Genomic DNA, 115343 nt, shown 5'->3' on the forward strand with positions numbered 1-115343 from the left:
AGGGCGAGTCGTTGCGCCACTGCATGTCGATCGAACCTTCGTACAGCGTCGACTCGCGCCCCTCTGGGTACCGGCTGAACCAGTAGCTGTGCGGGGTGTGGGAGACGTCGATCATCCCGGCGAAGAATCCGGCGTTGTACGTCGTCGTCGACATCTGGGACAGGCCTCCGCCGGTCCCGTTCGTGATCTCGCCGTCGACGATCACGTGCGCCTGGAGGTAGCCGTTCGCCGTCGTGATCGGTCCGATGGTGTCGAGCAAGGAGAACGTCTCGCCGGGGCGGACGAGCGTCCCGGTCACCTTTTCGGCGGCGATGCGCAGGTTCTCCGTCCGGTCCGGCTCGTTGGTGAGCGGGGTCGAGAACTCGCTGACGATCTCTCGGACGCCCAGCTCCTCGAGCGCCGCGGTGGACTGTGCCGGGTCGCTCGCCGAGAGCTCGAGCGTCGCTGTCCGGTCGTCTCCGAGGGCTGCCTCCTGCACGGCTTCCGCGAGCTCTGTCGGATCGAGCGTGGTCCCAGGCGTGCCCGGCACGATCTGTGGCACGTCGTTGACGAACTCGAAGCTGGCGTCGGCTGCGTTCGCGAGCAGGTTGTTCGTCCGCGCGACTACGGCCTCGACGAGCGTCGGTCCGTCGAACGTCAAGACGAGCGCCCCGTCGACCGGGACGTACGTCGCACCAGCCGTGAGCGCGTCGACCGGGAGCTCGGCTACCTGGCCGGAGACAGCGACCGAGACCGGTGCCGCGGCGACGCGCTGCGCCTCGGTGAAGGCTTCGTCTGTCTCCGCCTGGGTGATCTCAGGCTCCAGCGGGACGGTATCGAGCTCGATCGGCCGCGTGGCTGTGAGCCATGTCTCGACGATCCGCTCCCGGAGGACGTCGTGGTCCACCGACGTCCCTTCGACGGCAGGGGTCTGGACAGCGGCTGCGTCGACGAACGACACCGTACCGCTCGTCGCTGGCGTCTCGAGGTCGACGGTGAGCGCCTCTGTCGCGGCGTCGAACAGCGAGTCGTCGACGACCGTGACAGGTTCGACGGCGTCGCCGCCGGCGATCTGGGCGATCAGCCGAGCTGGATCGAGCGTGAAGTCCGTGAGCCCAGCGACGGTCTCTTCCGCGTCGAACGTCAGACCGGCGGTCACGGGGTCGATGGTCCCTGCCGCCTCGCCTGCTGTGACGGGGACGGGCTGGCTCGCGATCCCGCCGAGCTCTGACGTGAGCAGCGCGGTCGCCTCGTCGGGGTCGAGCCCTCCGATATCCACGCCTGCGACCGTCGTGCCGCGCGCGATCTGGTCAGCGAAGTACCACTGGGTACCGAGGTAGGCGCCGGCCGCGATGAGGAGACCGAGCCCGGACCAGAGCAGGACCCGAGGCACACGGCTCGGAGCCGCCGGGCCGTCGAAGACGCTGAGCGGTGATCCTTGCGTCTCGGCCTGCACCGCCTCCGGCTGAGCCGCAGCCACAGGTGCGGCGGGGGCTGATGTGCTCGGCCCCGACGCCTCAGGAGTACCCGCAGGCTCCACGCTCGCAGGAGCCGGGGCAGTAGCAGGGATGACGACTGTCGGGTCTCCGGCGTCCGTCTGAGTGGTCTCGGGAGCGAGCTGTTCCGCCACCGGCGAGGCGTCTGCCGCATCGGTCGACTCGGGGCCCTGCTCACGTGGTGGCAGCATCATCGCGGCGTCCGCAGGTGCGGCATCCGTCGCGTCCGCGTCCGTGTCCACGTCAGCCGTAGGCGCTGTCCGCAGGATGATCGGGAGCTCTACGGCCGGGGCAGACGAGGCAACAGGCACGACGGTCTCGACCGGTTCTGCGACGTCGACGTCAGGCTCAGGTGCCTGTTCTGGCTCTGGCTCCACGACTGCAGGCTGCTCAGGAACTGCCACGGACTCCGGCACAGCCTCAGGCTCGGGCGCGACGACAGCAGCCGCTGCTGCGGCCTCCGGCTCGACCTCAGGCGCCACGACCGCATCTGGCTCAGGCGCGTCTGCGACCTCAGGCTCGGGCGCCGCTGCCACCTCGGTCTCAGGCTCAGGCTCGGGCACGGCTGCGGCTGCGGCTGCGGCTGCGGGCTCAGGCACGACCTCGGCCGCCACGACCGCATCCGGCTCAGGCGCGTCTGCGACCTCAGGCTCGGGCGCCGCTGCCACCTCGGTCTCAGGCTCAGGCTCGGGCACGGCTGCGGCTGCGGCTGCGGCTGCGGCCTCAGGTTCGACGACGGCGGCTGGCTCCGGCTCGGGCTCATCAGCTGTCGCTGGTTCCGGGGCCACAGGATCGGGCTCGTCCGACGACTCAGCCGAGGACGTGGCCGGAGCCGTGGGTTCGACGACCGACTCATCCGGTTCTGATGCCGCCGCACCTGCCGGCTCGACGACTGCTGGTTCGGCAGGCGCGTCGTCTGCTCCCGTGGTCGTGCCGCTCGTCTCGTGCGGCTCCACCGCGTCCGGTGTCTCCTGCGTCTCGTCAGACGTCTGAGACTTCCCGTCGGTACTGCTCATCAATTCGCTCCACTCGCGAAGAAGGCCGGGGAAGCCCCCGGGACATGAGTTGGATGCGGTAGCCCCCGCAGGCTCAGTCTACGTGGCCCTAGGTCCACGAAAGGGACGACGTGATCAGTCGAGAAACCACTTGCGGGGCGCGACCGCGGCGAGACCGATCATCGCTATGCCACCGATCATCCACACGTACGTGCTGGTCTGAGCAGGCAGCAGGATGTCTCCGCCCGGACCCACCAGCGCCAGCACCTGGACGACGACAAGCCACCCGACGCCGTAGGCGGCGATGCCTGCTCCACCGAGCCATGCACGGACGAGGATCCCAGCGACACCCACGGCGACAAGAGCCACGACGAGGATCCACGGCATCCACTGCCGGTGCGCGACGGAGCCGAGCAGCCCTACGAGAGCACCGGTAGCCAGCGCGCCGATGTACGCGAGCACGGTGACGGCTGAGAAGCGGGGACGGGCAGACATGATCGTGAGGCTACCTCTCCACGCTGGGCACAGGCTGTGACGGACCAGCGTCCGGACCGGTCGCACGGGCGTAGAACTCCGTGCCGAGCCACGGCACGAGGACGTCGTTGCTCAACGCGTACGCACCCACGAGCACGTGGTCGTCGCCCGAGGCGCTGTGGCGGACGCGGACGAGGCGGTGGACCTGCGTCGCGTGCGCACGCAACGCTCCTTCGACCCGGTCGAGCACCGGTCGAGCGTCGAGGACGGCCACGACGGCATGGTCGCCTGCGGCGACGGCAGGCAGCGGGCCGTCGGGGTCGACGAGCGTCGCAGGACCGGCCGGTACCAGGCCCGCGTCCACCGCATCGACGAGCTGTGCTCTGCCGCGACGCAGCACACCAGCAGGGACGACCGTCCACCACACGTCAGCAGGCTGATGACCCGGCGACGTCTCAGACGGCTCGGACGCCAGCTCGAGCGCACGCATCGCGATCTGGTGAGCGCGGACGTGGTCCGGGTGGCCGTACCCGCCGCCAGGCTCATACGTCACGACCGTGCTGGGTCGCAGAACCCGGACCAGCTCTGCGAGGCGCGAGCCCTGCTCGTCGAGCGCCCCTGCCACGAGCGCGTCTGGCGGGACGACCTCCGCGGCTCCTGCTCGTCCGCTGAGCCCTGCACCGCCTGCGCCGACCCACGCCATGCCCGAGTCCTCGTAGCGCGCGGCGAGAGCAGCGGGCGGCAGAGCAGGTGGAGGGAGCTCGTCGAGGAACGCGTGGTCCTGGACGCCGAGCGCTCGGAGCGCCGCAGCAAGCTCGGTCTCGCGGTGTGCCGCGAGACGAGGCCCGTCTCCCTCGAGATGAGCCAGCTCGTCACCGATGACCTCGCCGCGCTCGCCGCGCGTGCAGGTCACGAGGGTGACGGGCTCCCCGCTCGCGGCCCAGGCAGCGAGCAGCCCCCCGGTCGCGAGCGTCTCGTCGTCCGGGTGAGCGTGAACCACGAGCAGCCGTCCGTGGGGCACGACCGGTGCGGGCGACGGGTCTGTCACAGGAATCTCCTCGGGGGAAAGACAGACGAGTGCATGACCTGCGGCCGGACCGCCGGAGCGACCAGCCACAGACCATGCACTCGGGTGCACTGCTGGGTGAGGTGGTGCGTCAGTTCTTCTTCTGGCGCGAGAACGCGCGGGCACGCTCCGACTGGTCGAGGATGACCTTGCGGATCCGGACGACGTCCGGCGTGACCTCGACGCACTCGTCCTCGCGGGCGAACTCGAGCGACTCCTCGAGGGTGAGGTGCTTCGGCGGGGTGAGGTTCTCGAACGTGTCGCTGCTCGCAGCGCGCATGTTCGTGAGCTTCTTCTCCTTGGTGATGTTGACGTCCATGTCCTCGTTGCGCGAGTTCTCGCCGACGATCATGCCTTCGTAGACCTCCTGCGTGGGGTCGACGAAGAAGGAGCCGCGCTCCTGGAGGTTGATCATCGCGAACGGCGTGACGACGCCCGAGCGGTCGGCGACGAGCGAACCGTTGATGCGCGTGTCGATCGGGCCGAACCACGGCTCGTACCCAGCGGCGATCGAGGAAGCGATCCCGGTCCCGCGGGTGTCCGTGAGGAAGCGGGTACGGAATCCGATGAGACCGCGAGCCGGCACGACGAAGTCCATGCGGACCCAGCCGGTGCCGTGATTGGACATCGTCTCCATGCGGCCTTTGCGCTGGGCGAGCAGCTGCGTGATCGCGCCGAGGTACTCCTCGGGGACGTCGATCGTCATGCGCTCCATCGGCTCGTTTCGCTTGCCGTCGATCGTCTTGGTGACGACCTGAGGCTTGCCGACAGTGAGCTCGAAGCCCTCACGACGCATCTGCTCGACGAGGATGGCGAGCGCGAGCTCTCCACGTCCCTGGACCTCCCAGGCGTCCGGACGCTCGGTCGGGAGCACGCGGATGGAGACGTTACCGATGAGCTCCTTGTCGAGGCGGTCCTTCACCTGACGGGCGGTGACCTTGTGACCCTTGCCGCCCTTGCCCGCGAGCGGGGAGGTGTTGATACCGATCGTCATGGAGATCGCGGGGTCGTCGATCGTGATGAGCGGGAGCGGGCGAGGGTCGTCCGGGTCCGTGAGGGTCTCACCGATGGTGATGTCCTCGATGCCGGCGACGGCGACGATGTCGCCGGGGCCTGCGGACTCCGTCGGCACGCGGTCGAGCGCCTTTGTCTCGAGCAGCTCGGTGATCTTGACGTTCTGGAGCGTGCCGTCGGCGCGGGCCCACGCGACGGTCTGGCCCTTGCGGATCGTTCCGTTGAACACGCGCAGGAGCGCGAGACGTCCGAGGAACGGCGACGCGTCGAGGTTGGTGACGTGCGCCTGGAGGGGGTGGTCCTCGTCGTACGTCGGCGCGGGGATCTTCTCGAGGATCACCTTGAAGAGCGGCTCGAGGTCTTCGCTGTCGAGCTCTCCGCCCTCAGCGGGCGGGTTGATGGACGCGCGTCCGACCTTGGCGGCCGCGTAGACGACAGGCATGTCGAGGATCGCGTCGAGGTCGAGGTCGGGGACCTCGTCGTGCAGGTCGCTCGCGAGGCCCAGGAGAAGGTCTGTCGCCTCGGCGACGACCTCCTCGATGCGGGAGTCGGGGCGGTCCACCTTGTTGACCACGAGGATCACGGGGAGCTTGGCCACGAGCGCCTTGCGGAGCACGAAGCGCGTCTGGGGCAGCGGGCCCTCGGACGCGTCGACGAGGAGGACGACGCCGTCGACCATGGACAGGCCGCGCTCGACCTCGCCACCGAAGTCCGCGTGGCCCGGGGTGTCGATGACGTTGATCGTGATGCCGTCGGTCTGACCGGCGGCCAGGGCAGCAGGACCCGAGTAGTGCACAGCGGTGTTCTTCGCGAGGATCGTGATGCCCTTCTCGCGTTCGAGGTCACCGGAGTCCATCGCGCGCTCGTCGACGTGCGCGTGCGCACCGAAGGCGCCGCACTGCTTGAGCATGGCGTCGACGAGGGTGGTCTTGCCATGGTCAACGTGGGCGACGATCGCGACGTTGCGCAGGTCGGAGCGCACAGACATAGAGAAACTCATTTCACCGTGGGAGAGGAACGGGCACTGCGCGCGAGCGCGCACCGCTGGTCACCAAGAAGGTACGTCTTCACGAGCATCCGGTGCAGGTCGGAGCGGGAAGCTCTCGCATTCACGCTCGTACCTACCGGCATGCGGACGACGTTGGCCTAGGCGATCCTACCTCCTCGGTGCACATCCTGGGGCGAAGAGCGCCTAGACGTCTCCTCCCGACCGCTCGCCGAAGAGTGCACCGGCTCCCTTGAGCTCGGTGACCTCGTCGCCCAGACGGGCCAGCAGGGCGTGCCGCGCCTCGCGTCGCCGACGCTGCTCGACCGGGTCGGGAACCGGGGCTGCGGCGAGGAGCCTCTGGGTGTACTCCTCCTGCGGCGCGTGCAGCACCTCCTCCCGCAGCCCCTGCTCGACGACCCGACCGTTCTGGAGCACGACCACCCGGTGCGCGAGCGCGTCGACGACGGCGAGGTCGTGGCTGACGAAGAGGCACGCGAAGCGGTAGCGCTCCTGCAGCGCGGTGAACATCGCGAGGACGCTGGCCTGGACCGAGACGTCCAGCGCGGAGGTCGGCTCGTCGGCGACGAGCAGCTCAGGATCGAGCACGAGCGCACGAGCGATGCTCACCCGTTGCCGCTGTCCGCCGGAGAGCTCGTGGGGGTAGCGGTTCGTCGCCGATCGTGGGAGCTCGACGGCATCGAGCAGCTCGTGCACACGGGCCAGCCGCTTCTGGGCAGACCGCTCGCCGTGGACGACGAGCGGCTCCGCGATGCAGTCTCCTACGGGGAGCCGGGGGTTGAGCGATCCGGCCGGGTCTTGGAAGACGACGCCGATGCGCTTGCGCAGGGCCTTGAGCGGCCGGCGTCGCAAGGACCCGAGGTCTTCGCCGAACACCGAGACGGTCCCGCTCGCGGCAGGGATGAGCCCGAGGGTGCAGCGCCCGATCGTCGACTTCCCGGAGCCGGACTCCCCTACGAGCCCGACGATCTCCCCCGGCTCGACGGTGAAGGACACGGAGTCCACCGCACGGAAGGCTCGCTTGCCGAGGCTCTGGTACTCGATGACGACGTCGTTCAGCGCAAGGACCGGGGGCGAGCCGTCGACCACGGGCGCCACCGACGTGGGCTCCCCCGTCGTACGTACCTCTCCCATCCTCGCACCGAGCCGTGGGACAGCCCCCAGGAGCCTGCGCGTGTACTCGTGCTGCGGGTCCGTCAGCACGGACTGCGCGCTCCCGACCTCGACGATCTCTCCCTCGAGCATGACCGCCACACGGTCGGCCATGTCCGCGACGACCCCCATATTGTGCGTGATGAGGAGGATTCCCGTGCGCAGCGTGTCCTTGAGCGAGCGCAAGAGGTCGAGGATCTCCGCCTGGACGGTGACGTCGAGAGCCGTGGTCGGTTCGTCGGCGATGATCACCCGCGGCTCACAGCTGATCGCGAGAGCGATGACCACACGCTGACGCTGCCCGCCCGACAGCTCGTGGGGATACTGCTTGACCCGACGCTCCGGCTCGGGGATCCCGACGGTGCGCAGGAGCTCGACGGCCCGGGCCTCGGCCTGTGCACCGAGAGCGATGCCGTGCAGCTCGAGCGCCTCGGTCAGCTGGAGGCCGATCGTCAAGACAGGGTTGAGCGCCGTCATCGGTTCCTGGAAGACCATCGCGACGTCGTGGCCGCGCATCCGGCGCAGACCTCGCGCGTCGAGATCGCCGAGAGCCGTGTCCCCGACCCGGACCACCCCGGTCGTGCGCGCGTTCTTCGGCAGGAGGCCGAGCGCCGTCATGGACGTGACGGACTTCCCGGAGCCGGACTCTCCGACGAGCGCGACCACCTCGCCTGCCCGGACGTCGAGCGTGATTCCTCGCACCGCACGCACGTCGCCGAACTGCGTCGTGAACGTCACGGAGAGATCCTCGAAGGCGAGGACCTGCGGGTCCTCGGACTCCGCGCCGATGCCGGCGCGGTCGTCGGCGAGAGTCGTCATGAGCTCGTGCTCCTGTTCTGGCGGGGGTCGAAGGCGTCGCGCAGCCCGTCGCCGATGAAGTTGACGGACAGTGCGATCGTGAGGATGAAGAGTCCTGGCCACCAGAACAGCCACGGACGGGTGGTGAACGCGCTCTGGTAGTTGCTGATGAGCAGACCGAGCGACACGTCCGGCGGCTTGACGCCGAAGCCGAGGAAGCTCAGCGACGTCTCGAGCAGGATCGCCGAGGCGATCGCCAGTGTGCCTGAGACGACGATCACCCCGATCGAGTTCGGCAGGATGTGCTTGACGATCGTCCGGGGACCGCTCGTCCCGATCGCCCTCGCCGACAGGACGAAGTCGCGCTCACGGAGCGAGAGCACCTCGCCGCGCACGAGTCGCGCGAGACCCGTCCACGTCACGAGACCGAGCATCCCCGCGAGCGCGAGGACGCCAGACCGGGACGCGATCTGGCCGAGCACCGCCGCGAGGACGAGCAGCGGGATGACGATGAAGAGATCGGTCAGGCGCATGAGGACCGCCTCGACGATCCCCCGGTAGTAGCCGGCGAGCGCTCCGACGATCGTCCCGAGGAGCGTGCTGACGATGCCGACGACGAAGGCGATGATGAGCGAGATCTGCGTCCCGCGCATCGTCAGCGCGAAGTAGTCCTTGCCGGCGTTGTCCTGTCCGAAGGGGTGCTCTCCCCAGGCGAGCGGGACGAGGGAGAGCGTGGGCGCGCCGCCGTCGACGAGGTCGGCTGCCCGGCCGAAGTCCTTGTCCCACCACCCGGGGAGGGGTCCGACACCGATCGAGGTGAAGGCGAGCAGGACGACGAAGAGCAGGACCCCGAGCGAGACCATCGCCCCTGTGTGCCGGAAGAAGCGCCGTCGGACGAGCTGACCCTGGGTGTAGGAGCGTTCTTCCGGGCGCCCGGGCGCCGCGAGCGGCATGACGTGGCCAGGGACCGGGGAGATCCCGGCGGCTGTCGGTGACGGGACGTAGTCGTCCTGGGACGGTTCTGGCTGGTGCTCATCAGGCATGGGTGCCTCCGACGGACGACGGGACGGGCAGGCGGACGGACGACGCGCGCGGCACGGCGCTCACCGCCTGATCCTGGGATCGAGGAAGCCATAGGCGATGTCGGCGAGCAGGTTCATGAGGATCGCCGCTGATCCTGTGACGAGGAAGAACGCCATGACCGGTACGGGGTCGACCTGGGTCAGCCCCGTCTTGAAGAGCTCACCCATGCCCTTCCACCCGAAGACCTGCTCGGTGATCACGGCGCCTCCGATGAGGCCGGCGAAGTCGAACGCGACGATCGTCGTGATGGGGATGAGCGCGTTGCGGAAGGCGTGCCGGGTGATGACGGTGCGCTCGCTCAGTCCTTTGGACCGTGCCGTGCGGACGTAGTCCTGCTCGAGCACGTCGAGCATCGAGGACCGCGTGTACCTGCTGTACGAAGCGACCGAGATGAGGGTGAGCAGGATCGTCGGGAGGAGGAGCTGGGTGCCCTTGTCGATGGCGTCCTCCCAGAACGTGCCGACGAACCCTGGGGTCGACGCGCCGATCGTCGAGATGGGGCGCGCCTGGAGGGCGAGGTAGGACCCCCAGTACTCGACGACCTTGCTCGCTCCGACGAGGACTGCGAACACTGTCGCGGTGACGAAGGACACCAGCATCGCTTGCTTGCGGGAGTACCCGCCCATGAGCCTGCCGATGACGAGTGCGACACCGGCCCACAGCGCACCGAGGCCGAGGAGCACGATCGGGTGGGAAGGGTCGTCGATGACGTCGCGCAGCACGAGCGTCGCCACGACACCGACGACAGCGGTGGTCAGCGACGCTGCCAGCACCCGCTTGTTCGCCAGGCCGCTCACGAGTGCGGTCATGAGCACAGCGCACGCCACCCCACCGACGAGGAGGAGGCCTGTTGCCGGCACCACCCCGGCCGGCGGTTCGCGGAACCAGCCGTTCGCGCTGAAGACGGCGAGCGTCGTGACGACGTACAGCGCGCCCCCTCCGCCGGTGAGCAGACGACGACGCAGCGTTCCTCCGACGATCGCCTGGAGGAGCAGACCGCCGCCCAGGCCCACGAGCACGATCGTCAAGGGACTGATGTCTGGGTCCGCGATCCAGTTGTTGAACCGGATCGCTCCGTACTCCTTGAGGAGGACGGCCGCCCAGAAGACGGGGAGCGAGAAGAAGAGGAAGGCCAGCAGCGTCACGGCATAGTCGAAGCCGGAGTACTGCCGGATGGCGGTGAGGATGCCGACCGCGACGCCGACGACGATCGCGAGGAGGGTAGAGAGCACCACGAGCCGCAGCGTCGTCACGGCGGCGTTGCCCATGAGCTGCACGACGTCGACGCCGTTGCGCGTGGTACCGAGGTCGCAGCTCAGCGCGAAGCAGCGACCGACGCCGAGGAGCCAGCTCCCGTACCTCGTCCACCACGGGACGTCGAGGTCCATGGTCTCGATCCGCGCGTTCATGAGCGTCGCGCGGTTCTCGGCGTTGGACTCCCGCAGGTCCGCGAGGGGGTCGCCGGAGAGGGTCACGAGCCAGAACAGCAGCGCGGACGCGCCGAGCATGACGAGGAGCGAGATGCCGACCCGTCGGAGAGTGAATCTGAGCACGTGAGAACCCTTCGTTGCTACGTGAGAAGGATGGCGCAGCGAGAGCGGGACGGAAGGTGGTGACCTCCTGTCCCGCTCCCGCACGCCGCGAGCGGCGTGACCTGAACCGGCGCTGTCTGACCCGTCAGGGCCAGCAGGTCAGCAGGTCAGCGGACCCACTGCTCGGCGTTCCACACGGACTGGTCCTGCGTGGACGTCTTGATGACGTTCTGGATCGACGAGTCGAAGCCGACGAGGCCCGGGTGGGCGAAGACGGGGATGCCGTGGAGGTCGTCCCACAGCGCCTTCTCGATGATCTTCGTCTGCTCGAGGTGCACGGCCGGGTCGACCGACGCCTCGAGCGTCTTCCAGGCGGCGTCGACGTCGCTGTTGGAGTACCAGTTCCAGTTCTGCGGGGCGTCCGTGGCGTAGATGTTGCCGCCCGAGGCGATCTGACCGGATCCGGCCCACGCGAAGAGCGCGACCTCGAAGTCGCCCTTCGACCGCTCGCCACCTTCGTCGAAGAAGGTCGAGGAGCTCGCGTCGACGATCGTGAAGCCAGCCTGGTCACAGCTCGACTTGATGAGCGCGACCTCGTCGGCACGACGGGCGTTCCCGGCCGAGTAGCCGATGCGCACCTCGATCGGCGTCTCGACACCGGACTCTTCGATCTTGGCGCGCGCGCCGTCGAGGTCGACCTCGTCGTAGCGTCCGTCGTACGACGTGGCGAGGACCTCGTCGTAGGTGTCCTGGAACGGGAAGACCTCGCGTGCGTTCATGACGACGGCGTCCGGGTTGATCGGCTTGACGAGGTTGTCGACGATCTGCTGGCGCGGCACGCACATCGCGAACGCCTCACGGACCGCGAGGTTGTCCGCGAACGGCCCGCTCTTCTGGTTCAGGTCGAGGTGCTCCCAGGTGAGCGAGTCACCGGTGAGGATCGTCGCGTTCGGGACGGCCTGCAGCTGGGTGAGGGTGTCGACGGTCGGTTGCGGCTCGATGACGTTGAGGTCACCGTTGGCGAGCGCCTGGACGTGCGTGCTGGGATCAGCGAAACGGAACGTCAGGCGCTGGGTCGCCGCCGGCGTGCCCCAGTACGCGTCGTTCGCCTCGAGGGTGATGGACTGCCCTGCCACCCACGTCCCGAACGTGTACGGCCCGGCGACCGGGATGAGCGCTGCGTCCGGAAGGGTTCCTGGTGACGGGTTCTGCCACCCGGTGTTGAAGAACTCTGCGGCCTTCTGGATGGTCTCGAAGTCCTCGTCGAGGATCGCCTGGGTGAGCTCGTCCTCACCGAGACCGACCTGGTCGGCCACGATGTGTGCCGGGTACCACTGCCCGAGCCCGCCGACGAGGAGCTTCCAGTCCGCGTACGGGTTCTTGAACGTCACGACGAACTCTTTGCCGCCGAGCTCGCCCTCGGGGCCGTTCGGCACGTACTCGCCGTAGGAACCGCTCACGCTGTTGAAGAGCTGGCACTCCGGGTTCTCGGCGTAGAGCGTGTTCCCGCTCGTGTACGTCTGGATCGCCCAGTCGAGGACCATGTCGTCGTAGTCGATCGGGTTGCCGTCCGAGAACACCGCGTCCTCGTTGATCGTGTACCGGACGGTGAGCGGATCGTCGGCGAGCTTCTCGATGGTGCCGAACTCGGGGTTGCTGTAGATCGTCCCGTCGGTCCCGAAGTACGCGAACGACGTGCTGGTGCGACTGTTGACCACGGAGGTGTACACGTCATAGTTCTCGGGGATGGAGCCGTTGTAGCCGGCCCACTCGTCCTGCCCGACGGAGTAGAAGATCTCGTCGTCAGCGGTCTCGGCCGCTGGCAGGTCCAGCTTTGCGGTGCCGCCGGTCGTCGGGAACTCCTCTGGTGTGAGGGGTGCACCCTCTTCAGCTGCCTAGACGGAGTCGTCGTGGGCGCTCATGGAGCAGACGCCGCTCGCTGCGGTATCGGTCTCGGTGACCTCTTCGGTCCCGCCCGAGCAACCCGAGACCATCAAGATCCCGCTCGTCAGCAGCGCGACGGGCGCTGCCCTTCTCGTGAACTTCAATGTTCCTCCCCGACCAGATCGGGGGCGCCTGTGCCTACACAGGTATCCCGCCGGCGACGTGAGGCCGTCGGCAGGTGCCCCCTGCTTGGATCTGACGGTACGCACAGAAAGCGGTGCATTTGTGGAGGAACACCCGATGAGAGAGGATTGTTGCTCTTCTGATACCGATCGGTAACATCATGAGACGCGGATGTTACTGACCGGTAACGTCGTGTCGCGCAGCCCTCTCGCTCCCGATATGTCCGAGATCCTGGAGGGCCGGGCAGCACGACGGAGGGGCGGCGGCACCATGTGCCGCCGCCCCTCCGTCATCGGTCACACGTCGGAGTACGAGCCCGGCCCGGACGGCATGATGTCCAGGCGTGAGCCTGGGATCGCCCCGAGGAGCTCACGCGTGTACTCCTCTTGCGGGTAGTCGAACACCTCGTCCGTGGACGAGGCCTCGATGATCCGCCCGTTCTTCATCACGCAGACCTGGTCCGCGATCTGCCGCACGACCGCGAGGTCGTGCGTGATGAACAGGTAGCTCAGCCCAAGCTCGGCCTGCAGATCGTTGAGAAGCTCGAGGATCTGCGCCTGGACGAGGACGTCGAGTGCCGAGACTGCCTCGTCGCACACGATGAGCTCAGGTCGCAGTGCCAGAGCACGCGCGATCGCGATGCGCTGCCGCTGGCCGCCCGAGAGCTCGTTCGGGAACCGGCGCATGGTGGCCTGCGGGAGCGCCACCATGTCGAGGAGCTCGCGCACGCGCATCTCCCGCTCCTTCTTCGAGCCGACCTTGTGGATCCGCAGGGGCTCCTCGATCGTCCGGAAGATGGAGTACATGGGGTCAAGCGAACCGTAGGGGTTCTGAAAGATCGGCTGGACCCGCCGACGGAAGTCGAAGAGCTCCTTCTTGTCGAGCGTGCTCAGGTCGACGCCGTCGAAGAAGATCTTTCCCTCGGTCGGGTCGAGCAGGTTGAGCATGATGTTCGCGACCGTGGACTTGCCGGAGCCCGACTCCCCCACGAGCGCGACGGTCGTCCCGCTCTTGATCCGGAACGACACGTCGTCGACAGCCTTGAAGTCCTGGTGCTTGCCGGATCCACGGATCTGGAAGACCTTGGTGAGGTTCTCCACGATGAGGACGTCCTCGCGGTGGTCGTCTCCCTGTCCGCGTGTCGCCGCGAGCAGCTCCTTGGACTCGATGCCCGCAGCCTTTGCGCTCTGGATGCGCTTCGATGCCAGCGACGGGGCAGCCGCGACGAGACGCTGCGTGTACGGGTGCTGCGGGTTGGCGAGGATCTCGCGGGACGGACCGGACTCGACGACCCGCCCGCGATACATGACGACCAGCTGCTCGGCACGCTCGGCTGCGAGGCCGAGGTCGTGCGTGATGAACAGGACAGCAGTCCCGAGCTCCTGCGTCAGCTCCTCGAGGTGGTCGAGGATGGTGCGCTGGACAGTGACGTCGAGAGCAGACGTCGGTTCGTCGGCGATGAGGAGCTTCGGGCGCGCTGCCAGGCCGATCGCGATGAGCGCACGCTGGCGCATACCGCCAGAGAACTCGTGCGGGAACTGCTTCGCACGCCGGACCGCGTCAGGAAGGCCCGCTTCAGCGAGGAGCCCCGCGACCCGGTCGTCGATGTCGGCTGTCCCGGCCTTCGACGAGACCACCCTCGTCGCGGACGGCACACCGGCCTCCGAGAGGATCGTCACCGCCTCGGACCTGGTGGTGGACCCGACGACGAGCCGGTCTTCCACGACCGCCAACGCGGCGGGCAGCGATGCGCGCGGAAGATTCGACTTCTCACGCACCACCCCGAGGAGGGTCGCCTTCGCACGACGACCGATGAGAAGATCCCCGTCGGACGTTCCCTCACCGCTCGCACCGAGCCCGTGCTGGGTCCGACGCGTCACGTCGATCTCGTTGGCCTTCAGGCCTTCCTTGACCTGGTAACCGATGCTCCAGACGGGATTGAGGTTGGACATCGGGTCCTGTGGAACGAGGCCGATGGAGCTGCCGCGCAGAGCGACCATCTCATCGCTAGAAGCCTCGGTGATGTCCACGCCGTCGAACCAGATGGACCCGCCGGTCACCCGGCCCGTCCCCGGCAGGAGGCCGATGATCGCGTGGGCGCTGGTCGATTTTCCGGACCCGGACTCACCGACGATGGCGACAGACTGGCCCGGGTAGATGGTGAAGTTCGCACCGCGGACGGCCGGCACCTCACCCGCGAGGGTGGTAAAGCTGACGTCGAGGTCGCGGATCTCGAGAAGTGGCTCTTGGTCGTTCACGGCGGTCATCGCTTCCGCGCCTTCGGGTCGAGGGCGTCACGCACGGCGTCGCCCATCATGATGAAGCTCAGGACGGTGATAGCGAGCGCTGCTGAGGGGTAGAAGAGCACGCTGGCGTTCGTCCGGAGCGAGGTCTGGGCCGTAGAGATGTCATGCCCCCACGACAGGACGCTCTGCGGCAGCCCGATCCCGAGGAAGGAGAGCGTGGCCTCGGCGACGATGAAGATCCCGAGCGACACGGTCGCGATGACGATGATCGGCGCTGCGGCGTTGGGGATGACGTGGCGCAGGAGAGTCTCGAACTTCGAGGCACCGAGCGCTTTCGCGGCGGTGATGAAGTCGTTGTTCTTCACGGCGAGCACCGCACCACGGGTGATGCGTGCTACTTGAGGCCATCCGAACACGGAGAGGATAGCGACGACGTTGAGGACCGTCTTGCTGTCCTGGAACACCTGGCCGAAGACGATCGCTGCGAGCACGAGCGGGATCGCGAAGAAGATGTCGGTCACTCGCGAGAGGATCGTGTCGAACCATCCACCGTAGAAGCCAGCGATCGCACCGATCGCGGTTCCGAGGAGCACGACGCCGAGCGTCGTGAGGATACCGACCGTGACGGAGGCGCGCGCGCCGTAGATCACTCGGGAGTAGACGTCACAGCCCTGCCGGTCGAAGCCGAACGGGTGACCGGACTGCGGCTGGCCGAGGGAGTTGCGGAGCTCGCAGAACCTGGGGTCGACGGAGGTGAAGAGACCCGGGAAGAACGCCACGGCGAGCACGAGCACGATCAGGACTGCGGAGGCCCAGAACAGTGCACGGCCACGCAGGTCGCGCCATGCGTCACCCCACAGGCTGCTCGGTGCCTCGTTCTCATTGACCTTGTCGACGACAGCGAGAGGTGTTTCGCTCAGGTCGGCGACGAAGTGTGCCTGTGAGGGGCGACGCGCGGTGGTGGCCGCCCCGGAAAGGTCTTTGCGCACTGGGTTCACGCTCTCAGACATAACGGATCCTCGGGTCGAGGACGGCGTAAAGGAGGTCGACGAGCAGGTTTCCGATGATGTAGACGATCACGAGGATCGTCACGAAGGTCACCACCGTCGTCGGTTCTCCGCGGATGATGGCTTGGTAGAGAGTTCCACCGACACCCGGGACGTTGAAGATCGCCTCGGTCACGATGGCGCCGCCCATGAGGGCGCCGAGGTCGGCTCCGAGGAACGTCACCACGGGGATGAGAGAGTTCCTCAGCACGTGGACGTTGACCACGCGCGTCCGGGACAGCCCCTTCGCAGTCGCTGTCCGCACATAGTCAGCGGTGAGGTTCTCTGCGACCGAGGTGCGGGTGAGCCGGAGCACGTACGCGAAGGACACTGCTCCGAGCACCGCTGCCGGCATGAGCAGGCTCACGAAGTCCTCGTTCCCTCCGACTGTCGGAGGGAGCCAGTTGAGCCTCACGCCGAACGTGAACTGCATGACGAAACCGATGACGAACGTCGGGACGGCGATGACGATGAGGCTCACGACGAGGACGCTCGCATCGAAGATGCCGCCCTTGCGGAGCCCGGCGATGAGGCCGACGCCGATGCCGAGGACCGACTCGAAGACCATCGCGAGGATCGCGATCTTGAAGGTCACGGGGAACGCGCGAGCGATGACGTCCATCACCGGCTGACCCGAGAACGAGTTCCCGAAGTCGAGCGTGAAGATGCCCTTGAGGTAGAGCAGGTACTGGATGAAGAACGGCTGGTCGAGATTGAACTGCGCGCGGATCTGGTCGGCGACTGCTGGGGAGAGCCCACGCTCGCCGCCGAGAGCCTGGATCGGGTCTCCAGGAAGAGCGAAGACCATTGCATAGATCAGCAGAGTCGACCCGAGAAACACCGGGATCATCTGCAACAGTCTGCGTCCGATATAACGGACCATCAGGTCAATCCTTCCTTCGAGCCGACGGCGAGGAACGCGGCTCGTCCGTCGGCCACTGTAACGGGAGTACATACGAGGAGGCACACACGACGGTGGGGTGAGGACCCATGAGGGCCCTCACCCCACCGATGAAGCGGTCAGTCTAAGCGGTGCAGATCACCACTCGTTGATGGCGTTCGCCTCTGCCCACAGTTCCTTGGCCTTCTCGGGGTTGAACTCGAGAACCTCAGAGCCGGCCAGTGTCTCGTTCCAGCCAGCGATCGTCGGCGACGTGAAGTCCTTCGCCGGGGTACGTGTGCCCTGGAAGATCGTGTCCGTGATCGACTGACGGTCGATCGCCATAGAGATGGCCTGGCGACGGAGGTTGCCCTCTTCACCCTCGAAGTGCTCGAGGTTCTGAGCCATCGTGAAGGACTGGAACACTGCGGACGGCTGGTTGACCGCGCGGGTTCCGAGGTCGTCCTCGTAGGTCCCGAAGGCGCTGTCCGGGACGGCGTCCAGCACGTCGAGGTTGTTCGCGAGGAGGTCGTTGTACGCCGAGTCCTGGTTGTCGTAGAACGTGATCGTCACGCCGGCGTTCGCCGGCTTACGAACTCCGCTGTAGGACGGGTTCGGCTCGAGGTCGATGCTGACGTTGTGCTCCCACGAGCCGGGGGTGACCATGTAGGGGCCGTTGCCGATCGGGTTCTCGCCGAACGCAGCCATGTCCGTGAAGGCGGCGGCCGGGAGCGGCATGAACGCGGTGTAGCCGAGGCGGAGCGGGAAGTCAGCCTCAGGCTGCTGGAGCTGGACCGTGAACGTCGTGTCGTCGACGACGTTGAGGCCGGTGAGCTCTGACTCCTCGTCGTAGGAGAAGCCTTCGATGCCCTCGAAGAAGTACGAGGACAGCTGAGCGTTGCTCAGGAGCCCGCCGTACTTCCAGGCGTCGACGAACGAGGCGGCGGTGACCGGCTCGCCGTTCGTGAAGGTGGTGCCGCCCTTGATCTTGATCGTGTAGAGCTGGTTGTCCGTCGTCTCGATCGACTCGGCCAGCTCGTTCACGGGAGTGCCGTCAGCCTCGTAGGAGACGAGCCCGGCGAAGATGAGGTCGGTGATCTTTCCGCCACCGGTCTCGTTCGTGTTCGTGGGAACGAGAGGGTTCGCAGGCTCGGAGCCGTTGACGAGGACCGGGGTTCCGTCAGCCTTGGTCACCGCGTAGTAGAGCGGGACGCTGTTCCAGCCGAAGGCCACGTCAGCGACGTTCTCCGAGGAGCCGCCGGTGACGTTGGAGTACCAGAGGGGGATCGCGGGAAGGTCCTGGAACAGGACCTCCTGAGCCTGGTCGAAGATCACGTTGGCGTCTTCGAGCGTCGCTGCGGCCTGTCCCTGGCTGAGGAGGGAGTCGAAGTCTGCGTTCGAGTAGTCGCCGTCGTTCGAGCCTGCACCCGTGCCGTAGATCGGGCCGAGGAAGTTGTAGAGGCTGGGGTAGTCAGCCTGCCATCCGGTGCGGAACGCGCCAGTCATCTTGCGCTCGGTGACGTCCGAACGAAGCTCGGCGAACGTCGCGTAGTTCTGTCCCTCAGCGTTGATGCCCAGGGTGTTCTTGATGCTGTTGGTCGTCGCGTCGACCCAGGCCTGGTGTCCGCCGTCACCGTTGTAGGCGATGGTGAAGACGTTGTCGGACGTGCTGGCGGTTGCCTCGTCGCCGGCGTCGTCGCTGCTGCCGCACGCCGTGAGCGCGAGCGCTCCGACCGCCGCGAACGCGGTGATCCGGCTGAGCTTCCTGATCTTCAATGTTCCTCCCGAGGGACTGGAGCACCCTGTGGATCCCGGCAGCCCGTGACCTCGTCGTATCTCGACGGGGCACGGAGATGCCTCGGGCGTCCTTGCTTAGACAGAAAACTACGCAGCGCAAGATGTGCTGCGAACCACTTCGGCCCCTCAGGCCTCGATCGTTACCGAGTTGATACTGCACGGTAACTTTGGTTACGCAGCGTTCACATAGTGAACATGCTCTTGACGAAACGTTGCGATAGCAGGCCGCGCGCATATCTCGGGACGGTATCGGCGCCAGAGTTATCAGGAGTCACACATCGAGGGAAAGAGTTTTCCGAGCCGCACCTCCACGGGACACCAACCCACCCAGGGGCGGCGGTTTGGGTACTGTTGTCAGAAATCGGCCTCGGGAGGGCCGCACGTCGCCTCTCACGTGTAGACGGTCGCCAGCAGCTCGTCGTACTGGCGAATCTCAAAAGTCTGCACCTTCACCTGGATGCTCGCGAGTCGACGGACCTTGTCCAGGCTCACCAGCTCGGTCGCGGCCTCCGCCATCGAGACACCGCCGACGTGGTGAACCCGCATGAGCTCGATCCACATCCGGCCCTGATCCACACCAGTGGCCGCAGACAGCGCGCTCAGCTCCTCAGCCGTGGCGAGCCCAGGCATCGTGGCAGCCGGCATACCGGCCCCCATGCCCATCCACGCCATCGTCGTCGTGGGCGCCGCGGTGGACAGCCCCCAGTCCGCCAGCCACGCCCGCATCATGCCGACCTCGATGGCCTGGTTCTGCAGGACCTCGGCCGCTGCCGCCTGCACCGGGTCACCGGTGTCCCGACCCAGCACCCGCTGACACAGCGCCAGAGCCTGAACATGGTGCAGCGTCATGTCGGCACAGAAGCCGGCGTCGGTATCGCTCGGCGAGGTCTCCTCTGCCTCCTCAGCGGCACTGTCCGACGACGCCCCCGCTTGCACCGCAGCCCCACCGGCGAACCCCAGCGCCCCGACGGCTCCCGCGATGAGGAACCCACGTCGGGACGAGGACGGACGGGTCACCGCGGGCCACCCCCGCCGCCGCCTGCTGCACTCACGTCGACGACCCCGGCATAGCATCCGATGACATAGGGAAAGGTCGCCGTCGTGTAGTAGGCGTAGGTGCCGTCAGCGTCGGTGAGACCGTTGCACTGGTCGAGATCACCGGACCCCTCGACGTAGGAGTGCGCAGCCCATGTGTCGGACGCGAAGAGCGACTCGTCGGTGAGCTCCCACGACGAGGTGTACTGGTCGGCTCCCGTATAGATCGGGTAGCCGTCGAGGGCATAGCCGACCAGCTGCGGCTCCTGCGCGACCTCCGCAGGGGTGAAGAGGCAGTCTGTGCTGTCCGACGACAGCACCTGGTGGATGTGGAAGCCGGTCGGGCCGTTGTGGCTCCCGCACTCCGACAAGGCTCCCTCGAGCGAGTTGACGTCGCCGCCGGTCCCCTCGGTCGGTCCGTAGATCGGAACACCGTCGAGCGCCACAGCCGCGATCCCGAGGTCCGGCACGGCGGTGACCTCGTCGGCCATCGTCGGTGTGGAGGTGATGGTGAACGAGTAGTCCGCCGCCTGGGGCGAGCCCGGCGAGGTCTCGACATAGGTGTAGTCAGGGATCCCGTTGCTGGTGATCGCGAGGTCGTCGCCCTCGCAGGTAGCGCTCACCTCCGGGTCGTCGAGGTCCGCGTTCGCCGACCCCCGCGTCACGAACAGCGCCGCTGTCTCTGCACAGGTCAGACCGGTTGCAGTACTGCCTGTGGCAGCGTCTGCCGAGGGCTCGGCATCCACGGTGGTGTCTGTGGTGTCGTCTGTGGTGTCGGACGAGCTGGTGGCAGGATCCTCCGTCGAGGTGTCGACGCTGCACCCGGCTGCCACCAGCACCGAGACGAGAGCGGCCGACACGAAGAGGCGTGCGGCCTGGCGAGAAGGTCTGCGCGGTGCGTAGAGCTGAGTAGACATCTGAGTACGCTCCTGGAGACAAGGGACGGGACGCCGTGCTGTGAGCGGTGCGCGGTGCGCGCCGACAGACAAAGATGCTGTCCGAGCGGTCTGTGAGCCCGGTGTGAGCGTCCTGTACCCCGGCTGTCGTCTCCCCGCCGTGGTCGATCCACGGAGACGCCGGAGGGCCGGCGGGGCACATGCCCCGCCGGCCCTCCGGATCGGGATCAGCCGATCGGCACCGTGAGGTCGTAGATCGTCACCCCGTCGACCGTCTCGGCGGTGTACGTCTCGCTCACCCAGGTAGCGATCGTCGTGGTCCCTTCCTCCGACGCCCGACCACCGCCAAGACCGGCACCGGCGCCTGAGCCGTTGGCGATGTAATAGTGGATCTCACCGTCGGCGACGTAGGCCTGGAACTGCTCGAGCGTCGGGGACGGGTCTCCCCCGTTGAAGCCGCCGATCGGCATGACCGACTTCTCCGTAGGGAGCTGGTAGCTCGCGGCGCTCTGCGCATCTGTGGTCGCAGCGACCCAGGTGTAGGAGTCTGCGTCGGTGAGCAGCATCTCGACGATCGTGTCGCTGACCGTCGTGCTGCCACGTCCGTTCGCCCCAGCGCCCTGGGCACCGGCCGCAGCCTGCCCAGCAGCATCCTGGCCACCGAGCGCCTCACCACCAGGCAGCTCCCCAGCAGCGCCCTGCCCACCGCGCGCCTGCCCGGCGGCTGGGCCGCCTGCGCCTCCAGGGAGCGCACCGGCACCGGCGGCCGCGCCGCCCCGAGCCCCTGAGGCGGAGCCCTCGACGGCGGGGCCTGTCGTCACCGCGCCACCCGTGTGCGGGGTCAGGACGGTCTGCACCGTCCACGACGTCGGGCCGGCGAACGCGGCGACCAGAGCCAGCACGACGCCGGTCCGGAGCACCGCAGGACCGAACCTGCGGCCGAGCAGCAGCCCAGCCACGGCGAGCAGGCCCACGACGAGGACGACCCACCGGAGCCACGGGTTCCACTCAGGAGACCTCGCCAGGACGATGAAGGCCCACCCGGTGGTGACCAGCGAGACGGCCGCGAGCAGCGGCAGAGCCCACGTCTCTGTCCGGCGTGTCCACAAGAGCCACGCTCCGATCCCCACAACTGCGCCGATCGAGGGCGCGAGTGCGACCGTGTAGTACTGGTGGAACGTCCCGTCCATGAGCGAGAACGTCAGACCAGAGACCACGAGGGTCGCGCCCCACAGCAGGAGCGCTGCACGGCGTACGTCGGTCCGTACCTTCCGGCCCAGGATCCACAGGCCGAAGAGGCCGAGGAGGAGCGCTGCGGGGATGACCCACGAGACGTGCCCTCCGAGGTCGCCGCTGAACATCCGCAAGACGCCGACGTTCGAGCCGAACCCGCCACCGCCGCCGCCGGCCGGTGCGCCACCTCCGACAGCGTTGGCGCCGGCAACCGCGTTCCCTGCCGCGTCTGCGGCACGCCCGGTGCCTGCTGCTGCACCGCCGGTGGCCGCAGCACCGGGGACTGCACCGACGCCGGTACCAGCGGTACCGGTAGCCGTGCCCGCGGAACGGCCGAAGATCCGACCGAGCCCGTTGTACCCGAAGGTCAGGTCGAAGAAGGAGTTGTTCGTCGATCCCCCGACGTACGGGCGATCCGCTGCGGGGGTGAGCTCGACGATCGCGACCCACCATCCGGCAGTGACGACCATCGCGACGAGCGCGAGCAGGCTGTCGCGGATGCGGTGCCAGATCGAGATGGGCGCAGCCACGAGGTAGACGACGGCGATGCCCGGGAGGACGAGAACTGCCTGGAGCTGCTTGGTGAGGAAGGCGAAGCCGATGAGGGCGCCGGCGATCACCAGCCAGCGGGTGCGCCCATCCTCGACCCCCCGGATCGTGAGCGCGACCGCGAGGGTCAGGAGCAGCACGAGAAGGGCGTCGGGGTTGTTGTACCGGAACATCAGGGCGGCGACGGGAGTCAACGCCAGGACCGCACCGGCGATGAGGCCGGCCTGGGCGCTGAAGTAGCGGCGGACCGAGGAATAGACGATGCCGACGGTCGCGACCCCCATGAGAGCCTGCGGCACCAGCATCGCCCACGAGTTCAAGCCGAAGATCCGCACCGACAGTGCCATGATCCACAAGGAGGCTGGCGGCTTGTCGACAGTGATCGAGGCAGCAGCGTCAGACGCTCCGAAGAGGAAAGCCTTCCAGCTGACGGAGCCCGCCTGGACTGCGGCGGCATAGAAGGAGTTGGCCCAGCCTGAGGCGGACAGGTCCCACAGGTACAGCACACCGGTGGTCACCAGGAGGGCGATCAGGGCGGGGCGCTCCCACCGTTCGCGCGGGGCGGGGACGAACGTGTCTGCGGCCGCACTCGTCGGGGGCACCGTCGGAGGTATGGGGACCGCCGACGGGCTGGTCACCCCGTCCTCGACCTCGGTGCTCGGGGGGACGGTCATGGGCGTGCTCCTTCGGTGAGGCCATCGGCTACGACGGTGGCTCCGTTGGTATCGGGGACGGTGCCGGCACGTGGTCGGAAGACCCAGTGCCGGAAGAGAAGGAATCGCAGCACGGTCGCCACGAGGTTGGCGACGACGAGGACCGCGAGCTCGACGGAGTGCGGTGCGGTCGGTGCGAGGACCCCGACGAGGGCCAACGAACCGGACGTCAATGCCCAGCCGAAGAAGAAGACGAGCAGGCCTTGCCCCTGGTGGCGCGCGGCGTTCGTCGAGCCGCGGAACCCGAAGGTGACTCGCCGGTTCGCAGCCGTGTTGGCGATCGCGGTGATGAGCAACGACGTGACGTTGGCTCCTTGTGCGCCCAGCGGCTGGCGGAGCAGCAGATAGATCAGGGCAAAAGCGAGTGTGGAGGCCACACCGACGATGATGAAGCGGACGAGCTGGTGCAGGAGCGCTGACCGCGCGGGGGCGTCGGCCGGCTCGACGACTCCCTGGACCACACGGGTCTGGGAGTCTCCGACGAGCGGTAGGTGCTCCCGGATCTCGCTCAGTGGGAGCGCTCCCGACATCAGCTCACGGCCGACCCGGCCGACTCCTCGGAGGTCGGCCATCGCTGTCGCGACGATGTCGACCCGAGAGTCCGGGTCGTCGACCCAGTCCACCGGGACCTCGTGGATCCGCAGCCCGGCCCGCTCGGCGAGCACGAGCAGCTCGGTGTCGAAGAACCAGCCGGTGTCCTGGACGAGCGGGAGCAGCTCCCGCGCGGCGTCGGCCCGGATCGCCTTGAACCCGCACTGGGCATCGGAGAACCGGGCGGCGAGAGAGGTTCGTAGCAAGAAGTTGTAGGAGCGGGAGATGAACTCGCGCTTCGTGCCGCGAACCACGCGGGACGAGCGCGCCAGGCGCGTGCCGATCGCGACGTGCGAGTGCCCGGAGACGAGCGGCGCGACGAGAGGAAGAAGAGCGGACAGGTCGGTCGAGAGGTCGACGTCGCAGTAGGCGAGCACCTGCGCGTCAGAGGTCGACCAGACGGTAGCCAGCGCACGGCCCCGCCCCTTGGCGTCCAGGTGGACGACCTTCACCTGCGGCAGCTCAGCGGCCAGCCGTTCGGCCACCGCCAGGGTGCCGTCGGTCGAGGCGTTGTCGGCGATGGTCACCCGAGCGGAGAACGGCAGCTCTCGGGTCAGGTAGGCGCACACGGCGCGGACGGAGTCCTCGAGGCCAGCAGCCTCGTTGTAGACCGGGATGACCAGGTCGAGCACGGGGCCCGTTCCTGGGAGTACGGCCTGCGGCTGAGTCCGCGGGTCTGTCTCGTTCGTCGGGAATGTCTCAGCAATCATCATGCTCACAGAGTCGACCAGCAGGTTGAACGGGCCCTAGGGCTCACCTGTGGATCACCTGAGGATCCACCGTCACTCCTGACAACAGCATGGATTGACCGGACTCGCCCTGAGCGATAACCCGTGACGGCCCTCGAATGGTCACCTAGCCTCGATCTTTCATCGGGCTCATGAGGTGGGTCGTTTGGGCGTCAGGGCGCCTACTCGGGTGTGATTCTGCCTTGTGGGTATGACAGATGGTCCCGTGTCGTCGGGTTGGGCGCCGGTTCCAGGTCCGGGTGGTCGCGCGGGGGTCGTTGAGTCAAGGGTGTGCTGGCGCTCAGCCGGGTGCGGGTCGGGCTCGCAGGGCTTGGACTGCTTGAGCGGCCAGCGCTGCCCAGGGCGCTCGGTTGGAGAGGCGGAGCCAGGTGCGCCGGCCGGTGCGGGCGATGACGGCGGGGATGGTGAACAGGCGTAGGCGCAGGCGTTTGGGTTCCCAGCGGCGGGCCTGGTGGTCGGTGAGGGCGAGCATGCCCATCCAGGCCAGGAGGTCATTGGCGAGGGCGACGATCGCGCACCAGATCTGATTCTGGGCGAAGGCCTTGAGGGGGAGGTTGCGCAGACCGGTGTCCTTGGCGATGCGGATGCGGTCTTCACATCTGGCGCGGCGGCGGTGGCGCAGCTCGAGGTCAGCGAGCTGACCGGCGGGCGTGTTCGTCACGAACGCGGTGATGCGCATCCCGTCAACGTCCTCGAAGCGCAGCTGGGCCCCGGGGTGGGGTCGTTCCTTGCGAACGATGACGCGCATGCCTGCCGGCCAGGCGGTCAGGTCCATCAGGTCGGTGAGCTCAGCGATCCAGGCGCCGTCACGGACCTCGTCGTGAGCGTCCAGGGCCGGGGCCCAGACGGTCTCGGGGATGCGGGCCAGCAGGTCGGGGGTGTTGCCAGGCAGCGTGAACCCGACCGAGTAGCCCAGGCGGTGGGTCGTGAGCCATTCGATGAGGGTTTTGGTTCCGCCTGCGCCGTCGGTGCGGACCAGGATCTTCTTACTGCCCCGCGTCCGCCCGCCATGACCAGGGAGCTGAGCCAGAGCATCTCGGAGAACCGCGATGTGATCGGCGGCGGTGTTCGACCCGGCATTGCCCGGCCGCAGCATGATCGCCAGCGGTTCCCCGGTCCCGGCGCCGCCGTGGTCGACGAACGCGCACAGGGGATGGAACCCGAACCCGCGCTTGAACGTCGGCGCCGCGTTCTCCTTCTCCGAATGCGCCGTGACCAGCGTCGCGTCGAGGTCGATGACCAGAGGGTCCACCGCGCTGGCGCCCGCGTCGGGGGCGCGCTCACCAGCCAGGCGCCAGGCCGCCGAACGGGCCGCAGCTCGGGCGGTGTTGATCGCCGCCAACGCTGCCGGGGCATCAGCGGCCAACGCCGCGATCGTGCGCGAAACCGTCGGATCCGAGGCGACCGCGCCATAGACACCGGGCTCGGCGCGCAGCACCGCGACGTCCGCCAACGCGTCCCCACCCAACGCCAGGGCGACCGCCAGGTCCACGATCACCTTGCCCGGGTCGTGGAACGCCGTCGGCTTACGCCACCGCGCCAAGCCCGTCGACAACGCCCGATCCAGACCCGTCGCCCGGACCGTCTCGGTCAACAGCACCCCACCAGCCTGACCAACCGCGGACGTCGCCGACGTGACGATGTTCAGACGGGGATACGCGACGGTAGTCTTCACCTTGAAGGTGCTCCTCGAACTAGTCAGAATCGGTCCTCAACAAACCGTATTCTTCCAGGTCAGGAGCACTTTCTTGCGTCATGACACCTACTGAGACCCACCCCGCCATGAAAGCCCGAGGCTAGTGTGGACGCCATGACCATCGCCGTCACTGCCGTCTCAGGCCAGCTAGGACGTTCCATCGTGGGAGCGATCGCACGCCTGGATCCCGCTCAGACGATCGTGGGTCTCGCTCGCACGCCGGAGCGCGCCGACGGGTTGGGTATCGACGTCCGCCCAGGCGACTACTCGGACATCGACCGACTGTCGAGATCGTTGCAGGGCGTGGAGACGCTGCTGCTCGTGTCAGGCAACGAGCAGCCCGAGAAGCGTGTCCGTCAGCACCGCAACGTTCTGGATGCCGCCCGGGCAGCCGGCGTGACCAAGGTCGTGTACACCAGCGTGCAAGGAGCGGAGGAGGGCACAGCGTTCTCTCCTGTCGTGCAGAGCAACCGCCAGACCGAGGCCGACGTCCGCGACAGCGGGATGGACTGGGCGATAGGACGCAACGGCATCTACATCGAGCCGGACGTGGAGAGCATCGACGCCTATGTGGCGGCGGGCGAGGTCGCGAACTGCGCTGGCAGCGCGAGGTGCGGTTACACGACCCGGTCGGAGCTGGCCGAGGCCTATGCCCAGATGCTGGTCCAGCCGGCGCACAACCAGCGCACGTACATGCTCCATGGCGAGCCCATCACTCAGGCGCAGCTGGTCGCCCATCTCAACAGCGCGTTCGGGACGCAGCTCGTCTACCGCTCGATGACCGTCGAGGAGTACCGCGAGGACCGCGTCGCAGCGCTCGGCGGGTTCATGGGGTCGGTGATCGCCGGGATCTACGAAGGCATCCGTACCGGAGCCCACGACCAACCGAGCGACTTCGCAGAGGCTGCCGGACGACCGCACCACGGATGGGACGACTACTTCTCTGCACGTCCTTCAGCAGTCTGAGGGCACCGACCGCCGTGCGCGGGGCGGGTTCTTCTGTCGCTGGGCTGGGTCGACGACGGTGTCCAGACCCGGCTGATAGCGTCGGTTCTCATGAGACGCCAGATCGCACTCGTCCCGACCGTCGTGCTGACGGCAGCGCTTCTCGCCTCGTGCGCCGACACCTCCGAACCTGAACAGACACCGGCCGCAGCCGAGTCGAGCAGCAGCGACAGCTCGACCGACGACACGTCGCAGGATGCAGACTCGCAGGAGTATCCCGACGTCGTCGACGCCGTCCTCACCGCCAGCGGCGACGATTTCACGATCGCAGTGACGATCTCGTCCCCGTATGACAGCGCAGACCGCTACGCGGACGGGTGGCGGGTGCTCAACGCCGACGGCGACCTCCTCGCGGAGCACGACCTCGGGCACGACCACGCCAGCGAGCAGCCGTTCACCCGGACCAGCAGCGCGTTCGCGATCCCCGACGACGTCGACGAGGTCACCGTCGAGGGGCGCGATCAAGACAACGGGTACGGCGGCGCGACGGTGACGGTCGAGGTTCCGCGCTAGCTGTTGCTCGCTGTTCTAGACGTTGAAGCGGAACTCGACCGCGTTCCGTAGCCGAGCACCAATTCGTAAGACGCGTGAGCAGGCGCCTGAGCAGCGTCCCTGTGGATAAGGCGGCACGAGAACCTTGCCACTGCCTGCGCGCGGCGCTGCTCACCGGGGTGGTTAGGCTGGCTGGATGGCGACAGTTCTTCTCGTGCGGCACGGCCGCACCACAGCAAATGCCACCGGGCTGCTGGCCGGGAGGGCCGTCGGCGTCGGTCTCGACCAGATCGGCCGCGACCAGGCTGCTCTCACCGGAGACCGGCTCGCGGCCGTTCCCCTGGTCGCGGTGGTGTCGAGCCCTCTCGAGCGTTGTCAGCAGACCGCTCAGCACATCCTCGAGCGCCAGACGGGCACACCGGTCGCTTCGGTCGATTCCGATCTCATCGAGTGCGACTACGGGCGGTGGCAGGGCCGCACGCTCTCCGAGCTCGCAACCGAGGATCTGTGGCCGCTGGTGCAGTCGCAACCATCTGCGGTCGTCTTTCCCGACGGGGAGTCCATGGCTGCGATGCAGGCTCGGTCGGTGGCAGCGATCCGCCGTCACGATGCAGCCGTCGAAGCCGAGCACGGGCCTGAGGCCGTGTGGGTTGCGGTCAGCCATGGCGACATCATCAAGTCGATACTCGCCGACGCGCTCGGTATGCACCTCGATCTGTTCCAGCGCATCGCCGTAAGTCCAGCATCCGTATCGATCGTGCGCTATGGCGCTGGCCGGCCGAGCGTCCATGCGACCAACACGGAGGCGGGTGACCTGTCGTGGCTGTCGAAGGGCATCCGCTCCGGCGATGCACCGGTGGGTGGTGGCGCAGGGCACAGGGCGCCGTCAACCACAGGCGCTTAGGCTACTGACATGCCTCCACACGTTCACGAGTTCGACTGGCCCGACCGGGCCGTCGTCGGCACCATCGGCTTTCCCGGGGCGCGCACGTTCTACCTGCAGGTGCGCTCGGGGACGCGGGTGGTGAGCATCGCCCTGGAGAAGCAGCAGTCGGCCCTGCTCGCAGAGAAGATCGACGAGATCCTCGACCAGCTCATCACCGTCGAGGGCAATCCTTTCAGCGTTCCTACTGGCACTCCCCCGGAGCTCGTCGACAACGATCAGCTCGATGCCGTCGAGGAGACCTTCCGCACCGGCGCCATGAGCCTCGGCTGGGACCCGACGACAGCCCAGGTCGTCCTCGAGGCCTACCCCATCACGGACGCCGATGAAGATGCCATCGTCGAGATGCCTGACGAGGACGACTCTGACGAGACCGAGATGCTTCTGGTGCGCATGCCGGTGGGCACCGCCCGTGCGTTCGCCAAGCGCACCCGGGAGATCGTGGGTGCCGGGCGCCCAGCATGCCCAGCCTGCGGCTACCCGATGGACCCCGACGGGCACATCTGCACCCCTCCCGAGGACTGATGCCGGCAACCGACCTGGTGACCACCGAGCTGACGATCACCGGCCGCATCAGGACGGCGTCCAACGCCACTTTTCTCGGCACCATCGGCGACGTGACCGTCGTCTACAAGCCGATAGCCGGAGAGAGTCCGCTGTGGGACTTTCCCGACGGCAACCTGGCGCACCGTGAAGTGGCCGCCTATTTGGTCTCGCAGACACTCGGCTGGGGCGTGGTACCGCACACCTGGCTGCGCGACGGTCCCCTCGGCGAAGGAATGGTCCAGCTCTGGCAGGAACCGGACGCTGACCAGAGCGCCGTCGACCTCATCGCGACAGAGCAGGTGCCGAGCACCGGCTGGAAGCACGTCCTCGAGGGACAAGACGAGAGCGGACGGCTGGTCACCCTCGTTCACGAAGACTCCCAGGCACTCCGGCATATGGCAGTGTTCGACGTGATCGTCAACAATGCCGACCGCAAGGGCGACCACATCCTCGCCATGCCGGACGGCCACCGGCACGGCGTGGACCACGGGCTGACCTTCCACCGTGACCACAAGCTGCGCACGGTCCTGTGGGGATGGCTCGGAGAGTCTCTGGCTGCTGACGAGCTCGACGGCATCGATCGCGTCAGCGAAGGGCTGCAGGGAGACCTGGGACGCGACCTCGCAGAGCTGCTCAGTGCCCGAGAGATCGCCGCGCTCACCGCTCGCTGCTCCGCGTTGCGCTCGGACGGGCAGCTTCCGGCTCCCTCCGGCGAGATGCCGGCGGTTCCCTGGCCGCTGTTCTGAGAGGTGTACCGGAATAGGAGCCGCCGGGGGCGCAAGATCTAGACGTTGAAGCGGAACTCCACCACGTTCCGTCACAGAACAACCTCTGGATCGACAGGTGACGTGTGGGTCGCGATCATCCTGTAGCGGGCAGCAGCGCAGAACCTCTTCGAGCTCAGACTCTCGGTTGCCAACCAGTGCATCTTGGAATCGAGACACTCGTGCAACCGAGGATCCCGTGGTCCACGAGCCATCCTGAGTAACCTAGAGCCTTGTTTCGAATGCGGTCCCGGCGCGGTGGACGACAGGTCTCCGGGGACCATCCGCACAGCTCACCCACGCCCGTCAGCTCTCCTGAGCCGAACCCGGACCATGCGTGGAAAACACTCGCACCGCGGCGTATACCGGCTCTTCCCAGATGAGGGTGTAGTGCCGGTCTGATTCGACGGGTGAGGCGTTGGGAAGTAGGGGTCGAGGCCTCCCTGAGGATGGGAGTTCCTACGCTCGCCATCTGGAAGACCTCGACATGCTTGACGCTGCCTTCATGCCCTCTGACCTGACGACGTTCTGCTGCCTGGACGAGCTGGGACTTGTCGCGACCGGGCAACGACTGGAGCCCGATTGAGCGGTCCTGGCCTGCCGGGTCGCGAACCTTGATCCGTGGTGCCAGGAATGTGGCTGCGTGGGAGTGGTGCGTGACACCGTGATCCGACAGCTGGCCCATGAGCCGTTCGGGTGGCGCCCCACGCCTTCTTCTGGTCCGGTTGCGCAGCTACCGATGCACCGGCTGCGGCCGACTCTGGCGTGAAGACCTCACTGCGGCGGCCGAGCACCGCGCCCGCCTCTCACGCCGGGCACTGCGGTGGGCGTTGGAGGCGCTGTTGTCGGCCACCTCACCCTCACGCGGATCGTGCAGGGACTCGGGGTCGCCTGGGACACCGCCGACGACGCCGTCCTGGCCGAAGGCAGACGTCGTCTCATCGATAACCCTGACCGTTTCGAGGGGGTCGCCGTCCTCGGGGTCGATGAGCACGTGTGGCGCCACACCCGCCGCGGGGACACGTACGTCACCGTCAACATCGACCTCACCCCGATCCGGGACGGGACGGGACCGGTCCCTCGCGGCTGCTGGACATGCTCCAGGGCCGCACCAAGGCCATGTTCAAGACCTGGCTCGCCGCTCGCCCCCCCCAGGACTGGCGCGATCGGGTAGAGGTCGTCGCGATGGACGGTTTCGCGGCTCATCGCAGACGAGGGTGTAGCGAGTCGGTGAGGCTGGTGGGCGCGTCGCTGGCTGGGTAGGGGTCGAGGCCTTCCGATGATGGGAGTTCTGACGCTGCCCATCGGGAAGACCTCGACGTGCCCGACGCTACCTTCGCTTGCCCTGACCTGACCACGTTCGCTCGCTTGGACGAGCTCGGCCTGCAAGTGGTCGGGCAGCGCCTCGAGCCCGATCGGACGGTCCTGGCCTGCCGGGTCGTGCAGGACGACGGGTGGTGTCGACGCTACGGCTGCGAGGGCAGTCCGAGAGACAGCGTGACTCGCCGGCTCGCCCACGAGCCGCTGGGCTGGCGTCCCACGACGTTGCTCGTCACGGTGCGTCGCTACCGGTGCACCGGGTGTGGGCACGTGTGGCGTCAGGACACCACCGCCGCGGCGGCGCCTCGCTCGAAGTTGTCGCGTCGCGGGCTGGCCTGGGCGTTGGAAGGGCTCGGCGTCCAGCACCTGACGATCGCCCGCATCGCGGAGAGCCTCGCGGTGTCCTGGCACACCGCCAACGACGCAGTGTTGGCCGAAGGCCGCCGGGTCCTGATCGATGACCCGGCCCGGTTCGACGGCGTCGCCGTGATCGGCGTGGACGAGCACGTCTGGCGGCACACCCGCCGCGGCGAGAAGTGCGTCACCGTGATCATCGACCTGACCCTGATCCGCGACGGCACCGGCCCCGCACGGCTGCTGGACATGGTCGAGGGCCGGTCCAAGGCAGCGTTCAAGTCCTGGCTCGCGGACCGCCCCGAGCCTTGGCGACAGAGCTTGGAGGTCGTCGCGATGGACGGGTTCACCGGGTTCAAGACCGCCACCACCGAAGAGCTGCCCGATGCCGTCGCGGTGATGGACCCCGTCCACGTCGTGCGCCTGGCCGGGGACGCCCTGGACAGGTGCCGGCGCCGCGTCCAGCAGGACCTGCACGGTCACCGGGGCCGCGCGAGAGACCCGCTCTACCGGGCCCGACGGACCCTGCACACCGGCACCGACCTGCTCACCGACAAGCAGCAATCGCGCCTCGAGGCGCTGTTCGCCCTCGACGAGCACGTCCAGGTCGAGGCCACCTGGAGCATCTACCAGCGCATGATCACTGCCTACCGAGAACCCGACCGGACCCGGGGGGGCGCGAACTGATGGAGCAGCTCATTACCGCGGTCAGCACGGGCGTCCCGAGAGCCTTGAGCGAAGTCATCACACTCGGGCGGACCCTGAAGAAGCGCGCCGCCGACGTTCTGGCCTACTTCGATCGCCCCGGAACATCGAACGGCCCAACCGAAGCGATCAACGGGCGCCTCGAACACCTACGCGGCTCCGCCCTGGGCTTTCGCAACCTCACCAACTACATAGCCCGCAGCCTCCTCGAGACCGGCGGCTTCAGACCACGACTACACCCTGGATTGCGATGAGCCTGCAAGGCTCATCGCAATCCAGAGTGTAGGAGCGGTCTGAAGCCGCCGGCTTCGAGCAGCGATCTGGCGATGTAGTTCGTCAGGTTCCGGAAGCCGAGGGCCGAGCCGCGCAGGTGCTCGAGACGGCCGTTGATGGCTTCGGTAGGTCCGTTGCTGGTGCCGGGGCGGTCGAAGTAGGCCAGGACGTCGATGGCTCGTTTCTTGAGTGTTCGACCGAGGGTGATGATCTCGGTCAGGGCGGCCGGAACGCCGGAGGTGACCGAGGTGATCAGGGTTTCCATCAGGGCTTTGCCGGCTCTTCAGAGTTGCGGTGGGAGGAGCGTGACGCGCCGGTGCGCCGCGGGTCCGTGGTGAGATAGGTCGAGGCCCTCAGGATCAGTAGTGACTAAGCCACTGCTCCACGAGGACCTCGATTATGACCAGGCCTACTGCGCTCTGCTGTGCCACGCCTGATTCGTACTGTTCGCGCATCGACACCCTCGTGGACCTGGATGGCGTCCATGTGATCGCCGTGGCCCGTTCGGGCGGCCAGGTGACGTTGACGATCGAGACACCTCGTGAGCGGCAAGGGTGTCGGCGGTGCGGGGTGGTGGCGCTCAGTCACGGGCGTCGAACCCGCTTGCTGCGGGACGTCCCGTGCTCGGGGTCGGCGGTGGTGCTGGCCTGGCGGCAGCGGACCTGGGCCTGCCCGGACGATGCCTGTCCGGCGGGGACGTTCACCGAGGAGCTCCCGTCGTTGGCGAGCCGGCGGGCAGTGCTCACGACGCGCGCGGTGTGGTGGGCGATCGGCCAGCTGCGCCGTGAGCACGCGACCATCGAGGGCCTGTCCCGCCAGCTCGGCGTCACCTGGAACACGCTCTGGCGGGTGGTCGAACCCCGACTGGCCGAGCTGGCGCGTGATGAGTCCCGCTTCGACGGCGTCACCACCCTCGGGGTCGATGAGCACGTGTGGCACCACACCCCGCACCGCGCTGCGTTGAAGGGCCCCACGATGCTGACGGGCATGGTGGATCTGACTCGTGACCAGGGCGGACGCACCCGAGCCCGACTCCTGGACCTCGTCCCCGGGCGCACCGGGAAGGTGTTCGGAGACTGGCTCACCGGCCGCGGTGAGGTGTTCTGCACCGAGGTGAAGATCGCCACCCTGGACCCGTTCCGCGGCTACGCCAACACCATCGACACCCACCTCGCCGAAGCCGTCCCGGCCCTTGATGCGTTCCACGTCGTCAAACTCGCAGGGCAGGCGCTGGACGACGTCCGCCGCCGAGTTCAGCAAACCACTCTGGGCCGCCGTGGTCATGCCAAGGACCCGCTCTACCGGATCCGCAACATCCTGCACCGCGGGCTCGAGCACCTCACCCCGCGCCAAGGCGAACGCCTCGACCAGTGCCTCGCCGACGGCGACCCCGACAACGAAGTACAGGTCGCCTGGCAGTGCTATCAGCAACTGCGGGCGGCCTACCAAGCCAAGGACACTGCCGAGGGCAAGGCGTCGGCGGAGAAGATCTTGGATGCGTTCTCCACCTGCCCGATCCCCGAGATCGCCCGCCTTGGAAGGACGCTGCGACGCTGGAAGAAGGAGTTCCTGGGCTACTTCACGACCAACCGTGCCAACAACGGCGGCACGGAGGCGATCAACGGAATCATCGAGCTGCACCGGCGCATCGCCCGCGGCTACCGCAACCGCGACCACTACCGACTACGCATGCTCCTGGTCGCTGGCGGACTGCTCCTCCCACCACAACTCTGAAGAGCCGCTTTGCCTCTGGCGCGGTCGGGTTCGCGGTAGGCGGTGACCATCGCCTGGTAGATGCCCCAGGTCGCCTCAACCTGAACATGCTCGTCACTGGCGAACAGTGCCGCGATCCGGGCAGTCTGCTTCTGGGTGAGGAGACTGGCGCCGGTGTGCAAGGTCCGGCGGGCGCGGTAGAGCGGGTCGTCTCGGCGGCCGCGGTGGCCGTGCAGGTCGTGCTGAACGCGGCGCCGGCAACGGTCCAAGGCGTCCCCGGCGAGACGGACGACGTGGAACGGATCCATCACCGCGACCGCCTGGGGGAGCTCTTCGGCGGCGGCGGTCTTGAAGCCGGTGAACCCATCCATCGCGACCACTTCGACCCCGTCGCGCCAGTCCTGGGGGCGGCCAGAGAGCCAGGTCTTGAAGACCTGCTTGGAGCGGCCGGCGACCATGTCCAGGAGCCGGGAGGGGCCGGTCCCGCCCCGGATCGGGGTGAGATCAATGATGACGGTCACGTATTTGTCGCCGTGGCGGGTGTGGCGCCAGACGTGCTCATCAACCCCGATCGTCGTCACCGTCTCAAAACGGCGGGGGTCGGCGATCAAGCGACGGCGGCCTTCTGCCAAGACGGCCGCGTTGGCGGTGTTCCAAGCGACCGCGAGGCCTTCGGCGATCCGGGCCACCGTGAGGTGCTGGAGGACCAGGCCTTCCAGCGCCCAGCGCAGGCCGCGGCGGGAGATCTTCGAACGCGGCTCGGCCGCGGCGTTGGTGTCTTGGCGCCACACATGAGAGCAGCCCGTGCACTGGTAGCGGCGCACCGTGAGCACGAGCGTGGTCGGCCGCCAACCCAGAGGTTCGTGCGCGAGCTCACGAGTGACACTGTCTCGAAAGATCCCCTCGCACCCGCACCGCCGGCACCAGTTGTCCGGCTCGGTGATCCGGCACGCCAAGACAGCCCGATCAGGCTCCAGGCGCTGCCCGATCGCCTCCAGGCCCAGCTCGTCAAGACGGCAGAATGTGGTCAGATCGGGGCGCGTGAAGGTAGCGTCAGACACGTCGAGGTCTTTCAGGTGGGCGGCGTAGGAACCTCCATCATCGGAAGACCTCGACCCTCATCCCGCAACGACGCGCCCACCCAGCTACACCCTTGTTTGCGATGAGCCCCTTTGACCGTGAACACGTAGTCGGCGCCGCCGGCCAGGATCGCCCTGGCGGTCTGGTCCTGGGTGCGCATCGCGTCGACGGTGATGACGCATCCTTCCAGGTCACGTGGGTCGAAACCGGCCAGGAGGTCGCGCACTGCGGGGATCTGGTTCGACTTCGCGGCGACCGCGTTCTGCCCCAGGACGACGCCGGTGGTGTGATCGAGCGCGGCGATCAGGTGTGGCGCGACGGCGGTGGTGGTCCTGACCCCGCGCATGGTCTTGGCGTCGATCGCGATCACCCCACGCCCGCCGATGTGCCGGGTCCGGCACCACGCCAGCACTACGAGCTGGCGATCTACCGCGACCGCGTCCAGCCGGGCGAACAGCTTGCGCATGGTCGACTCGACCGGAGCGCACTCGAGCCCGAGACGGGCCAGCTGCTCCACGCTCAGGTCCACGGCCCATTCCCCGATCGCGGTGAACGACCGGGCGCCGGCCAGGACCGCACAGACCTCGACCGCCAGGACCCCGACCAACGGGTAGCGCACCCCGCGCGGATCACGAGGATCAGGCACCCCGCCCAACACGCGCAGCAGGTCTTCGTCGCCACGACGCATGCGGGCAGGGACGACCTGGGAAGATGACACGAGCGGATGGGGTCCTTGCGCGAGACGGTGAGCGTGAGAACTTCCATCTCAGCCCAACCGGCCCCATCCGCCCACACGCCACGCCGCTCACACCATCACGTTCCCGCAGGTCACAGCCCCAGCACCAGACCTTTCCGGGGCCCTGACCCCTACCCGGACACCGACGCGCCGACCACTACACCCTCATCTGCGAAGAGCCAGTTTGCGGTCAGTCGATGACCTGGCTCCTGGTCATAGCGGTGAGATCGTGGAGACACGGGTGTGCGTAGGGTCGTAGTAGAAGAGCATCTGCCGCGGGTCGCGCATCGAACCGTAGATCTCGGTGAGGTTCGCGGACCGGCGCAGGCGCGACTTCTCGGCGCGCAGGATGCTCTGTAACGCCTCGAGCGTCGACGGTAGGTCGGTGTTGGTGACGTGGTACTCGTGCATGTCGACGTACGTCATGTCTTGAGCACCCATATTGAACTTCAGCTGCAGGTTCGCGCCCTCCTCGGCCCCTCGGCGAGAGAGCCGGTCGCGCAGGATCTCCATGCTCGGCGGTGCAACGAATACACCCACGACCTGTTCGGGAAAGGCTCGCTGGAGGTTCAGAAAGAGTTGGGGGGTGTAATCGAACACGAGGTCCCGGCCCTCTGCAACTGCGGCAAGCAGCGGCGCCAGCGGTGTCCCGCTGTAATAGCCCTCCTGAGGGTTGACCCACTGCGCGAGCTGACCGTCCTCGACAAGCCGACGAAATTCCTCGCGGGTGACGAAGTCGAAGAAGTCCTCGTCGTCCACACCCGACCTCGAGTCCGGAGCGCGGCGTGCGCGCGTCGTGACATTCTTCACGTAGCCGAGGTCCGGTTCGGCGTCCCGCCACATGCGGATCAGCGAGCTCTTGCCTGTCCCACCGGGACCAGAGAGCACCAAAAACACGGAGCTCGGTTTGCCGACGAGCGCGGTTTCCATATGTACAGCGACGTTTGATGGTGGCTCGATCATGGAGACCCTGCTTTCTACGACGGCGTGTGATGATAGATTTGCTGAGCTGTTTTGATCGTTTACCGGACAAGAACGCGTCCTTGTCGATGGGCCTGTCCGCGGTCGAGGAGATCTACGGACAGAATTATCCACCGCCGCAGTCTTCGTCCTGCTCCACCTAAAACGCGGCACCCGGTGAAATTCCTGGTGAGAACACCTCTCAGCACGCTTGATCAAATTATCGAAGCACCAGACAAGTCAAGACTCTCCCTCCGGGTCAAAAGTCTTGAACCATCCGTTCTCACGCTCGATAAACAAGCCCCCATTCCATTCAGGTCCTCCGTCCGGCCAAAACAAGGAGGCGGCGGGAATAAACGCCGTACCATCTTCTTCCAGGTAGATGGTATATTTGCTTGTGATTTCTACATCACCCATCAAATCAAGATTAACTTCATCAACATACTTTACAGTCTTTTCACAGTCGCCGTCGCTAAGAAAAGTCCGCTCAAAGGTCGGGTCGAAATACATACACGCGCCCTCGATGTCACGCTCGTGCAGCTCCGCGAAGATCGCAGCAAGAGCCGCCTCAGGCGTGGAGTTATCACGCTCTAGGCTCGGCGCGATGGTCGCAGCAGGAGCCGCTTCAGGCGTGGACTTGTCACGCTCCGAACTCGGCGCAACAGTCGCCGTCGTCCCGTCGACCTCTGCCTGGACGCCTTCGCACCCGCTCAACGCCATGGCAACCAAACTGGCAACAAGTACAGGAGACAAAGCCTTCATTATGTGCACAAGGCGGACAATATCACTCCTGTAACAGTGCGTGATCCATCGCACCAGGCACACCTGGGAGGTCGCGACGAGCACCGGCCGCAGTGCATCAGCATGCGAGAGAAGCCGCTCGCTGAGCGATGCCCCTACAGATGGATCGTCACGACGACCAGGCCCCCAGGTACCCCGGCGCAGTACTGAGAGGCGCCCGCGCGTGTGGGGTGGTCCTGGGAGACTGCCGGGATGGATGACGATGTGCTGAACCTCGATGTGGACACCGGTGATCTGCGGCGGGTGTTCGGGATGCTCACGGGTTATGTGCTGTTGCCTGACTCGAATCACGGGTACGTGGAGGAGTTCACCGAGCTCGATCTCGCCGGCCGTGTGCGTACGTTGGCTGCTGGTCGGGCGTTGTGGCATCTGATGGGCGTCGCGGGTGCCCGTGACGACGACCTCGAGGGCATCATTTCTGAGAGCCGGCAGGTGGCCGGTGAGGACTTCGCGATGCTCCCCGGTGCGTTGCGTCTGGCGCGCGAGCTCGATGAGGAGCTTGAGGCTACGGGCGGTGAGGCGATCAGCACTCGCCTGGTCGGTGAGGTCGCGGCTGATGGCACGCGCGCTTTGGGGGCGTTGGCGTACTTCTTGCGTGCGACGCGCGTTGTCCTGCACGCGACGGCTTCAGCGCGTGGTGCCGGCGTCGAAGAGCTGCTCGCCGCGACAGGTCAGCATCTCGCGGAGTCTTGAGCGGTCGACCACGCTCGAGGGAACGGTAGCCAGGCCGTGGTGCCGCGGAGGTCTGCACGGTGACAGCCACTCCCTGCAGTCGACGTCATGGGCGCTGCAGCAGGGCCCACCACAGGTGCGTGATGGTCGTAGCAAACAGTCGTTGGAGGGCCTGAAGAGCGAAGTATCTGATTAGGCTCGGTGTGCCGAGTTAAACCCTGAGGGTCTGTGGGGGCTAGAGTCGGGGTGTGACTTTTGCTGACATATGGGACGAGCACTGGCTTCCTCGAGCTCCCCTGGCGGGGAACGTCAAGGACGCCGAGGATCCAGGGATGCGCCGTCACTCACGCTCGGTCGCGTTGACGTTGCCGTATATCGAGGCGAACCCGTTGGTCATGCGCTCACTCGTCATCACTGATCATGACGGCAGCGACGCCGACCACATCGTGGGCCTCACTGGCCTGCCCGAGCCGTCCTACGTGGCGTTGAACCCGCGCACTCGAGCAGGGCACATCGTCTACGCCCTGCGCAGCCCCGTCTGCCTGACCGATGCCGCCCGCCGGCCCCCGGTCAACCTCCTGGCACGCATCGAGCACGGCCTCGTGGAGGTCCTGGGCGGGGACGTCGCCTACTCAGGGCGCATCACCAAGAACCCCCACCACGTCCAAGACCACCTCGCCCTATGGGGAAGCACCCAAGCCCTCTACGGCCTCAAAGACCTCGCCAGCGCACTAGCAGACCTCGGCGCACTGCCCAGCGCCGGGCACCCCCGCCGCAACACCTCATCCTCAGCCGTAGGACGCAACGTCGCCCTGTTCGACATGGTCCGGCGCTGGTCCTACCGCCGCCGCGGAGACCACACCCACCCCAACACCTGGGAACGAGCCGTCTTCGCCCACGCCTGGCAGACCAACGAAACCATCATCGCCAACGACTTCACCACCGGACCCCTCACCGCCCAAGAAGTCGCCCACGTCTCGCGCTCCATCGCCCGCTGGACCTGGCGCAAGATGCTGCGCACCTTCTCCGAAGAACAAGCCCTCCGAGGCCAACGCGGCGGACACGCAACAGCAGCTGCAGGCGGACGCGAACGAGCCATCGCCATGCTCAAAGGCCTCACGATCGACCGGGCCAGCGTCCTGGAGGTGGCTACCGGTGGCCGCTGAACACCCGATCCGGCGCACCCTGACCGCCCGCGAGACCGCCCAACGCATGGGCATCTCCCCGCGCACCGTGCGCAACATCATCGCCGAACCACGGCCCCAGTACGAAGCACGAGCAGCCCAACGACGCGAACTCATCATCACCCTGCGACGCACCGGACTCACCTACCAACAAATCGCCACCCAGGTCGGCATGACCAAAGGCGGAGTCGCCACCACCCTCCACCACGCCCGCAAAACCGGCATCAACACCGAACCACCACCAGCCCAAACCCCACCACCCGACAACGCCCCGCCCGAGGCACCCGCATAACCTTCAAGCACCAGCGCCGTGCACGCGGGCCAGCTCACAGTCCTCAACCGGGGCTCTCGACCACCGGCTCACCTGACAACCCACGCGACGACCTCCTGCACGACGCTCATGAGAGACCAAAGCGTCGTCTCGACCACCAACTCACCCGTGAACCCAGCCCGATCCAGAGCCTCCACCAAACCCGGTACGAGACAGTGGTCGCACAGCCATCAACGTCATGACACAGATTATTTAGGCGAGGCCTGAGCGCTGTGGGGAGATGCGCGCTGCGATCAGTGCGGCGACCACGAGTCCGGCCGTCAACGACCAGGTCGAGACGTTGTCAGCGTCGGCAGCCATGATGTTCCAGAATCGGGGTTGCGAGGACCAGTCGTACCCGTAGAACACTGTGAGTCCCATCGTTGCGCCGACGCCGAACCATCCGCCGCCTGCGCCGAATAGGACAGTTGCCAGGATGCCGAGTGCAATCCAGGCAATGACGCCTCTGGCTGGAGTGAGTACGTTGATTCCTACGGGAAGACCTGCGATGAGGCTGCCGATGATCGTGGTCGTGGCTGCCACCAGGGTCGCGTAGGTCGTGAGGCCTGCGAGCAGGCGTCGTCGTGCCGTGATCACCCGTCGGGTCGCTAGGAGCTCGACGTCGCGGTATCGCGGAAAGGAGGCGTTCACTGTCACGATTGCCAGGATTGCGGGGACAGCGCGCGCCAGGGGTGTCGAGGCAGAATGGTTGTACCCGCCCAGGCCGCTGGCTACTCCTGTGAACGGGACCATGACTGTTCCCAGGATGGTCAGGACTGCTAGAGCGGTTGCGGTGCGGTGGGCCTTGGTGAAGAGGCGCCAAGGCGATGTGTCAGGCATCGGCCACCGACGGTCGCAGTGTCGAGATGTACGCATCTTCCAGGCGGGAGACTCCTGCACTCTCCACCCCTTGCTCTTGAAGTGCCGAGGTAGGTCCGTCGTGGACGATCTGACCTTCATTGAGGATGATGATGCGCTCCGCGGTCGCCGAGACATCTTCGATCAGGTGGGTGCTCAGCAGGATGGATGTGCTGTCTAGGCTGGTCAGAGTGGCGCGGAACTCGATGCGCTGGGACGGATCGAGGCCGACCGTGGGTTCATCCAGGATGAGTATGTCTGGGTTGCCGACGATGGCCCCGGCGATGCCCGCGCGTTGGCGCATTCCTCCGGAGAGCCGGCCCATCCGATCGTCGGCACGATCTTCGAGATTGACCCTGCCGACGGCCTCACGTACGGCTGAGTCCCATGCCATGCGTGGGACACCGCGTAGCCATGCCTGGTAGGTCACATGTTCTGTGACGGAGAACCGTGGGTCTGACTTGAAGTCCTGTGGGAGGAAGCCGATGCGTTCGCGGGCTCTCAGGTTGTCTGCGCGGGATATCAGGGGGTGTCCGTCGAGGTGAAGGGTTCCACTTGATGGACGTTGTAGCGTCGTGGCGATGCGCATCAAGGTGCTCTTTCCTGCGCCGTTGGGCCCGACGAGCGCGGTGATGCCCGGAGTGAGTGTCAAGGTGACCTGGTCGAGTGCCGTACGGCGACCGTAGCGCGCAGTGACCGTTGTGAGTTCGAGCATGACTATTCCTCAGCGTTGAGTTCTTCGAGGCAAGGTGCGAGCAGTGTGTCGTTGGACTCGACGATCCAGGCGAGCTGCTCGTCGTCAGGGCGGGATCGAATATCTGCGACCGTCGCCTCGGCACTGTCGCTGCTACCAGGGTGGTGAACCGTGGATGGCATGTCCGCACCGAAGACGTAGGCACTCGACACGAGGTGCAGAGTCCAGGCAAGGTCTTGATCCTCGGGGCTCGACCAGAAGTAGTCGCAGCGTCCTATGGCGAAATCTTCGGACGCATATTGCGCCCACGAGGCGATAGGACCGACCGCCAGCCACAGTCCGTCGCCGTCTCCGAACGTTTCCACGAGGATCGATTGGGCATCTCGCTCGTCTACGAGACCGGGTTGACCGATGGTGACCGCGCCAGTGGAGTTCATGGCTGCCCGGAGGACGTCGAAACGTTCCGCCCACTCGGTGAAGTCCAGCAGATACCGGTCTGCCTCGCTAGGCCAGACACAGACCGTGGTGTCATGGGCTGTCGTCGCGCAAGCAGGGTCGGTCGGTGGGGTGCTCCTCGAGCGTCCGCTGAGTGCGTCATGGTCAAGACCTGCCCAGGAACCGCCGATGGCCAGCTGTGCAGACAAGAAAGGTGGTGTCATGACGAAGACCAATGTTACGAGGCACAACGAAGCAGGCAGCGCGCGGGAGACAACTCGTGTTCGGCGCCTCGTGTCGTGACGAGGCTGACTCTGTGCGAGGAGTGCAGCGACTGCCAGAACTGATGCCGACGCTGCCCATAGGAACATCACTGGAGTGCTCGCTTGAAACCAGGGCTGGTCGCTGGCGGGCAAAGTCGGCGAGTTCGTGGTGAGCGCGAACGTCACAAACAGCGCCAGGGCGGGGGCGAGCATGGGCGATGAAAAGAGCGTCCCCACGGTATACCCGCACAAGACCAGCGTGATGACCACCAGAAGGCCAATGATGGTGAACCCTGAGATCGGCACACCGGGCCCATGAGCCGTCCAGCTGACAACACTGACGGTGACCATCGACAAGAGCGGAGGCAACAGAGCCCAAGCGACAGTCGCGCCAAGGTGAGCTGCCGCGGCGGCAACGTACTGCCACCGCGTGATGTTGACGCTGTCCCAAGGGGCGTTCTCGGTGCGAAGCCTGGCGGTATCGGCGGCGCCTGCACCAAGAAGCGGTCCTACGTACAACAAAGGCGAGAAAGCCCAAAGTGCGGCCTCAGGCCAGTCTTGGATCCATCTACTGTGAGCAGGCAGGAGAACCGCGAGCCAGACCGCGGTGCCTACAAGACTCCACAGCCGCATGCGAGACTTTCGCAGCTCGATAGCAAAAATTGTGAGCATGTCTCTATCTGTCAGTTGTGGCATGGCAAGTGCTGGCCGCGGCGAGAGAGTCGCGGCCAGCACCTCAGGCTTGAACTACTTGATCGCGGTCTGTGCGTAGGACACGCTATATGTGCACTCGCCGCCCTGGAGGTACCCCACGTATCCACTGGTCTTGTAGGTGTAGCCCGTGGTTACCGCTGACTGGGACGAGCAGGTCCCCGTCGTTGCATAGTTCGCCGCGACTGTCACAGCAGAACAGTACGAGTTGAACGCGGTGTTCCAGTACTGGCCCTGGCAGCCGTTGACTGGCACACCTGAGGCGGTGGCGCTGGCCACCGAAGCCGTTGCAAGTCCGAGGCTGGCAACGATGCCCAGCGCCGCGAAGCAAGTCTTCAAACGATTCATTTGAGTCTATCCCCCCGATTCGACACGTTAGGGCTAAATGCCCCAACGCGTCGACAATATAGTAAGGGCGATATGGCGTCAATGAGGCGTTATGACCGGCGTGTCTACCCGTCTTCCTGTTGAAGGTGGAGTAGTACGAGAACTGCGGGGCCTTGCCCTCTGAGTGCCAGGGCTCCGGCAAGGCCACTGTCCATGCGGGGAGTGCGAAGTCTGCGACGGGTTGGTCGTGTCGGACGTAGTGGCGCAGTCCTGCGGTGGTATTCGTCCATCCGGGCAGGCGTAGCAGGCTGGTCGCGGTCGAGCGCAAGGTCGCCATGGCGTGGGGTGCGTTGCTGGTCTGGACGGTGGAGTGGTCTTCCTCGTAGACGACGTCGCGGACCCAGTGCAGGCGGTTCTCGATGCGCCAGCGGCCCTGCACCCAGGTCGCGATCTGATCGGATGATGCTTCGGTGGAAGTGATCGAGGGGATGACGTAGACGACTTCGACGGTCGTGTGTGTCTCGTACCGGGTTTAGTGGGGGCTCGGGACTGGCGCTTCGGCAGTAGTCGAGGAGTTGCGCGTTCGGGTGTTTGAATCGCCCTGGGGCTGATGGAGAGTCGCGCTATTGGATTCCGACGACCTGGTGGCGGTCGGTTCGATCAGCATAGAAGGCCTGCTCGTACTCGGCGGGTGGGACGTCGCCGAGGTAGCCGTGCAGGCGCTGGGTGTTGTGCCAGTGGACCCACCCGAGGGTGGCGAGCTCGACGTCCTCGACTGTCTTCCAGGGCCGTTGGCGAGCGGGTCCACGGATGAGTTCGGCCTTGTAGTAGCCGTTCACGGTCTCGGCCAGCGCGTTGTCATAGCTGTCGCCCACGGTTCCGATCGACGGGGTCGCTCCGATCTCGGCGAGACGTTCCCCGTATCGGATCGAGGTGAATTGACTGCCGGCATCGCTGTGACATCGCAGGCCGGGCAGGTTCGCCCCGCGTGACCAGCGGGCCATCTCGATCGCATCCAAGACGGTCTCGGTCCGCATCGTCGGGGCCGCTCGCCAGCCCACGATCATCCGGGAGTAGGCATCGATGATGAAGCAGACGTAGGCGACCCCGGCCCAGGTCGGTACGTAGGTCAGGTCCGTCACCCACAGCTGGTTCGGAGCGCTGGCAGTGAAGTCACGGCCCACGAGATCGGGGTGTCGGGCCGCGCGCGGGTCAGGCCGGGTGGTCCGCACCCGTTTGGTCCGGCGCACGCCCTCGATCCCCGCGGCCCGCATCAGGCGGGCGATCTGGTCCCGGCCGACGTCGATCCCGGCCCGACCCGCTGCTTTCCAGAGCTTGCGTGCCCCGTAGACCTGGTAGTTCGCCTCCCACAGCGCCACCAACGCAGGCCCGTTGACAGCATCACGGACCTGGCGAACCGAGGGCGGCCGGCTCCTTCTGGCGTAGTAGGTGCTGGGGGCCACCTGCAACACCGTGCAGATGAGCTCGACTCCCAAACGACTGTCTTCCACGAGGTCCTCGCGGTTGGCGTCGATGAACGCGGCTACTTGTTCTGGCGGTCGAGCTCCGCCCCGAAGAAATGGGCTGCTCGCCGCAGGATCTCATTCGCGCGCTTGAGCTCCCGGTTCTCCTGCTCCAAGGCCTTCACCCGAGCAGCCTCGTCGGTCGTCACACCCGGGGTGACGCCTTCGTCGATGTCGGCCTGCTTGACCCAGACCCGGAGCGACTCGACTCCATAGCCCAGCTGTGTCGCGACTCGATGGACCGTGCCGTGCTCGGTCCCCAGCTCTGCTCGCAGCGAGCGGACCATTCGGACCGCGGCAGACTTCTCCTGATCGGAGTACCGCCTCATGGTCGGCTTCCCCGCACTCTGTTCCTTCGGCATGAGTCCATCCTCGTTCCCAAGCTCAGGCGACTCCACCGAACCCAGGGCGATTCACCCACCTACCACGCCACAGTCACTAACTGAACGGCATTGCGCCTAGCCTCGATCTTTCATCGAGCAGTTGAGTTCGGGCGCTTGGGCGTCGGCGCGCCTGTGTGGCCGTGATTTTGCCGTGTGGGTATGACAAATGGCCCCCTATCGTCGGGGTGGGCGCCGGTTCCATGGTCGAGTGGTCGTTCGGGAGTCGTTGAGGCAGGGACCTTGCTGGTGATCAGGAGGGCGCGGCCCGAACTCTGAGAGCGGAGACTGCTCGTGCTGCCAGGGCCGCCCAGGGCGCTCGGTCGGCCAGGCGCAGCCAGGTTCGCCGGCCGGTTCGCGCCAGAACCGCGGGGATCGTGAACAGACGCAGCCGCAGTCTCTTGGGGTCCCAGCGGCGGGCCTCGTGGCCAGCGAGGGAGAGCATTCCCATCCAAGCCAGCAGGTCGCCGGCCAGTGCGACGATGGCGCACCAGATCTGGTTCTGGGCGAAGGCTTTGAGTGGCCGGTTCCGCAGTCCGGCTGGGGGGAACCTCTCGCTTGAAGCGAAGCGCGCGGGGGAGCTTTGGCGATCCGGATGCGGTCTTCGCATCTGGCGCGGCGGCGGTGGCGTAGCTCGAGGTCAGGGAGCTGGCCGGTGCGCGTGTTCGTCACGAACGCGGTGATGGGCATGGCGTCGACGTCGTCGAAACGCAGCTGCGCGCCGGGGTGGGGCAGTTCTTTGCGGACGATGACGCGCATGCCCTTGGGCCAGCCGGTCAGGTCCATCAGGGCTGTGAGCTCAGCGACCCCGGCGCCGTCACGGATCTCGTCGTGGGCGTCCAACGCCGGGGCCCAGACTTTCGGCGGGATGAGGGCGAGCAGGTCGGGGGTGTTCTCGGGCAGGGTGAAGCCGATCGAGTAGGCCAGGCGCCCGGCGGTGAGGTGCTCGATGAGGGCTTTGGTGCCTCCGGCGCCGTCGGTGCGGACCAGGATCTTCTTCGTTCCTCGCCGGCGCCCACTGTGCCCGGGGAGCTGGGCGAGGGCGTCCTGGGCCTCTGCGATGTGATCGGCAGCAGTGTTCGACCCTGCGTTGCCCGGGCGCAGCCCGATCGCCAGCGGTTCCCCAGTACCCTCGCCACCGTGGTCAAGGAAGGAGCAGAGCGGGTGGAACCCGAAGCCGCGCTTGAACGTCGGCGCCGCCGACTCCTTCTCCGAGTGTGCCGTGACCAGCGTCGCGTCCAGGTCGACAACCAGCGGGGACTTCACATCGCGGGCGTGATCAGGGGCGTGCCCCCGGCCAGGCGCCACGCCGCCGAGCGTGCCCTCGCTCGGGCGGTGTTGATCGCCCGCAGCGCCGCCAGGGCATCCGCAGCCAACGCCGCGATCACCCGGGAGACCGTCGGATCCGAGTCCACCGGCCCGTAGAGACCAGGCTCGGCGCGCAGCACCGCGATGTCCGCGAGAGCGTCCCCGCCCAGCGCCAACGCGACCGCCAGATCCAGGATCACCTTGCCCGGGTCGTGCACCGCGGTCGGCTTCCGCCACGCCAACAACGCCTCTCCCAGCGCCCGGTCCAAGCCGCTCGCGCGGATCGTCTCGGTGAGCAGCACACCGCCAGCCTGACTGACCGCAGCAGTCGTTGACGTGGCGATGTCCAGACGGGGATAGACGACGGTACTCTTCACCTTGAAGGTGCTCATCGAACTGGACCAATGTGTATCCAGACAATCCACATTCTCCCAGTTCAGGGGCACTTTCTTGCGTCACGACACGGGTATCAGACCGCCCCGCCATGAAAGCCCGAGGTTAGCGGGCACAAGAGTGAACCCGTCCCCGTCCCCCTTGGCGACGTTGGCGAGCGCTCCGCCGAGCGGGTCGAGCACAATATTAGGGACGATGACCTCCTCACCGGACTCGGAAAGCGTCAGAGTCACCGGCGTGTGCGCGTCGGCACCGGGGTGAGCAGCTCCAGCGAGAACCCTCAAAGCGGCGCGCGCGAACTCGACATCCCTTGCCTCGGGGAGAACTGACAGCATCGCAGTCCTGGCCTACTCCAAACGAAACAAGTGCAGTAATCGCAATAAATGAATCGGAACTTTGACTGTCAAACCTGGAGAGTCGATGAATCTTTTGCGGACTGCGTGCGGACCGGCGGGGTCTAAAGCGCCACTGACCCGCGGCGATGCCCTCAACTCAGACGTTAAACCGGAACTCCACCACGTCGCCGTCGTGCATGACGTAGTCCTTGCCCTCGATGCGGGCCTTGCCCGCGGAGCGGGCAGCAGCGATGGAACCAGTCTCGACGAGGTCGTCGAACGAGATGACCTCAGCCTTGATGAAGCCGCGCTCGAAGTCGGTGTGGATGACACCGGCAGCCTGAGGAGCCGTCCAGCCCGTGTGGATGGTCCAGGCGCGCGACTCCTTCGGCCCTGCCGTGAGGTAGGTCTGCAGACCGAGGGTCTCGAAACCGACGCGGGCGAGCTTGTCGAGGCCCGGCTCGTCGACGCCGGAGTCAGCGAGCATCTCGGCGGCCTCGTCGGGCTCGAGCTCGACGAGCTCGGACTCGAACTTCGCGTCGAGGAAGATCGCGTGCGCGGGGGCGACGAGCTCGCACAGCTCGGCCTGGAACGCCTCGTCGGCCAAGCCCGCGTCGTCGGTGTTGAACACGTAGATGAACGGCTTCGCCGTCATGAGCTGGAGCGACGCCAGCTGGTCGAGGTCGAGCTTCGCCTTCGCTGCGCCGGCGAAGAGCGTGGTCCCCTCCTCGAGGAGCTTCTGGGCCTCGAGCGCCGTCGCCAGCAGGGCTGCGTCGCCCTTCTTGATCCGGACCTCCTTCTCCAGGCGCGGGACGGTCTTCTCGAGCGTCTGGAGGTCAGCGAGGATGAGCTCGGTGTTGATCGTCTCGATGTCGTCCTTCGGCGAGACCTTGCCATCGACATGGACGACGTCCGGGTCGGCGAACGCCCTCGTCACCTGGCAGATCGCGTCAGCCTCACGGATGTTCGCGAGGAACTTGTTCCCCAGCCCCTCCCCCTCGCTCGCGCCGCGCACGATGCCGGCGATGTCGACGAACGACACGCTCGCCGGCAGGATCCGCTCGGAGCCGAAGATCTCAGCGAGCTTCGCGAGCCGCGGATCAGGCAGCGGCACGATCCCGATGTTCGGCTCGATCGTCGCGAACGGGTAGTTCGCAGCGAGAACCGAGGCGCGGGTGAGCGCGTTGAACAGGGTTGACTTGCCGACGTTGGGTAGACCGGCGATACCGATAGTGAGAGCCACGAGAGAAGAGTCTACGTGGGACCCTCGCCGTCAACGGTTCGCGAGGACCCGCTGCATGAGCTCAGCCGACCGCGCGTCGTAGAGCCTGCCGCCCACCCGGACCCCGACGACGAGCGCAACCATCCCCGAGCCGAGGCCCGCAGCCAGCGCCAACCAGGCGAGCCGCGCACCGGCGTCGTCCCGGATCTCGCTCGTCGGGTAGAACCACCCGCCCGGCACGCCCCCGGGGGTGGTGAGGCCCAGGACCAGCTGGTCGAGCAGGCCGCTGTTCGCTGCGAGAGCAGCGCCTGCGAGGACCGCTGTCGGCAGGACGGCCAGGACGAGGACGAGCCACCCGATCCCCTGGATGACGAGGCTCGCGATCGCTGAGCCCTGCGGTGCGGCGAACGGGCCGTCGCCCGGGCGCGGGACCGGGTACACGAAGCGCGCCGAGACGACGCTGGAGAGCCCGAGCGCGCAGAGCAGCACCGCGAGGCCGAGGCCGAGGACGGCGGGGAGGTCGTCCCACCGGTCGGTGTACCCGGCTGACCCGACGGCCAGGACGACGACGAGCGGCAGCCCGATGATCGCGGCGGCGCCCGCCCGTCCGGTGCGGTCGTCGCGGCCGCTGATGCCTGACGTGACGTGCAGCCAGAAGGCGCTGTGGTCGTAGGCGACGTCGGCCGAGATGATCCACCCGACGATGAACGCGGTGACCGGGGCGAGCATGAGGAGCACGGTCCCGTCGCCACGGTCGAGAAAGCCGAAGAGGAACGGCAAGAGCGGGACGACGGCGAGCGAGCTCGCGTAGCGCGGGTCGCGGGCCCAGTAGACGAGGCATCGCGCTGTGACGCTCCAGGCAGGGGTGGCAGGCAGGACGCCGAGGATCCCCAGCCCGCGTGCGCGCGACCCGCGCTGCCCGCCGCGGGAGGGCGCGCTGACCTGGCGTTCGAGCGACCAGGCCCACACGAGGATCAGCGCGACGAGCACGCCGGCCGCGACCCCGAACCGGGCGAGCGCCTCCACCGGTCGGCCGGCGGCGACGGTCCCGGGGACCGACCACACTGCTCCGAACGGCAGCCAGCCCACGACCTGCCCGAGCTGCGTGACCGTGAGCCGGTCCGTGTCGAGCTGTCCCGAGGCCCAGCTCAGGGCAGGCACGAGCGCGATGACGGGCAGGAACACGACGATACCGGCGACCTCACGAAACCGGCGCGACACCCGCAGCGGGGCCAGCACCGTGGTGGTCGCGCGCGCTCCGACGATGCACGTGGCGAGGGCGAGGGGGGCACAGACGAGCGCGGCCAGGAACGCTCCCGGCACGCGTACCCACACGAGCGCCGTACCGACCGTGGCCAAGAGCGTCACCAGCCCGGGTACCCCGACGACGCCTGACAGGGCGATCCCGACGAGGAGGTCACGACGCCGGATCCCGTAGACGGCGAGCCGGTGCGGGTCGAGGGTCCCGTCGACGCCGAAGGCCACGAGCGGGAGGAACCACCAGGCGAGGGCGACGAGGCTCCCGACCCCGACGAGGATCGTCCCGGCGAGCTCCACGTCCCGTCGCCCGAGGTAGGCGAGGCCGAAGAGGACCGCGGCGAAGACGCTCGTCCCGTAGAGGAGTGCTGCGCCGAGACCGACGATCTGCCAGACGCTGCGGCGCAAGGAGTTGCCGAGCATGAGCAGACGGAGCCTCAGGAGGTGCGCAACCACGCGAGGCCTTCTGCACGACGGGGGTCTCCGACGAGCTCGACGAACCGGTCCTCCAACGAGCGTCCCGCGCGCACCTCGTCGACGGTGCCTGCGGCCAGGACGCGCCCGGCGGCGACGACCGCGACGTGGTCGCACATGCGCTGGACGAGGTCCATGACGTGCGACGACACGATGACGGTGCCGCCCGAGGCGACGTAGCCCGCGAGGATCTGCCGGATGCGGGAGGTCGAGACGGGATCGACGGACTCGAACGGTTCGTCGAGGACGAGCAGGCGCGGCGCATGGATGAGCGCCGCCGCGAGCGACACCTTCTTCGTCATGCCCGCCGAGTAGTCGACGACGAGCGTGTCACGGGCGTCCTCGAGGTCGAGCGCGGCGAGGAGCTCGTCGGTCCGGGCGGTGACGGTCGGGCGGTCCATCCCGCGCAGGAGGCCCGCGTAGGTGACGAGCTGCGCACCCGTGAGCCGGTCGAACACCCCGACGCCGTCGGGCAGCACGCCCATCGCGTGCTTGGCCGCGGTCGGGTCCGTCCAGACGTCGGCCCCGGAGACCGCTGCTGTTCCTGCATCGGGGCGCAAGAGGCCGGTGGCCATCGACAGCATGGTCGTCTTGCCTGCACCGTTGGGCCCGACGACCCCGTAGAACGACCCTGCCGGGACGTCGAGGGAGATCCCGTCGACCGCCACGGTCCGGCCGAACCGCTTGGACAGACCACGCAGCGACAGCGCCGCAGGTGGTGGGGGCGGCGCCGACGTGCTCACGGTCGCCGGTTCCTCGAGGGCGTCCGTCATGGCAACACGGTAGCCGGTGACCCTCGATGTCGGTGGGTCAGGGCAGGGTGGAACTCATGGGAACTCTTGTGTGGTGTGTCGGGGTGGGCGTCGTGAGCCTCGTCGTCGGATATCTGCTCGCCGTCGTGCGCTCGAGCTCGCGGCTGCACGCGGCCGAGGTGCGGGTGGCGCGCGCCGAGGCCGAGCTGAGCGCACAGGGCCGCGGTGCGGCCGAGCGGCTGCGCTCTCTCCAGGAGGACTCCGACCGGCTCTCTGACCAGTTCCGTGCGCTGGCGGCCGACGCCCTCGCCGCGAACAACGAGCAGTTCCTCGGCCTCGCCGAGCACCGCCTCCGTTCCACGCAGGTCGCTGGTCAGGCCGACATGGCCAAGCGCGCCGAGGCCGTCAACGCGATGGTCGAGCCCCTCACGCGAACCCTCATGGACGTGCGTCAGCAGATGGTCGCTGCAGAGGAGGCGCGGATCGCGAGCGCGGCCGCCCTCGGTGAGCAGGTCCGCGGCATGCGCGAGACCTCGGAGCTGTTGCGCACCGAGACCGGCACGCTCGTCACCGCACTGCGGGCCTCGGACGTCCGGGGTGCGTGGGGCGAGATGCAGCTGCGCCGGGTCGTCGAGGCGGCCGGGATGCTCAACCGGGTCGACTTCGTCGAGCAGAGCAGCGTGCACACCGACGACGGCGACCTGCGCCCCGACATGGTGGTCCACCTCGCTGGCGGCAAGCGCGTCGTCGTCGACGCGAAGGTGGCGTTCCTCGGGTACCTCGATGCCCAGCAGACGTCCGACCCGGTGCGCCGTGCCGAGCGCCTCGCCGCGCACGCACGCCACGTCCGCAAGCACATCGACGATCTCTCCGGGAAGCGGTACTGGGACCAGTTCAGCCCCGCACCGGAGTTCGTCGTCATGTTCATCCCGGCCGAGTCGTTCCTCTCCGCCGCGGTCGACGAGGACCCGTCGCTCCTCGAGTACGCGTTCGGCCGCAACGTCGTCATCGTCACGCCCATGACGCTCATGGCACTGCTGCGCACGGTCGCCTACGCCTGGCGCCAGGACGCGCTGGCTGAGAACGCACAGAAGGTGCTCACCATCGGCAAGGAGCTCCACGGGCGTCTCGCGACGATGGGCATGCACCTCAACCGGCTCGGCCGGCAGATCCAAGGAGCAGCCGACTCGTACAACAAGACCGTCGCGTCGCTCGAGACGCGCGTCCTCGTCAGCGCCCGACGGTTCGCAGAGCTCGACATCGTCGACGAGACGCTCGAGTCCCCCACCCCGGTCAACCCCCAGCTCAGTGCGCTCAGCTCCCCCGAGCTCCTCGCGTCCGTCGACGAGACGTTCGTCGACATCGGCGACGGCCGCCGCAGCTGACTCGCTCCTGACCCGCGCCTGACCCGCGAGAACGGCCCGCACCTGCCGCGCCCGGAGCAGCCCGATAGCCTGAGGAGCCCCACCCGGCAGCCAGGCTGCCGAGCCGCTGCTGTCCGAGGAGCCTTGTGTCCGAGCATCCCACGTACCCGACCGTCGCCGACACCATCGGCCGGACGCCGCTCGTGCGCCTGCAGCGTCTCGCTGACGGCGCCGCCCCCGGGACCACCGTCCTCGCCAAGCTCGAGGGGAACAACCCCGCCGGGTCGGTCAAGGACCGCCCGGCCCTCCTCATGATCCGCAACGCACAAGAACGCGGAGAGATCCGGCCGGGCGACACGCTCGTCGAGGCGACGAGCGGCAACACGGGGATCGCGCTCGCGATGGCCGCCGCCATCATGGGCTACCGGATGATCCTCATCATGCCCGACGACCTCTCGGTCGAACGCGCCCAGACGATGCGTGCCTACGGCGCCGAGCTCATCCTCACACCGACCGCGCAGGGGATGGAGCACTGCCGAGACCTCGCAGGCTCGATGGCCGCCGCGGGCGAGGGGCACGTGCTCGACCAGTTCGCCAACGCCGACAACCCGCTCGCCCACTACCGCACCACCGGACCAGAGCTCTGGGACGCCACCGGCGGACAGATCACGCACTTCGTCAGCTCGATGGGGACGACCGGCACGATCACCGGCACGGGCCGCTACCTCGCCGAGCGCAACCCCGCAGTCCAGATCATCGGCGTCCAGCCCGAAGAAGGATCACGCATCCCCGGCATCCGGAAGTGGCCGGACGCGTACCTGCCCTCGATCTACGACAGCAGCGTGGTCGACGAGATCAGGCTCGTCAGCCGTGCCGACGCCGAGCAGGGTGCCCGGGCGCTCGCCCGTGAGGAAGGCATCTTCGCCGGGGTCTCCTCCGGCGGCGCTGCGACGATCGCGCTGCAGATCGCTGCCGAGGTCCCGGACGCCACGATCGCGTTCATCGTGTGCGACCGCGGAGACCGCTACCTGTCCACGGGCCTCTTCCCAGCGTGAGCGAGCCGACCCGCGTGAGCGAGCCGGCCCGCTCCACAAGAGACCTCTAGAGCACCTCGACGGCGAGCGTCGTGCGCCCCGCGCGCTTCGGCCGAGCGGCCTCGACCCCGGCCTGCTTGAGGTCGGCGCGCAGCTCCTTCGGCAGCGAGAACATGAGGTCCTCGGTCGCGGTCCGGACCTCCTGGACATCGCTGTAGCCACGCTGCGCGAGGAACTTCAGGACGTCGTCGACGAGGATCTCCGGCACGGAGGCTCCCGACGTCACGCCGACGGTGCTCACCCCGTCGAGCCAGGCCTCGTCCATCTCCTTCGCGTAGTCGATGAGGTACGACGCCCGGGCGCCGGCGTCGAGGGCAACCTCGACGAGCCGCACCGAGTTGGACGAGTTCGTCGACCCGACGACGATGACGAGGTCGCACGCGGGCGCAAGCTTCTTCACCGCCACCTGACGGTTCTGCGTCGCGTAGCAGATGTCGTCGCTCGGCGGGTCCTGGAGCGTCGGGAAGCGCTCGCGCAGCCGTCGCACCGTCTCCATCGTCTCGTCGACCGACAACGTGGTCTGCGAGATCCACACGACCTTGTCCGGGTCGCGCACGGTGACCGAGTCGACGTCCTCCGGTGAGTTGACCACCTGGATGTGCTCGGGCGCCTCACCGGCCGTCCCCTCGACCTCTTCGTGGCCCTCGTGGCCGATGAGAAGGATGTCGTAGTCCTCGTCGGCGAAGCGGACAGCCTCCTTGTGCACCTTCGTCACCAGCGGGCACGTCGCGTCGATGGTCACGAGCGACCGTGCCTCGGCTGCCTCGACGACGGCCGGCGAGACTCCGTGGGCCGAGAACACGACGCGCGCGCCCTCCGGAACGTCGTCCGTCTCGCTCACGAAGATCGCTCCTCGCTCGGTGAGGGTCTCGACGACGTACTTGTTGTGGACGATCTCCTTGCGGACGTAGATGGGTGCACCGTGAAGGTCGAGCGCCTTCTCGACAGCGATCACCGCACGATCCACGCCGGCGCAGTAGCCGCGCGGGGCAGCGAGCAGGACACGCTTGCCGGTGGGTACAGGGGCAGCGTCGGGGGCCGTCTCGGGCGGGTAGAGATTCACCTGGCCAGTCTAGGTGACAGGTGCAGCACGCCACCTGGTCGCCCGGGGCGCTCCACCACATCCACACGATGTCACCGCGATGGTGCAGGCTGGTGACGTGCCCTCACCGACGACGCCCCCCACACCACCTCCGACGAGCTCGCCGCGCCCAGCGCTGGCGGCCCGCGCCGGCGACACGACCGCCGAGAACCCGTGGCCGGTCCGGCTGCTCTCGGCAAAGATCACCGACTACATCGACCGGATGTCTCCCCTGTGGGTCGAGGGGCAGGTCGTCCAGCTCAACCGTCGTCCCGGCGCGGGCATGGCTTTCCTCACCCTGCGCGACTCGGACGCAGACACGTCCTTGTCCGTGTCGGTGTACTCGAAGGTGCTCGACGCCGTCACGGCGCCGCTCGAGGAGGGCGCGCACGTGGTCGTCCACGCCAAGGCGACGTTCTGGGCCAAGCGCGGGTCGTTCCAGCTCCAGGCAGACCAGCTGCGCCCCGTCGGGGTCGGCGAGCTGCTCGCGCGCATCGAGCACCTCAAGCGGATCCTCGCAGCCGAAGGGCTCTTCGACCTCGACCGCAAGAAGCCGCTGCCGTTCCTGCCGCGCGTCGTCGGGCTCGTGTGCGGCCGAGAGTCCAAGGCCGAGCACGACGTCGTGGTCAACGCGCAGGCGCGGTGGCCCCAGGTCCGGTTCGAGATCCGAGAGGTCGCCGTCCAAGGCACCTCCGCGGTCCCCCAGGTGAGCGCGGCCATCGCCGAGCTCGACGCGCACCCCGACGTCGAGGTCATCGTCGTCGCGCGCGGTGGCGGCGCGGTCGAAGACCTCCTGCCGTTCAGCAACGAGTCGCTCGTCCGCGCCGCCGCCGCGTGCCGGACGCCGCTCGTGAGTGCGATCGGCCACGAGACCGATGCCCCGCTGCTCGACCTCGTCGCCGACTACCGTGCGTCGACCCCCACAGACGCGGCCAAGCGCATCGTTCCCGACGTGAGCGAGGAGCGCTCACGGATCGTGCAGATGCGCTCGCGCACGCGTGCCGCGATCAGTCACCTCGTCGACCGCGAGCGCGCCGGGCTGGCGAGCATCCGTTCACGCCCTGCCCTCGCCACGCCGCACACGATGATCGCCGCGCACGAGGACAGGGTCGGTGGGCTGCGCGACGCCGCGCGACGCCGGTTCGAGCGTGTCCTGCTCGACGCGGAGGCCGCCGTGCACAGCCTCGGGGCGCAGGTCCGCGCGCTCTCGCCCGCGGCGACGCTCGAGCGCGGGTATGCCGTGGTCCAAGGTCCAGCAGGCGCGGTCGTCCGCTCCCCTGACGACGTGGCCAGCGGCGACGTGCTGCGCATCCGGCTGGCCCACGACGAGATCACCGCCACGACCCGCTAGACGGCCCCACCAGGAAAGTTGGTTTACTTCTCCCATGCCCACCGAACAGCCCATCCACGAGACCGTCTCGGTCCCGCCCGAGCTCGCGTCCCTCAGCTACGAGCAGGCGCGCGACGAGCTCGTCCAGGTCGTCTCCCGGCTCGAGGCCGGCGGCGAGCCGCTCGAGGCGTCGCTCGCGCTGTGGGAGCGCGGCGAAGCGCTCGCCGCACGGTGCCAGGAATGGCTCGACGGCGCCCGCGAGCGGCTGGACGCGACCCGCGTCCCTGCACCTTCCCTCGACGACGAGTAGGACCACCATGCCCAAGAGCCGCCCTCTTCCCACCGCTCCTGACCTGGCCCTCGTCATCGGTGAGGCGCTCATCGACGTGGTGCACCGCACCGACGGGTCGACGAGCGAGCATCCCGGCGGGAGCCCCGCGAACGTCGCGCTCACCCTCGGCCGGCTCGAGCGCCCTGTCGAGCTCCTCACGTGGATCGGCAACGACGTCTACGGCGACGTCGTGCGCAAGTGGCTCGCCGGCTCGTCCGTGTCGATCGCGCCGGGGAGCGACGGGGCGTCGTCCACGTCGTTGGCTGTCGCACGGCTCGGCGCGGACGGCGGCGCGACGTACGAGTTCGACCTCGACTGGAACCTCTGCCGCACCGCGGAGGTCCCCGAGGGGACGATCGTCGCGCACACCGGTTCGATCGCTGCCGTTCTCGAGCCAGGCGCGACCGCCGTCCGCCGGGTGCTGGGCTCGGCCCGCTCGCGCGCGACGATCACGTACGACCCCAACATCCGTCCGAGCCTCATGGGGACCGCCACCGCGGTGCGTCCACGGGTCGAGGAGCTCGTGGGGCTGTCGGACGTCGTCAAGGTGAGCGACGAGGACCTGCGGTGGCTCTATCCCGCTGCCGACCTCGGGTCGATCGCGACCCGGTGGCAGAAGTCGGGTCCCGCGCTCGTCGTCGTCACCTACGGCGGCGAGGGCGCGCACGCGTACACGGCGGGAGGCCGTGTGGACGTGGCGGCACCGGCGGTCACGGTCGCCGACACCGTCGGGGCGGGCGACTCGTTCATGGGCGCTCTCATCGACGGCCTGTGGAGCGCTGGTCTCCTCGGGGCGAGCCAGCGCGGCGCGCTCGCCACGATCTCGACCGAGACGCTCACCACGGTGCTCGAGCAGTGCGTCCAGGTCGCAGCGATCACCGTGTCACGGCCCGGTGCCAACCCGCCACGGCGCCGCGAGCTCGCTCTCTGAGGGAACGGTCCTGCTGGTGTCCGGACGCGCATGGACACCGGCAGGACCGGCCTCGAACACTGCAATATCCTCAGCAGCACGCGACCTCCGGTCGCCCCGGTCGCACGCCGCCCGGTTTCGGACGCTGTGTCCTCGGACATCGATCGATGGGATTCCTCGTGCCGCACACCCTCACTCCCTCGCAAGCCTGGATCGATCTCAAGGCCGGAAACCGCCGCTTCGTCGACGACGCCATGATCCACCCGTCCCAAGGCTTCGACCGTCGAGCCGAGCTCAAGGTCTCTCAGCACCCCTTCGCTGTCGTGTTCGGCTGCTCCGACTCCCGTGTGGCTGCCGAGATCATCTTCGACCAGGGCCTCGGTGACGTCTTCGTCGTGCGCACCGCCGGACACGTGCTGGACACGACCGTCATCGGGTCGATCGAGTACGCGGTCGAGCTCCTCGACACGCCTCTAGTCGTGGTCCTCGGCCACGACTCCTGCGGCGCGGTCGCCGCTGCAGCCCACACCCTTATGACGGGCGAGCAGCAGACGGGCTTCGTGCGTGCTGTGGTCGACCGGGTCATCCCGTCGATCGTCAACATCACGTCCGCGAACGGCGGAGGCTTCAAGTCCGTCGACGCCGACACCCTGCGCCGCGAGCACGTGCGGCACACCGTGTCGATGCTCCACTCCTACTCTGCGGGCCTCGCCAGAGCGATCGACGAGGGTCGCTGCGCGATCGTCGGGGTCGAGTACGACCTCGCGGACGGCAACGCCCGGCTCATCGAGGCCATCGGCGACATCGGCGACGTGACGTTCGACGCCTGACCTGCACGCCGACGACGCTCGTTCTGCGCTCCACGTCACGTCCACCAGACTCGATCTCGGGGCGTGACGTGGGGCACGATGGTTCCCATGACTTCCACACCTGACACCGACGTCACCGGCGAGTTCCGCATCGAGCACGACACGATGGGCGAGGTCCGCGTCCCCGCGTCCGCGCTCTACCGTGCACAGACTCAGCGGGCCGTCGAGAACTTCCCCATCTCGGGCACCCCGCTCGAGCGCAGCCACATCGAGGCGCTCGCCCGGGTCAAGAAGGCCGCAGCCCGTGCGAACGCGGAGCTCGGTGTCCTCGACGCCGACATCGCGGAGGCGATCGTCGCCGCCGCAGATGCCGTCGCCGCGGGCGGCTACGACGAGCACTTCCCCGTCGACGTCTTCCAGACCGGCTCCGGCACCTCGTCGAACATGAACACGAACGAGGTCCTCGCGACGCTCGCCACCCGCTCGCTGGGCCGTGAGGTCCACCCGAACGACCACGTCAACGCCTCCCAGTCGTCGAACGACGTATTCCCCACGTCGGTGCACGTCGCGGCGACCGCGGGCGTCGTCGGGCACCTCGTCCCTGCGCTCGAGCACCTCGCCGAGGCGCTCGAGGCCAAGTCCACCGAGTTCGCGACGGTCGTGAAGTCCGGGCGCACGCACCTCATGGACGCCACGCCGGTCACCCTCGGCCAGGAGTTCGGCGGTTACGCCGCGGCGGTCCGGTACGGCATCGAGCGCCTGCACAGCGCGCTGCCCCGCGCTGCGGAGGTGCCTCTCGGCGGCACGGCGGTCGGCACCGGCATCAACACCCCGGCAGGATTCCCGCAGCGCGTCATCGCGCTGCTCGTCGAAGACACAGGCCTGCCGCTCACCGAGGCACGCGACCACTTCGAGGCACAGTCTGGGCGCGACGGCCTCGTCGAGCTCTCCGGCGCGCTGCGGACCATCGCCGTCTCCCTGACGAAGATCTGCAACGACCTGCGCTGGATGGGCTCTGGCCCCAACACGGGACTCGGCGAGATCGCCATCCCCGACCTCCAGCCGGGATCGTCGATCATGCCGGGCAAGGTCAACCCCGTCATCCCGGAGGCCGTCCTCATGGTCGCGGCCCGCGTCATCGGCAACGACGCGACCGTGGCCTGGGCCGGCGCGAGCGGTTCGTTCGAGCTCAACGTCCAGATCCCGGTCATCGCGCTCGGCGTCCTCGAGTCGATCCGCCTGCTCGCCAACGCGAGCGTCGCGCTCGCCGACAAGACCGTCACGGGAATCACCGCGAACGTCGAGCACGCACGCGCCCTCGCCGAGTCGTCACCGTCGATCGTCACGCCGCTCAACCGCGTCATCGGCTACGAGGCGGCCGCGAAGGTCGCGAAGCACTCCGTGAAGAAGGGCCTCACGGTCCGCGAGGCGGTCGTCGACCTCGGCTTCGTCGAGCGCGGCGAGGTCACCGAGGCTCAGCTCGACTCGGCGCTCGACGTCCTGTCGATGACGCGCCCGCCGCAGGCCTGAGCACCTCTCGGGGGCCGGGCCACCGGCCCCCGAGACGTCCCTCAGACCTCGATGCTCTCCATCATCTCCGTCACGAGGGCCGCGACCGGGGACCGCTCGGAGCGTGTGAGCGTCACGTGCGCGAAGAGCGGGTGCCCCTTGAGCGCCTCGATCACCGCCGCGACGCCGTCGTGGCGTCCGACGCGCAGGTTGTCCCGCTGCGCGACATCGTGCGTGAGCACCACCCGGGACGACTGGCCGATCCGGGACAGCACCGTGAGCAGCACGTTGCGCTCGAGCGACTGGGCCTCGTCGACGATGACGAAAGCGTCGTGCAGAGAGCGTCCGCGGATGTGCGTCAGCGGCAGCACCTCGAGGATCTCTCGCTCGAGGACCTCTTCGATGATCTCCTTGCCGACGAGCGCCCCCAGGGTGTCGAACACCGCCTGGGCCCACGGGTTCATCTTCTCCGACTCCGAGCCCGGAAGGTACCCGAGGTCCTGGCCGCCCACGGCGTAGAGCGGCCGGAACACCATGACCTTGCGGTGCTTGCGCTTCTCCAGCACCGCTTCGAGACCAGCACAGAGCGCGAGCGCAGACTTGCCCGTGCCGGCACGACCACCGAGGGACACGATGCCGATCGAGTCGTCGAGCAGCAGGTCGATCGCGATGCGCTGCTCGGCTGAACGGCCGTGGACCCCGAAGACGTCCTGGTCCCCGCGGACGAGCTGCAGGTGCTTGTCGGGCGTGACCCGTGCGAGCGCCGACCCTCGCGGGGACTGCAGGACGAGGCCTTTGTGGCAGTGCATCGGACCGGCCGCCTCGACGGCTTCGGCATCGACCTCGGCGATCTCGAGCGACTCGTGCTCCCACAACGAGGACATCTGCCCTTCCGTGAGGGAGAGCTCCCCCATCCCCGTCCACCCGGAGTCGACGGCGAGCTCCGCGCGGTACTCCTCCGCCTTCAGCCCGACGGCCGACGCCTTGACCCGCATCGGCAGGTCCTTCGACACGACCGTGACCGCCGCGCCCTCGGCGGAGAGGTTCGCTGCGACAGCGAGGATGCGCGTGTCGTTGTCGCCGAGCCGGAACCCGTCCGGGAGCGTGCTCGGATCGGTGTGGTTGAGCTCTACGCGGAGCGTGCCTCCAGCCGTGCCCACCGGGATCGGGGCGTCGAGCCCGCCGTGCTCGATGCGCAGGTCGTCGAGCATCCGGAGCGCGCTGCGGGCGAAGTAGCCCAGCTCCGGGTGGTGCCGCTTGGCCTCGAGCTCTGTGATGACCACGATGGGCAGAACCACGTCGTGCTCTGCGAAGCGCACGAGCGCCTTGGGGTCCGAGAGCAGGACCGAGGTGTCCAGCACGAAGGTGCGGTGAGTGTCCACGACAGGCTCCCTTCGACGCTTGCGCGTCTAGGTGCTCATGTCAGCGGCGCCGAGCGCGCTGCCGACACGAGGCGAGTGGGTCGAGCGGTCTGCCGGTCCACCACGGAGCAGCGGAGCCGGGACCGGCCTCCCTGCTCGGAGCATGCACTCCATGGGCTGGCCTCCCGTGAGCAACGTACGTGTTGCTCATGGCATGCAACGTACGCCCGAGATCTTGCTCGTGTCATCACCCGACACGACCTGTCCTGGCGTCGTCACGAGACGTTAACCTCACCGTCACGTGCCGTCTCCCGAGGGCACCGTCTGGGTCATCCGGCGGTCGCGACGTGCCCCGACCGGCGCCGCATGGCGACCCCGGCACAGAGCCCCACGAGGAGCACCGCCACGACCAGCAGCATCGTCTGACCAGCCGCCTCGGCGAAGCCCGCGTTGAAGGCTGTCGTGGCAGCGGCCGCGATGCTGTCGGCGAGCTCGGCAGGAACCCCGGCCGGGACGTCCACGGCTCCCCCGGCTCCCGTGAAGGACGCTCCCGCACCGTCGAACCCGTCGACGAAGCCCTGCCGGACGCTCGCCGGCAGCCCCTGCGCCGCCTCCGCCGCGGCGGCAGGCAGCGTCACCGCGAGGCGTGCCTGCAGCATGGCGATGATCGCTGCCGAACCGATGACGCCACCGACCTGACGGGTCGTGTTGAAGGCGCCCGCGCCCGCACCGGCGGTCGTGTGGTCCAGGCCCGCGGTCGCGAGGCTCGCCATCGGCGAGAAAACGCAGCCGGTCCCGACGCCGAAGAGAAGCATCGGGAAGACCACCGACCACGGGTCGGTGCCCGGTTCCATGACGAGGTCGAGCCAGAGAGCGGCCGCTGCCAGGGCAGCGAAGCCCGTCACCATGATCCACTTCGCGGGGAACCTGTCAGACAGCCGGCCTGCGACGGGTGCGATGACGCCGGAGACCAACGACCCCGGCAGCCCGACGAGCGCGGCGTGCAGAGGCGACAGCCCAAGGGTGGACTGCAGGAAGATCGTCAAGGGGAAGAAGATGCCGATCATCGCGAAGGAGACGCTCATGCCGCTGACGTTCGCGAGGGAGAAGTTGCGGTGGTGGAACAGGCTCAGCGGCAAGAGCGCGGCGGGGCCCTGCCGGTGCTGCCACACGAGGAAGACCCCGATAACGAGAAGGCCTGCTGCGATCAGGAGGGGGACGCTGACCGGTCCCCACACCGTTCCCCAGTCGTACGTCTCGCCTTCTTGGAGCCCGAAGACGAGGGCGCTGAGCCCGACGACCGAGAGAACCACACCGAGGACGTCGAACGACCTCTTGTCGGTGTGAAGGTTCGGCAGCGTGCGAAACGCGAAGACGAGAGCGACGATCCCGACGGGCACGTTGACGAAGAAGATCCACTCCCAGCCCCAGCTCTCCACGAAGAGCCCGCCGAGGACGGGACCGGTGATCGTCGCGATACCTGCGACGGCACCCCACGTCCCCATGGCCGCGCCGCGCTGCTGAGGCGGGAAGACGCGGGTGATGAGCGCCATCGTCTGCGGGGTCATCAGCGCGGCGCCGACTCCTTGGGCGGCCCGAGCGACGATGAGCATGCCGATGCTCCCCGAGAGCCCGCACCACGCAGACGTGAGCGTGAAGACGACGAGGCCGAGCACGAAGACCTGCTTGGGGCCGTAGCGGTCCCCGAGGCGCCCGGCGACGAGCAGGAGCACGGCGTACGTCAGGAGGTACGCGCTCGTGACCCAGCCGACAGCCGAGAGGCCGACGTCGAACGTGTCGACGAGCGTGGGGATGGCGATGTTCACGATGGTCGTGTCGACCATGATCATGAAGAAGCCGAGAAGCAGTGCGGGGAGGATGCTCCACGGGGTGCGGCCGTGGAGGTCGACCGGTCCCGTGGGAGCCGCAGCGGTGGTGGCGCTCATGTGTGTCCTTGCGTGATGGAGGAGCGTCTATTGCACCACCGAGATCCGTTGCCTGCTCGCGATGCCTGACCGTACGGTGACACCATGACCGCTTTCGTCGCTCTCCTGCGCGGTGTGAACGTGGGCGGGCACCGCCGCGTCCCTGCTGCCGACCTGCGCTCCGTGGCCGAGGACGCCGGCTTCACCGACGCCGTGACCGTCCTCAACAGCGGGAACGTCGTCTTCACGGCTCCGGGGACGACGACCGGTGCGCCGCAGGTGGCCGCAGCGATCCGCGCCGGCCTGCTCGCTCGCCTCGACCTGGAGGTCGACGTGGTCGCGGTGAGCGCAGCCACGCTCGCGGAGGTCGTGGCAGCGAACCCGTTCCCGGACGTGGCACTGTCGGACCCGTCGCACCTGCTCGTGACGTTCCGCGCGGAGCCGCCCGACGCGGAGCGGGTCCGCGCGTTCGACACCTCGACCTTTCCCGAGCGCATGGCGTGGGCTGCGGGCGTGAGCTACACCCACTACCCCCAGGGTGTCGGTCGGTCCAGGCTCACGCCGGCCGTGCTCAAGCGGGCGCTCGGCAGCGAGGGGACCGCACGGAGCTGGAGCACCGTGCTCAAGCTCCACGCGCTCGCGGCCGCGCGCGACTGAGCACCTCGTCGCGGGACCGCGATCCTGGTCAGCGCGGTGCGTGGTCCTCGAGGAAGGCGTAGACCTCCGAGGTGTCCACACCCGGAAACGCCCCGACGGGCATCGCCGCGAGCATGCTCGCGTGCGGTCGCGCGCTCGGCCACACCTGGTCCGCCCACCGTTCTGCGAGCGCGCCCGACGGGCGTCGGCAGCACGTGACCTCGGGGCAGCGTGAGACGGCGCGCTCAGGGGTCTCGCGTCCGCGGAACCACTTGACGTGCGCGAACGGGACCCCGACGCTCACGGAGAACTCGCCGTCGTCGGACCCTTGGACGCGTGAGGTGCACCAGTACGTCCCTGAGGGGGTGTCTGTGTACTGGTAGTAGGGGCTGAGCCGGTCGTCGACGGCGAACACCGTCCGTGCGGTCCAGTTGCGGCAGACCGGTTGTCCTTCGACGGCGCCGAGCGCGTCTGAGGGGAAGCGCACCCCGTCGTTCTCGTAGGCCTTGTGGATGATCCCGGACTCGTGGACCTTCATGAAGTGGACCGGGATGGCCAGGTGGGTCGTGGCGAGGTTGGTGAACCGGTGGGCGGCCGTCTCGTAGGAGACGGCGAAGGCGTCTCGCAGGTCTTCGACGGAGAGCTGGCGGGCGTCCTTGGCCTCGCGGAGCTGCTTGACGGTGTCTCGTTCGGGGAGCAGGAGCGCGGCCGAGAGGTAGTTGGCCTCGACACGCTGGCGCAAGAACTCCCCGTAGCCGCGTGGTTCTTCGTGGCCCAGGACGTGGCTGGCGAGCGCCTGGAGGAGGGTGGAGCGTGGGTCGCTCGACGCCCGGGCTCCGTTCGGCAGGTAGATGCGGTGGTGGAGGTGGTCGGTGACGGACCGGGTGGAGTGCGGCAGGTCGTGGACGTAGTGCAGCGAGAAGCCGAGGTGCCCGGCGAGGTCGGCGGCGACGCGCTGTGACAGCGGACCGTGCGTGTGCCCGACACCGTCGAGCAGCTCGCGTGCCGTGCGTTCGAGGTCCGGGAAGTGGTTGGCCTGCGCACGCATCGTCCCGCGGAGCTCGGTGTTGGCTCGGCGGGCTTCTTCCGGTGTGGCGGCTCGCTCGTTGTGCAGGCGTTCGAGCTCGCGCTGGAGCCCGACGATGGTCTCGAGCGCGTCGGTCGGCAGGGACTTGCTCACGCGGACGGAGGGCAGGCCGAGGGACGTGAACATGGGCCCGCGCTGGGCGCGCTCGAGGTCGACCTCGAGGCCGGCGCGGCGCGAGGGCGCTGATGCGGTGAGCAGGTCGTCGAGGGTGGTGCCCAGTGCTCTCGCGACGAGCGCCAGCTGCGAGATCTTGGGTTCGCGTCGCCCGTTCTCGAGCATGGAGACCTGTGAGGGTGCTCGGCCGATCGCGGCGCCGAGGCTGTCGAGGGTCATCCCCTGCTCGGTGCGCAGGTGCCGGATGCGGCGTCCGATCATGAGGGCGTCGGGCTCGCCGTGCGCGACGGTGTCGTGGTCGATCTCGCTCTGGATGGCCATGCCTGACTGTGACACAGGACACTTCTTGCGGGCAACAGAAGAACGCGACTTCTTCTCCCCCAGAGACCGTTGTCTAGGGGTTGCACGTCGAAGAAGGTTGAGAACAACCGCAGCACCGCCGCTGCGGGAGACGCAGATCCACTGCACAGCCCTGGAGGACACCGTGACCACGCCGACCATCATCAGCCGCTCCGCCACCCGCTCGCAGAAGGCTCCCGTGCGTCCGGGAGACCAGCGCCAGACCGCCGCCGAGCTGGCGCAGGAGTGGGCGAGCGACCCCCGCTGGGCGGACGTCACCCGCGACTACACGGCCGAGGACGTCATCGCCCTGCGCGGTGCGGTCCGCGAAGAGCGGACCCTCGCCCGCCGCGGTGCGGAAAACCTCTGGGAGCTCATCAACGCCGACGGCTGGGTCGCCGCGCTCGGCGCGATGACCGGCAACCAGGCCGTCCAGCAGGTCCGCGCCGGCCTCAAGGCCATCTACCTCTCCGGATGGCAGGTCGCCGCCGACGCGAACCTCTCCGGCCAGACGTACCCCGACCAGAGCCTCTACCCCGTCAACTCGGTCCCGGCCGTCGTGCGCCGCATCAACAACGCTCTCCTGCGCGCCGACCAGATCGAGTTCGCCGAGGACGCGACCGGCGAGCGACGCGACTGGGTCGCCCCGATCGTCGCCGACGCCGAGGCAGGCTTCGGAGGAGCGCTCAACGCCTACGAGCTCATGCACTCGATGATCGAGGCAGGCGCTGCCGGGGTGCACTGGGAGGACCAGCTCGCGTCCGAGAAGAAGTGCGGCCACCTCGGCGGAAAGGTCCTCGTCCCCACCGCCCAGCACATCCGCACGCTCAATGCGGCCCGCCTGGCCGCAGACGTCGCGGGGGTGCCCACCCTCGTCATCGCCCGGACCGACGCCCTCGCAGCGGACCTCATCACGTCCGACGTCGACCCGCGCGACCAGGAGTTCCTCACGGGCGAGCGCACGGTCGAGGGGTTCTTCCGGACCAAGCCGGGCTACGAGACGGTCATCTCCCGCGGCCTCGCGTACGCCCCGTACGCGGACCTCATCTGGGTCGAGACCGGTGAGCCCGACCTCGAGCTGGCCCGGGCGTTCGCCGAGCGCATCCACGCCGAGCACCCGAACCAGAAGCTCGCCTACAACTGCTCCCCGTCGTTCAACTGGAAGAAGCACCTCAGCGACGCCGAGATCGCCCGGTTCCAGCAAGAGCTCGCGTCCTACGGCTACACGTTCCAGTTCATCACGCTCGCCGGCTTCCACGCCGTGAGCCACTCCATGTTCGAGCTCGCCCGCGGCTACGAGGCCCGCGGCATGAGCGCCTACGTCGAGCTGCAGGAAGCCGAGTTCGCTTCCGAAGCCGACGGCTACACGGCCACGCGCCACCAGCGCGAGGTCGGCACCGGCTACTTCGACCGGGTCGCCACGGCTCTCAACCCGACGAGCGCCACCCTCGCTCTCGCCGGGTCGACCGAGGCCTCGCAGTTCCACTAGACGCACTTCTTCACCTGACCCGCTGGGAGACGACCATGACCACCACGACCCTTCTGACCGACCCACCCACCTCGACCGGCGACCGGCCGACTGCTCCCCCTGCACCGACCTCGGGCACGATGACGGTCACGGGACCGGTCCGCGAGCGCTACGACGAGATCCTCACGCCCGAGGCGCTCGCGTTCGTCGCGGCGCTGCACGAGCGCTTCGTCGCCCCGCGGCACGAGATCCTGCTGGCCCGCCAGCACAACCGTCAGCGCATCGCGGACGGCATGACCCCCGACTTCCTGCCGTCCACGCGGGCGGTCCGCGAGGACCGCTCGTGGCGGGCCGCCGGAGCTGGTCCGGGCCTGGAGCGACGACACGTCGAGATCACCGGTCCGACCGACCCGAAGATGGCGATCAACGCGCTCAACTCCGGGGCCGACGTCTGGCTCGCCGACCAGGAGGACGCGACGTCTCCGACCTGGACCAACGTCATCGGCGGTCAGCTCTCGCTGCTCGACGCGATCCGCGGTCGCCTCGAGTTCACGTCTCCTGAGGGCAAGTCGTACCGGATGACCTCCCCGCACCTGGAGGACCTGCCGACGATCGTCATGAGGCCCCGTGGCTGGCACCTGTGCGAGAAGCACCTGCGCTTCGTCGACCGGGCCGGTGTGAGCGCGTCGGCGTCGGCGAGCCTCGTCGACTTCGGGCTGTACTTCTTCCACAACACGAGCACCTTGCTCGCCCGTGGCAGAGGACCGTACTTCTACCTGCCGAAGCTCGAAGGGCACCTCGAGGCACGCCTGTGGAACGACGTCTTCGTCTTCACCCAGGACTACCTCAACCTGCCGCAGGGAACCGTCCGTGCGACCGTCCTCATCGAGACGCTGCCCGCTGCCTTCGAGATGGAGGAGATCCTCTACGAGCTGCGCGACCACTGCGCTGGTCTCAACGCCGGACGGTGGGACTACCTGTTCTCTGTCATCAAGAGCTTCCGCACCCGGGGGCCTCGGTTCGTCCTGCCTGACCGCTCGGCCGTCTCCATGACGGTCCCGTTCATGCGGGCCTACACGGAGCTGCTCGTCTCGACGTGCCACCGGCGCGGGGCTCACGCCATCGGCGGCATGTCCGCCTTCATCCCCGACCGCCGTGACCCGGAGGTCAGCATGCGGGCGGAGCAGCAGGTCCGAGGAGACAAGCGACGCGAGGTCACGGACGGCTTCGACGGCACGTGGGTCGCTCACCCGGACCTCATCGCGTTCGCCCGGGAGGAGTTCGCTGCGGTCCTCGGTGACCGCCCGCACCAGATCGACCGGCGGCGGGACGACGTCCACGTCACGGCGGCGCAGCTTCTCGACGTCGCGTCCGCATCACCGGACGGAACCACCGTCACCGGCGCGGGCCTGCGAGCCAACGTCTCTGTCGGGCTGCGCTACATCGAGTCGTGGCTCCGCGGGGTCGGTGCGGCAGCGATCGACCACCTCATGGAGGATGCGGCGACCGCCGAGATCTCCCGGTCACAGGTCTGGCAGTGGATCTACACCTCCACACCGACCGAGGACGGCGCACCGATCACCCGTGAGCGGGTCGAGGCGCTGCTCACCGAGATCGCCGGGAGCCTGCCGCGCCCGGAGGGCAATCGTGTCGACGCGGCGGTCGACGTCTTCCGTCAGGTGGCTCTCACGGAGGACTTCCCGACGTTCCTCACGATCGGTGCGTACACGCAGCACCTTGTCGGCTCCGACGTCGACTGAGCAGGTCGCCCGAGCAGGTCGTCTGACCTGCAGCACGGAAGCCCAGAGGGCCACGCGGTGATCCCGCGTGGCCCTCTGGTCGTGCACGGTGCTCGGTGCTCGGTGCTCGGTGCGGCATGCTGTGCGCGCACCGGGTCCGGGGTGTCAGCGCTGGACGCGCGCGCTCCCGCCGCCGGCGAGCTTGGCGACCTCGGCGAGGCTGGCGGTCGACGTGTCTCCGGCCGTGGTCATGGCGATCGCTCCGTGCGCAGCGCCGTACTCGACCGCGGACTGGATGTCACCGATCTCCATGAGCCCGTACGCGAGGCCGGAGGCGAAGGAGTCGCCTCCGCCGACGCGGTCGAGGATCTCGAGGTGCGGGCGGTGGGTCGACTCCGCGAAGCCTTCCCGGCGGCTCCACGCGATCGCACCCCAGTCGTTGTCGCTCGCGCTGTGCACGCCGCGCATGGTCGTCGCGATGACCTGGAAGTTGTCGTAGGTGGCCGCTGCCGTCTCGATCATCGCGCGGAAGGCACCGGTGTCGAGGTCGGTGAGGTTCTCGTCGACCCCTTCGACCTCGAAGCCGAGGCTCGCGGTGAAGTCTTCCTCGTTGCCGATCATGACGTCGACGTACTGCGCGAGGCGCTTGTTGACCTCCTGGGCGCGGGCCGAGCCACCGATCCCCTTCCAGAGGGAGGGACGGAAGTTCAGGTCGTAGGAGACGATCGTGCCGTGCTCGCGGGCGGAGCGCATGGCGGCCTCGGCGACGTCCGCGGACGACTCGGAGAGTGCCGCGAAGATCCCTCCGGTGTGGAGCCAGCGCACGCCTCGACGGCCGAAGAGGTCGTCCCAGTCGACGTCGCCGGGCTGCATCTGCGAGACGGCCGTGTTGCCACGGTCAGAGACGCCGACCGCACCGCGGACGCCGAAACCGCGCTCGGTGAAGTTCAGTCCGTTGCGCACGTTGCGGCCGATGCCGTCGTAGTCGATCCATTGGATGTAGCTCGTGTCGAGCCCACCGGTGAGGATGAAGTCCTCGACGAGCCGTCCTACCTCGTTGTCGGCGAGCGCGGTGACGATCGTCCCGCGCAGACCGAAGCAGCGGCGGAGCCCTCGGGCGACGTTGTACTCGCCACCGCCCTCCCACGCGTCGAAGCTGCGAGCGGTCTTGATGCGGCGCTCTCCGGGATCGAGGCGGAGCATGACCTCGCCGAGAGAGACGACGTCGAAGTCGCACTCGGCGGCGCTCTTCACGGTGAGGGAACGAGTCTGCTCGGCCATGGTCAGGCTCCGATCTGTGCGGCGAGGGCGACGGCCTCAGCCGTCCGGCGGGTGATCTCGGCCCAGTCCTCGGCCTCGATGAGGGCGCGGTCGACCATCCAGGAGCCGCCGGCAGCCATGACTGCGGGGATCGTGAGGTAGTCGCCGACGGTGGCGGCGCTGATGCCGCCGGTGGGGACGAAGCGCAGGCCGGGGAACGGTGCGGACATCGCCTTGATGGCGGACGGACCGCCGAGGGTGGCTGCGGGGAAGAACTTGACGGTGCCCAGTCCGAGGGAGAGCGCGGTCATGATGTCGGACGGGGTCGCGACGCCGGGAAGGATGGGGAGCCCGGCGGCCTGCGCGCGGCGCACGACGTCGACGTTCAGCCCTGGGGAGACGAGGAACTGGGCGCCTGCTGCGGCTGCCGAGTCGACCTGGTCGGGGCGGACGACCGTGCCGGCTCCGACGATGAGCTCGGGGAGCTCCTTGAGCGCGGTGAGCGCTGCCTGGGCGCCGGCGGTGCGATAGGTGACCTCGATGATGGCGAGGCCACCCTCGAGGAGCGCGCGTCCGAGGGGGACTGCGTGCTCGGGGTTGTCGATGACGACGACGGGCACGATGCGTGCGGCTTCGAGTGCCTCTGTGATCTGCTGCTCTGTGGACATGATCGCCTGTGATCTCTGCTAGAGTTTCGCCATGGTGAACCATGGTTTCTGAATACGAAACAACCATAGCAAACGACCGCGTGTGACGACATCCCCGGAGAGCTGCATGACCTCCACGCACGAGCCCGCGCCGACGACCGGCTCCGGGTCCCCCATGAACAGCGTCGACAAGGCCCTCCTCGCTCTGCAGGACCTGAGCCGCGCCGGCCGTGCAGGCCTGTCGTTGAGCACTCTCGCCACCCATCTCGGACTCAACAAGACGTCGTTGCACCGCACCCTCGCAGCCCTGCGCCACCGCGGGTTCGTCGACCAGGACCCGGAGACCGGGAACTACGTCCTCGGCGCCGCAGCGGCCGCCCTGTCGTCGGCCTTCTTCGCCGACGAGAACCTTCCCGGGCTCCTGCACACCGCCGTCGTCGCACTGAGCCGCGAAGCCGACGAGCTCGTCCACCTCGGGGTGCTCTCGGGCGCAGAGATGCTCTACGTCGACAAGGTCGAGCCTGCACGGTCGCTGCGTGTGTGGTCGGCCGTCGGCCGTCGGCAGCCCGCCGCGACCACCGCGCTCGGACGCGCGGTCCTCTCCCACCGCGACCTCGACCGCGTCTCGGTCGACCTCTACGCCGGGACCCAGATGCCGACCGAACGGCTCCTCGACGTCCTCGCCACAGCACGGACCCACGGGTATGCGACAGAGGACCAGGAGAACGAGCAGGGCATCAGCTGCCTGGCAGTCCCCCTCCTGCGCGACGGCGTCCCCGTCGCCGCGATGAGCATCACCGCACCGTCGGAGAGGATGACGCCCGCACGGCACCGCGAGCTCGTCGCGGCGTTCGCGCACGCTGTGCCGGCCCACCTCCCCGCAGGGATCTACCTGCCCGACGCGATCGTGGCAGGCCGCGACGCGCCCAGCCCGTGAAACGTCGCCGTTGGCCATAGGGTGTCATCAGCACCAGACGCCAGACTCGCTCCCAGGGGCGAGCAAGAGAAAGCAGGACGTCATGACGGTTCTCGTCGCATACAACGAGTCACCCCAAGGGGAAGCCGCCTTCGCTGCAGCCGTCGACGAAGCGGCCCGCCGCCGCACGTCCCTGACGGTGCTCGTCCTCACGCCCCAGCCTGACGACGCCCCGATCCCCTCGCACCTCGTGCACCTGCTCCAGACGGTCGCTGGCCCGGACGACACGGTCAAGGTGGCGTTCCGCAGCGACCGCATCGACGTCGCCGACGCGATCCTCGACCACGCAGAGAAGGTCGACGCTCAGATCATCGTCATGGGATCGCGCAAGCGCACGCCGGTCGGCAAGTTCCTCCTCGGCAGCACCACCCAGCGTGTCCTGCTCGACGCGGCCGTCCCCGTCCTCGTCATCCGGGCCACCCGCTAGCGCGCTTCACCTGCCCCGGCCGGCACCTCTGCCGGGGCGAGCTCGAGACGGTACCCGCGCTTGACCACCGTCCGGATGAGCCCACGGTCGCCCATCGCGTCACGCAACCGTGCGATCGCGACGTCTGCGGCGTGCGGGTCCTGCGACGCACCGGGCAGCGCACGGAGCACCTCGGACCGCGGGACGACCCCACCGTTCGCGTCCACGAGCGCCCGCATCACCTCGACGCCGCCGCGCCCCAGGGGCATGACCTTCTCGTCGAGCACCACGGTCGTCGCACGGACCTGGAGGTCGCCGGCGATCGTGCGCAGCGCTTTCTCCCCCTCCGCCGTGTAGTGCGCGATCATGACCCGGACCAGCGACCCGAGCCGCCCACGATCGGGGACGAGCGGCACGATCCCTGCGTCGAGGAGCGGCTTCGCCGTGATCGGTCCCACGGCCACGGCGAGGAGGGACCCCGCCTGCGTGCGGGCCCGGATCGCGTCGACAGAGCCCTCGTCCCGGGCGACCTCGAGCCATGCAGCCGCGCCGGGCGCCGAGGTGAAGACGAACGCGTCGATGTCACCGTCGGCCGTCGCCCGGACCGACGCCGCCAGCGCCTGCGGGTCCGGCGGCGGCCCCCAGCGGTACACCACGAGGCTCTGCACCCGCGCACCGGCCTCCCGGAACCTCTGGTCGAGCCCGTCGGAGCCTGCACCATGGTGCTGGATAGCGACGTCCAGCCCGTCGACGCCTTCGTCGAGCAGGTACTCGGCGACCTCTGCGGACGTCTCCGACTCAGCCACCCAGTCCGCCTGGAGGCCCGCCTGCTGGACCGCACCGCGCGCCTTCGGACCACGCGCGACGATCCGCGCCCGAGACAGCACCTCGTGCAGCTCCGCCGCGAGGCCGACCGCGTCTGCCGCGTCGATCCACCCGCGGAAGCCGATACCGGTCGTCGCGACGACCACGTCCGGCGGGTGCGCGATGACGGCACGCGTGTCGGCGACGAGCTGGGCGTCGTCGTGGTTGGGCACCATGCTCAGCGCTGGCGCGAACTGGGGGACCGCGCCGCGCCGCGAGAGCGCGGCGCCCAGCTCTCCGGAGCGGCGGTCTGCCGTGATGAGGACCGCACAACCGGCCATGGGCTGGCCTACAGGAGCGTTCATCGGCTCACTTTCGTCGAGGCTGCAGTCGGGACGGCGAAGAGCGATGTCAGGGATCGGGACCCTGCCGCTGGTCTCAGCGTACAAATCGGAGGTTACGAACCGACGGGTCGAGTGTTTCGGCGATACGTCGTCATCCTCACACGGTGGTGCACCTCTCTGTGACGAGTCTGCCGTACCCCGGTCGCACGTCGGTGGCAGACACGCACCCCTGTAGCATCGAAGGCGTGAGTACCGTGGCTCTCGGCATGCCGACCTCGCGGTCGCAGCCGACCGGGCCCTCGAGCCCGCAGAGCGACGCTGACAGCCGGAACCAACCGGGTCAGCGTCCGATGACCGATGCGCTCGTCGATCGCTTCGGCCGGGTCGCCCGAGACCTGCGCATCTCGATCACCGAGAAGTGCTCGTTGCGCTGCACCTACTGCATGCCGGCCGAAGGACTGCCGATGATCGCCCGCAGCGCGCTCCTCACCCCCGAGGAGATCGCCCGTCTCGTCCGGGTCGCCGTCCACCGCCTCGGCATCGAAGAGATCCGCTTCACGGGCGGCGAGCCCCTCGTGCGCCACGACCTCGTCGAGATCATCCGGCTGGCCCACGAGGCCGCCCCCGGCGTCCCGCTCTCGATGACGACGAACGCCATCGGCCTCGACAAGCGGGTCGCCAGCCTCGTCGCCGCCGGCCTCACCCGGGTCAACATCTCGCTCGACACCGTCGACCGCCAGCACTTCGCCGAGCTCACCCGACGAGACCGTCTCCCGACCGTCCTCGCCGGCATCGCCGCCGCGCACGACGCGGGCCTGACGCCGCTGAAGATCAACGCCGTCCTCATGCCGGAGACGCTCGCAGGCGCGACCGACCTCCTCGCGTGGGCGATCGAGCACGACTGCAGGCTGCGCTTCATCGAGCAGATGCCGCTCGATGCGGACCATCTCTGGACGCGCGAGTCGCTCGTCACGGCGGACGACCTCCTGGCTGTGCTCTCCGAACGCTTCACGCTCGCTGCCGTGGGCCGCGACGACCCGTCCGCGCCCGCCGAGGAGTGGTCGGTCGACGGCGGGCCCGCGACCGTGGGCATCATCGCCTCCGTCACACGGTCGTTCTGCGGGGACTGCGACCGCACACGCCTCACGGCCGAAGGCACCCTGCGCTCGTGCTTGTTCTCGTCCGAGGAGACCGACCTGCGCACGCTGCTGCGCGAGGGCGCGACCGACGACGACCTCGTGCACGCCTGGCAGTCGACGATGTGGGCCAAGCCGTTCGCGCACGGGCTCGACGCACCAGCAGGGACGCGGCCGACCACGGCTCTCGCCACGACCGAGGACTTCGCCCCGTCGAGCCGGAGCATGGGAGCGATCGGTGGCTGAGACGACGAGCCGGCTGGTGACCGTGCGGTACTACGCAGCAGCAGCCGACGCCGCCGGGCTGCAGGAGGAAGAGGTGCCGCTGCCCGCTGCCGCGACCGTCGGCGACCTGAAGGCGTTCCTCGTCGAGACGTACGGTGACGCGATGGCTCGCGTGCTCGCGTCCGCGTCGTTCCTCGCAGACGCGCGGATCAGCCGGGACGACTCCCGCGTGCTCGGGCTCACCGTGGACGTCCTGCCGCCGTTCGCCGGCGGATGATCCACCTGCTCGATCCGCACGAGCGGACGAGCGGCTAGAGCCCGACCCACTCGGAGACGCCGTCGGTGAAGTGCTGCCGCTTCCAGATCGGCACCTCCACCTTGATGCGGTCGACGAGCGCCGAGCAGGCGGCGAACGCTTCGGCACGATGACCGCTCGACACGGCTGCCACGAGCGCGACGTCCCCGATCCTCAGCTCCCCCACACGGTGGACGGCCGCGACCCGCAGACCTGTCTCGCGTGCGACGTCCGCGCAGCAGCGAGCGAGAAACTCCTGCGCCTGCGGGTGCGCCTCGTAGTCGAGGCCTGTGACGGCCCGCTCCGAGTCGTTGTCCCGGACGACGCCGCGGAACGTGACGACGGCCCCGCACTCCGCAGCCTCGACAGACGCCTCGATCGTTTCGACGGCGGACGCGTCGAGCACGTCTCCCGTGACCGACGCGACGGTCACCGCACTAGTGCTCATGACGGGAGTCTCCCCCGACCTGGTCGAGCACGTGCTCGAGGACGTCGCCGAGCACGTCGAGCCCGTCCCGCACTCCCCCGGGCGAGCCTGGGAGGTTGACCACGAGGGTGCTGCCCGCGAGGCCGACGAGCGCGCGGCTCAGCCCAGCCGTCCGGGTCGTCGTCATCCCGCGACGCCGGATCTCTTCCGCGATCCCGGGCAGCTCACGGGTGAGCAGCGCGCGGGTCGCCTCCGGCGTCTCGTCAGAGGGCGAGACGCCTGTGCCGCCGGTCGTGATGATGACGCGAGGCTCACCGGCCGCCGCAGCCCTGAGCGCTGCGGCGACAGCCGCGTCCGCCACGACGAGCGGGCCCGAGACCTCGAACCCCCGCCGGGTCAGCCACTCGGCGATCACCGGTCCCGTCGTGTCGGTCCGCTCGCCGCGGACACCGGTGGTGGAGGCGACGATGACGGTCGCGCGCCCCTGCGAGGCCGGAGCCTCAGACGCCCCCGGCGCCTCAGGGGTGCCCGGGGCCTCAGGGGTGCCCGGGGCCTCGGGCGCAGCCGTGCCGACAGCAGGCGCGACGTCCTGAGACTCGTGGCCCGCAGGCTCGTCCGGGCGGCGCCAGTCGCCGCTCTTGCCGCCCGTCTTCGTGAGCAGCCTGATGTCACCGAGGACCGCAGCGGGATCGACAGCCTTGATCATGTCGTGCAACGTCAGCCCGGCGACGGCGACGGCAGTCAGCGCTTCCATCTCGACGCCGGTCGGTGCCGTGGTCTTCGCAGCCGCCTCGATGCGGATCGAGGATCCTTCGAGCTCGAACGAGACGCTCACGCCCGAGAGCGGGATCTGGTGGCACAGCGGGATGAGCTCCCACGTGTGCTTCGCCGCCGAGATCCCGGCGATGCGCGCGGTGGGCAGGACGTCAGCCTTCGGCAGGCCCTCGGCCCGCACCATGGCGACGACCTCTGGGGTGGTGCGCAGGCGACCTTCGGCCACAGCCCGGCGCGCGGTGGAGGTCTTGCCGCTCACGTCCACCATCCGGGCCCGGCCGTCTGCGTCGACATGGGACAGCTCGTTCATGCGTCATCACTCATCCCCCAACCCTATCCGTCACGGACGGGGTAGGAGACGGGACCTCTACGACCCTCCCGGCCTCGAGCCGGACCGTGCGACCAGCGAGGACCTGGGCGTCCTGCGGGTCGTGCGTCACGACGAGCGTCGTGGTTCCGGCCTCGCGCAGGTGGACGGCGAGCTCGAGCCGAACTCGTGCACGGACGTCGACGTCCAGCGCGGACAACGGCTCGTCGAGCAGGAGGAGGTCTGGTTCCGTCACGAGAGCGCGCGCGAGCGCGACGCGCTGCGCCTGCCCGCCCGACAGCGCGCCCGGGCGTCGGTCGGCAAGATCCGCGATCCCGAGCCGCGCGAGCCACTCCGCAGCCGCCCGCCGCGCGTCGGCCACCGACCGCCCGGCTGCTCGGGGACCGAACGCGACGTTGTCCAGGACGCTGCGATGGCCGAAGAGCCGGTAGTCCTGGAAGACCATCCCCACGCGGCGCCGAGCTGCCGGCACCCAGGTGTCGGACGCGGCGTCGTCGAGCACCCGGTCACCGAGGACGATCCGTCCGGCGTCGACAGGGTCGAGGCCCGCGAGCGCCCTCAGCAGAGACGACTTGCCCGCGCCGTTCGGACCGACGACCGCGACGATCTCGCCGGCCTCGACCTGGAGCGCAGCACGGAGGTGGAAGGCGCCCCGGACCACGTGGACGTCGGCGTGCAGCGCAGACCCGTGAGCAGGTTTCACCGGACGACCCCCTGGAGCCACCGGTCGCGGAGCAGCACGAGCACGAGAACGGCCACGGTGAGGAGCACGAGGCTCAGGGCGACCGCCGTGTCCGGGTCGGACTGCAGCGCCAGGTAGACGGCGAGCGGCATCGTCTGGGTGGAGCCGGGAAGGTTGCCGGCGAAGGTGATGGTCGCACCGAACTCGCCGAGCGCTCGGGCCCAGCAGAGCACGGCGCCGGCGAGCAGCGCGGGCGCGAGCGTCGGGAGGGTCACGTGGAGGAAGATGTGCAGCCGCGAGGCGCCGAGGGTGGCTGCGGCCTCGGCGAGAGAGTCGTCGACCGTCGCGAGCGCACCGTCGAGAGCGAGGACGAAGAACGGCATGGCGACGAAGGTCTGTGCGAGCACGACTGCGACCGTCGTGAACGGGATGCTCAGCCCGAACCACAGCTCGAGGTACTGCCCAGCGACACCGGTGCGGCCGTACGCGAGGAGGAGCGCGACCCCTCCGACGACGGGCGGCAGGACGACCGGGACGGTGACGAGCGTGCGCAGGAGCCTGCGCCCCGGGAGGTGTGCCCGCGCGAGGACGAGCGCCAGCGGCACGCCGAGCACGATGGCGACGGTGGTCGCTGCCGTCGCGGTGCCGAGCGAGAGGAGCAGCGCCGACCGCGTCAGCGGGTCGGTGAGGATGCCCGCGAGCGCGGCCCACGGAGCACGCACGACGAGGGCTGCGAGCGGCAGGACGAGAAAGGCCATCCCGAGGGCGGCCGGTATCCACAGGACGACGGGAAACCGTCCTTGGACGCGCGCGCGGGCCGCCCGACGGCTGCTGCGGCGTGCTGGCGTGACGGGATGCGGGCTCTCGTCGGTGGTCGTGGCGGTCACGGCACGCCGAAGCCGGCGTCCATGAGGATGCCTCTGCCGACAGGACCGAGGACCAGGTCGACGAAGTCGGCCGCCGACGGGGAGGCGTCGGCGAGCGCGACGATCGGATAGGAGACGGGAACCTGGAGATCGTCGGGCACGATGACCTCGGTGACGTCGCCGTCGGCCGACCGGATGTCGGTGGTGTAGACGACGCCTGCGTCGACCTCGCCGAGGCGCACCTTCGTGAGGACGGCGCGGACGTCCGGCTCGAGCGTCACCGGCTGGACGTCGAGCCCTGCGCGCTCGAGCATCTGTGCTGCTGCAGCACCGCACGGGACGTCGATCTGGCAGAGGGCCACGTCGACGTCGCTGCGCGCGAGGTCGGCCATGGTCGTCACTGCCGGTGCAGATGCCGACGCCGACGCCGTCGCCGGGACGGCGATGGCGAGCGCGTTGGTCGCGAAGGTCTGAGGGTCGTGCGCACCACCGGCGTCCGTGACGACCGCCATCGTCGCGGGGCTCGCGGACGCGAAGACGTCTGCCGGCGCCCCCGCGAGGACCTGCTGCGCGAGCTCCGAGCTGCCGGCGAAGCTCAGACGGACCTCGACACCGGGGTGAGCCTCCTCGAACGCGTCGCCGATGAGCGTGAAGGGCTCTGTCAGCGATGCCGCGGCAAGGATCGTGAGCGTCTCGGTCGGAGCGTCCGGCATGCACGCAGCGAGGAGCAGCCCAGCGAGGACGAGGCCTCCGACGGCCGGTGCACTACGCCCGCGCACCGGGCACCTCGATCACGACGTCGGTGGCCTTGACGGACGCGACCGCCCGCACCCCGGGCTCGAGCCCGAGCTCGTCTGCTGCCTCCCTGCTGATGAGCGAGACGACCCGGTGCGGTCCGGCCTGGATCTCGACCTGCGCCATGACCGTGTCGCGCACGACACGGGTGACGAGCCCGGCGAAGGAGTTTCGCGCAGACCGTGAGCCGGTGCTGCCGCCTGCTGGTGCGACAGCCGAGCGCGCGACCTCTTGAGCGAGGCGCGCGAGGTCTGCGCCGGCGACGACCGTGCGTCCGTCGGTCTTGACCGCATCGATCCGTCCGGCCTCGATCCACCGACGCATCGTGTCGTCGCTCACGCCCAGAAGCTCGCTCGCCTCGCGGACCCGATAGGTGTGCACAGTCATCAGACGAGCGTAGCCGATGCCGCACCTGCGGCGGAGAACCTCGTGTTCTGCCGTCTTCGCGGGACGTCAGAGAGGATCGCCTCGCAGGTGCGGATACAGCTCGCCCAGCCGTCTTGACCGTCAGCGAGCGGCGGCGCTCCGCGCGATCCCCCGGAGCACGCTCATGTCGGCATCCCGGAAGACGGCGTCAGCGTCGGCGAACGTCTTCAGGCTCTGGACCACCCAGACCTGCGCCAGCCCGTCGACGAGTCCTTCCACGACATCGATGTGCGGCGCCCCGAACCCCGGAACGCCGTCGACGAGGACCGCGACCTCGTCGGGCGCGCGCAACGTCGCACTGTCCCCCGGACCCATGATCGTGCGCACCGCCTCGACGACCGCATCAACACCCGCGTCGACACCTTCACCGACGGTGGCGCCACCCTCCGTGAGCTCCCCCGACGACGCACCGCCGCCGGAAGGAACCACCCGCAGCAGCACGAGAGAACAGTCGTAGCCCTCCATGCGCCCGGCGCGTTCCACAGCCGCCGCCAGCCGGTCCATGAACACATCCCGGTGGACGAGCCCAGGCCGCGCGTCGCGCACCGCGAACCGGCGCATCGCCTGCTCCTCGCGCCTCGTCTCCGAGAGATCCGTCATCGCACCGACGATCCGGGCAGGGCAGCCCGCCTTGTTGAGGACGGTCACCCCACGGCACAGGACCCAGCGATAAGCACCGCTCGCCGTGCGGATCCGCTGCTCGAGCATGAGCGGCTGCTCGACACCGGCCAGCTGCGCCGCGATCGCCATCGACAGCTCGTCCCGGTCATCAGGGTGCACCCGGTCCGTCCACTCGTCCAACGACGTCCCGACCTCGTTCTCCGCATACCCGAGAACGCTCTTCCACCGAGGCGAGTAGTAGACCGAGCCAGACAGCACGTCCCAGTCCCACATCCCGTCAGACAGCGCCGCCGAGGCCAGCGCATAGCGCTCCTCGCTCGCCCGGACCGCGGTCGCGAGCTCCCGCTCCCGCTCGGCAGAGATCTGCAGCGCGGTGCGCTGCTCCCGCAGCGACGCGAGCGTCTGCTCCTGGTCGAGCGCGATCGCGAGCATCGCCGCCCAGTGGTTGTACTTGTCGCGCGCGCTCGTCGAACGCGTATCGACCGGGCCACCGATCGTCAGATAGCCCCAGTCGCTCGCCGCGAACGTCACCGGGATGACGAACGTGAGGTCAGGACGCGTCGCACCCGCCGATCGGGTGAGCGCCGGAGGCGGGAACGCACGCGCGGGCAGACGCATCCCGACGAGCCGGCTCCCCGTCGAACCGACGTCACGCGTCCCGACGATCTCCAGCTCGCGCTCTCCGTCCGCGGTCCGGCGCCCCGTCCACAGCGCGAGCGACGCAGACCCGCGGTGCGCGTTCGGCAACCAGCTGAGGGTCCGCGGGCTCGCCCCGTCAGGCCGCATGAGCGCAAGATCGACCTCGTACTGGTTGACGAGCGTCCGCTCAAGGTGCCCCGAGCGAGCGAGCAGCCCGCGCGAGCACCCCTTCGTCAGTGCGACCGTCACCCCCGACGCAGCGCTGCGCAACGCGGCCGAGTGCGACGGCGAACCCGGCGGCAGGCCGAGCGCAGCCTCGGACTCGACAGCACGGACCGCGACAAGGATCTGCTCGAGAGCCTCCGGATGAGGGTGCAACGCCGTCGTCATGTCGGCCAACCGACCCAGAGCGGCCCCTGCGGGGACAGCAGCACGCTGCGCTGCGACGACAAGACTCTCCACGACGCACCGCACCCACATGCTGATGTCCGGCTGCGCACAGTCTCCGCCACGGGCACCGAAGAAGACCGCGCACGCCAGCTCGTTCAGCTGCGCAGCAGCCGATCCGCCACCCTCACGAGACACCCCGTCGACCAAGAGCCCCGCACGCGTCGAGTCGACGCACCCGCACGACTCCCTCGTCACGAGCGTCGTCTCCGACAGGTGTGCGCCCGGGCCCACGTCGTCCGAGACGAGCTGCGCCAGGAGCAGCCCCGCAGCGAGCTCCCCGACCCGGTCGTGGTGCGGGTCGATGCTCGAGAGCCGAGGCCGAGACCGAGCGCCTCCCTCAGCGTGGTCGAACCCGATGACAGCATGATCGGTCGGCAGAGCGATCCCCTCCGCCCGGAGGACAGCCATGAAGCCGAGAGCGTTGCGGTCCGTCGCCGCGACCGTCGCCGTGGTCGGCATCCCCCGGGCGAGCAGCTCGGTCGCCGCGGCAGACCCGCTCGCCTCCTGGTTGTCTGCAGTCGTGACGACCCACTCGTCCTGCGGCTCGATCCCGTTCGCGGCGAGCGTGCTGCGGTATGCCTCGTAGCGCTCGCGGATGTCGAGCTGCTGAGGGTTGCCCACGAACCCGATCCGGCTGTGACCGTGGTCGAGGAGGTGCTCGACCGCAGCGCGGATCCCGCCCCTGTTGTCAGGGGTGACGATCGGAGCCCGGAGCCCGGCCTCCTGCTCGCTGATCACGACGAGCGGCTTGTCCGACCTGTCGAGCACGCGCAAGGTGTCACGGTCGACCGCCGACGTGATGACGATGACGCCGTCCACCGCATCGAGCCCGACGCACGAGTCGTAGTCCGACTGCTCCGGAAACTTCTCGCGGTCGAGGTCTGCCGCATAGGTCTGGATCGCGACGACCTGGTGCCCACCGGCCCGGATCGCCCGACCGATGCCCGAGAGCACCTTGCCGAAGTAGAAGCCACCGACGACCGGCGAGAGCACTCCCACGGTAAAAGGTCCTTGACTCGACCCGCGTCCGCTGCTGACGGTCACTGCGCGTTCATCCGACGTACGTCCTTGTAGGTCCCCATGCCATCGTCAACAACCTGCCCCCTCTGGCGGAAAGACGCCGCCCCGCGCACGCGCCACGTCGAGCATGCTTTGATCTCGTGATGAGCGAGACATCCCCCGAATTTACGCATTCCCCCAGCAAACGTCCAACGATCTCCGATGTGGCCCGCGCTGCAGGCGTCTCGATCGCCGTCGTGTCCTACGCGCTCAACGGTCGGCCGGGCGTCTCCGCTGCGACGCGCGACCGTGTCCTGAGGATCGCGGACGAGCACGGCTGGCGGCCGAACGCGGCGGCCCGCTCGCTGCGCACGAGCGCCCAGGCGGTAGGGCTCGCGCTCGTCCGGGGCGACACCGCCACCACGCACCCGGCAGCCTTCATGGCGCTGCTCGGCGGGATCCAGGACCGGCTCGCGAGCCGAGGCCTCGCTCTGGTGCTCCAGGCGGTCGACGACCACGAGACCGCGGCGCACCTCTACCGCTCGTGGTGGGCAGAGCGTCGGTTCGACGCCCTGCTCGTCACTGACGTGCGCGTCAACGACCCACGTGTCGAGGCGCTGCGCTCGGCACGGATCCCGAGCCTCGTCGTCGGCCATCCTGGCGCGGCGCGAGGGCTCGCGTCCGTGCACGTCGACGAGGAGGAGGCCTACGGGCGGGTCGGCCGGTTCCTCGCAGGCCAGGGGCACCGACGGGTGGGCGTCGTCACGGGACCGGCCGACCTGGACATGTCGATCCGCAGAACTGCTGCGCTGCGCGCTGCGCTCGAGCAGGAGGGTGCCGCGGCGGTCGTCGTGACGACCGGGGCGAGCCAGGAGGAGGGGGCGTCCGCAACCCGTCAGCTCCTCGTGGACGCCGACCCGGTCTCCGCGATCATGTTCGACACGGACCTCAGCGCGACGACGGCGCTCGACGTGGCACGCCGGCTGCGCCGCGAGGTCCCGTGGGACCTGTCGGTCGTGGCAGGCACCGACTCGGCGTCGTGCCGTCTGGCGACACCGTCGGTGACCACTCTCCCCTCCCCTGTCGCGGAGCTCGGCGAGGCGGCCGCCCAAGGGCTGCTCGACATGCTGGACGGAGAGCGCGGCATCGAGCGAGTCGTCTCGGTGGGACCGCTCACGGTCCGGGGTACGACAGCCCCGTGGGGACGGTGACGATTTCGGGATGAATGCCATAGCACAGGAACTTATGTCACGATTTGGTAACGGCGCAATACCTAAACGTTTCACGGCGTATCACCAGGATGTGCCACCTGTCACGTTGATCCTGTTGCAGCAGCTCCGCTGCGACCCGACCCCCACAGCGCGTCCGGGGTGCTCGGCACCCGTTCGACCACCCGGAGGAACCGTGTCTCAAGTCCCGAAGAGGCTGCGCACTGGCGCGTCAGCCGTCGCCGTGGGAGCGCTCCTATCGGCGCCGATGATCCTCGGCACCACCACGACCGCCGTCGGCGCAGAATCGCACGTCGACAACCCGTACGCAGGCGCGACGCAGTACGTCAACGCAGACTGGACTGCCAACGTCGTCGCCGAGGCAGCGGCCGTGGAAGCCACGGACCCGACCCTCGCCCAGCAGATGCTCTCCATCAAGAGCACACCCACCGCCGTCTGGATGGACCGTATCGGCGCCATCGAGGGCAACGTCGACGGCCCCGGCCTCAAGCACCACCTCGACGCCGCGGTCGCCCAGAAGTCGGGCAGCACCCCGATCGTCCTCAACGTCGTCATCTACGACCTCCCCGGCCGCGACTGCTACGCGCTCGCGTCCAACGGCGAGCTCCCGGCGACCGACGCGGGCCTCGAGCGCTACAAGACCGAGTACATCGACGAGATCGCCGACCTCCTGGACAACCCGGAGTACGCGGGGATCCGCATCGCGGCAACGGTCGAGCCCGACTCGCTGCCGAACCTCACGACCAACCTCAGCGAACCTGCCTGCCAGCAGTCAGCGCCCTACTACCGGGCAGGCGTGGCATACGCGCTCGACAAGCTGCACGCCATCCCGAACGTCTACACCTACGTCGATGCCGCCCACTCGGGATGGCTCGGATGGGACACCAACTCGGTCGGCGCCGTCCAGACCTTCGTCGAGGTCGCACAGTCGACCATCGCGGGCTTCGCGTCGATCGACGGGTTCGTGACCAACACCGCGAACTCCACGCCGCTCTCTGAGCCGTTCCTCACCGACTCCTCAGCCAGCATCAACGGCATGCCGATCCGCTCGGCGAAGTACTACGAGTGGAACTTCAGCTTCGACGAGGCCGACTGGACGGCCGACCTCTACAACCAGCTCGTCGCAGCAGGCTTCCCGGCAACGACCGGGATGCTCATCGACACCTCCCGCAACGGCTGGGGCGGCGACGCTCGACCCACCGCGGTGAGCACGTCGACCGACCTCAACACCTATGTCAACGAGTCACGCATCGACCGCCGCATCCACCGCGGCGCCTGGTGCAACCCGGCCGGCGCCGGACTCGGTGAGCGCCCCGTCGCATCGCCTTCCGGCTACACCGCCTCGCACCTCGACGCGTTCGTCTGGATCAAGCCTCCGGGCGAGTCTGACGGGTCCTCTACGGAGATCCCCAACGACGAGGGCAAGGGCTTCGACCGCATGTGCGACCCGACCTACGTGGCCGCCAAGCTCGGCAACCAGCTCACCGGGGCACTCCCCGGAGCGCCGGTCTCCGGCAAGTGGTTCTCGACTCAGTTCCAGCAGCTCGTCGCCAACGCCTACCCGGTGATCCCCGCCGACGGCACCGTCGACCCGACGCCGGACCCGACCACGGACCCGACGACCGACCCGACCACGGACCCGACGACGGATCCCACCACGGACCCGACGACGGATCCCACGACGGACCCGGCTGACACGAGCTCGCCGACCGTCCCGGCAGGCCTGACGGCCGGGACCACCACCACGTCGAGCATCCCGCTGACCTGGACCGCCTCGACCGACAACGTCGCCGTCACCGGCTACGACGTCTACCAGGGCACCGTGAAGATCGCCTCGACCACGACGCCCAGCTACACCGTCACCGGACTGACCGCTGACACCGCCTACACCTTCTCCGTCCGCGCCAAGGACGCAGCAGCCAACGTCTCCGCAGCCAGCGCAGCCGTCACCGCCAGCACCAAGGCAGCCACCACCACACCCGCCGGAGCCTGCAAGGTCACCTACTCGACCAACGACTGGAACACCGGCTTCACCGGCTCGGCGAAGATCACCAACACCTCCAGCACCGCACTGAGCGCCTGGACCCTGGCCTTCACCTTCCCCGCCGGACAGCAGATCAGCCAGGGATGGTCAGCCATCTTCACCCAGACCGGAACCACCGTCAGCGCCGCCAACCAGGCCTGGAACGGAACCCTCGCCGCCGGAGCCTCCGTCGACATCGGCTTCAACGCCACCCACACCGGCACCAACACAGCACCCAGCACCTTCACCCTCAACGGCACCACCTGCAGCTAGCACCACCCGCACTACCCGCACGACCACGCGAGCCCGTGCCTCTCGATCCTCGAGAGGCGCGGGCGACCGTGGTCCCCCACCGACCTTGGAGGATCCCGTGCTCCCGCAGCCGACCCGTCCGCTCTTTGCTTCAGCCCTCCGGCACGCCGGCGCCGTCGCCCTCACGACGACGCTCGTCGCAGTGCCCCTGACTCTCGCTCTCCCCGCCCAGGCGGGACCGGCCCACGCCGCCCTGACGTCCGACGAGACCGACTGGCTCCACGTCGAGGGAAACCAGATCGTCGACGAGAACGGCAAGTCGGTCTGGATGACCGGCGTGAACTGGTTCGGCTTCAACGCCAGCGAGCGCGTGTTCCACGGACTGTGGTCCGGAAACATCACCAGCATCACGAAGTCGATGGCCGACCGCGGCATCAACCTCGTGCGCGTGCCGATCTCTAGCGAGCTCCTCCTCGAGTGGCGCAACGGCGAGACGATCATGCCGAACGTCAACACCTACGCGAACCCTGAGCTCGCCGGCCTGAACAACCTCGAGATCTTCGACTACTGGCTCGACCTCTGCGAGCAGAACGGCCTCAAGGTCGTCCTCGACGCCCACAGCGCCGAAGCCGACAACTCCGGCCACGTCTACCCGATGTGGTACAAAGACGCCATCACGACCGAGGACGTCTACCTGGGCTGGGAGTGGTTTGCGGACCGCTACAAGAACAACGACACGGTCATCGGTGCGGACCTCGAGAACGAGCCGCACGGGACGCAGGGCGCCACCGAGCGGGCCAAGTGGGACGACTCGACCGACATCGACAACTTCAAGTACTTTGCCGAGACCGCAGCCTCACGCATCCTCGCGAAGAACCCGAACCTCCTCATCCTCGTCGAGGGCATCGAGATCTACCCGAAGGAAGGCGTCGAGTGGACGTCGACCGGCCTGACCGACTACTACACCAACTGGTGGGGCGGAAACCTCCGCGGTGTCGCTGAGCACCCGATCGACCTCGGCGAGCACCAGGACCAGCTCGTCTACTCCCCGCACGACTACGGGCCCCTCGTCTACCAGCAGCCGTGGTTCGAGGGCACGGACTGGGACCGCGAGTCGCTCGAGAGGGACGTGTGGGACCCGAACTGGCTGTACATCCACAAACAGGACATCGCTCCGCTGCTCATCGGTGAGTGGGGCGGCTTCCTCGACGACGGACCGAACGAGAAGTGGATGGTCGCGCTCCGCGACCTCATCGCCGAGAACCGGCTGCACCACACGTTCTGGGTCCTCAACCCGAACTCGGGCGACACGGGCGGTCTCCTCACCAACGACTGGGCGACGTGGGACGAGGAGAAGTACGACATCCTCGAGCCCGCCCTGTGGTCGCAGGACGGCTCGTTCGTCAGCCTCGACCACGAGGTCCCGCTCGGCGGCGCCGGGTCGACGACCGGCATCAGCCTCTCCGAAGCGGTCGGTGGCACGGTCACCGAGCCGACTGATCCCCCGACGGAGCCCTCGACCGACACCGTCGCGCCGAGCACCCCGACCGCTCTCGCGGCGGGAACGACCACGACGTCGACCGTGCCGCTCACCTGGACGGCGTCCACCGACGCGGTCGGAGTCACCGGCTACGACGTCTACCAGGGCTCGGTGAAGGTCGCGAGCAGCACGACGCCGAAGTACACGGTGACCGGCCTCGCGCCGGCGACCGAGTACACGTTCTCGGTCCGGGCGAAGGACGCCGCCGGCAACGTCTCTGCAGCGTCGACCTCCGTCACGGCGACGACCGCCGCGGCAACCACGCCTGCCGGCACCTGCACCGTCGCCTACTCGGCCAACAGCTGGGTCGACGGCTTCACCGGAACCCTCAAGGTCACGAACACCGGCACCGCGGCACTCAGTGCGTGGACGCTCGGATTCACGTTCGCTGACGGCCAGAAGGTGACGAACGGCTGGAGCGGCATCTACAGCCAGACCGGGGCCGACGTCACGGTCGCCAACCAGTCCTGGAACGGGACGCTCCAGGCGGGCGCCACCATCGAGATCGGTTTCAACGGCTCCCACACCGGGACCAACACCGTCCCGTCGCAGTTCACGCTCAATGGCGCGGTGTGCTCCACGAGCTGATCCCAGCACCAAGCGAGCGACGTCCACGCCCGCGGTCGTCTCGCTGAAGCACCACCTCTCCGGGCAGAGAGACGAACCATCCGTGCACGAGCCTCCACGCTCGTGCACGGATGGTTCTGTCGTTGTCGGGGAGACGATCGCGCCGACGGGCACGGCCGACGAGCGGGCGCCCAGCCCTGCTGGTAGCGTCACGGCCCGTGACCGATCACCTCAGCGCCCCCACGTTCGTCGCGCACGCTGGCGGCGCTGTCGTGTCCCGTCGGATCCTCGACGGGACCGGCAGCATCAAGTGGCTCTTGCGCGAAGAACCGGCTCACCCTGCAGACAGCGGGTGGAGGTTCCTGTCCGCGATCGATGACGACGAGTACGCACGCGACCCTGCCAACATGGTGGCGCTCGACTTCGCGACGGTCGCAGCCATCGAGCCTGCGGTCTTCAGCATCTACCACCTCCCGGTCGGCAGCGACCTCCAGCTCGTCGTCGAGAACGGTGGACGGCACTTCCTCGACAACATCACCGGTGTCGAGCTCCTGCACCCGGCTCAGGGCGACGACCAGCCGTCGTAGGCTCCGCCCCTGCGCCGACCAGCGCTAGGACGCGATGCGCACCGGCTCCGGAGCGAGCGGCTCGTGAGGATAGTGCGCCGACCGCTCCTGGAACGCGAGGATCGCAGGGTTGACGACGACCCCGTCGCGCACCTCGATCGCACGCGAGATGGTCTCGTCCATCGCCCAGGCCGACGGCCCGCCGAGGACGGCTCCGAGAAACGGCAGGAGCGCTTCGCTGATCTCCCACGTCGCGGCATTCCACAGGTAGGACGGGCTGTGGTCGACCGCGTAGTACGAGATGTGGTCGCCGACCTCGACCATCGGGTCGGCGAACGTCGTCGGGCGCGCCCAGCTAAAACCCATACCTTCGTCGCACGAGACGTCCACGATGAGGCTGCCGGGGCGGAACGCCCCGAGGTCTCTCTCGTCCAGGTAGGTCAGAGGTGCGTTCGGGTCCTGGAGCGTGCAGTTGACGACGATGTCGCTGCGAGCGAGGAACGGGGCGATCGGGACCCTGCCGTCGTCGGTGGTCACGTGGCTGAGGAACGGCGCGTCGTCGTCGTGGTCGAACTGTGCCATCTGTGCGGAGTGGATCGGGGACCCCACCGCGGCGACGTCCCGATGGGTGAGCACCCGGACGTCGTGAACGCCGACAGCCTTGAGCGCCGTGACGGCACCGCGGGCGGTCGCTCCGAAGCCGATGACCACGGCGGTGAGCCGACGTCCGTAGTCGCCTGTCGCCCCGCAGAGCTGGAGCGCATGGAGCACCGAGCAGTACCCGGCGAGCTCGTTGTTCTTGTGGAAGACGTGGAGGCAGAATCCCCCGTCGCTCGTCCAGTGGTTCATGGCCTCGAACGCGATGAGCGTGAGGCGCTTGTCGATCGCGATCTGTGTGATCTCGCGGTCCTGGACGCAGTGCGGCCAGCCCCAGAGCGTCTGTCCGTCTCGCAGCTGGGCGAGGTCCTGCGCCTGCGGCTTCGGCAGAAGGATGATGTCTGAGCCCGCGATCACCTCGGAGCGCTCCGCGACCCGGCCGACGAACGGGGCGAGCTGAGCGTCGCTCATCCCGAACTGTTCTCCGTACCCGGTCTCGAGGGTGATCCGCCGTGCGAGCCCGGGATCGATCCGGTCGAGGTGCGACGGGTGGATGGGCAGCCTGCGCTCGTCGACCTTGCTCGAGGTACCCATGATCCCGAGCGTCAGACCAGTGCTGGCGCTCACGGGGCACACTCGATCAAAGAGATCGTGAAACAGTGGTCAGGGCGGCGGTGCTGCGAGGACCGGACGGTCATCTCTACTCCCTCAGGCGGCGCCGAAAAGGCACCATTCCTTCAAGAATACGTCATAAAACTACAAGGACGGCGTCAGTCCCGGTCGCCGCGGAGGAACGAGTAGAACCGGATCACGCCGACTCCCAGGATGAAGAAGATCATCCCGAGGGCAAGCTGTGCGGTGATCTCGGCGCCGCTCATCGCGCGCACCTGCAGCCCGTGCGTGCCGAACGGATGTGGTGAGCGGCCGTGCCGACCATGGTGGACTCCGTGGTGTCGATGTACCGAAGACGGTGCTGGTGGCGCGGTGTTGCGCCACCCTAGACATCGACACCTACCGACGGAACGTGAGCCTTCACGTACCACTGTTCAGCAGAGTTTCTCAATTCACCCGAAACTTCTCGACCAGACCGGCCGCCAGTCGTCCGTCAGGCTCGTCGTCCGGTCAGCGGACCAGCGCTTGCACGATGAGGATCCCGAGCGCCGCGGCCGCGACAGCGAGCACAGCTGTTCCGAGGACATTGAGCACAGCCCGGCGGGTCTCCCCCGCCTGAACCAGCCTGACGGTGTCGACCATCGCTGTCGAGAAGGTCGTGTAACCACCGCAGAACCCGGTGCCGCACGCGAGGAGCACGGTGGGCCCCAGGCCCCCGAACAACGCGGCCCCGGTGAGGATCCCGAGGAGCAGCGAGCCGGAGACGTTGATGAGGACGGTCGCGAGCGGGAACGCGCCGCGCGTGCGGCTCCGGACGAGCCCGTCGACGACGAAACGCGTGGCGGCACCGACCCCGCCCATGACTGCCACGAGAACGATCGTCACGACGCCTCCGCACGAGAGGCTCGGTCGGCTTTCCGACGCTGACGAGCGGCCGCCAGGACGACGCCTCCGAGGCAGGCACCCAGGCCGAGGACGAGGCTGGCCGCCACATACACCAGCCCTTGCCCGACAGCGCCGTCCGCGAGGTGCCGCTCGGTCTCGACCGCGAGGGTGGAGAAGGTCGTGAAGCCGCCGAGGAATCCTGTCCCGGCACCGAGCCGGACCTGCCGGACGCCCAGGGTCTCGGTGCCGCGGCGCACGAGGGTCTCGAGCAGCAGCCCGAGAAGGAACGCCCCGGTGACGTTCGCGACGAGCGTGGCGACCGGCCAGCCGTCGTGCGGGGGGACAGCCGTGATGAGGAGGTAGCGCGCTGCGGTCCCGAGCGCACCGCCCGCAGCGACGAGCAGCACGAGCGCGGGATCGAGATGGACAGGTCGCGCCACCGGACCACCCTTCTCACGTCGAGGCCGCTCGCGCAGCAGAACAGAGACCAGCGTAGACGTGTCGAGGCTCCCCGGGCTCAGCCCAGCGGCACCCGGAGCTCGTCGCTCAGTGCTCGTTCGGAGCTCGATCCGACAGGAACGACGAGCTCGACGGCGAGACCCCCGACCGGCACGGAGAACACCCGCGTCCCCTCGAAGCGCTCGTCGTCACGGACCGTCGTTCCCCCGCACCGCTCGAGGAGCAGGATCGTGTGCCCTACCGAGTGCTCAGGACGTCGCGACCGCGTCACCCAGTGACGCCTGCGGAGCACGTGCAGCTCGTTCTCGCTCGCGCACACGATCGCCGCGTGGAGCGTCGAGGGAAGGATCAGATCGAGGAACCGGGCTGCCCCCTGCCTGCCACGCGGCGTGACCGTCCGTCGAGCGTGGAACCCGAGCACACGGACGTCTGGTTCGGCTCGCACGAGGGCGTGCTGCGCCGTGACGAGCCCGACGTCGCGCTCACCGAGATCGAGCAGCCCGAGAGCCGCACGGTGGATGCTGGTCTGTCCAGGCGTTTCGTGGGGCACCGCACCGTCAGTGGCGGCTCCGTGCCCTGCGCTGGTCGTCGAGACTCCGAGGGCGAGCCCGCGCAGCGTCGCGACGAGCGTCTCGATGATCCCCTCGGACGCGGCGTTGTACTTGAGCGTGAGGGCTGGTCTCGGACCGTCGGTGGACGAGACCCCGGGCACCGGTGTCCTGCTCGCGCCTCCGGCCGTGAAGAGCGTCAGCCACCCGTCGAGGAGATCAGCCCCGTAGTCGATGGCCGCGACCTGCGAGTGCTCGACCGTCAAGAGGTCGTAGCCCTTGGCGGAGCGGCTGAGGAGCTCGATCTTGTCCGGGTCCACCACGACGAGGTGGTCGTAGAGGTCCATCTCCGGGGTCGCGTCGCGGCGTGTGATCTGTCGCGGCACCTTGAGGACCATGACGGCACGCTCAAGGTCCAGCGGATGGTTCCTGTAGAGCGGCGGAACGAGGTCGAGCGAGTCGACCGGGACGACCCACGGGCCGAAAGCGTCATACTCGGCGGATCTCATATTTTGGATGATACGCCCGCTCACCATCGACGGCGCGGGCACCTTCCCGGTTGCCAGCACCACAGGGCGGGGCCAGCGTCCGGTTCGGCCCCGCCCCCCTGAGTGCCTGGTGCTCAGCTGTGCCGGTTGCCCAGCAGCGTGATGCTCAGCCGGCTGAGCCGGAGGTCGTGCCGCTCGCGTCGGCACTGTCCGCAGCCCCTGCCCCCGGACCGCCGTGCCCTCGACCGGCACCGTCGCCACGTCCGCCTCTGCCGGTGGCTGCGGTGACCGTCGCGAGGTCGGCTGAGACCTGGTAGACGACCCGGTCGTCGCCCGACGTCCCGACCGCCCGGTAGGAGCCGTCAGCAGCCAGCCGGACCTCGGTGATGTCCGCGTCCGCGTCTTCGGCTGCGACTGCAGCGATGACCGCGTCGGCGTCGTCACCCGTCACGACCGTGGCGGCCGACCTGCCCTCACCATCAGCGGACCCACCCCGACCAGCACCCTCGGGGCGCTCGCCCCTGCCGGTGGCTGCGGTGACCGTCGCGAGGTCGGCTGAGACCTGGTAGACGACCCGGTCGTCGCCCGACGTCCCGACCGCCCGGTAGGAGCCGTCAGGAGCCAGCCGAACCTCGGTGATGTCCGCGTCCGCGTCTTCGGCTGCGACTGCAGCGATGACCGCGTCGGCGTCGTCACCCGTCACGACCGTGCCGGATAGTCCACGCGTGGCCGAGTCCGAGCCTGCGGCCGCGCGACCGCTCGCGTGGTTCTCCACGGACGGGGTCGCGGGATCCGTGGCTGCCGCCGCCAGGCTCGCACCACCGATGGAGAGTGCCGCCACGACGGCTGCGGTCGTGGCTATCGTGCCCATACGTCGTCTGAACATGCGTTCCTCCTCGAGTACCCGGCGCTCGTCGCCGAGATACTTCGACCCTGTTCCTCGAACATGTGATTCGTCTGCGAGCAACCTGGCGCGATGCTGTGAGTGACCCATATGTCCCTCTTCGACAGCAGGAACGTCGGGACAGCACCGACGATCTCGCGGGTCTCGGCGGTTGTGCAGGCCCGGCGGAGGCTGCGCCGTGCTCGCCTAGGCGAGGGAGAGGAAGAGCTTCTCGAGCTTCTGGACGTCGAGAGCCTGGGTGTCTCCGTCGGACTCGACGAGACACTGACGCATCCCGGAGGCGATGATCGCGAAGCCTGCCTTGTCGAGCGCGCTCGAGACGGCGGACAGCTGCATGACGACCTCCTCGCAGTCACGTCCCTCGTCGAGCATGCGCACCACGCCGGCCAGCTGGCCTTGCGCGCGCTTGAGCCGGTTGATGACCTTCGTCATCTCGGTTCGGTCGAGCTCCATCGTCCTGCCTCTCTTCGGGCCGTCGCGCACTGCGCGGCCGTTGGCCAACGATACCCCCCACGGTACCTCCGCGGAGGCGGAACAGGTCAGCACCGCCAGGGACCTTCGTCCCCTGTGCGGCCCAGGACGGCACGGGACGGCCACACCTTTCCTCACGACGACCGGTGCCGGAGGAGGCCCGCAGACGACGAAGCCTCCTGGGTGTCCCAGGAGGCTTCGTCGTCGGTGCTGCTAGACGAAGAGCGTGCCGTTCGACTCGGAGGCGTCACCGAGGAAGGTCGCCACACCGCCCAGCTCCACGCCGTCGATGAGGTCCTCGGCTGCGATCCCGAGCAGGTCCATCGTCATGGTGCACCCGACGAGCCTGACTCCTCCGGCCTGCGCAGACGCGATGAGCTCCGGAAGGCTCGGCACGTGGTTGTCCTTCATGATCTTCTTCATCATCGCGGTCCCACCACCGAGGAGGTTCATCGTCGAGAGCTTCATCGCCCCCGGGCCCGACGGCATGAGGGCACCCATCATCCGCACCATGGGGGCGCGACGCACCTTGGGCGGGTCCTGACGGCGCAACGCGTTGAGCCCCCAGAAGGTGAAGAACATCGACACCTCTTCGCCCATCGCGACCGCGCCGTTGGCGATGATGAACGCAGCAAGGACCTTGTCGAGGTCACCGGAGAAGACGACGAGGGACTTCTTGTCCTTCGTCGGTCTCCCCGCGGCGGCGAGGCCGACAGGTGCGTGGCCGCCGCCCTTGCGGATCCGGGCAGCGAACCCAGGTCCTTCTGGAGTCATCGACACGACCTCGTGGCCGTTCTTCAGCGCCCACGCGGGCGCGTCCAGCCGGAACCCTGGGTCGGAGACGTGGGCGAGGACCTCGTCGCCGGGAGCGAGCCCGGCGATCGTCTGCTGGAGCTTCATGATCGGTCCAGGGCACGCCAGCCCCGCACAGTCGAGGTCGACGAGCACGCCGCTCCCCTGCGCGGCGGTCTCGTGGGCGGCTGGCTCGTGAGCGCTCTCCGTGTAGGAGATGACGGGCTCGGTCGAGTCGACCCCGGTCGGCGCGATGTCGTGGAAAGCGCGGAACGTCGTCATGCCGCCCGACAGCGTCGCCACGTCGGTGAAGCCGCGCTGGACGAGCGCACGGTACGCGAGGTAGCTCCGGAAGCCGACCGCGCAGTAGAGACGGATCGGCGTCGTCCGGTCCCAGGTCTCCTGAGCCTCTCGGATCGTCTTGAGCGGGACGTTCTCGGCACCTGGCAGGTGCCACAGCTCGAACTCGTCAGGTCCGCGGACGTCGATGATCCTGGCACCGTCGGTCGCGTCGGGGTAGTCCCCCGCGTACCAGAGCTCAAGGTCGCCCAAGAGGACGTTCGACGCGATGAATCCCGCCATGTTCACGGGGTCCTTCGCCGAGCCGAACGGCGGTGCGTACGCGAGCTCGAGAGCTTCGAGGTCGAAGACCGTCATGCCGCCGCGCAGGGCGGTGGCGAGCACGTCGAGCCGCTTGTCCACACCGTCGAATCCCGCGACCTGGGCACCGAGAAGCGCCCCGTCGGTCGGCGAGAAGAGGATCTTCACGTGCATCATCGCTGTGCCCGGGTAGTACCCGGCGTGCCCGTGCGGGTGGGCCGAGACGGTCCGGAACGGGACCCCGGACGCGATGAGCTGCTTCTCCGACGCTCCGGTGGCACCGGCGACCATGTCGAAGATCTTGACGACCGAGGTCCCCTGCGTGGACTCGTACACCGTGTCCCGACCGCAGATGTTCTCTGCCGCGACCCGGCCCTGCCGGTTCGCGGGGCCGGCGAGCGGGATGAGCCAGGTGCCCGGCAAGACGGTGTGAGGCACCTCGACGGCGTCGCCCGCTGCCCAGATGGACGGGTCGGACGTGCGCATGTGCTGGTCGACGGTGATGCCGCCCCGTGGGCCGAGGTCGAGACCGGCCGCAGCCGCGAGCTCGGTGCTCGGGCGCACACCGGCTGCCATGATGACGAGATCGGTGTCGATGACCGTCGAGCTGCGCAGCTCGACGCGCACCCGTCCGTCCGGGCGGGGGGAGAACGCTGCGGCAGCCGTGCCGAGGTGGAGGCCGATCCCGTGGGCACGAAGGTAGTTCTCCACGGACGTCGTCATCTCGCGGTCGAGCGGCGGGAGGATCTGCCCTGCCATCTCGACGACCTCGACGGTCACGCCGCGGTGGTGGAGGTTCTCGGCCATCTCGAGACCGATATATCCGGCACCGATGACGACAGCGTGCTTGATGCCACCGACGCGGTCTGGGCCGCCTGAGCCGTCGACGGCGCGCTTGATGACGTCCATGTCGCCGATGCGGCGCAGCACGTGGATCGCGGGCAGATCGATCCCAGGCAGGTCTGGGCGCAGGGGGGCCGCGCCGGGTGCGAGCGCGAGCGCGTCGTACGGTTCGTCGTACTCCTCGCCGGACTCGACGACGCGCACGTGGACGGTCTTCGCCGCACGGTCGATGGCCAGGACCTCGACCCCGTTGCGCACGTCGATGTCGAGCGAGTCACGCAGGCTCTCCGGGGTCTGCAGGACGAGGCGCTCGCGCTCCTTGATCGTCTCGCCGATGTGGTACGGGAGACCACAGTTGGCGAACGACACGTGCTGCCCTCGTTCGAAGACAACGATCTCGGCATGCTCGTCGAGGCGACGCGCACGGGCTGCGACAGACATGCCGGCAGCGACTCCTCCGACGACGACGATCTTCTTCACGAGTATTCCGATCTCTTGAACCAGCAGGGCGTCTTCCACGCTATCCGGCGACCATGTCGGGCCCGCAGGACGTAGGTCGCATACCCCTAAGGGTATCAATCGCACAGCTGTGGAGTTCACCCGCGGACCGCTTCACCACAAGGTCGCGCCCTCCGGCTCCGGCGCGCGCGAAGCCGTTCCCCGCTGACGTTCGACCCTGCACGGGCGCGGGTCTGGCCCACCCGAACGCCCCAGCTCGATCTCGTACGCCGCAAAGACGTCCTGGACGCTGTCCATCCCGAGGTCCTCCCCCACCCGCAAGAGCACCTGGGCTGCCGCCATCGCATCGGCGACCGCCTCGTGGTGGTTGTCGAGGACCGCCCCCGCTGCCTCGACGACAGCGTCCAACGTGTACGACGGCAGGTCGTAGTGCTGCCGCGAGAGCACGAGCGTGCAGCCGAACGTCATCTGCGGTGAACGCAGCCCCGCGGTCCAGGTCGCGGACTGGATCACCCCGATGTCGAACCGCGCGTTGTGCGCGACGACCGGAAGCCCGACGAGCCGCCGCGCGACCTCTGGCCACACCTCCTCGAAGGACGATGCCGACGCCACGTCCTCCTCGCGCAACCCGTGGACAGCCGTGTTCGCCTCGTCGAAGTGCACGTGCGCGCCGGGCGGGCGCATGAGGCTCCCCCACGCCTCGACGACGACACCTGAACGCACGGTCACCACGCCGACGGCGCACGGCGAGCCGCGAAAAGCGCTCGCCGTCTCCCAGTCGATCGCTACAAAGTCCATACGGTCGCACCCTCTCCATCGTCCGAATCCATACAAATACACCTACCGTCCATCATCCGAAGGCATGCGACGCACGGCAGGGACCTTCGTCCCGAGGACCCGAGGTCCAGACGCCTAGACCCGCATCGGGCGCTCCGGGATGCTCTCGAGGAGGCCATCGGGTTCCCGTGTCAGACCGACCCATCCACCCGCGACGACAGTGAGGACACCATGACCACCACCATCGAGGTGATGTGGCGGCCTGGCTGCCCCTTCTGCAGCTCCTTGCGCCGCGGGCTGAGCCGCGCCGGCGTGGCGACGACCGAGCACAACATCTGGTCGTCGGCCGACGCCGCGGCCCGGGTGCGAGCAGCCAACGGCGGCGACGAGACGGTCCCCACGGTCTTCGTCGGAGACCGCGCGCTCGTGAACCCGTCCGTGAGCCAGGTGCTCGACGCGGTCAGGTCCGTCGACCCGGATTACATGCCGGTCCCGACGCCGACGGCAGGACGCGCGGGAACCGTCGTCGCGACGAACGGGCTCGCCACGGGACTCGTCTGGACGCTCGTGGTCGCAGCCGTGTGGTCCGTCCTCGTCGCGTGGCGCCCCACGACGACCTGGCACCTCGTGCCGCTCATGCTCGCGGCGGCCTGGCCCTGGGCCGTCGGACAGGCTGCGTCGGCTCGCGACCCGTCCGACCGCGCCTCGTCGGCTCGACGACACATCGTGCTCGCCGGCACCGGCGGCCTCGTGTCCGCCGCCGCCCTCTCTTGGCTCCTGTCCGCGGTCGGACGACTCGAGGGCCCCATCTGGGCAGGAGCTGGTTCGCCGCTGACCGAAGCCCTCGTGCTCGCAGCCGTCGGCGCCGCGGTCGCCACCGTCGTGGGCCTGGCACGCACCGTTCGCGACTGATATTTCACGCACCACGATCCGTGGCATCCATCGACCAGACCAGGAGAACCACCATGCTTCCCGACACAGTCCAGGCGTTCATCGACGCCGAGGTGGCCGCGAACCCGACCGACTTCAGCGACCTTCGCGTCGTCATCATGAACGGCACCTTGAAGCGCTCCCCGGCGCCGAGCCACACCGACGGCCTCATCGACGTCTCCACCCGGGTCTTGCGCGGCGTCGGAGCACAGGTCGACACGATCCGGGTCGTCGACCACACGATCCCGCCCGGAGTCTTCCCCGACATGCGCGCGCACGGTTGGGACGTCGACGACTTCCCCGACCTCTATCGCACGCTCATCGAGCCGGCAGACATCGTCGTGCTCGCCACGCCGATCTGGCTCGGCGACCAGTCGTCGATGACCCGGCTCATGATCGAGCGGCTCTACGGCTGGTCGGGAGACCTCAACGAGGCAGGCCAGTGGTCCTACTACGGCAAGGTCGGCGGCGTCCTGGTCACCGGCAACGAGGACGGGGGCAAGCACTGTTCCGCCCAGATGCTGTACGCCCTCTCCCACATCGGGTTCACCATCCCGCCTCAGGCTGACGCCTACTGGGTCGGCGAGGCCGGTCCAGGCCCGTCATACCTCGACGACGACCGTGGCGCGCAGAATCACTGGACCACCCGCAACACCGTCTTCGCGGCATGGAACATGCTCCACACCGCCCGGCGGCTCAAGGACCACGGCGGCATCCCCGCCTACGGCAACGTCACCACCAAGTGGGACCTCAGCAACCCCGACCACCCCAACCCGGAGTACCGCTGAGTCCAGGCGGGTCATCGGTCGACGACAGAGGCCCCCTCGATCCGAAGATCGAGGGGGCCTCTGGACTGCGTACTTCATATGTAGCTGTACTTCACAAGTAGCGGGGACAGGATTTGAACCTGCGACCTCTGGGTTATGAGCCCAGCGAGCTACCGAGCTGCTCCACCCCGCGTCGGTAAACACCACCCTACGCCATCCAGGCTACCCCTCGAGACCACGGCGCCCTGACCTCGAGCCCGGCAAGACCACAGACCCAATTTGCTACCGATAGGTTCCATAGCGACCAGACAGCTCTACACTGGCGTCGTGGGCTCACATCCGAACGCAACCATCGGCCGGCCGCGACTGTTCGACGAACAGACCGTGCTCGACAAGCTGACCATGCTCTTCTGGCGCCAGGGCTATACCCAGACGTCGATGACCGACATCGTCAACGCCAGCGGCGTCCACAAACCCAGCCTCTACCGCACGTTCGGGACCAAAGAAGAGCTGTTCGCCACGATCCTCCGCCGATACCTCGACGACCGGATGGCAGTCTTCGCCCAGCTCGTCGAGACAGCCGGGCCAGGGATCGAGGGGGTGCACACGTTCCTCGACCTGTTCGAGACCGACGCCGTCTCCGGAGGCAGCAAAGACGGCTGCCTCATGGTCATGGCGAGCAACGAGCTCCGCGGCACGACCCCGGGCTACGACGACTTCGCGGTCGCCCACCGGCGCGCGCTGCACGCCGTGATCAGGGTCCTCGTCGCACGGGCGGCGCCCGACGCTGCCCCGACCTCTGACGAGGCCGAGCAGCGGACCGACCTCCTGAGCGCCTACATGCTCGGCCTTCAGGTCATCGTCCGTTCGGGCGCCGCAGCCGACGAGATCCACCGCTACTTCCAGGCCATGCACGCTACCGTCGACACCTGGTAGCGACCGGACCTGCGGGTAGGCCTCAGACCGTGGCGGTCGTGCCGTTCCACTCGAACTTCTGGAAGGCCGCGTCCACCGGCGTGTGCGCGAGGTGGTTCGTGTAGTTCGACATCACCTTCTGCGAGACGACGAGGACGACCTCGAGCACCTGACGCTTGGTGAAGCCTGCATCGAGGAACGTCTGCACCGCCGCCTCGTCGACGTCACCCCGCGCACGGACCATGGCCAGCGTGAAGGTCCGCAGAGCCTCGAGGTGGGCGGTGGGCAGGGGCGTGCCGTCGCGGAGCGCGTCCGTGATGGCGTCGTCGACCTTCATGGCCTTGGCGATCCCGGTGTGCGCAGGGACGCAGTAGTGGCACTCGTGCTCGACGTTGACCGTCTGCCAGGCCACGGTGATCTCGTCCTTGTCGAAGCTCGAGCTCAGGACCAGCTCGTGCGCCGTCAGGTAGCTCTCCAGCAGGCCCGGCGCCTCGGCCATCACCGCGTGAAGTCCAGGGATCCTGCCGTTGCGCTTCTTCGACTGCGCGAGCAGCGGCTTGCTGTCCTCGGGGGCGGTGTTCTCGTCGTGCAGCTGGAAGTCGATCATCGATAGCTCCGTTCAGTCGTGGCCCGCTGGTGCGGACCCTCGGTGGGGATGGTGCGAGGGCGTTCAGATGCTGCGGTGGTCCCGGACTCCGGCCTCGAAGTCGTCCAGACTCGGCACGATGGCCGCATCGACAGCCAAGGGGTCGTTGGCGTTGAGCTGCTGCATGTCACGCTCGCTCTGCGGCGTGACGTTGATCTCGTGCGCCCCCTCGGCGAGCGCTGCCATCACGTCAGCGACGACGTCAGCCACCGAGCTGGTCTCCCAGCCCGCGTTGTTGGACGTCATCATCGCGGTGTCGGTTGCGCCGGGGTAGACCGTGGCAACATGCACTCCTGTGCCGTGCAGCTCGCGTCGCAGCGACTCCCCGAACGCAGCCAGGCCCGTCTTGGTCGCCGCGTAGACCGCGTAGAACGGCATGGCGACGAGCGCGATGGAGCTCGAGATGTTGAGCACCACGCTGCCAGCATCGGCCCCGCTGGCTCGCAGGTGCGGCAGGAGCGCCTGGGTGAGCAGCACCGGTGCGGTGAGGTTGAGGTCGATCATCGACCGGACGTCGTCGTCGCTCGACAGCTCGAGCCGACCGGCCCGGACGTTGCCGGCGTTGTTGACCAGCAGGTCGACGACGTCCCAGGACTCGACAGCCCGCACGACGGCGTCGACGGCACCCGGCGCGCTGAGGTCCTGCGCGAGGACCTCAGCGGTGCCCCCTGCCGACTCGACGAGCTGTGCGGTCTCCTTGAGCGTCTTCTCGGTGCGCCCGACGAGCAGAAGATGCCCGCCCTGGGCGGCGAACGCGACAGCAAGCGCTTGGCCGATCCCCTGACCTGCACCGGTAACGATTCCGTGGCGGTTGGCGAGATTCATGACGTCCTTCTCTCTGTCCGAGGTCGGGGCGCAGACGCGCCCCGAGGTCCACAACGTTCCGTACCGAACGGTACCGTATTCGCTCGCACATCTCACCTGGAGAGAAAAGGGACATGGAGAGCCGTCGACCGGCAGGGAAGAGCGTTCGGACCGACCTTCCGAAGCCCCAGGGATCTAGCGGGCGGAGCGATCGGGCCGCAAAAGACTTCAGGCCCGGAATCCGTGGATTCCGGGCCTGAACTGTGTAGCGGGGACAGGATTTGAACCTGCGACCTCTGGGTTATGAGCCCAGCGAGCTACCGAGCTGCTCCACCCCGCGTCGGTATCTCCACCCTACGACACATCGACAGGGGAGCCAAACCGAGAGCGGTGTGACCCTGGACTCAGCGGCCCGTCACGACCTCGACGCCGCAGGCGAACGTCCGCTCTGCGCCGGCCGCCAGGCGCACGTCAGCGTCACGCTCCGGGCGATTGAACGCATCCGTCATCGTCTCCAACGGCTCGATCGCCACGGACTCACGCGGACGCGGCACCGTGTCGCCCGTGAAGACGACGACCGTCCCCCGCGTCTGCCAGACCGCGATGCCGTCGCCAGAGCCCGGCTCGCTGAGGAGAGTGCGCACGCGTCCGTCCGCGTCAGCGACCAGGTCGGCCCACGCATTGTCGTGCACGACTCCCTCAAGACGGTCATCGTGCACCCCGTCGGGCAGCGGCCGGTACGCGGCGTTGCCCGGGACCGGGACGAGCGTCTCGTCAGTGACGATCGCGGTCCGCGCCGGGACGTGCAACGAGAGCCCGTCGATGGACGCGTGACCGGGCAACCGGAAGTACGGGTGCCACCCGGCAGAGACCGGAGCGTCCACGTCGCCGACGTTGCGGAACGACAGGACGAGATCGAGGCCCGTAGCGGTCAGCGAGAAACGGGCCGTCGCGTCGAGCGAGAAGGGATAGCCGGTGATGTCCCCCGAACGGAGCGAGTACGCGAGCGTGACGCTCACCCCGTGCGGGTCGCTCACGTCCTCCTCGACGAGCGTCCACTGCGCCACACGAGCGGCCCCGTGGATGACCTCTTTGTCCGCGGGATACTGCAGCCCCATCTCCCGAGTCACACCGTCGAAGGTGTACCGGTCGTCACGCAGACGGTTGGCGAACGGGAAGAGGATCGCAGCACGTCCACCCCGCTGCTGGACCACGTCCTCCTCGTCGAGGTACCCGTCCATGAGTTCGGCCAGCCCGCCGTGCCACGGTGCACGCCAGGAGAGCACCGTCGCGCCCAGGAGGAGGATCTCGGCGCGTGCGCCGCTCGCACCGTGCACGAGGACCTTCGTCGGCAGAGCTCCGAGCACCCCGTCGGTGATCGAGCTCAGCTGGTCGGGCACAGTGTCATTCGTCGTCGTCATGGGCCCCATCGTCCTCGGTCACGATCCTGCGAAGCAAACGACCGTCCGTGCGCTCCCCCGCAGGTCACGGTCGCTGTGCACGAACGACGGCGGTGGAGCACCGTGAGGTGCTCCACCGCCGTCGTTCAGGCTGCTCGCTCGCTCTCGGGCGGACGAGCGCGCCCCGAGGTGCTACTCGAGCTCGGCCTCGGCAGCGACCGCCGCGTCGACGGCGCTCTGGAGACGCTCCTGAGCCTCGCCGTACGCAGCGAAGTCACCCGTGGAGAGTGCTTCCTGGCTGTCGACGAGCGCCTCGCCCGCGTCCGCGAGCGCAGCGTCGAGCCGGGTCCGGGCATCGGCGCTGTCGCCCGACGGGGCGGTCGTCGCGTCGTCGGTCGGATCGTCGGTCGGATCGGCCGACGGATCGGCCGACGGATCGTCGGTCGGGGTGTCGGTAGGCGTCTCGTCGACCGGCACGTCCCCCTCGTCCGCTTCGCTGGCGTCTCCGGCTGTCGCACCCGAGTCGCCGTCGAACACCTGGTCCAGCGCACCGTCGAGGGTGTCGGCGAAGCCGACCTCGTCACCGAAGGCGACGAGCACCTTGCGCAGCAGCGGGAACTGGGTGCCGCTCGACGACTGCACGTAGACGGGCTGGACGTAGAGCAGCCCGCCACCCATGGGCAGCGTCAGCAGGTTGCCGTTGAGCACCGTCGAGTTTCCCTGGCGGAGCAGGTTGAGGTTCTGGGCGATGTCGTTGTCCGAGTCGAAGTTGTTCTGGACCTGACCTGGTCCAGGCACCGTCGATCCGCGGGGCAGCTCGAGGAGCCTGAGCTTGCCGTACCCCTCGGCGGGTTCTCCCGCAGTGTCGCCTGCCTCAGCATCGACGGCGAGATACCCGGTGAGGACGTTGCGGTCCCCGGTACCACCGGTGATGAAGGAGGACGACAGCGAGAACGACGGCTCCGTCTGACCCGGCATCTGCAGCGTCTGGTAGTACGGCGGCTGCAACGACTCGGTCTCGGTCTTGGCCGTCGGGTCCTCCGGGTTGCGCCAGAAGTCCTGGCCGGAGAAGAACTCGGAGGCAGAGTCGACGTGGTACTGGGTCAGCAGCGTGCGCTGGACCTTGAACATGTCCTCCGGGTACCGGATGTGGCTCATGAGGTCTCCGCTGATCTCGGAGATGGGCTCCACCGTCCCGGGGAAGACGCCCTGCCAGGCCTGGAGGACCGGGTCTTCCGGGTCCCACGCGTAGAGCGTCACGGAACCGTCGTAGGCGTCGACCGTCGCCTTGACCGAGTTGCGGATGTAGTTGACCTCCTGCGGCTGCAGGGCAGCGATGCTCGCGGACGACGCCGTGAGCGAGTCCGTCGTGGCGTCCTCGAGCGACTCGGAGGCCGAGTACGGGTACTCGTTCGACGTCGTGTAGCCGTCGACGATCCACTTGACGCGGCCGTCGACCACGGCTGGGTACACCCGGCCGTCGAGCGTGAGGTACGGAGCGACCTTCTGGATGCGCTCGCGCGGGTCGCGGTCGTAGACGATCTGCGACTCAGAGGTGACCCGGCTGGAGAAGAGGATCTCCTCGGCCTGGAACTTCAGCGCGTAGAGCATCTTGTTCATGAACGAGCCGACGTCCGGTCCGATGTCTGTCGTCCCGGTCGGGAAGGTCGTGTCGACCTGGCCGCCTTCCTCGTCCGTGGGGTAGTCGAGCTCCCACGGATCGGTTCCCTCAGGGGCACCGAGGATCGAGTAGTCGGGTGACGTCGGGCTGAAGTAGATGCGCGGCTCGTAGCCGTCGTCCGACTGGTCGGTCAGGCCACCCACCGACGGGATGCCGCCCTCGTAGAACGCGGGGCGCCCGTCGGGGCCGATCTGGTTGCCGAAGGCCGCGACGACGCCGTACCCGTGGGTGTAGACCGTGTGGTCGTTGACCCAGTTGCGCTGATCGGTGCCGAGACCGCTGAGGTCGAGCTCTCGCACGGCGATGACCGTGTCGCGGCTCTCGCCGTCGATGACGTACTTGTCCACGGACAGCGTCTCGGTGAAGTTGTAGTAGCCACGGTTCTGCTGCAGCTGGCGGAACGACGGGCTGACGATCGTCGGGTCGAGCAGGCGGATCGAGGCCGTCGTCTGCGCGTCTTCGCGCAGCGCCCCTGCCTCGGCCGTCGTCTTCGCGTTGTACGACGAGGTCTCGATGTCGTCGAGCCCGAACGCGGTCCGCGTGGCGTCGATGTTGCGCTGGATGAAGTCCGCCTCGAGGCGCTGAGCGTTCGGGGCGACCTGGAAACGTTGGACGACCGCCGGGTAGACGCCGCCGACGACGATCGCTGCGACGACCATGAGGCCGACACCGATCGCTGGCAGTCGCCAGTTGCCACGGATCGCCGTGATGATGAAGAGGACCGCGACGAGCGCTGCGACGCCAGCGAGGATCGCCTTGGCCGGGATGACAGCGTTGACGTCCGCGAACGACGCGCCCGCGAACTTGTCGCCGCCCGTCTTGAGGATCGAGTAACGGTCGAGCCAGTAGTTGATGCCGACGAGGAGCATGAGGAACGCAGCGATCGTCGCGAGCTGGATCCGCGCCGCGTGCGTCGTGCGCGCTCCGCCGCCTGGTCCGCCGACCTGCAGGCCACCGTAGAGGTAGAGGGTCGCGAGCGACGCGATCCCGGAGATGACGACGACCGACATCGCGAAGCTCACGAGGAAACGGATCGCCGGCAGCGCGAACACGTAGAACGAGAGGTCGATGCCCCACTGCGGGTCAGTGGTCCCGAACGGCACCGAGTTCATCCAGAGGAGGACTGCGGTCCACTGGGACGAGGCCGCCACACCGGCGAAGAGGCCGAGCAGCACCGGCGCAGCGATCATGACGAGCCGGCGCAGCGGCTCGACAGCCTCACGGTACTGGTCCAGGGTCGCCTGCTCAGGAGTCGAGGGCGCATAGATCGGCCGGTTGCGATGAGCGAGGTACAGGCTCACGAACACGGCCGACGCCATGAGGACGAAGCCCCCGGCGAAGAGCCCTGCGCGAGCCGCCCACTGCGTCCAGATGACGTCGGAGTAGCCCAGCTGCGTGAACCACAGCACCTCCGTCCAGAACTGCGCAAGGAGGAAGATGACGACGACGACGACGCCGAGGGCGCCGACGGTGATCGCCAGAGGGCTGGGTCGTCGTCCGTTGCTGCCCCTTGCTGGGGCTGGACGACGAGGCGGTGCTGCAAAAGACACGGCGGAAGATCCTCGCTCTAGGGTGACACTCGTTGCCTGGCCAACGCTCACGGTCCCTTCAAGGTTCCCACAGTTCCTTCACGAGGCGCAGATGAGCGTCCTTGGCCGCTCGCTCCCCGATCTGCGATCCTGTGTGCCATGACATCGCCTGTGGCACCTTCCCTCACCGAGAACCAGCGAGCACTCGCCGATGCAGTGGTCGACGTAGAACGTCACGTCGCAGCAACAGGCTGGGACGCACCACCCAGGGTCTTTGCGCTCGTCTCCACGCAGGCAGCCCTCCTCGCCGAGCCCGAGCTCGCGAAGCAGCTCCCCGCAGCGACCGTCCAGGCGGCGCTCGACGACCCGAGCCACCTCACCTCTGTCGAGCAGGACGAGCTCCCCGCGACCGAGGCGCTCGAGGAGCTCCTCGCCTCGATCACGTGGCCGGAAGCGGTCATCGGCACCGCCGTCGTCATCGAACGGATCGTCCTCCCGCCGTCCGCGGAGACGGAGATCCCCGACGACCCGGCGGCCGCGCTCGTCTACCTCTCGAGCCACCCGGACCGCCAGGACGTCCGCATGGCTGTCGGGGTGCTGCGTGACGGTGTCTCCTGGTGCGCGGTGCGGACCCGCATGAACGACTCGGACAACGATGTCGCGGTGGGCGCGGACCTCGTACCCGGACTCATCGAAGGGCTCCTCTCGACCTTCGAGTGAGGGCGCCCACCACCGCTGGGTGGTGCGGGTCGGGGCGTCGGCGACAGGCCGAGCGGGACGGCCTAGGTCACCGGGAGCTGATCGCCGTCGCCACGTCCTCGGACGTGCAGGTGGCGAGGCTGTCGCCCTCACCTGCACCGATCGCGACCATCGCGGCGCGCGCCTCGCCGAACGTGTCGACCTTGACCACCTTCAGGCCGTCGGGCACGTGGCCGTAGACCTCGTCGCAGTTCTCCACCGGGGCGAGGAACCACTCGGCGCCGTCTCGCAGCGCGCCGTAGAGCTTCTGCTGGATGCCGCCGATCGGTCCGACGTCACCGTCCGAGTCGATGGTTCCGGTGCCGGCGACGACCTGACCGTTGACCTCGTCCTCCGGTGTGAGCTTGTCGAGGATCCCGAGGGCGAACATCATGCCTGCGCTCGGCCCACCGATGTCAGCGGTCTGGAACTCGACGGTGACCGGGAGGTCACCGATGCGCTGCTCGATGATCACCCCGAGCCGGGAGCCTCCCTCCTGAGCGTCCTCGTCGGAGGCCTCAGGATCGGCGTCCTTCGCCGTCGTCGCGAAGGTCACGTCGACCTCGTCGTCGTCGCGCAGCACCCCGAGGGTGACCGTCGTTCCTGGATCGATGCCGTCCAGAGCCGTGACGAGCTGGTCGAATCCCGTGATCGCTGTCCCGTCGAGCGTCTGGATCACGTCGCCGGTCTCCACCTCCCCGGCTGCGCCCGTGCCCTCCGACGTGCCACCGACCACGAGATCGATGGGGATGTCGTAACCGAGCGCCTCGAGCGCGACATAGACCGAGCTCTGCTGCGAGTCGGTCATGTCTGCCGCGTTCGCGGCGTCGACCGTCTCCTTGTTCGCGTCAGGAGGGAAGACCTCCTCCACCGGGAAGACCGCACGCGTCTCGTCGATCCAGCCCTGGACCACCTGGGGCGCGTACACGGCATAACCGGGCCCGCCGCTCACGCCGACCGTCACCATCCTCAGCTCACCCGTCGACTCGTACGTCTCGGCGTCCGTGATGCTGATGAGCTCCTCGTCGTCGTGCGACCCGAGCGTGTCCCTCGTGGGGCCTGGAGACTTCACCACGTACGGGGACGGGACGACCGCGAGCCCCGCGAGGAGGAGGACGCTGGCGAGGAACGAGACGCCGAGCGTCACGGCACGAGCACTGAGCTCGGGCCCCTCGGGCGGCGAGAACGTGTTCTGAGAGTCGGTCGTCACCGGACCATCATCCCTGACGACCCTGAGCATGGACTGAGACCTCCCGCCCGGAGGCGCCACGACCACGTCACGCCAGGTCCGAGCGTCGCGCGACGGCCTCAGGGGAGTCCGCGCGCCCGCTTCCACAGCGCGGCGGTGCCCAGGAGGGCCACCGCGGCTCCCGCCGCCCCGAGCGCGGCGGCGTCACGCCCACCGACACGACGCCCGGCGACGCCGACCCGCCCCCGGACCTGCGCGACGAGGAACCGCAAGCACTCTTCGCTCGACGACCGCGCCCGCCACCCCACGCCGTGGAGCGCGCATGCACCGACCGACCACGGATAGACGGCGAACGTCATGTCGCTCGCCGGGAGCGGGAGGATGCCGACCCGGTGGAGGCCCTCGGCCGTGGCGAACGCCGTCGCCACGGGCAGCTCGACAGCACGCATCCCGGCGATCCGCAGGACGTCCGCGGTGGAGAGCACGTCCGGCTCGCCGTCGACGAGCGCGCCCACCGTGATCCGACCTGTCAGGCCGTGCGCGACGACAGCGGTCACGGCGTCTGCGACGTCCTCGACGTGCACGAACTGCCAGTCCCGCCGGGCTCCCTTGAGGGTCAGCACACGAGGAGCCTCGAAGTGCCTGCTGATGAGGGTGTCGATGCCCGGACCGACGATCGCCGCCGGCCTGAGGACGGTCGTCGAGACCGGCGCCCTGTCAGGGTCGGCCGAGAGCGCCTCCAGCGTGGCCTCGAACACGACGAGGTCTCCGGCGAAGCCGTCGTCGATCACCAGGACGGGGTCTTCACCGTCCTCGATGACCGCTCGACCGGGCGTGGCACCGTTGACCATCGCCGAGCTGATGCCCACGACGTGCCGGACGCCTGCGAGACGAGCGACGACATAGTGCTTCTCGACGTCCGCGACGAGAGCCGCCCGGCGTTCGACAGCCTCGGAGCCGCCGATCCGCGAGAAGTCGCCGGCGTGACCGACGAGCACGAGGACGTCCACACCCGCGAACCGGTCGACGTCCTCGTCCGCGACGTCGATCTCACGCGCACCGAGACGATGACGGATCCCTCGCGCGACAGGACTGCTGCCGACCACGGCGACGATCTGCGTCGGCTCCTCGTCGGTGCGCTCAGAGCGAACCGGGGCCGCTGTCATGTCCCTCGCACCTCCCACGCTGGTCGATTGTGGTTACGGTGGTCCGAGCTGACGTCCACGCCTACAGTCATCGTCCCAGGAGACCATATGAGCAGCGACCCGTCTGACCCCTCCGGCGCGCCGGACGAGCAGGGCCCCTCCCAGTGGGAGGAGCTCATGCGCTCGCTCTTCGGCTCCGACAGCGAGGAGGCCATGCGCCAGCTGCGTGCTCAAGGGCTCGACCCGCAGGCGCTCTCCTCCAGCGCCGCGTTCCAGAACGACCCGAAGATGTTCCAGCACGTCCTCGACCAGGTCAAACGCCTGCTGACCGCGACCGGCGACTCTCCGGTGAACAGCGACGTCGCCCACGACGTCGCTCGGCAGGTGGCCGTCGCCGAGGGGGACCCGTCGCTGACCGCCCAGCAGGTCCGCGTCGCGACCGAGGCGCTCTCCGTCGCTGAGCTCTGGCTCGACGCCGCGACAGAGCTTCCACCAGCAGGCGGCACGGTGTCTGCCCTGAGCCGTTCTGAATGGGTGGAGCGGACCCTCCCCGCATGGAACATCCTCGCCCAGCCCGTCGCGGCCTCCGTCGTCGACGCACTCACCGCGATCCTCAAGGACCAGCTCCCCGACTCGCTCGGCCTGGGCATCTCCGGCGAAGGGTTCCCGGCAGGCCTCCTCGGGGCAGCCGGCGCGCTCGACCCGTCGCAGGTCATCCGCCAGCTCGGCGCAGCCGTCTTCGGCATGCAGATCGGGACCGCAGCAGGGACGCTGTCCCGCGAGGTCTTCGGCGGGACAGACATCGGTGTCCCGCTGCTCGCCGAGCCTGCCACCGTCCTCGTGCCCTCGAACATCACCGAGTTCGCGAAGGACCTCGACGCACCTGAGGATGAGGTCCGTCTGTTCATCGCCCTCCGCGAGGTCGCGCACGCCCGGCTCTTCACGCACGTCACCTGGCTGCGCGGTCACCTGCTCGGCCTCGTCGAGTCGTATGCCCGCGGCATCACGATCGACATGGACGCGCTCGAGAGCTCGCTGCGCGAGATCGACCCGACCGACACGGAGGCACTCCAGGGAGCACTCTCCGGTGGGGTGTTCGGGCTGCAGTCGACCGACGAGCAGAAGGCCACGCTGCTGCGCCTCGAGACCGTCCTCGCCCTCGTCGAGGGCTGGGTCGACGAGGTCACCGCACGCGCCGCGCTCCCCCACCTGCCCCACGCCGTCGCGCTGCGCGAGATGATCCGGCGCCGGCGAGCCGCGGGCGGCCCTGCCGAGCAGACGTTCGCGACGATCGTCGGCCTCGAGCTCCGTCCCCGGCGCTCGAGGGACGCTGCCAGCCTCTGGGCGTCGATCGACCGTGAGGTCGGGTCCTCAGCCCGGGACGGCGTCTGGGACCACCCGGACCTCCTGCCCGGCACCGCCGACCTCGACGACCCGTCCGGGTACTTCGCCCGCCGTGACCAGGTCACTGCCGAGCAGTCCGACGTCGACAAGGCGCTGGCCGAGATCTTCTCCGACGCGGAAGCAGGGACCACAGACGACGACGCACCGACCGAGGCCGTCGACGGCGAGCAGCCCGAGAGCGGCCCCGACGACCCGACGACGCCCGCCTAGCAGTCTGGCGGTGAGCCCTGCGCCGGGTCCGCAGCGCCCTCGGCCGTGAGATCTGCACGGTCGAGGTCGTCGTCCCCCTGGGTCGGGTCCGCGTCAGGGTCTCCGGCGTCCTGCGCGAAAGCGAAGCCTTCGAGGAACCCGCGGGCACGATCAGTCCGCGGGTATGCCTCGAGGAGCGCCCAGAACTGGGGGCCGTGCCCGGCATAGAGCGTGTGCGCGAGCTCGTGGAGGAGCACGTAGTCGAGGACCCAACCAGGCATGCCGCGCACCCGTGTGGAGATGCGGATCGACCGCTCTGGCAGGCTGCAGGAGCCCCAGCGCCGTCCTTGACGGGACGACCAGCGTACGGACGACGGGTCTGCACGACCACCGAGGTACCGTGCGGAGAGCTCACCAGCACGAGCGGCGAGCCCCTCGTCTGAGGGGCGCCGACGCTGCTCCTTGTCCGCGAGGCGGTCCAGCATCCGCTGGACCCACTCCCGCTCCTGGGCGCGCGAGAACCGCGCGGGGATGGACACGATCGTCCGGTCCCCGTCGCGATAGGCGCTCACCGTGGTCTTGCGACGCCGGCTGCGCCGGACCTCGACTGCACCATGCAGTCCCTCGCCAGCCTCGGGCACACCAAGACCGTAGCGGCTCACCTGCGACAAGGCCAGCAACCCGCCGTAGCGCACCTGTGGACAACGACCACGCCCGACCGTCCGGTGAGAAGGTCGACGGATGAGACTTCGATCGAACCTCCGCGTGCTCGAGCGCGGACGCGGACAGCTCCAGCTCGGAGCAGACCCCCGGTGGGCGATGCTCCTCACCGACCTGACCGAGCCGGAGCGCGAGATGCTGCTCCGCCTCCGGGACCCCGACCGCCCGAGCACCAGCACGCTGATCGACAAGGCCGCCCTCCGCGGGGTCTCGGCAGACCGGCTGCGCGCGCTGCTGGCCCTGCTCGACGAGGCAGGGCTCCTCGTCCGCACTCCCCGGGCTGGCGACGGGCCACGCGTGCCCTCCGCGCTGCTCGACGACGCGGCAGCCATCGAGACCGCGCTCCCCGGCACGCCCGGCGCTCAGACGTTCACGGACCGCCGCAACGCCGTCGTGGCGGTCTCCGGGCTCGGCCGGCTCGGGATGGTCGTGGCAGGCACGCTCGCCGCGGGCGGGATCGGAACCCTTCTCCTCGACGACACCCGGCCCGTGCGCCCCGCCGACGTCGGCGTGGGCGGCTTCCGGGAGAGAGACGTCGGCGCGCCGCGGGCACGGGCTGCCGCCGAGGTGATGATGCGCGCCTACCCGAGCACCCGCACAGGGTCAGGGCGAGCTGATGCGCCAGACGTCGTCGTGATGGTCTTCGAGGAAGCCGCGGACCCCGTGCGGACCGCTCGCCTCATGGCCGAGGGTGTGCCGCACCTCGCCGTGACGATCCGCGAGGCAGACGTCGTGGTCGGCCCCTTCGTCGACCCGGGGCAGAGCCCGTGCCTGACCTGCCTGGACCTGCACCGGACCGATCAAGACAGTCTCTGGCCGGAGCTCGCGACACAGCTCCGACGAGCCGGACGGCTCGCACCCGCCGGGCTCGACACCTCGCTCGCCGCGCTCGCCGGTGCGATGGCGGCCGCACACGTCCTGGCCCGGGTCGACGGGTACCGGCCCGCGACAGCCGGGGCGAGCATCGAGATGTCAATCCCCGATGCCCTGCCCCGGATGCGCAGTTGGGAGATGCACCCGGGCTGCGGGTGCATCGACGTCTCGCCCCGATGACCACCCGCCCCGGTCAAGCCACCGCGTCCTTGCGCGGTCTGCCCCGTCCTCGCTTGCGAGCCACGACGACTCCGTCGACGAACACCTCGCCACCCCAGACGCCCCAGGGTTCGGCCCGGTCGATCGCCCCGGTCAGACAGCCGACCATGAGAGGGCACTCTCGGCACAGCGCCTTCGCCTCGTCGATCCGTGCCGGCTGCTCCGCGAACCAGAGCTCCGGGTCGTTGGACCGGCACGGCGCCATCCGTGCGACGAGATCGTCGAACTCCCGCCCCTCGCGCGTGCTGAGCGCGAGCTGTGCGGCGGGTCGTGCAGCGGGTGGCGTCTGGGCGGTCTGTCCTGCCGAACCCTGCCGTGAAATCGTGTCGAGCAGTGTTGTCTGCCGCACGTTGTCCTCCTGGTGATCCCTTGTCGTGTCAGAACGTGAGGGATGCACGGAGCTTGCGTGCCGCAGAGGCGACGGCGCTGACGCCGGAGCTGCTGAAGAAGCACGAAGGCCGCGGATCCCGAGGGGATTCCGCGGCCTGGAAGGCTAGGTCTGGTTCTCAGACGAAGCAGGTCCTGGAGGCGGAGTCCCGGGTAGCGAAGGACGTGGTGTACGCGATAGAGCGCGGACGGAGCTCAGAGCCGTCGCCGCGGTCATGCCACGTCACAGAGGTCATCGTCTGGTTCTTCATCTGGGCACCCACCTCCTCTCGTCTCGGGCTCGAGCCTCTCGGCCGTCGCCCTCCTACAGGGACTCATGAACCATAGGACGGCGCGATCACGGCACGCAACCTATTTATCGAGCGTTCCGTCGACGTAGCTCTTCACGAGGTCGAGGACGCTCGATCCATAGGCGTCGATCTTGCTCGGACCGACACCGTCGATGCGTGCCAGCTCAGGAACGGTGGTCGGTCTGACCTCGGCGATCACCTGGAGGATCGCGTTGGAGAACACGACGAAGGCGGGCCGATCGATGACCTTGGCCTCGGCCGCGCGCCACTCGCGCAAGGCCTCGTAGAGCAGCTCGTCGTAGTTCCCCGAGACCTTGAGCGTCGTGACACCGCCCGTCGACCCCGCGCCCTTGCGTGCACGGCCCGGAGCCTCTCCCGGCCACAGCCCGTCGAGGAAGCGCGTGCGCTTGCGCGTCGCCCGCCCGCCCGGGTTGCGCGACCGTGCGAACGACAGGTCGAGGTGCTCGCGTGCGCGGGTGATCCCGACATAGAGCAGACGGCGCTCCTCGGCGACCGCCTCGTCCGTCTCCGCCAACGAGATCGGCATGAGGCCCTCGCTCATCCCGGCGAGGAAGACGGCGTCCCACTCGAGTCCCTTGGCCGCGTGCAACGATGCGAGCGTCACGCCCTCGACCGTCGGGGCGTGCTGCGCCGCGGCACGCTCCCCCAGCTCCGCGACGAGGTCGGCGAGCGTGGTCGCCTGCTCCTTCGCTGCGAGATCGTCCGCGAGACCCACGAGCGCCTGCATCGAGTCCCAGCGTTCACGAGCAGCACCGCGCGCGGCAGGAGGCTCGGACGACCAGCCTGCCGACGACAGGATGTCTCGGACCGTCTCGGTCATCGGCACGTCCGGCTCCGCAGAACGCACGCCACCGCGCAGGAGCACGATCGCGTCACGGACCTCGCGCCGGGAGAAGAACCTGTCCCCGCCGCGGACCAGATAGCTCACACCGGCGTCCGCGAGCGCCTGCTCGAACCCTTCCGACTGAGAGTTGGTGCGGTACAGGACGGCGATCTCGCTCGCTGGGGTACCCGCCGCGACGAGGCGTGAGATGCGTGACGCGATCCCTGCGGCCTCTGCCTCGTCGTCGTCGTACGCGGTGAAGGTGACCGGCGGGCCGGCAGGGCGTTGCGCGACGAGCTCGAGCGCGGGGTGGGCGCCGGAGCGCCGGACGCCTTTCGTCGCGAGGAGGTTGTTGGCGAGCTCGACGACCTGCGGTGTCGAGCGGTAGTCGCGGACGAGCCGGACCACCTGGGCGGTGGGGTGCGACTTCTTGAAGGTCAGCAGGTGGTGCGGGGTGGCGCCCGTGAAGGAGTAGATCGTCTGGCTCGGGTCGCCCACCACGCAGAGCTCCTCGCGCCCACCGAGCCACTGGTCGAGGACGAACTGCTGGAGGGGGGACACGTCTTGGTACTCGTCGACGACGAAGTGGCGGTACTGGCGACGGACCGTCTCGGCGACGGTGTGCTGCGAGGCGAGCATGTCGCCGAGCATGAGCAGGACGTCCTCGAAGTCGATGACCGAGCGTTCCGTCTTGACCTCCTCGTAGGCCGTCAGGAGCCGTGCGACGGTGCGGTGGTCGTAGCCGGCGGGCGAGGGCCGGGCGATGGCTGTGCACGCACGCTCGTAGTCTTCGGCGGTCACGAGCGAGACCTTGGCCCACTCGACCTCTGAGGAGAGGTCCCGGACGGCGACGCGGTCGACGCTCAGAGCGAGCCGTCGGGCGGCCTCGGCGATGATCTGCGCCTTGTGCTCGAGGATCCGCGGCGGCGCCCCACCCACCACCTGCGGCCAGAAGAAGCTCAGCTGCCGCAGCGCCGCGGCATGGAACGTCCGGGCCTGGACTCCGGCGACCCCGAGGTCGCGCAGCCGGGTCCGCATCTCGCCTGCGGCGCGGGCTGTGAATGTCACGGCGAGGACGGACGTCGGCGAGTAGACCCCGGTGCGCACGCCGTAGGCGATGCGGTGGGTGATCGCGCGGGTCTTTCCTGTCCCGGCGCCAGCGAGGACGCAGACCGGCCCGGTCAAGGCTTCGGCGACCTCCCGCTGGTCGGGGTCCAGGGCGTCGAGGATCGCTTCAGCAGACCGAGGGATGTCGGTGAGCAGGGTGCGCGTCGCCGCGCGGTGGCCAGGTGCAGGGTCAGGAACAGACATCACGCTCCAGTGTCCCAGCCTGCACCGACAGCTCGCACGCCTCGAGCGTGCGCCCCGTCGGGAATAGTTGGGCCCAGGCGTTCTGTTGACGCCTCGACACCCCGGCTCTACGAGAGGACCACCACCCATGAGCGAGACGACAGCCGTATCCCCCACGATCCCCGACGCCGGCACGATCGTCATGTACTCGACGTCGACGTGCGGGTACTGCCGCCGGCTGAAGAGCCAGCTGACGTCCGCAGGCATCGGGTACTCCGAGATCAACATCGAGGAGGTCCCCGGGACGGCCGCCTTCGTCGAGCAGGTCAACGGTGGCAACCAGACCGTTCCGACGGTCGTGTTCCCCGACGGTTCGTCCGCGACCAACCCGTCGCTCCACGACGTGAAGACCCGCCTCGGCCTCTGACGCGTGCTGGGCCGCCCCGGCCCAGGTCACCGGACAGGTCTCACCGGGCTGGCGTGGCTCCCCAGGAGCCCGTCAGCCCGGCGCCGTACCAGTCCTCGATGAGTGCCCGTGCGATCGACGTCGAGCTCGGCAAGAGCACCGAGCCGTCGGCGATCGCGGCGTCGAGGCCCTCGCGGCTGAACCAGTGGGCCTCGGTCACCTCCACGCCGTCGACGGTGATGTCCGTGGTCGTCGCCCGCGCGACGAACGCCATCATGAGCGACGCAGGGAACGGCCACGGCTGGCTCCCGCGGTACTCGACCGCCCCGATCTCGAGCCCCGACTCCTCGAGCACCTCGCGCCGGACCGCGTTCTCCAAGGACTCCCCCGGCTCGACGTAGCCGGCGAGCGTGGAGTACCGCCCCTGCGGCCACTGTGCAGCGTGCCCGAGGAGCAGACGGTCGTCAGCATCGACGACCGCCATGATCACTGCTGGGTCCGTGCGCGGATAGTGGTCCGAGCCGTCGTTGGTGCACTGGCGGACCCAACCACCGGTCGTCGCCTCGGTCGGCTCCCCGCAGCGCGAGCAGCGCGGGTGCGACGCGTGCCAGGCAGCCAGCCCGACGGACTGGGTCGCGAGGCCGGCGTCCCGCACGCTCAGCTGTGAGCCGATGTCTCTCAGCGACGCCCACTCGTGGCTCTCGACCAGGTCGGTGACCGGGCTCGTCGGGGCGATGCCCTCGATGTCCAGCTGTGCGCCGCCCTCGTCGTGCAGGACGACGGCGACGTAGGCGACCCCGGTCGGGCCTGCGTCACGGCCGAGGTAGAGCCACAGGGCTCGCTGCGACCGCGCGCCCGGTGCCGCGTCCTCGACGAGCGCTGCGTCGACCTCGCTGGCCTCCAGGAAGGCGAGCTCCCGCTCGTCGGCCGAGACGTCGTCCTGCGCACGGACCGCGAGCCGGCTCCGGTGGACGAGGACCACACGCGTGCGTGCGTCCTGGAGCGCGTCGTGCACGACGGCGGGGTCGGTGCGGCGGTCTGCATCACGTCCGACAGCCGCGCGCGAGAGTGGAAGTGCGTCCCAGTCGATGAATCCCATGTGACCACCGTAGATCTCCTACGGAGTGTCGCGAACGGGCAGCGCCGCGCACGGATGTGGAGGACGCCACAATCACGGACCCCTGCGGGGAGCCTGGCCGTGATCAGCGCTCGATCCGCTTACCGTTGGTGTGTGCACCGCTCTCCCCTCGCCCTCGCAGCCCTGTCGACCCTCGCCGTCCCCGGG

At 68.5% G+C, this 115343-nt stretch carries 96 protein-coding genes, 2 tRNA genes and 5 pseudogenes (2 of these 103 only partly in view); 37 read left to right on the plus strand and 66 right to left on the minus strand.

What is annotated here, in order from left to right; translation table 11 throughout:
• From ATL42_RS08140 to ATL42_RS08220, 17 genes are all read right to left on the minus strand, one after another.
• Positions 1-2491, minus strand: the 5' portion of a protein-coding gene (locus ATL42_RS08140) for a VanW family protein (RefSeq protein ID WP_098454918.1). It extends 287 nt beyond the left edge of the window; the window shows 2491 of its 2778 coding nt (coding positions 1-2491); the start codon lies at positions 2489-2491; its stop codon lies beyond the left edge, outside the window.
• Positions 2492-2605: 114 nt separating this feature from the next.
• A complete protein-coding gene (locus ATL42_RS08145) occupies positions 2606-2965 on the minus strand; it encodes a DUF6113 family protein (RefSeq protein WP_098454919.1) in 360 nt (119 codons plus the stop codon).
• 10 nt (positions 2966-2975) lie between these two features.
• Positions 2976-3992 carry a PIG-L family deacetylase gene (locus ATL42_RS08150; RefSeq protein WP_245862303.1) on the minus strand — a complete coding sequence of 339 codons (1017 nt, stop codon included), beginning with the start codon at positions 3990-3992 and terminating at the stop codon, positions 2976-2978.
• A 109-nt stretch (positions 3993-4101) separates the two neighbouring features.
• Positions 4102-6012: a translational GTPase TypA gene (gene typA / locus ATL42_RS08155; RefSeq protein ID WP_098454920.1), complete on the minus strand. Its 1911-nt coding sequence runs from the start codon at positions 6010-6012 to the stop codon at positions 4102-4104.
• 204 nt (positions 6013-6216) lie between these two features.
• Positions 6217-8001 carry an ABC transporter ATP-binding protein gene (locus ATL42_RS08160; RefSeq protein ID WP_098454921.1) on the minus strand — a complete coding sequence of 595 codons (1785 nt, stop codon included), beginning with the start codon at positions 7999-8001 and terminating at the stop codon, positions 6217-6219.
• Positions 7998-9023, minus strand: coding sequence for an ABC transporter permease (locus ATL42_RS08165; protein WP_098454922.1), 1026 nt, complete (start codon positions 9021-9023; stop codon positions 7998-8000). Before ATL42_RS08165 ends, ATL42_RS08160 begins: the two co-directional genes overlap by 4 nt.
• 60 nt (positions 9024-9083) lie before the next feature.
• Complete coding sequence (locus tag ATL42_RS08170; RefSeq protein ID WP_098454923.1) at positions 9084-10616, minus strand: ABC transporter permease; 1533 nt, start codon at positions 10614-10616, stop codon at positions 9084-9086.
• Positions 10617-10762: 146 nt separating this feature from the next.
• On the minus strand, positions 10763-12325 hold the full coding sequence (locus ATL42_RS08175; RefSeq protein WP_245862306.1) for an ABC transporter substrate-binding protein: 1563 nt from the start codon (positions 12323-12325) through the stop codon (positions 10763-10765).
• Between the two features lie 633 nt (positions 12326-12958).
• Positions 12959-14929 (minus strand): dipeptide ABC transporter ATP-binding protein, encoded by a 1971-nt coding sequence (locus ATL42_RS08180; protein ID WP_098454924.1) that lies wholly within the window; start codon positions 14927-14929, stop codon positions 12959-12961.
• Positions 14926-15918: an ABC transporter permease gene (locus tag ATL42_RS08185; protein WP_098454925.1), complete on the minus strand. Its 993-nt coding sequence runs from the start codon at positions 15916-15918 to the stop codon at positions 14926-14928. Before ATL42_RS08185 ends, ATL42_RS08180 begins: the two co-directional genes overlap by 4 nt.
• A complete protein-coding gene (locus tag ATL42_RS08190) occupies positions 15911-16837 on the minus strand; it encodes an ABC transporter permease (protein ID WP_098454926.1) in 927 nt (308 codons plus the stop codon). Before ATL42_RS08190 ends, ATL42_RS08185 begins: the two co-directional genes overlap by 8 nt.
• Before the next feature lie 156 nt (positions 16838-16993).
• Positions 16994-18610 (minus strand): ABC transporter substrate-binding protein, encoded by a 1617-nt coding sequence (locus ATL42_RS08195; RefSeq protein WP_245862311.1) that lies wholly within the window; start codon positions 18608-18610, stop codon positions 16994-16996.
• A 411-nt stretch (positions 18611-19021) separates the two neighbouring features.
• The gene (locus ATL42_RS08200; RefSeq protein WP_245862313.1) at positions 19022-19648 is read right to left on the minus strand and encodes a DUF305 domain-containing protein; all 627 of its coding nucleotides are present in this window, start codon (positions 19646-19648) and stop codon (positions 19022-19024) included.
• Complete coding sequence (locus tag ATL42_RS08205) at positions 19645-20583, minus strand: YHYH protein (protein ID WP_098454928.1); 939 nt, start codon at positions 20581-20583, stop codon at positions 19645-19647. The genes ATL42_RS08200 and ATL42_RS08205 overlap by 4 nt, the downstream gene beginning before the upstream one ends.
• A 206-nt stretch (positions 20584-20789) precedes the next feature.
• Positions 20790-23018, minus strand: coding sequence for an ArnT family glycosyltransferase (locus ATL42_RS08210; RefSeq protein WP_098454929.1), 2229 nt, complete (start codon positions 23016-23018; stop codon positions 20790-20792).
• Positions 23015-24280, minus strand: a complete 1266-nt coding sequence (locus tag ATL42_RS08215) for a bifunctional glycosyltransferase family 2/GtrA family protein (RefSeq protein ID WP_342748120.1) — start codon at positions 24278-24280, stop codon at positions 23015-23017. Before ATL42_RS08215 ends, ATL42_RS08210 begins: the two co-directional genes overlap by 4 nt.
• Positions 24281-24677: 397 nt before the next feature.
• Positions 24678-26072 carry an IS1380 family transposase gene (locus tag ATL42_RS08220; protein WP_098453764.1) on the minus strand — a complete coding sequence of 465 codons (1395 nt, stop codon included), beginning with the start codon at positions 26070-26072 and terminating at the stop codon, positions 24678-24680.
• A gap of 135 nt (positions 26073-26207) precedes the next feature.
• Here ATL42_RS08220 and ATL42_RS08225 point away from each other — a divergent pair, with 135 nt between their 5' ends.
• The 7 genes and pseudogenes from ATL42_RS08225 to ATL42_RS08255 all read left to right on the plus strand — a co-directional run bounded on the left by ATL42_RS08225 (position 26208) and on the right by ATL42_RS08255 (position 32476).
• Positions 26208-27059 (plus strand): NAD(P)H-binding protein, encoded by an 852-nt coding sequence (locus tag ATL42_RS08225; RefSeq protein ID WP_098454930.1) that lies wholly within the window; start codon positions 26208-26210, stop codon positions 27057-27059.
• Positions 27060-27149: 90 nt separating this feature from the next.
• The gene (locus ATL42_RS08230) at positions 27150-27611 is read left to right on the plus strand and encodes a hypothetical protein (protein ID WP_098454931.1); all 462 of its coding nucleotides are present in this window, start codon (positions 27150-27152) and stop codon (positions 27609-27611) included.
• 175 nt (positions 27612-27786) lie between these two features.
• The gene (locus ATL42_RS08235; protein WP_098454932.1) at positions 27787-28494 is read left to right on the plus strand and encodes a histidine phosphatase family protein; all 708 of its coding nucleotides are present in this window, start codon (positions 27787-27789) and stop codon (positions 28492-28494) included.
• Between the two features lie 9 nt (positions 28495-28503).
• Positions 28504-29058, plus strand: coding sequence for a DUF3090 domain-containing protein (locus ATL42_RS08240; protein WP_098454933.1), 555 nt, complete (start codon positions 28504-28506; stop codon positions 29056-29058).
• Positions 29058-29825: an SCO1664 family protein gene (locus ATL42_RS08245; protein ID WP_098454934.1), complete on the plus strand. Its 768-nt coding sequence runs from the start codon at positions 29058-29060 to the stop codon at positions 29823-29825. Before ATL42_RS08240 ends, ATL42_RS08245 begins: the two co-directional genes overlap by 1 nt.
• A gap of 505 nt (positions 29826-30330) precedes the next feature.
• Positions 30331-31070 (plus strand): annotated as a pseudogene (locus ATL42_RS08250) (transposase); the annotation flags it as partial.
• A gap of 93 nt (positions 31071-31163) precedes the next feature.
• Positions 31164-32476 (plus strand): annotated as a pseudogene (locus tag ATL42_RS08255) (ISL3 family transposase).
• A gap of 11 nt (positions 32477-32487) precedes the next feature.
• Here the strand turns inward: ATL42_RS08255 and ATL42_RS08265 are convergent.
• A pseudogene (locus ATL42_RS08265) lies at positions 32488-32751 on the minus strand (transposase); the annotation flags it as partial.
• Between the two features lie 143 nt (positions 32752-32894).
• Between ATL42_RS08265 and ATL42_RS08270 the strand changes: the two are divergent.
• A complete protein-coding gene (locus tag ATL42_RS08270; RefSeq protein ID WP_245862315.1) occupies positions 32895-34229 on the plus strand; it encodes an ISL3 family transposase in 1335 nt (444 codons plus the stop codon).
• Here ATL42_RS08270 and ATL42_RS08275 read toward each other — a convergent pair.
• The 4 genes and pseudogenes from ATL42_RS08275 to ATL42_RS08290 all read right to left on the minus strand — a co-directional run.
• Positions 34229-35269 (minus strand): annotated as a pseudogene (locus tag ATL42_RS08275) (ISL3 family transposase); the annotation flags it as partial. The gene ATL42_RS08270 and the pseudogene ATL42_RS08275 sit on opposite strands and share 1 nt — an antisense overlap.
• A gap of 11 nt (positions 35270-35280) precedes the next feature.
• Positions 35281-36006, minus strand: a complete 726-nt coding sequence (locus tag ATL42_RS08280) for an ISAs1 family transposase (protein ID WP_143556717.1) — start codon at positions 36004-36006, stop codon at positions 35281-35283.
• A 231-nt stretch (positions 36007-36237) separates the two neighbouring features.
• Positions 36238-36954, minus strand: coding sequence for a guanylate kinase (locus tag ATL42_RS08285; protein ID WP_098454938.1), 717 nt, complete (start codon positions 36952-36954; stop codon positions 36238-36240).
• Positions 36955-37224: 270 nt separating this feature from the next.
• Positions 37225-37800 (minus strand): hypothetical protein, encoded by a 576-nt coding sequence (locus ATL42_RS08290; RefSeq protein WP_143556718.1) that lies wholly within the window; start codon positions 37798-37800, stop codon positions 37225-37227.
• 177 nt (positions 37801-37977) lie between these two features.
• Here ATL42_RS08290 and ATL42_RS08295 point away from each other — a divergent pair, with 177 nt between their 5' ends.
• The 3 genes from ATL42_RS08295 to ATL42_RS08305 all read left to right on the plus strand — a co-directional run bounded on the left by ATL42_RS08295 (position 37978) and on the right by ATL42_RS08305 (position 39933).
• Positions 37978-38478 (plus strand): hypothetical protein, encoded by a 501-nt coding sequence (locus ATL42_RS08295; RefSeq protein ID WP_143556719.1) that lies wholly within the window; start codon positions 37978-37980, stop codon positions 38476-38478.
• 311 nt (positions 38479-38789) lie between these two features.
• Entirely contained in the window at positions 38790-39623 is an 834-nt protein-coding gene (locus ATL42_RS08300) for a replication initiation protein (RefSeq protein ID WP_098454941.1), read from the plus strand.
• Complete coding sequence (locus tag ATL42_RS08305) at positions 39613-39933, plus strand: sigma factor-like helix-turn-helix DNA-binding protein (RefSeq protein WP_098454942.1); 321 nt, start codon at positions 39613-39615, stop codon at positions 39931-39933. Before ATL42_RS08300 ends, ATL42_RS08305 begins: the two co-directional genes overlap by 11 nt.
• Positions 39934-40164: 231 nt before the next feature.
• On the opposite strand, the gene ATL42_RS08310 is transcribed toward ATL42_RS08305, so the two are convergent.
• The 10 genes and pseudogenes from ATL42_RS08310 to ATL42_RS08350 form a co-directional block, all read right to left on the minus strand.
• Positions 40165-40608: a hypothetical protein gene (locus tag ATL42_RS08310; RefSeq protein WP_143556720.1), complete on the minus strand. Its 444-nt coding sequence runs from the start codon at positions 40606-40608 to the stop codon at positions 40165-40167.
• A gap of 175 nt (positions 40609-40783) precedes the next feature.
• The gene (locus ATL42_RS08315; RefSeq protein ID WP_098454944.1) at positions 40784-41524 is read right to left on the minus strand and encodes an ATP-binding cassette domain-containing protein; all 741 of its coding nucleotides are present in this window, start codon (positions 41522-41524) and stop codon (positions 40784-40786) included.
• A gap of 2 nt (positions 41525-41526) precedes the next feature.
• The gene (locus ATL42_RS08320) at positions 41527-42897 is read right to left on the minus strand and encodes a hypothetical protein (protein ID WP_143556721.1); all 1371 of its coding nucleotides are present in this window, start codon (positions 42895-42897) and stop codon (positions 41527-41529) included.
• Positions 42898-42979: 82 nt separating this feature from the next.
• Entirely contained in the window at positions 42980-43729 is a 750-nt protein-coding gene (locus ATL42_RS16960; protein ID WP_143556798.1) for a transposase, read from the minus strand.
• 133 nt (positions 43730-43862) lie between these two features.
• Positions 43863-45124, minus strand: a protein-coding gene (locus ATL42_RS08325; protein ID WP_098454946.1) for an IS3 family transposase whose coding sequence is annotated in 2 segments (ribosomal slippage) — positions 43863-44821 and positions 44821-45124 — 1263 coding nt in all. Because the reading frame shifts where the segments join, the coding sequence is not laid out codon by codon here.
• 271 nt (positions 45125-45395) lie between these two features.
• Positions 45396-46842 (minus strand): annotated as a pseudogene (locus tag ATL42_RS08330) (IS1380 family transposase).
• Positions 46843-46905: 63 nt separating this feature from the next.
• Positions 46906-47178 (minus strand): hypothetical protein, encoded by a 273-nt coding sequence (locus ATL42_RS08335; RefSeq protein WP_098454947.1) that lies wholly within the window; start codon positions 47176-47178, stop codon positions 46906-46908.
• Between the two features lie 157 nt (positions 47179-47335).
• Positions 47336-48421: a redox-regulated ATPase YchF gene (ychF, locus tag ATL42_RS08340; RefSeq protein ID WP_098454948.1), complete on the minus strand. Its 1086-nt coding sequence runs from the start codon at positions 48419-48421 to the stop codon at positions 47336-47338.
• Positions 48422-48451: 30 nt separating this feature from the next.
• Entirely contained in the window at positions 48452-50113 is a 1662-nt protein-coding gene (locus tag ATL42_RS08345) for a hypothetical protein (protein ID WP_098454949.1), read from the minus strand.
• Positions 50095-50904 carry an ABC transporter ATP-binding protein gene (locus ATL42_RS08350; RefSeq protein ID WP_098454950.1) on the minus strand — a complete coding sequence of 270 codons (810 nt, stop codon included), beginning with the start codon at positions 50902-50904 and terminating at the stop codon, positions 50095-50097. Before ATL42_RS08350 ends, ATL42_RS08345 begins: the two co-directional genes overlap by 19 nt.
• Before the next feature lie 56 nt (positions 50905-50960).
• Here ATL42_RS08350 and ATL42_RS08355 point away from each other — a divergent pair, with 56 nt between their 5' ends.
• Together ATL42_RS08355 and cysM are read left to right on the plus strand one after the other, a co-directional pair.
• Positions 50961-52268, plus strand: a complete 1308-nt coding sequence (locus ATL42_RS08355) for a DNA recombination protein RmuC (RefSeq protein WP_098454951.1) — start codon at positions 50961-50963, stop codon at positions 52266-52268.
• Positions 52269-52393: 125 nt separating this feature from the next.
• Entirely contained in the window at positions 52394-53302 is a 909-nt protein-coding gene (gene cysM, locus ATL42_RS08360) for a cysteine synthase CysM (RefSeq protein ID WP_098454952.1), read from the plus strand.
• A 46-nt stretch (positions 53303-53348) separates the two neighbouring features.
• Here cysM and ATL42_RS08365 read toward each other — a convergent pair whose 3' ends face one another.
• On the minus strand, positions 53349-54404 hold the full coding sequence (locus tag ATL42_RS08365; protein WP_098454953.1) for a 4-hydroxy-3-methylbut-2-enyl diphosphate reductase: 1056 nt from the start codon (positions 54402-54404) through the stop codon (positions 53349-53351).
• Between the two features lie 79 nt (positions 54405-54483).
• On the opposite strand from ATL42_RS08365, the gene xseA reads away from it, so the two are divergent.
• From xseA to ATL42_RS08390, 5 genes are all read left to right on the plus strand, one after another.
• Complete coding sequence (xseA, locus tag ATL42_RS08370) at positions 54484-55773, plus strand: exodeoxyribonuclease VII large subunit (protein WP_098454954.1); 1290 nt, start codon at positions 54484-54486, stop codon at positions 55771-55773.
• Between the two features lie 34 nt (positions 55774-55807).
• Positions 55808-56062: an exodeoxyribonuclease VII small subunit gene (locus tag ATL42_RS08375; protein ID WP_098454955.1), complete on the plus strand. Its 255-nt coding sequence runs from the start codon at positions 55808-55810 to the stop codon at positions 56060-56062.
• A 7-nt stretch (positions 56063-56069) separates the two neighbouring features.
• Positions 56070-57014, plus strand: a complete 945-nt coding sequence (locus ATL42_RS08380) for a carbohydrate kinase family protein (protein ID WP_098454956.1) — start codon at positions 56070-56072, stop codon at positions 57012-57014.
• A 146-nt stretch (positions 57015-57160) separates the two neighbouring features.
• Positions 57161-57823 carry a carbonic anhydrase gene (locus ATL42_RS08385; protein ID WP_098454957.1) on the plus strand — a complete coding sequence of 221 codons (663 nt, stop codon included), beginning with the start codon at positions 57161-57163 and terminating at the stop codon, positions 57821-57823.
• An 87-nt stretch (positions 57824-57910) separates the two neighbouring features.
• Positions 57911-59332, plus strand: coding sequence for a class II fumarate hydratase (locus ATL42_RS08390; protein ID WP_098454958.1), 1422 nt, complete (start codon positions 57911-57913; stop codon positions 59330-59332).
• 41 nt (positions 59333-59373) lie between these two features.
• Here ATL42_RS08390 and phoH2 read toward each other — a convergent pair whose 3' ends face one another.
• Positions 59374-60693: an RNA 5'-3' helicase PhoH2 gene (gene phoH2, locus ATL42_RS08395; RefSeq protein WP_098454959.1), complete on the minus strand. Its 1320-nt coding sequence runs from the start codon at positions 60691-60693 to the stop codon at positions 59374-59376.
• 308 nt (positions 60694-61001) lie between these two features.
• Positions 61002-62618, minus strand: coding sequence for a DHA2 family efflux MFS transporter permease subunit (locus ATL42_RS08400; protein ID WP_098454960.1), 1617 nt, complete (start codon positions 62616-62618; stop codon positions 61002-61004).
• A gap of 84 nt (positions 62619-62702) precedes the next feature.
• Between ATL42_RS08400 and ATL42_RS08405 the strand changes: the two genes are divergently transcribed.
• On the plus strand, positions 62703-63254 hold the full coding sequence (locus tag ATL42_RS08405; RefSeq protein WP_098454961.1) for a DUF1697 domain-containing protein: 552 nt from the start codon (positions 62703-62705) through the stop codon (positions 63252-63254).
• A 28-nt stretch (positions 63255-63282) separates the two neighbouring features.
• Here ATL42_RS08405 and ATL42_RS08410 read toward each other — a convergent pair whose 3' ends face one another.
• Complete coding sequence (locus ATL42_RS08410) at positions 63283-64755, minus strand: helix-turn-helix transcriptional regulator (protein ID WP_098454962.1); 1473 nt, start codon at positions 64753-64755, stop codon at positions 63283-63285.
• Positions 64756-64918: 163 nt separating this feature from the next.
• On the opposite strand from ATL42_RS08410, the gene aceA reads away from it, so the two are divergent.
• Together aceA and aceB are read left to right on the plus strand one after the other, a co-directional pair.
• The gene (gene aceA, locus ATL42_RS08415; protein WP_425443194.1) at positions 64919-66262 is read left to right on the plus strand and encodes an isocitrate lyase; all 1344 of its coding nucleotides are present in this window, start codon (positions 64919-64921) and stop codon (positions 66260-66262) included.
• A gap of 35 nt (positions 66263-66297) precedes the next feature.
• Positions 66298-68001 carry a malate synthase A gene (gene aceB / locus ATL42_RS08420; RefSeq protein WP_098454963.1) on the plus strand — a complete coding sequence of 568 codons (1704 nt, stop codon included), beginning with the start codon at positions 66298-66300 and terminating at the stop codon, positions 67999-68001.
• A 144-nt stretch (positions 68002-68145) separates the two neighbouring features.
• On the opposite strand, the gene ATL42_RS08425 is transcribed toward aceB, so the two are convergent.
• Entirely contained in the window at positions 68146-69261 is a 1116-nt protein-coding gene (locus tag ATL42_RS08425; RefSeq protein WP_098454964.1) for a sugar kinase, read from the minus strand.
• Positions 69262-69263: 2 nt separating this feature from the next.
• Positions 69264-69908, minus strand: a complete 645-nt coding sequence (gene eda, locus ATL42_RS08430) for a bifunctional 4-hydroxy-2-oxoglutarate aldolase/2-dehydro-3-deoxy-phosphogluconate aldolase (RefSeq protein WP_098454965.1) — start codon at positions 69906-69908, stop codon at positions 69264-69266.
• A 106-nt stretch (positions 69909-70014) separates the two neighbouring features.
• On the opposite strand from eda, the gene ATL42_RS08435 reads away from it, so the two are divergent.
• Together ATL42_RS08435 and ATL42_RS08440 are read left to right on the plus strand one after the other, a co-directional pair.
• Positions 70015-70824, plus strand: coding sequence for an IclR family transcriptional regulator (locus ATL42_RS08435; RefSeq protein WP_098454966.1), 810 nt, complete (start codon positions 70015-70017; stop codon positions 70822-70824).
• An 82-nt stretch (positions 70825-70906) separates the two neighbouring features.
• Complete coding sequence (locus ATL42_RS08440; protein ID WP_098454967.1) at positions 70907-71290, plus strand: universal stress protein; 384 nt, start codon at positions 70907-70909, stop codon at positions 71288-71290.
• Here ATL42_RS08440 and ATL42_RS08445 read toward each other — a convergent pair.
• Entirely contained in the window at positions 71287-72438 is a 1152-nt protein-coding gene (locus ATL42_RS08445) for a uroporphyrinogen-III synthase (protein ID WP_098454968.1), read from the minus strand. The two genes, ATL42_RS08440 and ATL42_RS08445, sit on opposite strands and share 4 nt — an antisense overlap.
• A gap of 224 nt (positions 72439-72662) precedes the next feature.
• Between ATL42_RS08445 and moaA the strand changes: the two genes are divergently transcribed.
• The gene (gene moaA, locus ATL42_RS08450; protein ID WP_211281791.1) at positions 72663-73799 is read left to right on the plus strand and encodes a GTP 3',8-cyclase MoaA; all 1137 of its coding nucleotides are present in this window, start codon (positions 72663-72665) and stop codon (positions 73797-73799) included.
• On the plus strand, positions 73792-74055 hold the full coding sequence (locus ATL42_RS08455) for a MoaD/ThiS family protein (protein ID WP_098454969.1): 264 nt from the start codon (positions 73792-73794) through the stop codon (positions 74053-74055). Before moaA ends, ATL42_RS08455 begins: the two co-directional genes overlap by 8 nt.
• Positions 74056-74089: 34 nt before the next feature.
• On the opposite strand, the gene ATL42_RS08460 is transcribed toward ATL42_RS08455, so the two are convergent.
• The 7 genes from ATL42_RS08460 to ATL42_RS08490 form a co-directional block, all read right to left on the minus strand.
• A complete protein-coding gene (locus tag ATL42_RS08460) occupies positions 74090-74521 on the minus strand; it encodes a molybdenum cofactor biosynthesis protein MoaE (RefSeq protein ID WP_098454970.1) in 432 nt (143 codons plus the stop codon).
• Positions 74511-75584: a bifunctional molybdenum cofactor biosynthesis protein MoaC/MoaB gene (moaCB, locus tag ATL42_RS08465; RefSeq protein ID WP_098454971.1), complete on the minus strand. Its 1074-nt coding sequence runs from the start codon at positions 75582-75584 to the stop codon at positions 74511-74513. The genes ATL42_RS08460 and moaCB overlap by 11 nt, the downstream gene beginning before the upstream one ends.
• Positions 75585-75594: 10 nt before the next feature.
• Positions 75595-76305, minus strand: coding sequence for an ABC transporter ATP-binding protein (locus ATL42_RS08470; protein WP_245862320.1), 711 nt, complete (start codon positions 76303-76305; stop codon positions 75595-75597).
• Positions 76302-77171, minus strand: a complete 870-nt coding sequence (locus ATL42_RS08475) for an ABC transporter permease (RefSeq protein ID WP_245862323.1) — start codon at positions 77169-77171, stop codon at positions 76302-76304. Before ATL42_RS08475 ends, ATL42_RS08470 begins: the two co-directional genes overlap by 4 nt.
• Positions 77168-77929, minus strand: a complete 762-nt coding sequence (gene modA, locus ATL42_RS08480; protein WP_245862325.1) for a molybdate ABC transporter substrate-binding protein — start codon at positions 77927-77929, stop codon at positions 77168-77170. The genes ATL42_RS08475 and modA overlap by 4 nt, the downstream gene beginning before the upstream one ends.
• Positions 77916-78332, minus strand: a complete 417-nt coding sequence (locus ATL42_RS08485; protein ID WP_425443195.1) for a TOBE domain-containing protein — start codon at positions 78330-78332, stop codon at positions 77916-77918. Before ATL42_RS08485 ends, modA begins: the two co-directional genes overlap by 14 nt.
• Before the next feature lie 120 nt (positions 78333-78452).
• A complete protein-coding gene (locus tag ATL42_RS08490) occupies positions 78453-81080 on the minus strand; it encodes a substrate-binding domain-containing protein (protein ID WP_245862327.1) in 2628 nt (875 codons plus the stop codon).
• Between the two features lie 224 nt (positions 81081-81304).
• On the opposite strand from ATL42_RS08490, the gene ATL42_RS08495 reads away from it, so the two are divergent.
• The 4 genes from ATL42_RS08495 to ATL42_RS08510 all read left to right on the plus strand — a co-directional run bounded on the left by ATL42_RS08495 (position 81305) and on the right by ATL42_RS08510 (position 87278).
• The gene (locus ATL42_RS08495) at positions 81305-82291 is read left to right on the plus strand and encodes a LacI family DNA-binding transcriptional regulator (protein ID WP_245862329.1); all 987 of its coding nucleotides are present in this window, start codon (positions 81305-81307) and stop codon (positions 82289-82291) included.
• A gap of 265 nt (positions 82292-82556) precedes the next feature.
• Positions 82557-84605 (plus strand): glycoside hydrolase family 6 protein, encoded by a 2049-nt coding sequence (locus ATL42_RS08500; RefSeq protein ID WP_143556799.1) that lies wholly within the window; start codon positions 82557-82559, stop codon positions 84603-84605.
• Between the two features lie 97 nt (positions 84606-84702).
• The gene (locus ATL42_RS08505; RefSeq protein WP_098454976.1) at positions 84703-86712 is read left to right on the plus strand and encodes a cellulase family glycosylhydrolase; all 2010 of its coding nucleotides are present in this window, start codon (positions 84703-84705) and stop codon (positions 86710-86712) included.
• 197 nt (positions 86713-86909) lie between these two features.
• The gene (locus ATL42_RS08510) at positions 86910-87278 is read left to right on the plus strand and encodes a DUF2185 domain-containing protein (RefSeq protein WP_098454977.1); all 369 of its coding nucleotides are present in this window, start codon (positions 86910-86912) and stop codon (positions 87276-87278) included.
• Positions 87279-87302: 24 nt separating this feature from the next.
• Here the strand turns inward: ATL42_RS08510 and ATL42_RS08515 are convergent, their stop codons facing one another.
• The 8 genes from ATL42_RS08515 to ATL42_RS08550 form a co-directional block, all read right to left on the minus strand.
• Complete coding sequence (locus ATL42_RS08515) at positions 87303-88481, minus strand: N(5)-(carboxyethyl)ornithine synthase (RefSeq protein WP_098454978.1); 1179 nt, start codon at positions 88479-88481, stop codon at positions 87303-87305.
• Between the two features lie 495 nt (positions 88482-88976).
• Complete coding sequence (crcB, locus tag ATL42_RS08520) at positions 88977-89351, minus strand: fluoride efflux transporter CrcB (RefSeq protein ID WP_245862332.1); 375 nt, start codon at positions 89349-89351, stop codon at positions 88977-88979.
• Positions 89348-89791: a fluoride efflux transporter FluC gene (locus ATL42_RS08525; RefSeq protein WP_098454979.1), complete on the minus strand. Its 444-nt coding sequence runs from the start codon at positions 89789-89791 to the stop codon at positions 89348-89350. Before ATL42_RS08525 ends, crcB begins: the two co-directional genes overlap by 4 nt.
• 77 nt (positions 89792-89868) lie before the next feature.
• The gene (locus tag ATL42_RS08530; protein WP_098454980.1) at positions 89869-90867 is read right to left on the minus strand and encodes a hypothetical protein; all 999 of its coding nucleotides are present in this window, start codon (positions 90865-90867) and stop codon (positions 89869-89871) included.
• Between the two features lie 145 nt (positions 90868-91012).
• The gene (locus tag ATL42_RS08535; protein ID WP_143556722.1) at positions 91013-91732 is read right to left on the minus strand and encodes a hypothetical protein; all 720 of its coding nucleotides are present in this window, start codon (positions 91730-91732) and stop codon (positions 91013-91015) included.
• A gap of 204 nt (positions 91733-91936) precedes the next feature.
• Positions 91937-92203, minus strand: coding sequence for a metal-sensitive transcriptional regulator (locus ATL42_RS08540; RefSeq protein ID WP_098454982.1), 267 nt, complete (start codon positions 92201-92203; stop codon positions 91937-91939).
• 231 nt (positions 92204-92434) lie between these two features.
• Positions 92435-94975, minus strand: coding sequence for an FAD-dependent oxidoreductase (locus ATL42_RS08545; RefSeq protein ID WP_245862335.1), 2541 nt, complete (start codon positions 94973-94975; stop codon positions 92435-92437).
• Positions 94976-95068: 93 nt separating this feature from the next.
• Positions 95069-95713: an exonuclease domain-containing protein gene (locus ATL42_RS08550; protein ID WP_098454983.1), complete on the minus strand. Its 645-nt coding sequence runs from the start codon at positions 95711-95713 to the stop codon at positions 95069-95071.
• A 210-nt stretch (positions 95714-95923) separates the two neighbouring features.
• Between ATL42_RS08550 and ATL42_RS08555 the strand changes: the two genes are divergently transcribed.
• A complete protein-coding gene (locus tag ATL42_RS08555) occupies positions 95924-96604 on the plus strand; it encodes a glutaredoxin domain-containing protein (RefSeq protein ID WP_098454984.1) in 681 nt (226 codons plus the stop codon).
• A gap of 53 nt (positions 96605-96657) precedes the next feature.
• Positions 96658-97410, plus strand: coding sequence for a flavodoxin family protein (locus tag ATL42_RS08560; RefSeq protein ID WP_098454985.1), 753 nt, complete (start codon positions 96658-96660; stop codon positions 97408-97410).
• A 98-nt stretch (positions 97411-97508) separates the two neighbouring features.
• Here the strand turns inward: ATL42_RS08560 and ATL42_RS08565 are convergent.
• Positions 97509-97582 (minus strand) — tRNA-Met (locus ATL42_RS08565).
• 134 nt (positions 97583-97716) lie between these two features.
• Here ATL42_RS08565 and ATL42_RS08570 point away from each other — a divergent pair.
• Positions 97717-98325 carry a TetR/AcrR family transcriptional regulator gene (locus ATL42_RS08570; RefSeq protein WP_245862338.1) on the plus strand — a complete coding sequence of 203 codons (609 nt, stop codon included), beginning with the start codon at positions 97717-97719 and terminating at the stop codon, positions 98323-98325.
• Positions 98326-98347: 22 nt separating this feature from the next.
• Here the strand turns inward: ATL42_RS08570 and ATL42_RS08575 are convergent, their stop codons facing one another.
• The 5 genes from ATL42_RS08575 to ATL42_RS08595 all read right to left on the minus strand — a co-directional run bounded on the left by ATL42_RS08575 (position 98348) and on the right by ATL42_RS08595 (position 104385).
• Positions 98348-98911 (minus strand): carboxymuconolactone decarboxylase family protein, encoded by a 564-nt coding sequence (locus tag ATL42_RS08575; RefSeq protein ID WP_098454986.1) that lies wholly within the window; start codon positions 98909-98911, stop codon positions 98348-98350.
• A gap of 63 nt (positions 98912-98974) precedes the next feature.
• Complete coding sequence (locus tag ATL42_RS08580) at positions 98975-99775, minus strand: SDR family NAD(P)-dependent oxidoreductase (protein ID WP_098454987.1); 801 nt, start codon at positions 99773-99775, stop codon at positions 98975-98977.
• 245 nt (positions 99776-100020) lie between these two features.
• Positions 100021-100094 (minus strand) — tRNA-Met (locus ATL42_RS08585).
• Positions 100095-100158: 64 nt separating this feature from the next.
• Positions 100159-101175 (minus strand): aldose 1-epimerase, encoded by a 1017-nt coding sequence (locus ATL42_RS08590; protein WP_098454988.1) that lies wholly within the window; start codon positions 101173-101175, stop codon positions 100159-100161.
• 171 nt (positions 101176-101346) lie between these two features.
• On the minus strand, positions 101347-104385 hold the full coding sequence (locus tag ATL42_RS08595) for a UPF0182 family membrane protein (protein ID WP_098454989.1): 3039 nt from the start codon (positions 104383-104385) through the stop codon (positions 101347-101349).
• Between the two features lie 138 nt (positions 104386-104523).
• Here ATL42_RS08595 and ATL42_RS08600 point away from each other — a divergent pair, with 138 nt between their 5' ends.
• Positions 104524-105084: a PPA1309 family protein gene (locus ATL42_RS08600; protein WP_098454990.1), complete on the plus strand. Its 561-nt coding sequence runs from the start codon at positions 104524-104526 to the stop codon at positions 105082-105084.
• 67 nt (positions 105085-105151) lie between these two features.
• Here the strand turns inward: ATL42_RS08600 and ATL42_RS08605 are convergent, their stop codons facing one another.
• Both ATL42_RS08605 and ATL42_RS08610 read right to left on the minus strand, forming a co-directional pair.
• On the minus strand, positions 105152-106312 hold the full coding sequence (locus ATL42_RS08605; RefSeq protein ID WP_245862339.1) for a YlbL family protein: 1161 nt from the start codon (positions 106310-106312) through the stop codon (positions 105152-105154).
• A 98-nt stretch (positions 106313-106410) separates the two neighbouring features.
• Positions 106411-107457, minus strand: coding sequence for an NAD-dependent epimerase/dehydratase family protein (locus ATL42_RS08610; RefSeq protein WP_098454992.1), 1047 nt, complete (start codon positions 107455-107457; stop codon positions 106411-106413).
• Positions 107458-107544: 87 nt separating this feature from the next.
• Here ATL42_RS08610 and ATL42_RS08615 point away from each other — a divergent pair, with 87 nt between their 5' ends.
• Positions 107545-109050 (plus strand): zinc-dependent metalloprotease, encoded by a 1506-nt coding sequence (locus tag ATL42_RS08615; RefSeq protein ID WP_098454993.1) that lies wholly within the window; start codon positions 107545-107547, stop codon positions 109048-109050.
• Here ATL42_RS08615 and ATL42_RS08620 read toward each other — a convergent pair.
• The gene (locus tag ATL42_RS08620) at positions 109047-109670 is read right to left on the minus strand and encodes a M48 family metallopeptidase (RefSeq protein ID WP_098454994.1); all 624 of its coding nucleotides are present in this window, start codon (positions 109668-109670) and stop codon (positions 109047-109049) included. The genes ATL42_RS08615 and ATL42_RS08620 overlap by 4 nt on opposite strands.
• Before the next feature lie 100 nt (positions 109671-109770).
• Between ATL42_RS08620 and ATL42_RS08625 the strand changes: the two genes are divergently transcribed.
• Complete coding sequence (locus ATL42_RS08625; RefSeq protein ID WP_098454995.1) at positions 109771-110802, plus strand: ThiF family adenylyltransferase; 1032 nt, start codon at positions 109771-109773, stop codon at positions 110800-110802.
• 13 nt (positions 110803-110815) lie between these two features.
• Here ATL42_RS08625 and ATL42_RS16850 read toward each other — a convergent pair whose 3' ends face one another.
• Positions 110816-111190, minus strand: coding sequence for a WhiB family transcriptional regulator (locus ATL42_RS16850; protein WP_281254292.1), 375 nt, complete (start codon positions 111188-111190; stop codon positions 110816-110818).
• A gap of 389 nt (positions 111191-111579) precedes the next feature.
• A complete protein-coding gene (locus ATL42_RS08635) occupies positions 111580-113673 on the minus strand; it encodes an ATP-dependent DNA helicase UvrD2 (RefSeq protein ID WP_098454996.1) in 2094 nt (697 codons plus the stop codon).
• Positions 113674-113800: 127 nt separating this feature from the next.
• Between ATL42_RS08635 and ATL42_RS08640 the strand changes: the two genes are divergently transcribed.
• Complete coding sequence (locus ATL42_RS08640; RefSeq protein ID WP_098454997.1) at positions 113801-114079, plus strand: mycoredoxin; 279 nt, start codon at positions 113801-113803, stop codon at positions 114077-114079.
• A gap of 40 nt (positions 114080-114119) precedes the next feature.
• Here the strand turns inward: ATL42_RS08640 and nudC are convergent, their stop codons facing one another.
• Positions 114120-115157: an NAD(+) diphosphatase gene (gene nudC / locus ATL42_RS08645; protein WP_098454998.1), complete on the minus strand. Its 1038-nt coding sequence runs from the start codon at positions 115155-115157 to the stop codon at positions 114120-114122.
• A 132-nt stretch (positions 115158-115289) separates the two neighbouring features.
• On the opposite strand from nudC, the gene ATL42_RS08650 reads away from it, so the two are divergent.
• Positions 115290-115343, plus strand: the beginning of a protein-coding gene (locus ATL42_RS08650; RefSeq protein WP_098454999.1) for a phosphotransferase. It continues 1164 nt past the right edge of the window; the window shows 54 of its 1218 coding nt (coding positions 1-54); its start codon is at positions 115290-115292; its stop codon lies beyond the right edge, outside the window.

The sequence above is a fragment of the Sanguibacter antarcticus genome, from assembly GCF_002564005.1.
GTDB lineage: Bacteria > Actinomycetota > Actinomycetes > Actinomycetales > Cellulomonadaceae > Sanguibacter > Sanguibacter antarcticus.

Coding starts and splice junctions, on each gene's coding strand:
- ATL42_RS08145 (WP_098454919.1), bottom strand. CDS start 2,965: ATGTCTGCCCGTCCCCGCTTCTCAGCCGTCACCGTGCTCGCGTACATC.
- typA (WP_098454920.1), bottom strand. CDS start 6,012: ATGTCTGTGCGCTCCGACCTGCGCAACGTCGCGATCGTCGCCCACGTT.
- ATL42_RS08160 (WP_098454921.1), bottom strand. CDS start 8,001: ATGACGACTCTCGCCGACGACCGCGCCGGCATCGGCGCGGAGTCCGAG.
- ATL42_RS08165 (WP_098454922.1), bottom strand. CDS start 9,023: ATGCCTGATGAGCACCAGCCAGAACCGTCCCAGGACGACTACGTCCCG.
- ATL42_RS08180 (WP_098454924.1), bottom strand. CDS start 14,929: ATGACCGCCGTGAACGACCAAGAGCCACTTCTCGAGATCCGCGACCTC.
- ATL42_RS08185 (WP_098454925.1), bottom strand. CDS start 15,918: ATGTCTGAGAGCGTGAACCCAGTGCGCAAAGACCTTTCCGGGGCGGCC.
- ATL42_RS08190 (WP_098454926.1), bottom strand. CDS start 16,837: ATGGTCCGTTATATCGGACGCAGACTGTTGCAGATGATCCCGGTGTTT.
- ATL42_RS08205 (WP_098454928.1), bottom strand. CDS start 20,583: ATGTCTACTCAGCTCTACGCACCGCGCAGACCTTCTCGCCAGGCCGCA.
- ATL42_RS08210 (WP_098454929.1), bottom strand. CDS start 23,018: ATGACCGTCCCCCCGAGCACCGAGGTCGAGGACGGGGTGACCAGCCCG.
- ATL42_RS08225 (WP_098454930.1), top strand. CDS start 26,208: ATGACCATCGCCGTCACTGCCGTCTCAGGCCAGCTAGGACGTTCCATC.
- ATL42_RS08230 (WP_098454931.1), top strand. CDS start 27,150: ATGAGACGCCAGATCGCACTCGTCCCGACCGTCGTGCTGACGGCAGCG.
- ATL42_RS08235 (WP_098454932.1), top strand. CDS start 27,787: ATGGCGACAGTTCTTCTCGTGCGGCACGGCCGCACCACAGCAAATGCC.
- ATL42_RS08240 (WP_098454933.1), top strand. CDS start 28,504: ATGCCTCCACACGTTCACGAGTTCGACTGGCCCGACCGGGCCGTCGTC.
- ATL42_RS08245 (WP_098454934.1), top strand. CDS start 29,058: ATGCCGGCAACCGACCTGGTGACCACCGAGCTGACGATCACCGGCCGC.
- ATL42_RS08270 (WP_245862315.1), top strand. CDS start 32,895: ATGACCAGGCCTACTGCGCTCTGCTGTGCCACGCCTGATTCGTACTGT.
- ATL42_RS08285 (WP_098454938.1), bottom strand. CDS start 36,954: ATGGAAACCGCGCTCGTCGGCAAACCGAGCTCCGTGTTTTTGGTGCTC.
- ATL42_RS08295 (WP_143556719.1), top strand. CDS start 37,978: ATGGATGACGATGTGCTGAACCTCGATGTGGACACCGGTGATCTGCGG.
- ATL42_RS08300 (WP_098454941.1), top strand. CDS start 38,790: ATGCGCCGTCACTCACGCTCGGTCGCGTTGACGTTGCCGTATATCGAG.
- ATL42_RS08315 (WP_098454944.1), bottom strand. CDS start 41,524: ATGCTCGAACTCACAACGGTCACTGCGCGCTACGGTCGCCGTACGGCA.
- ATL42_RS08320 (WP_143556721.1), bottom strand. CDS start 42,897: ATGCCACAACTGACAGATAGAGACATGCTCACAATTTTTGCTATCGAG.
- ATL42_RS08335 (WP_098454947.1), bottom strand. CDS start 47,178: ATGCTGTCAGTTCTCCCCGAGGCAAGGGATGTCGAGTTCGCGCGCGCC.
- ATL42_RS08350 (WP_098454950.1), bottom strand. CDS start 50,904: ATGACGGACGCCCTCGAGGAACCGGCGACCGTGAGCACGTCGGCGCCG.
- ATL42_RS08355 (WP_098454951.1), top strand. CDS start 50,961: ATGGGAACTCTTGTGTGGTGTGTCGGGGTGGGCGTCGTGAGCCTCGTC.
- xseA (WP_098454954.1), top strand. CDS start 54,484: ATGGTGCAGGCTGGTGACGTGCCCTCACCGACGACGCCCCCCACACCA.
- ATL42_RS08375 (WP_098454955.1), top strand. CDS start 55,808: ATGCCCACCGAACAGCCCATCCACGAGACCGTCTCGGTCCCGCCCGAG.
- ATL42_RS08380 (WP_098454956.1), top strand. CDS start 56,070: ATGCCCAAGAGCCGCCCTCTTCCCACCGCTCCTGACCTGGCCCTCGTC.
- ATL42_RS08385 (WP_098454957.1), top strand. CDS start 57,161: ATGGGATTCCTCGTGCCGCACACCCTCACTCCCTCGCAAGCCTGGATC.
- ATL42_RS08390 (WP_098454958.1), top strand. CDS start 57,911: ATGACTTCCACACCTGACACCGACGTCACCGGCGAGTTCCGCATCGAG.
- ATL42_RS08400 (WP_098454960.1), bottom strand. CDS start 62,618: ATGAGCGCCACCACCGCTGCGGCTCCCACGGGACCGGTCGACCTCCAC.
- ATL42_RS08405 (WP_098454961.1), top strand. CDS start 62,703: ATGACCGCTTTCGTCGCTCTCCTGCGCGGTGTGAACGTGGGCGGGCAC.
- ATL42_RS08410 (WP_098454962.1), bottom strand. CDS start 64,755: ATGGCCATCCAGAGCGAGATCGACCACGACACCGTCGCGCACGGCGAG.
- aceB (WP_098454963.1), top strand. CDS start 66,298: ATGACCACCACGACCCTTCTGACCGACCCACCCACCTCGACCGGCGAC.
- ATL42_RS08425 (WP_098454964.1), bottom strand. CDS start 69,261: ATGGCCGAGCAGACTCGTTCCCTCACCGTGAAGAGCGCCGCCGAGTGC.
- eda (WP_098454965.1), bottom strand. CDS start 69,908: ATGTCCACAGAGCAGCAGATCACAGAGGCACTCGAAGCCGCACGCATC.
- ATL42_RS08435 (WP_098454966.1), top strand. CDS start 70,015: ATGACCTCCACGCACGAGCCCGCGCCGACGACCGGCTCCGGGTCCCCC.
- ATL42_RS08440 (WP_098454967.1), top strand. CDS start 70,907: ATGACGGTTCTCGTCGCATACAACGAGTCACCCCAAGGGGAAGCCGCC.
- ATL42_RS08445 (WP_098454968.1), bottom strand. CDS start 72,438: ATGAACGCTCCTGTAGGCCAGCCCATGGCCGGTTGTGCGGTCCTCATC.
- ATL42_RS08460 (WP_098454970.1), bottom strand. CDS start 74,521: ATGAGCACTAGTGCGGTGACCGTCGCGTCGGTCACGGGAGACGTGCTC.
- moaCB (WP_098454971.1), bottom strand. CDS start 75,584: ATGAACGAGCTGTCCCATGTCGACGCAGACGGCCGGGCCCGGATGGTG.
- ATL42_RS08485 (WP_425443195.1), bottom strand. CDS start 78,332: ATGACTGTGCACACCTATCGGGTCCGCGAGGCGAGCGAGCTTCTGGGC.
- ATL42_RS08500 (WP_143556799.1), top strand. CDS start 82,557: ATGATCCTCGGCACCACCACGACCGCCGTCGGCGCAGAATCGCACGTC.
- ATL42_RS08530 (WP_098454980.1), bottom strand. CDS start 90,867: ATGAGATCCGCCGAGTATGACGCTTTCGGCCCGTGGGTCGTCCCGGTC.
- ATL42_RS08535 (WP_143556722.1), bottom strand. CDS start 91,732: ATGTTCAGACGACGTATGGGCACGATAGCCACGACCGCAGCCGTCGTG.
- ATL42_RS08540 (WP_098454982.1), bottom strand. CDS start 92,203: ATGGAGCTCGACCGAACCGAGATGACGAAGGTCATCAACCGGCTCAAG.
- ATL42_RS08550 (WP_098454983.1), bottom strand. CDS start 95,713: ATGGACTTTGTAGCGATCGACTGGGAGACGGCGAGCGCTTTTCGCGGC.
- ATL42_RS08555 (WP_098454984.1), top strand. CDS start 95,924: ATGACCACCACCATCGAGGTGATGTGGCGGCCTGGCTGCCCCTTCTGC.
- ATL42_RS08560 (WP_098454985.1), top strand. CDS start 96,658: ATGCTTCCCGACACAGTCCAGGCGTTCATCGACGCCGAGGTGGCCGCG.
- ATL42_RS08575 (WP_098454986.1), bottom strand. CDS start 98,911: ATGATCGACTTCCAGCTGCACGACGAGAACACCGCCCCCGAGGACAGC.
- ATL42_RS08580 (WP_098454987.1), bottom strand. CDS start 99,775: ATGAATCTCGCCAACCGCCACGGAATCGTTACCGGTGCAGGTCAGGGG.
- ATL42_RS08590 (WP_098454988.1), bottom strand. CDS start 101,175: ATGACGACGACGAATGACACTGTGCCCGACCAGCTGAGCTCGATCACC.
- ATL42_RS08600 (WP_098454990.1), top strand. CDS start 104,524: ATGACATCGCCTGTGGCACCTTCCCTCACCGAGAACCAGCGAGCACTC.
- ATL42_RS08610 (WP_098454992.1), bottom strand. CDS start 107,457: ATGACAGCGGCCCCGGTTCGCTCTGAGCGCACCGACGAGGAGCCGACG.
- ATL42_RS08615 (WP_098454993.1), top strand. CDS start 107,545: ATGAGCAGCGACCCGTCTGACCCCTCCGGCGCGCCGGACGAGCAGGGC.
- ATL42_RS08625 (WP_098454995.1), top strand. CDS start 109,771: ATGAGACTTCGATCGAACCTCCGCGTGCTCGAGCGCGGACGCGGACAG.
- ATL42_RS08635 (WP_098454996.1), bottom strand. CDS start 113,673: ATGTCTGTTCCTGACCCTGCACCTGGCCACCGCGCGGCGACGCGCACC.
- ATL42_RS08640 (WP_098454997.1), top strand. CDS start 113,801: ATGAGCGAGACGACAGCCGTATCCCCCACGATCCCCGACGCCGGCACG.
- nudC (WP_098454998.1), bottom strand. CDS start 115,157: ATGGGATTCATCGACTGGGACGCACTTCCACTCTCGCGCGCGGCTGTC.